The 115,343-nt window shown below is 70.7% G+C and carries 102 protein-coding genes, 1 tRNA gene and 1 pseudogene (2 of these 104 cut by a window edge); 60 read left to right on the forward strand and 44 right to left on the reverse strand.

Translation table 11 applies throughout. The features are described 5' to 3' along the window. Together ADL15_RS12150 and ADL15_RS12155 are read left to right on the forward strand one after the other, a co-directional pair. Nucleotides 1–558: the 3' portion of an NUDIX domain-containing protein gene (locus tag ADL15_RS12150; RefSeq protein WP_067688543.1), read on the forward strand. It extends 330 nt beyond the left edge of the window; the window shows 558 of its 888 coding nt (coding positions 331–888); its start codon lies off the left edge, out of view; it ends in the stop codon at nt 556–558. 225 nt (nt 559–783) lie between these two features. Beyond that, on the forward strand, nt 784–1,692 hold the full coding sequence (locus tag ADL15_RS12155; protein ID WP_083971174.1) for a CDP-alcohol phosphatidyltransferase family protein: 909 nt from the start codon (nt 784–786) through the stop codon (nt 1,690–1,692). 259 nt (nt 1,693–1,951) lie between these two features. Here the strand turns inward: ADL15_RS12155 and ADL15_RS12160 are convergent, their stop codons facing one another. The 3 genes from ADL15_RS12160 to ADL15_RS12170 are packed head-to-tail and all read right to left on the reverse strand — an operon-like array spanning nt 1,952 to nt 5,018. Next, nucleotides 1,952–3,196 carry a phosphatidylserine decarboxylase gene (locus ADL15_RS12160; protein ID WP_067688549.1) on the reverse strand — a complete coding sequence of 415 codons (1,245 nt, stop codon included), beginning with the start codon at nt 3,194–3,196 and terminating at the stop codon, nt 1,952–1,954. A gap of 53 nt (nt 3,197–3,249) precedes the next feature. Beyond that, a complete protein-coding gene (locus tag ADL15_RS12165) occupies nt 3,250–3,609 on the reverse strand; it encodes a hypothetical protein (RefSeq protein WP_067688552.1) in 360 nt (119 codons plus the stop codon). Beyond that, a complete protein-coding gene (locus tag ADL15_RS12170) occupies nt 3,606–5,018 on the reverse strand; it encodes a PspC domain-containing protein (RefSeq protein ID WP_067688555.1) in 1,413 nt (470 codons plus the stop codon). The genes ADL15_RS12165 and ADL15_RS12170 overlap by 4 nt, the downstream gene beginning before the upstream one ends. A 133-nt stretch (nt 5,019–5,151) precedes the next feature. On the opposite strand from ADL15_RS12170, the gene ADL15_RS12175 reads away from it, so the two are divergent. The 7 genes from ADL15_RS12175 (at nt 5,152) to ADL15_RS12205 (ending at nt 12,980) form a co-directional block, all read left to right on the forward strand. Continuing rightward, nucleotides 5,152–6,411 (forward strand): PspC domain-containing protein, encoded by a 1,260-nt coding sequence (locus ADL15_RS12175; protein WP_067688559.1) that lies wholly within the window; start codon nt 5,152–5,154, stop codon nt 6,409–6,411. Beyond that, nucleotides 6,408–7,073, forward strand: coding sequence for a response regulator (locus ADL15_RS12180; protein ID WP_067688562.1), 666 nt, complete (start codon nt 6,408–6,410; stop codon nt 7,071–7,073). Before ADL15_RS12175 ends, ADL15_RS12180 begins: the two co-directional genes overlap by 4 nt. Nucleotides 7,074–7,320: 247 nt before the next feature. Further along, on the forward strand, nt 7,321–8,958 hold the full coding sequence (locus tag ADL15_RS12185; RefSeq protein WP_067688565.1) for a peptide ABC transporter substrate-binding protein: 1,638 nt from the start codon (nt 7,321–7,323) through the stop codon (nt 8,956–8,958). A gap of 128 nt (nt 8,959–9,086) precedes the next feature. Then, entirely contained in the window at nt 9,087–10,013 is a 927-nt protein-coding gene (locus tag ADL15_RS12190) for an ABC transporter permease (protein ID WP_067688568.1), read from the forward strand. Then, nucleotides 10,006–10,944, forward strand: a complete 939-nt coding sequence (locus ADL15_RS12195; protein ID WP_067688571.1) for an ABC transporter permease — start codon at nt 10,006–10,008, stop codon at nt 10,942–10,944. Before ADL15_RS12190 ends, ADL15_RS12195 begins: the two co-directional genes overlap by 8 nt. 25 nt (nt 10,945–10,969) lie before the next feature. After that, entirely contained in the window at nt 10,970–11,980 is a 1,011-nt protein-coding gene (locus ADL15_RS12200) for an ABC transporter ATP-binding protein (protein ID WP_067688573.1), read from the forward strand. Then, nucleotides 11,973–12,980 carry an ABC transporter ATP-binding protein gene (locus ADL15_RS12205; RefSeq protein WP_067688576.1) on the forward strand — a complete coding sequence of 336 codons (1,008 nt, stop codon included), beginning with the start codon at nt 11,973–11,975 and terminating at the stop codon, nt 12,978–12,980. The genes ADL15_RS12200 and ADL15_RS12205 overlap by 8 nt, the downstream gene beginning before the upstream one ends. 263 nt (nt 12,981–13,243) lie before the next feature. Here the strand turns inward: ADL15_RS12205 and ADL15_RS12210 are convergent, their stop codons facing one another. Next, nucleotides 13,244–13,558, reverse strand: coding sequence for a chorismate mutase (locus ADL15_RS12210; RefSeq protein ID WP_067689076.1), 315 nt, complete (start codon nt 13,556–13,558; stop codon nt 13,244–13,246). 296 nt (nt 13,559–13,854) lie between these two features. After that, a complete protein-coding gene (locus ADL15_RS12215) occupies nt 13,855–15,696 on the reverse strand; it encodes a bifunctional metallophosphatase/5'-nucleotidase (RefSeq protein WP_067688579.1) in 1,842 nt (613 codons plus the stop codon). Between the two features lie 171 nt (nt 15,697–15,867). Between ADL15_RS12215 and pcrA the strand changes: the two genes are divergently transcribed. Beyond that, the gene (gene pcrA / locus ADL15_RS12220; protein WP_157441333.1) at nt 15,868–18,381 is read left to right on the forward strand and encodes a DNA helicase PcrA; all 2,514 of its coding nucleotides are present in this window, start codon (nt 15,868–15,870) and stop codon (nt 18,379–18,381) included. On the opposite strand, the gene ADL15_RS12225 is transcribed toward pcrA, so the two are convergent. Both ADL15_RS12225 and ADL15_RS12230 read right to left on the reverse strand, forming a co-directional pair. Next, nucleotides 18,378–19,220, reverse strand: coding sequence for a M23 family metallopeptidase (locus tag ADL15_RS12225; protein ID WP_232344042.1), 843 nt, complete (start codon nt 19,218–19,220; stop codon nt 18,378–18,380). The genes pcrA and ADL15_RS12225 overlap by 4 nt on opposite strands. Nucleotides 19,221–19,338: 118 nt before the next feature. Continuing rightward, nucleotides 19,339–20,094, reverse strand: coding sequence for a M23 family metallopeptidase (locus ADL15_RS12230; protein WP_067688585.1), 756 nt, complete (start codon nt 20,092–20,094; stop codon nt 19,339–19,341). A 391-nt stretch (nt 20,095–20,485) separates the two neighbouring features. On the opposite strand from ADL15_RS12230, the gene ADL15_RS12235 reads away from it, so the two are divergent. The 9 genes from ADL15_RS12235 (at nt 20,486) to adhE (ending at nt 32,007) form a co-directional block, all read left to right on the forward strand. Beyond that, nucleotides 20,486–20,890, forward strand: a complete 405-nt coding sequence (locus ADL15_RS12235; protein WP_067688588.1) for a cobalamin B12-binding domain-containing protein — start codon at nt 20,486–20,488, stop codon at nt 20,888–20,890. Between the two features lie 518 nt (nt 20,891–21,408). Next, entirely contained in the window at nt 21,409–22,587 is a 1,179-nt protein-coding gene (sucC, locus tag ADL15_RS12240; protein WP_067688591.1) for an ADP-forming succinate--CoA ligase subunit beta, read from the forward strand. A 4-nt stretch (nt 22,588–22,591) separates the two neighbouring features. Further along, nucleotides 22,592–23,476 (forward strand): succinate--CoA ligase subunit alpha, encoded by an 885-nt coding sequence (gene sucD / locus ADL15_RS12245; RefSeq protein WP_067688594.1) that lies wholly within the window; start codon nt 22,592–22,594, stop codon nt 23,474–23,476. Nucleotides 23,477–23,585: 109 nt separating this feature from the next. Next, a complete protein-coding gene (locus ADL15_RS12250) occupies nt 23,586–25,022 on the forward strand; it encodes a cell division protein PerM (protein WP_067688597.1) in 1,437 nt (478 codons plus the stop codon). Nucleotides 25,023–25,067: 45 nt separating this feature from the next. Beyond that, the gene (gene purN / locus ADL15_RS12255) at nt 25,068–25,685 is read left to right on the forward strand and encodes a phosphoribosylglycinamide formyltransferase (RefSeq protein WP_067688599.1); all 618 of its coding nucleotides are present in this window, start codon (nt 25,068–25,070) and stop codon (nt 25,683–25,685) included. Next, nucleotides 25,682–27,241 carry a bifunctional phosphoribosylaminoimidazolecarboxamide formyltransferase/IMP cyclohydrolase gene (gene purH, locus ADL15_RS12260; RefSeq protein WP_067688602.1) on the forward strand — a complete coding sequence of 520 codons (1,560 nt, stop codon included), beginning with the start codon at nt 25,682–25,684 and terminating at the stop codon, nt 27,239–27,241. Before purN ends, purH begins: the two co-directional genes overlap by 4 nt. 48 nt (nt 27,242–27,289) lie before the next feature. Then, nucleotides 27,290–27,883 carry a pentapeptide repeat-containing protein gene (locus ADL15_RS12265; protein ID WP_067688605.1) on the forward strand — a complete coding sequence of 198 codons (594 nt, stop codon included), beginning with the start codon at nt 27,290–27,292 and terminating at the stop codon, nt 27,881–27,883. Nucleotides 27,884–28,089: 206 nt separating this feature from the next. Next, complete coding sequence (locus tag ADL15_RS12270) at nt 28,090–29,307, forward strand: NADP-dependent isocitrate dehydrogenase (protein ID WP_067688608.1); 1,218 nt, start codon at nt 28,090–28,092, stop codon at nt 29,305–29,307. Between the two features lie 129 nt (nt 29,308–29,436). After that, on the forward strand, nt 29,437–32,007 hold the full coding sequence (gene adhE, locus ADL15_RS12275; protein WP_067688611.1) for a bifunctional acetaldehyde-CoA/alcohol dehydrogenase: 2,571 nt from the start codon (nt 29,437–29,439) through the stop codon (nt 32,005–32,007). 252 nt (nt 32,008–32,259) lie between these two features. Here adhE and galT read toward each other — a convergent pair whose 3' ends face one another. The 4 genes from galT to ADL15_RS12295 form a co-directional block, all read right to left on the reverse strand. Next, a complete protein-coding gene (galT, locus tag ADL15_RS12280) occupies nt 32,260–33,354 on the reverse strand; it encodes a galactose-1-phosphate uridylyltransferase (protein ID WP_067688614.1) in 1,095 nt (364 codons plus the stop codon). Further along, the gene (locus ADL15_RS12285) at nt 33,351–34,127 is read right to left on the reverse strand and encodes a DeoR/GlpR family DNA-binding transcription regulator (protein ID WP_067688616.1); all 777 of its coding nucleotides are present in this window, start codon (nt 34,125–34,127) and stop codon (nt 33,351–33,353) included. The genes galT and ADL15_RS12285 overlap by 4 nt, the downstream gene beginning before the upstream one ends. 91 nt (nt 34,128–34,218) lie before the next feature. Continuing rightward, entirely contained in the window at nt 34,219–35,133 is a 915-nt protein-coding gene (locus ADL15_RS12290) for a glycosyltransferase family A protein (protein ID WP_067688619.1), read from the reverse strand. Then, nucleotides 35,130–36,062, reverse strand: coding sequence for a sulfotransferase (locus ADL15_RS12295; protein WP_067688622.1), 933 nt, complete (start codon nt 36,060–36,062; stop codon nt 35,130–35,132). The genes ADL15_RS12290 and ADL15_RS12295 overlap by 4 nt, the downstream gene beginning before the upstream one ends. A gap of 62 nt (nt 36,063–36,124) precedes the next feature. Here ADL15_RS12295 and ADL15_RS51350 point away from each other — a divergent pair, with 62 nt between their 5' ends. Further along, nucleotides 36,125–37,228, forward strand: coding sequence for a WecB/TagA/CpsF family glycosyltransferase (locus tag ADL15_RS51350; RefSeq protein ID WP_269748338.1), 1,104 nt, complete (start codon nt 36,125–36,127; stop codon nt 37,226–37,228). A gap of 759 nt (nt 37,229–37,987) precedes the next feature. Here the strand turns inward: ADL15_RS51350 and ADL15_RS12310 are convergent. After that, the gene (locus ADL15_RS12310) at nt 37,988–38,527 is read right to left on the reverse strand and encodes a DUF4262 domain-containing protein (RefSeq protein WP_067688625.1); all 540 of its coding nucleotides are present in this window, start codon (nt 38,525–38,527) and stop codon (nt 37,988–37,990) included. 128 nt (nt 38,528–38,655) lie between these two features. Here ADL15_RS12310 and ADL15_RS12315 point away from each other — a divergent pair, with 128 nt between their 5' ends. Continuing rightward, the gene (locus tag ADL15_RS12315; RefSeq protein WP_067688628.1) at nt 38,656–39,033 is read left to right on the forward strand and encodes a VOC family protein; all 378 of its coding nucleotides are present in this window, start codon (nt 38,656–38,658) and stop codon (nt 39,031–39,033) included. Here the strand turns inward: ADL15_RS12315 and ADL15_RS12320 are convergent. The 8 genes from ADL15_RS12320 to cysC form a co-directional block, all read right to left on the reverse strand. Further along, nucleotides 39,024–40,031, reverse strand: coding sequence for a glycosyl hydrolase (locus ADL15_RS12320; RefSeq protein WP_067688631.1), 1,008 nt, complete (start codon nt 40,029–40,031; stop codon nt 39,024–39,026). The two genes, ADL15_RS12315 and ADL15_RS12320, sit on opposite strands and share 10 nt — an antisense overlap. Beyond that, on the reverse strand, nt 40,024–40,761 hold the full coding sequence (locus ADL15_RS12325; RefSeq protein WP_067688634.1) for a class I SAM-dependent methyltransferase: 738 nt from the start codon (nt 40,759–40,761) through the stop codon (nt 40,024–40,026). The genes ADL15_RS12320 and ADL15_RS12325 overlap by 8 nt, the downstream gene beginning before the upstream one ends. Then, nucleotides 40,758–42,245 carry a lipopolysaccharide biosynthesis protein gene (locus ADL15_RS12330; protein WP_067689081.1) on the reverse strand — a complete coding sequence of 496 codons (1,488 nt, stop codon included), beginning with the start codon at nt 42,243–42,245 and terminating at the stop codon, nt 40,758–40,760. Before ADL15_RS12330 ends, ADL15_RS12325 begins: the two co-directional genes overlap by 4 nt. Before the next feature lie 86 nt (nt 42,246–42,331). Next, on the reverse strand, nt 42,332–43,210 hold the full coding sequence (locus ADL15_RS12335) for a sulfotransferase domain-containing protein (protein ID WP_067688637.1): 879 nt from the start codon (nt 43,208–43,210) through the stop codon (nt 42,332–42,334). Continuing rightward, nucleotides 43,211–44,440, reverse strand: coding sequence for a hypothetical protein (locus tag ADL15_RS12340; RefSeq protein WP_083971175.1), 1,230 nt, complete (start codon nt 44,438–44,440; stop codon nt 43,211–43,213). Continuing rightward, entirely contained in the window at nt 44,412–45,806 is a 1,395-nt protein-coding gene (locus tag ADL15_RS12345; RefSeq protein WP_067688639.1) for an O-antigen ligase family protein, read from the reverse strand. The genes ADL15_RS12340 and ADL15_RS12345 overlap by 29 nt, the downstream gene beginning before the upstream one ends. Next, the gene (locus ADL15_RS12350) at nt 45,803–47,533 is read right to left on the reverse strand and encodes a Wzz/FepE/Etk N-terminal domain-containing protein (protein ID WP_067688641.1); all 1,731 of its coding nucleotides are present in this window, start codon (nt 47,531–47,533) and stop codon (nt 45,803–45,805) included. The genes ADL15_RS12345 and ADL15_RS12350 overlap by 4 nt, the downstream gene beginning before the upstream one ends. Nucleotides 47,534–47,621: 88 nt before the next feature. Further along, nucleotides 47,622–49,142 (reverse strand): adenylyl-sulfate kinase, encoded by a 1,521-nt coding sequence (gene cysC / locus ADL15_RS12355; protein WP_067688644.1) that lies wholly within the window; start codon nt 49,140–49,142, stop codon nt 47,622–47,624. A 298-nt stretch (nt 49,143–49,440) separates the two neighbouring features. Between cysC and ADL15_RS12360 the strand changes: the two genes are divergently transcribed. The 6 genes from ADL15_RS12360 to ADL15_RS12385 all read left to right on the forward strand — a co-directional run bounded on the left by ADL15_RS12360 (nt 49,441) and on the right by ADL15_RS12385 (nt 55,855). Beyond that, nucleotides 49,441–50,439 carry a glycosyl hydrolase gene (locus ADL15_RS12360; protein WP_232344043.1) on the forward strand — a complete coding sequence of 333 codons (999 nt, stop codon included), beginning with the start codon at nt 49,441–49,443 and terminating at the stop codon, nt 50,437–50,439. A 96-nt stretch (nt 50,440–50,535) separates the two neighbouring features. Beyond that, nucleotides 50,536–51,450 (forward strand): ABC transporter ATP-binding protein, encoded by a 915-nt coding sequence (locus ADL15_RS12365; RefSeq protein WP_067688647.1) that lies wholly within the window; start codon nt 50,536–50,538, stop codon nt 51,448–51,450. After that, nucleotides 51,443–52,303, forward strand: a complete 861-nt coding sequence (locus ADL15_RS12370) for an ABC transporter permease (protein WP_067688650.1) — start codon at nt 51,443–51,445, stop codon at nt 52,301–52,303. Before ADL15_RS12365 ends, ADL15_RS12370 begins: the two co-directional genes overlap by 8 nt. Before the next feature lie 29 nt (nt 52,304–52,332). Then, entirely contained in the window at nt 52,333–53,262 is a 930-nt protein-coding gene (locus ADL15_RS12375; protein ID WP_157441342.1) for an ABC transporter ATP-binding protein, read from the forward strand. Nucleotide 53,263: 1 nt separating this feature from the next. Further along, nucleotides 53,264–53,974 carry an ABC transporter permease gene (locus ADL15_RS12380; protein ID WP_067688656.1) on the forward strand — a complete coding sequence of 237 codons (711 nt, stop codon included), beginning with the start codon at nt 53,264–53,266 and terminating at the stop codon, nt 53,972–53,974. A gap of 153 nt (nt 53,975–54,127) precedes the next feature. Then, a complete protein-coding gene (locus ADL15_RS12385; RefSeq protein ID WP_067688660.1) occupies nt 54,128–55,855 on the forward strand; it encodes an ATP-binding protein in 1,728 nt (575 codons plus the stop codon). A 29-nt stretch (nt 55,856–55,884) separates the two neighbouring features. Here the strand turns inward: ADL15_RS12385 and ppc are convergent, their stop codons facing one another. The 5 genes from ppc to ADL15_RS12410 form a co-directional block, all read right to left on the reverse strand. Next, nucleotides 55,885–58,683: a phosphoenolpyruvate carboxylase gene (gene ppc / locus ADL15_RS12390; protein WP_067688662.1), complete on the reverse strand. Its 2,799-nt coding sequence runs from the start codon at nt 58,681–58,683 to the stop codon at nt 55,885–55,887. Nucleotides 58,684–58,808: 125 nt separating this feature from the next. Next, on the reverse strand, nt 58,809–59,828 hold the full coding sequence (locus ADL15_RS12395; RefSeq protein WP_067688664.1) for a glycoside hydrolase family 6 protein: 1,020 nt from the start codon (nt 59,826–59,828) through the stop codon (nt 58,809–58,811). A 4-nt stretch (nt 59,829–59,832) separates the two neighbouring features. After that, nucleotides 59,833–61,782, reverse strand: a complete 1,950-nt coding sequence (locus tag ADL15_RS12400; RefSeq protein WP_067688667.1) for a radical copper oxidase GlxA — start codon at nt 61,780–61,782, stop codon at nt 59,833–59,835. Continuing rightward, a complete protein-coding gene (locus tag ADL15_RS12405; RefSeq protein WP_232344044.1) occupies nt 61,779–63,587 on the reverse strand; it encodes a glycosyltransferase family 2 protein in 1,809 nt (602 codons plus the stop codon). Before ADL15_RS12405 ends, ADL15_RS12400 begins: the two co-directional genes overlap by 4 nt. Further along, entirely contained in the window at nt 63,587–65,419 is a 1,833-nt protein-coding gene (locus ADL15_RS12410) for an enoyl-CoA hydratase-related protein (RefSeq protein ID WP_067688673.1), read from the reverse strand. The genes ADL15_RS12405 and ADL15_RS12410 overlap by 1 nt, the downstream gene beginning before the upstream one ends. A gap of 195 nt (nt 65,420–65,614) precedes the next feature. Here ADL15_RS12410 and mfd point away from each other — a divergent pair, with 195 nt between their 5' ends. From mfd to ADL15_RS12430, 4 genes are all read left to right on the forward strand, one after another. Continuing rightward, nucleotides 65,615–69,229: a transcription-repair coupling factor gene (gene mfd / locus ADL15_RS12415; RefSeq protein WP_067688676.1), complete on the forward strand. Its 3,615-nt coding sequence runs from the start codon at nt 65,615–65,617 to the stop codon at nt 69,227–69,229. A 100-nt stretch (nt 69,230–69,329) separates the two neighbouring features. After that, the gene (locus tag ADL15_RS12420) at nt 69,330–70,052 is read left to right on the forward strand and encodes a hypothetical protein (RefSeq protein WP_067688679.1); all 723 of its coding nucleotides are present in this window, start codon (nt 69,330–69,332) and stop codon (nt 70,050–70,052) included. 11 nt (nt 70,053–70,063) lie between these two features. Next, nucleotides 70,064–71,023: a nucleoside triphosphate pyrophosphohydrolase gene (locus tag ADL15_RS12425; RefSeq protein WP_067689088.1), complete on the forward strand. Its 960-nt coding sequence runs from the start codon at nt 70,064–70,066 to the stop codon at nt 71,021–71,023. A 10-nt stretch (nt 71,024–71,033) separates the two neighbouring features. Then, complete coding sequence (locus ADL15_RS12430; protein WP_067688682.1) at nt 71,034–72,650, forward strand: DUF885 domain-containing protein; 1,617 nt, start codon at nt 71,034–71,036, stop codon at nt 72,648–72,650. A 1,379-nt stretch (nt 72,651–74,029) separates the two neighbouring features. Here the strand turns inward: ADL15_RS12430 and ADL15_RS12435 are convergent. Further along, nucleotides 74,030–74,659 (reverse strand): hypothetical protein, encoded by a 630-nt coding sequence (locus ADL15_RS12435; protein WP_067688685.1) that lies wholly within the window; start codon nt 74,657–74,659, stop codon nt 74,030–74,032. A gap of 173 nt (nt 74,660–74,832) precedes the next feature. Here ADL15_RS12435 and eno point away from each other — a divergent pair, with 173 nt between their 5' ends. From eno to ADL15_RS12515, 16 genes are all read left to right on the forward strand, one after another. After that, nucleotides 74,833–76,116 (forward strand): phosphopyruvate hydratase, encoded by a 1,284-nt coding sequence (gene eno / locus ADL15_RS12440; RefSeq protein WP_067688688.1) that lies wholly within the window; start codon nt 74,833–74,835, stop codon nt 76,114–76,116. Between the two features lie 193 nt (nt 76,117–76,309). Continuing rightward, entirely contained in the window at nt 76,310–76,906 is a 597-nt protein-coding gene (locus ADL15_RS12445; protein ID WP_067688695.1) for an FtsB family cell division protein, read from the forward strand. Then, nucleotides 76,906–77,421, forward strand: a complete 516-nt coding sequence (locus tag ADL15_RS12450) for a DUF501 domain-containing protein (RefSeq protein WP_067688697.1) — start codon at nt 76,906–76,908, stop codon at nt 77,419–77,421. Before ADL15_RS12445 ends, ADL15_RS12450 begins: the two co-directional genes overlap by 1 nt. Continuing rightward, nucleotides 77,415–77,909: an amino-acid N-acetyltransferase gene (locus tag ADL15_RS12455; protein ID WP_083971180.1), complete on the forward strand. Its 495-nt coding sequence runs from the start codon at nt 77,415–77,417 to the stop codon at nt 77,907–77,909. Before ADL15_RS12450 ends, ADL15_RS12455 begins: the two co-directional genes overlap by 7 nt. Beyond that, nucleotides 77,906–78,817: a Ppx/GppA phosphatase family protein gene (locus ADL15_RS12460; RefSeq protein ID WP_067688700.1), complete on the forward strand. Its 912-nt coding sequence runs from the start codon at nt 77,906–77,908 to the stop codon at nt 78,815–78,817. The genes ADL15_RS12455 and ADL15_RS12460 overlap by 4 nt, the downstream gene beginning before the upstream one ends. A 279-nt stretch (nt 78,818–79,096) precedes the next feature. Then, a complete protein-coding gene (locus tag ADL15_RS12465; protein WP_067688703.1) occupies nt 79,097–79,714 on the forward strand; it encodes an LppU/SCO3897 family protein in 618 nt (205 codons plus the stop codon). 142 nt (nt 79,715–79,856) lie between these two features. Then, complete coding sequence (locus ADL15_RS12470; RefSeq protein ID WP_067688706.1) at nt 79,857–80,609, forward strand: uracil-DNA glycosylase; 753 nt, start codon at nt 79,857–79,859, stop codon at nt 80,607–80,609. Nucleotides 80,610–80,662: 53 nt separating this feature from the next. Beyond that, nucleotides 80,663–81,361 (forward strand): DUF4129 domain-containing protein, encoded by a 699-nt coding sequence (locus ADL15_RS12475; protein ID WP_067688708.1) that lies wholly within the window; start codon nt 80,663–80,665, stop codon nt 81,359–81,361. Continuing rightward, a complete protein-coding gene (locus tag ADL15_RS12480) occupies nt 81,358–81,933 on the forward strand; it encodes a hypothetical protein (RefSeq protein WP_067688711.1) in 576 nt (191 codons plus the stop codon). The genes ADL15_RS12475 and ADL15_RS12480 overlap by 4 nt, the downstream gene beginning before the upstream one ends. A 13-nt stretch (nt 81,934–81,946) precedes the next feature. Then, a complete protein-coding gene (locus tag ADL15_RS12485; protein ID WP_067688714.1) occupies nt 81,947–82,948 on the forward strand; it encodes an AAA family ATPase in 1,002 nt (333 codons plus the stop codon). Continuing rightward, nucleotides 82,941–84,245 carry a DUF58 domain-containing protein gene (locus tag ADL15_RS12490; protein ID WP_067688717.1) on the forward strand — a complete coding sequence of 435 codons (1,305 nt, stop codon included), beginning with the start codon at nt 82,941–82,943 and terminating at the stop codon, nt 84,243–84,245. The genes ADL15_RS12485 and ADL15_RS12490 overlap by 8 nt, the downstream gene beginning before the upstream one ends. 1 nt (nt 84,246) lies before the next feature. Beyond that, a complete protein-coding gene (locus ADL15_RS12495; protein WP_067688720.1) occupies nt 84,247–84,810 on the forward strand; it encodes a hypothetical protein in 564 nt (187 codons plus the stop codon). 98 nt (nt 84,811–84,908) lie between these two features. Next, on the forward strand, nt 84,909–86,294 hold the full coding sequence (locus tag ADL15_RS12500; RefSeq protein WP_067688722.1) for an NAD(P)/FAD-dependent oxidoreductase: 1,386 nt from the start codon (nt 84,909–84,911) through the stop codon (nt 86,292–86,294). 54 nt (nt 86,295–86,348) lie between these two features. After that, a tRNA-Leu gene (locus tag ADL15_RS12505) sits at nt 86,349–86,431 on the forward strand. A gap of 233 nt (nt 86,432–86,664) precedes the next feature. Further along, the gene (locus ADL15_RS12510) at nt 86,665–87,498 is read left to right on the forward strand and encodes a Bax inhibitor-1/YccA family protein (RefSeq protein ID WP_067688725.1); all 834 of its coding nucleotides are present in this window, start codon (nt 86,665–86,667) and stop codon (nt 87,496–87,498) included. 105 nt (nt 87,499–87,603) lie between these two features. Continuing rightward, on the forward strand, nt 87,604–87,909 hold the full coding sequence (locus tag ADL15_RS12515) for a hypothetical protein (protein ID WP_067688728.1): 306 nt from the start codon (nt 87,604–87,606) through the stop codon (nt 87,907–87,909). Here the strand turns inward: ADL15_RS12515 and ADL15_RS12520 are convergent. The 4 genes from ADL15_RS12520 to ADL15_RS12535 all read right to left on the reverse strand — a co-directional run bounded on the left by ADL15_RS12520 (nt 87,897) and on the right by ADL15_RS12535 (nt 91,602). Continuing rightward, nucleotides 87,897–88,361, reverse strand: a complete 465-nt coding sequence (locus tag ADL15_RS12520) for a GNAT family N-acetyltransferase (RefSeq protein WP_067688731.1) — start codon at nt 88,359–88,361, stop codon at nt 87,897–87,899. The two genes, ADL15_RS12515 and ADL15_RS12520, sit on opposite strands and share 13 nt — an antisense overlap. Before the next feature lie 66 nt (nt 88,362–88,427). Then, on the reverse strand, nt 88,428–89,672 hold the full coding sequence (locus tag ADL15_RS12525; RefSeq protein ID WP_067688733.1) for an acetyl-CoA C-acetyltransferase: 1,245 nt from the start codon (nt 89,670–89,672) through the stop codon (nt 88,428–88,430). A gap of 63 nt (nt 89,673–89,735) precedes the next feature. Next, nucleotides 89,736–90,524, reverse strand: coding sequence for an SGNH/GDSL hydrolase family protein (locus tag ADL15_RS12530; RefSeq protein ID WP_067688736.1), 789 nt, complete (start codon nt 90,522–90,524; stop codon nt 89,736–89,738). Nucleotides 90,525–90,567: 43 nt separating this feature from the next. Continuing rightward, the gene (locus ADL15_RS12535) at nt 90,568–91,602 is read right to left on the reverse strand and encodes an SGNH/GDSL hydrolase family protein (RefSeq protein WP_067689095.1); all 1,035 of its coding nucleotides are present in this window, start codon (nt 91,600–91,602) and stop codon (nt 90,568–90,570) included. Between the two features lie 213 nt (nt 91,603–91,815). Between ADL15_RS12535 and ADL15_RS12540 the strand changes: the two genes are divergently transcribed. From ADL15_RS12540 to ADL15_RS12550, 3 genes are all read left to right on the forward strand, one after another. After that, nucleotides 91,816–92,160: a YkvA family protein gene (locus tag ADL15_RS12540; RefSeq protein ID WP_067688739.1), complete on the forward strand. Its 345-nt coding sequence runs from the start codon at nt 91,816–91,818 to the stop codon at nt 92,158–92,160. 3 nt (nt 92,161–92,163) lie between these two features. Next, on the forward strand, nt 92,164–93,522 hold the full coding sequence (locus tag ADL15_RS12545) for a cystathionine beta-synthase (RefSeq protein WP_067688742.1): 1,359 nt from the start codon (nt 92,164–92,166) through the stop codon (nt 93,520–93,522). 253 nt (nt 93,523–93,775) lie between these two features. Next, nucleotides 93,776–94,069, forward strand: coding sequence for a hypothetical protein (locus ADL15_RS12550; RefSeq protein ID WP_067688745.1), 294 nt, complete (start codon nt 93,776–93,778; stop codon nt 94,067–94,069). A 491-nt stretch (nt 94,070–94,560) separates the two neighbouring features. Here ADL15_RS12550 and ADL15_RS12555 read toward each other — a convergent pair whose 3' ends face one another. From ADL15_RS12555 to ADL15_RS12570, 4 genes are all read right to left on the reverse strand, one after another. Continuing rightward, nucleotides 94,561–95,064: a GNAT family N-acetyltransferase gene (locus tag ADL15_RS12555; protein ID WP_067688748.1), complete on the reverse strand. Its 504-nt coding sequence runs from the start codon at nt 95,062–95,064 to the stop codon at nt 94,561–94,563. Nucleotides 95,065–95,152: 88 nt separating this feature from the next. Beyond that, on the reverse strand, nt 95,153–96,046 hold the full coding sequence (locus ADL15_RS12560; RefSeq protein WP_067688751.1) for a ribonuclease Z: 894 nt from the start codon (nt 96,044–96,046) through the stop codon (nt 95,153–95,155). A gap of 280 nt (nt 96,047–96,326) precedes the next feature. After that, a complete protein-coding gene (gene ppk2 / locus ADL15_RS12565) occupies nt 96,327–97,271 on the reverse strand; it encodes a polyphosphate kinase 2 (RefSeq protein WP_067688754.1) in 945 nt (314 codons plus the stop codon). Between the two features lie 3 nt (nt 97,272–97,274). Further along, on the reverse strand, nt 97,275–98,711 hold the full coding sequence (locus ADL15_RS12570; RefSeq protein ID WP_067688757.1) for a CYTH and CHAD domain-containing protein: 1,437 nt from the start codon (nt 98,709–98,711) through the stop codon (nt 97,275–97,277). A gap of 110 nt (nt 98,712–98,821) precedes the next feature. Between ADL15_RS12570 and ADL15_RS54120 the strand changes: the two genes are divergently transcribed. Further along, nucleotides 98,822–98,986, forward strand: a complete 165-nt coding sequence (locus tag ADL15_RS54120) for a hypothetical protein (RefSeq protein ID WP_198170745.1) — start codon at nt 98,822–98,824, stop codon at nt 98,984–98,986. Between the two features lie 24 nt (nt 98,987–99,010). Here ADL15_RS54120 and ADL15_RS12575 read toward each other — a convergent pair whose 3' ends face one another. From ADL15_RS12575 to ADL15_RS12600, 7 genes and pseudogenes are all read right to left on the reverse strand, one after another. Continuing rightward, nucleotides 99,011–99,361, reverse strand: a complete 351-nt coding sequence (locus ADL15_RS12575) for a hypothetical protein (protein WP_067688760.1) — start codon at nt 99,359–99,361, stop codon at nt 99,011–99,013. Nucleotides 99,362–99,495: 134 nt separating this feature from the next. Further along, a pseudogene (locus tag ADL15_RS57040) lies at nt 99,496–99,576 on the reverse strand (peptide-methionine (S)-S-oxide reductase MsrA); the annotation flags it as partial. A gap of 38 nt (nt 99,577–99,614) precedes the next feature. Further along, nucleotides 99,615–99,905 carry a type II toxin-antitoxin system RelE family toxin gene (locus ADL15_RS12580; RefSeq protein ID WP_067688763.1) on the reverse strand — a complete coding sequence of 97 codons (291 nt, stop codon included), beginning with the start codon at nt 99,903–99,905 and terminating at the stop codon, nt 99,615–99,617. Beyond that, entirely contained in the window at nt 99,902–100,186 is a 285-nt protein-coding gene (locus ADL15_RS12585) for a type II toxin-antitoxin system Phd/YefM family antitoxin (protein WP_067688765.1), read from the reverse strand. The genes ADL15_RS12580 and ADL15_RS12585 overlap by 4 nt, the downstream gene beginning before the upstream one ends. Before the next feature lie 113 nt (nt 100,187–100,299). Then, nucleotides 100,300–100,551, reverse strand: coding sequence for a hypothetical protein (locus ADL15_RS12590; RefSeq protein WP_232344046.1), 252 nt, complete (start codon nt 100,549–100,551; stop codon nt 100,300–100,302). A 64-nt stretch (nt 100,552–100,615) separates the two neighbouring features. Then, nucleotides 100,616–101,311: a peptide-methionine (S)-S-oxide reductase MsrA gene (gene msrA, locus ADL15_RS12595; RefSeq protein ID WP_067689097.1), complete on the reverse strand. Its 696-nt coding sequence runs from the start codon at nt 101,309–101,311 to the stop codon at nt 100,616–100,618. Nucleotides 101,312–101,373: 62 nt separating this feature from the next. Then, the gene (locus ADL15_RS12600) at nt 101,374–101,787 is read right to left on the reverse strand and encodes an HIT family protein (protein WP_067688768.1); all 414 of its coding nucleotides are present in this window, start codon (nt 101,785–101,787) and stop codon (nt 101,374–101,376) included. Between the two features lie 24 nt (nt 101,788–101,811). On the opposite strand from ADL15_RS12600, the gene ADL15_RS12605 reads away from it, so the two are divergent. The 4 genes from ADL15_RS12605 (at nt 101,812) to ADL15_RS12620 (ending at nt 106,583) form a co-directional block, all read left to right on the forward strand. After that, nucleotides 101,812–102,963: a cystathionine gamma-synthase gene (locus ADL15_RS12605; RefSeq protein ID WP_067688771.1), complete on the forward strand. Its 1,152-nt coding sequence runs from the start codon at nt 101,812–101,814 to the stop codon at nt 102,961–102,963. A gap of 29 nt (nt 102,964–102,992) precedes the next feature. Next, nucleotides 102,993–104,351, forward strand: coding sequence for an amidase (locus tag ADL15_RS12610; protein ID WP_067688774.1), 1,359 nt, complete (start codon nt 102,993–102,995; stop codon nt 104,349–104,351). A gap of 118 nt (nt 104,352–104,469) precedes the next feature. Next, a complete protein-coding gene (ilvA, locus tag ADL15_RS12615) occupies nt 104,470–105,705 on the forward strand; it encodes a threonine ammonia-lyase (protein ID WP_067688777.1) in 1,236 nt (411 codons plus the stop codon). A 44-nt stretch (nt 105,706–105,749) separates the two neighbouring features. Beyond that, a complete protein-coding gene (locus tag ADL15_RS12620; RefSeq protein ID WP_067688781.1) occupies nt 105,750–106,583 on the forward strand; it encodes a M48 family metalloprotease in 834 nt (277 codons plus the stop codon). Between the two features lie 43 nt (nt 106,584–106,626). Here ADL15_RS12620 and greA read toward each other — a convergent pair whose 3' ends face one another. After that, the gene (greA, locus tag ADL15_RS12625) at nt 106,627–107,121 is read right to left on the reverse strand and encodes a transcription elongation factor GreA (RefSeq protein WP_067688784.1); all 495 of its coding nucleotides are present in this window, start codon (nt 107,119–107,121) and stop codon (nt 106,627–106,629) included. A 117-nt stretch (nt 107,122–107,238) separates the two neighbouring features. Further along, the gene (locus tag ADL15_RS12630) at nt 107,239–107,745 is read right to left on the reverse strand and encodes a DUF4307 domain-containing protein (protein WP_232344047.1); all 507 of its coding nucleotides are present in this window, start codon (nt 107,743–107,745) and stop codon (nt 107,239–107,241) included. Between the two features lie 30 nt (nt 107,746–107,775). On the opposite strand from ADL15_RS12630, the gene mca reads away from it, so the two are divergent. From mca to ADL15_RS12650, 4 genes are all read left to right on the forward strand, one after another. Beyond that, nucleotides 107,776–108,657, forward strand: a complete 882-nt coding sequence (mca, locus tag ADL15_RS12635) for a mycothiol conjugate amidase Mca (protein ID WP_083971183.1) — start codon at nt 107,776–107,778, stop codon at nt 108,655–108,657. Nucleotides 108,658–108,665: 8 nt separating this feature from the next. Beyond that, nucleotides 108,666–109,025 (forward strand): hypothetical protein, encoded by a 360-nt coding sequence (locus ADL15_RS12640; RefSeq protein ID WP_373872950.1) that lies wholly within the window; start codon nt 108,666–108,668, stop codon nt 109,023–109,025. A 346-nt stretch (nt 109,026–109,371) separates the two neighbouring features. Next, a complete protein-coding gene (locus tag ADL15_RS12645) occupies nt 109,372–111,900 on the forward strand; it encodes a putative bifunctional diguanylate cyclase/phosphodiesterase (protein ID WP_083971184.1) in 2,529 nt (842 codons plus the stop codon). Between the two features lie 149 nt (nt 111,901–112,049). Further along, nucleotides 112,050–114,041 (forward strand): thioredoxin domain-containing protein, encoded by a 1,992-nt coding sequence (locus ADL15_RS12650; protein WP_067688796.1) that lies wholly within the window; start codon nt 112,050–112,052, stop codon nt 114,039–114,041. Here ADL15_RS12650 and ADL15_RS12655 read toward each other — a convergent pair. Further along, the gene (locus ADL15_RS12655) at nt 114,031–114,594 is read right to left on the reverse strand and encodes a Uma2 family endonuclease (protein ID WP_067688799.1); all 564 of its coding nucleotides are present in this window, start codon (nt 114,592–114,594) and stop codon (nt 114,031–114,033) included. The genes ADL15_RS12650 and ADL15_RS12655 overlap by 11 nt on opposite strands. Nucleotides 114,595–114,678: 84 nt before the next feature. Between ADL15_RS12655 and ADL15_RS12660 the strand changes: the two genes are divergently transcribed. Next, on the forward strand, nt 114,679–115,343 hold the 5' portion of the coding sequence (locus tag ADL15_RS12660) for a 5-(carboxyamino)imidazole ribonucleotide synthase (protein WP_067688802.1). The gene runs 478 nt beyond the window's last position; only the first 665 of its 1,143 coding nucleotides appear in the window; the start codon lies at nt 114,679–114,681; the stop codon falls past the right edge of the window.

Consider the following 115,343-nt stretch of genomic DNA (forward strand, 5'->3'; position numbering starts at 1 on the left):
GCCGCGTGGCTGACGCCCGCCACCGTCGCCGAGGTGCCGCTGCTGCCGTTCACCGCACACGCCCTCGGCGCACCGTCCGACCTGCCGGCCGTGCCGGACGACGACGAGCCGGTCCGCCGGGGCACCCGGGTGCAGCGGTTCGGGGCGTACGGTCTGGTCACCGACCCGGCCGGCCGGGTCCTGCTGGCCCGGATCACCGAGGGTTACCCCGGCGGCGGCCAGTGGCACCTGCCGGGCGGCGGCACCGACTTCGGCGAGACGCCCGAGCAGGGTCTGCTCCGCGAGCTCGACGAGGAGACCTCGCAGCGCGGCCGGGTGGACGGATTGCTCACCGTCGGCCACCGCTACGACCCGGCGGCACTCGGGCCCGAGGGCATTCCGATGGATTGGCATGTGATCCGCGTCGTTTACCGGGTAAGGGTGGATGAACCGGTCACCGCATCGGTCACCGAGGCGGCCGGCGGATCCACCGACCGGGCGTCCTGGTTCACCCTCGGTGAGGTGGGCGAACTGCCCTTGACCGAACTGGCCCAGGAAGCACTGGCCCACACGGGCTAAAATCGTTACCAGGAAGATGGAGAGCGGCCCGTTGCGCAGCGCAACTAATCGGCCTCTCGCCAAGGCCGTTTCGCTGTGCGATGGTGTAACCCGCAATTTCGCCGGGCTCGTCACGATGCCGGTGGACCCCGAACTCCATGGAGGAAGCACGTGCCGAGTACCCCTTGGCGCCGGCGTCGATCGACGGATAGCCCCCGTCCCGCCGGTCGTCGTTGGGCAGGCCGCTTGCGCCGAGGCGGGTCTCTCGCCCGGCAAGCCCTACTGGTTCGGGTGGGCCGCCGGTCCACCGAGACGAGCCGGGCCGCCACCGCGACCCGTGCCGAGGTGCTCTACACCGGGTCGGAGCCTGGGTTGATCCGTACCCTCCCCGCCCCCGGAGTTCCACTGGACACCACCCCCGCCTTCGACGCCGTCCCGGCTGACGAGGAGTCGATCCCGGCGACCATCCCGTTGCTGCCGGGCGAGCCCACGATGGCTCGCCGGGTGCGCTTCGCCCTGGTCAACGCGTGCACCCTGAGCAGCCTCGGGCTCGGCCTGTTCGCCATCTTCCTGGCGATGGCCGGTCGTCCGCAGATCGCGGCCGCCTGCCTGATCGCCTGCGTGGCCTTCGACGGCCTGGACGGCGCGCTGGCTCGCAAGCTCGGTGTCGCCAGCCCGTTCGGCGCGCAGATGGACTCGCTGGCCGACATGTGCTCGTTCGGCCTGGCCGCGCCGGTCGTGGTCTACGCCTCGCTGGCCGGTCGGGTGCCGCCCGCGGCCGCCGCGGTGGCTGCCGCGCTGGTCGCCGGCTGTGCCGCGATCCGGCTGGCCCGCTTCAACGTGTCGCCGAAGGACGGTCGCTACTTCTCCGGCGTGCCGACCACGATGACCGCCGCGGTGCTCGCTCTGGCGGTGCTGATCGGTCTGCAGCCGCTGCCCGGGTTCGCGGTGCTGGCCGGTGTCGCGCTGCTGGCCTTCGCCATGGTGTCGAGCTTCCCGTACGCGAAGCTCGCCCGGATCATCAAGCTGCCGCCGTGGCTGTGGCTGCTGCCGGTCGTCGGTGCGCTGCAGGATGTGCGGATGACGTTCGTGATGGTCGTCGCGACGTACCTCGTCAGTGGCCCGATCATGTGGATGCGGGCCAAGCGCGCCTGATCCCCTGACCTGAGAAGGGGCCGTCTCCCGATGGGAGGCGGCCCCTTTTTTGCGCGATGGGCACGGTTGTGGGTGACGTCACGGTCCGTTCAGAAGCCCGAAACCCCTGGGTACGGCGTTGTGCGGCTGGATGTGCGGGACGTCACGGAAAGACCGTTTTGACCACGTACCGTGAGGGGTGTCGCAGTCTCCGCGGCCCTGGTGCCGGGAGAGGCCGCGGACCTCGGCGGACCGCGACCTCATCTCGGTGATCGTCGGATCAGCGCCAGCGGGCGATGATCGTGGAGCCGCCGACGACCCGCTCGTCGACGCTGACCAGTGCCTCGGCCTTGTCGGCCGGCAGGTAGACGTCGGTGCGCGAACCGAAACGGATCAGCCCGTAGCGCTCACCCTTGGCGAGCAGCGTGCCCACCGGTGCGCGCTGCACGATCCGCCGGGCGATCAGCCCGGTCCGCTGCGCCACCACGACCGTGCCGTTGTCGGTGTCCAGCACGGTGTAGGCGGCCACGTTGTGCTCGGCGGCGGCCGTCGCCGCGTTCGCGTAGCCACCCTCCTCGACGAAGTAGTCGGCCACCCGGCCGGCCACCGGCGTGCGGTTGACGTGCACGTCGAAGACGGAGAGGAAGACCGCGATGCGGAGGAACTCGCCCGGCCCGAACCGCTCGTCGTGCATCCGCTCGACCGAGAGCACCTTGCCGTCGGCGGCCGAGATCACGGCCGCCGGGTCGGTCGGCACGTCCCGCTCCGGGTCCCGGAAGAACGCCGCGACCGGGCCGGCGGCCAGCGCCGGGATCAGCCAGAGCTTGGACTTGGGCCGGGCCCGGCGGGCCAGCGCGGCCAGGCCGAGCGCGATGCCGGCGGCGGCGACGCCGTTCGAGTCGATGTGCATGGTCCGGGTGACCGGGACGCTGGACGGCCGGTAGGCCGGGGCCAGGCCGGCCGCGGTGGCCACGTCGGCCGGGGTGAACCGGAGCTTGTGCACGCGCAGCGGCGGCTGGTTGCGGACCACCAGGTCGGAGCCGACACCGAAGAGCGAGCCCTGCCGGAACAGCTCGGCCGCGGCACCCTGGGTGCGGCCCGGGCCGGCCGGGGTGGCGAGGCTGAGCACGGCGCCGTCGTTCAGGTGCTTGGTGAGCTTCTCGATCAGGCCGCGGGTGTCCTCGGCGGTGCCGGTCTGCGGCTCGCCGACGATCACCACGTCGGCGCCCTGGACCTCGTCCAGCGACTCGACGATCTTCACGCGGTCGGCCACCCAGCTGCCCAGGCCGGTGATGTGGCCGCGGAGCAGGTCGGCGCTGCTGTGCTCGCCGGCCACCAGGATCAGGGTGTCACCGGGCAGCAGTGCCTCGACGGCGGCCGCCACCACGGCGGAATAGTGGTCGGCGCCGATCAGCAGGGCGGTGGTGGCCGCGTTCTGCCGGGCGAACTCGGCGGTCAGGGCACGAGCGGCCCGGGCTCCCACGGCCGGAACGGGCGTGGCGGACACGTCGGGAAACTGGCTCATTCCGCGAGCATATTGCCCCGCCCACGAGCGGTGGCCCGTGGGCGGGGCATCGGTCACTTCTCCGGCTCTGCCTTCGCCTCGCGGCCGGCCGTGCCGTGCTCCTTGGTGAACCGCGCTCCGGGGTCCTCCAGCAGCTCCTGAACGATCGAGGCGTGCACCTCGGGCGACAGGTCGCCGGGGGTGGTCTCGACCCGTGCCTCGGCGGCGACCGGGAGCGGCTGCTGGTCACGGCGTCCGGAAGTGATCGCCCCGAGCAGGCCGATCACCCCGAACAGGATCAGGCCGCCGGCGACCGTCCAGCCCAGCGCGGGCAGGTGCAGGGTGATCACCGCGGAGAGTCCCCACCACGCCGCGATGAGCAGGAAGAGCAGGCCGAAGGTGAGCGAGACGCCATCCATCCGGTGCGGTTTCATCGGATCACCTCCAGGTTTCCGGTGTCCAGCCGCAGGTCGAGCTGGAGCTTGCCGCCGCCGGCGCCGTCCGCGCCGAGGTCGGTGACTGCCTGCGATTCCGCCGCGGAACCGCTGGTCTCCTGGCCGAACACCACGGCGCGGCCGCCGACCCGGACCGACGCGGTGGTGTCCACCGAGTCGGGCAGCAGCACCCGCAGCTGGCCGACCTTCATGGTGACCGCGGTGGTCTGGTCGGCGCCGGTGAAGTCGACGGCGCGCAGGTCCAGGGTGACGTTGCCGAGGGTGAACTCGTAGGAGTCGGCGACCTCGGCGAGGGTGGCCGGGCGGTACACGCTGTCCCGGAACTCACTGCCCCAGCGCTCGGTGCCGGTCGAGATCAGCAGACCGATCGTGGTCAGCAGGGCCAGGAAGATCAAACCGCGGGCCCGGCCGAACCAGGCGCCGAGCAGCAGGCCGAATCCGAGGGTGGCCAGCACGGCCGCGAAGTACGCGGAGACCGCCACGTTCAGCCCGGCCATGTCCAGCGCGGCCAGCACGCCGATCACCATGAGCGCGGCGAAGAAGGTCAGCCGGCCCAGGATCGAACGCTCCTTCGGCGGCTTGGGGGGTTTCGCCGGCTTCGGCGGTGTGGGCGGCGCCGGGTACGCACTGTTCCCGGCGAACGGCCCGTGCGGCGCGAACGGCGGGCGGTAGCCCGACTCGGTCGGCGGGGTCCAGCGCGGCGGCTCGTACGGCGGCGGGGTCGGCGGGGTCACCGGTTCGCCGGTCGGTGCGGAGGTGGCCGGCGCCGTGAACGCCATCGTCGGGTCCTCAGCCGCCGGGCCGGTCGCGCCGGCCGGGCCGGGCGGCGGTGGCGGCGGTGGCTGCGGGATGTGCGGAAAGATGCCCGCCGGCGCACCCCGCTTGATCAGCAGGAACGCGCCCACCAGGACCGCGGCCGCGAGCATGCTGGCCCGGGCGCCGTCGCTGACCACGAACGAGAACGTGAGCAGTGCGGCGCTGCCGAGCAGCACCACGGAGAGCGGGGTCATCCCGGAGTGGCCCTTGCCGAGCAGCGACTCCACCGGCGAGGCGGTGTCGCCCTCGGACGGGATGACCAGCCAGCCGATCAGGTAGAACAGCACGCCCGCGCCGCCGAGCACGCCGAGCACGGCCAGCAGCACGCGCCACAGCACCGGGTCGGTGTTGGTGCGCCGGGCCAGCGCGCCGCAGACGCCGGCGATGTACCGCCCCTCGCGGGGGCGGATCAGCTGCTGACGGGCGAACGCGGCGCCGGCGGCGGAGAGCCACGGCGGCACGTTCGCACCCGGCGGGGGCGGAGGCGGCGGCGGGTAGTCGGAGGTGGAAGGCGCCGGCCCACCCTCGGGACCGGCACCCGGGGTACGGGGTTCGGCAGCTTCGTCGTTCATGCCTTCGATCCTGTGCCCCGGCGGGCCCCAGCCGCCTCAGGATGTGACCCTGAGGCCACCCTGAGATCCTGAGCCGCCGTTACCGGGGAAGTTCCCCGTGGCCGCAGCCCGCCGCACGTGTGACGATCGGAGGGTGACAACCGCAGCCCCGCCGCAGCCCCGCCGGCTCGACCGCCCCCGCGAGCACCGCATCGTGGCCGGTGTCGCCGCCGGGCTGGCGCGCCATCTGGGGCTGCCGGTCATCGCGGTGCGCATCAGTCTCGTGGTCCTGCTCGGCTTCAACGCGCTCGGCCTGCTGCTCTACGCGGCCTACTGGGCAGTGCTGCCGCAGGAGGCCCGGGGCGAGGAGCCCCCGCCCCGGCGGGACCTTCTCGCGCTGCTCCCGTTCGCCGCGATCGGCCTGGGCGTGGTGCTGCTGCAGGCGCTGGTCTTCGGCGATCAGGTGCGCACCACGGTGGGCTGGATGATCGCGGTGGTCGCGGTCGGCGCCGGGGTGATCTGGCACCAGGCCGACCCGAGCCGCCGCGAGCAGTGGATCGACCCGAACGCGCCGACACCGTGGCTGGCCGCGATCGTCGGCGAGACCGACCGGCGCTCGTTCATGTTCCGCTTCGTCGGCGGCGGGGTGCTGGTCGCGGTCGGCGTGATCGGCGTGGTCGCGATCTACTCGCCGAACGACTCGTTCTCCTCGGTGCTGAACGGCCTGATCTTCGCGCTGGTCGGCCTGCTCGGCGTCGGTGTGGTGGTGGCGCCGCTGGTCTGGCGCACCTTCGGTCAGCTGCGCGCCGAGCGCGAGGGCCGGATCCGGGAGCAGGAGCGTGCCGAGGTGGCCGCGATGATCCACGACCAGGTGCTGCACACCCTGGCCCTGATCCAGCGCAACTCGGCCGACATCAAAGAGGTTCAGCGGCTCGCCCGCGGCCAGGAGCGCAGCCTGCGAAACTGGCTGTACAAACCCACCGCCTCGCCGACCGAGCGATTCGCGGCGGCGCTCGAGCAGGCGTCGGCCGAGGTCGAGGACACCTATGCGATAAGTGTCGAGACCGTCGTGGTCGGTGACACCCAGTGCGACGAGCGGGTCGCGGCTCTCGTTGCCGCGGCGCGCGAGGCGCTGGTCAACGCTGCCCGGCACGCCGGCGTGCAGACCGTCTCGCTCTACGCCGAGGTCGAACCGGACGAGTTGAGCGTGTTCGTCCGAGACCGGGGCGCGGGGTTCGAGTTGAGCGGTGTGGCGGAGACCCGGCACGGCGTCCGTGGTTCGATCATCGGGCGCATGCAGCGCCACGGCGGGCGCGCGGAGATCCGCAGCGCCGCCGGCAGCGGTACCGAGGTGCGTCTCACGCTTCCGGTCTCCCGGGAGAGCGTGACCGCCGGTAAGGAGTCAGCACGATGACCGAGCCCGTTACCCAGTCCAGCAGCCGGCTGACCGTTTTCCTGGTCGACGACCATGCGATGTTCCGCGCCGGCGTGCGTGCCGAGCTGGGCCAGCACGTCGAGGTGGTGGGCGAGGCGAGCACGGTGGCCGAGGCGATCAGCCGGATCGGCGCGATCCAGCCCGACGTCGTGCTGCTCGACGTGCACATGCCGGACGGCGGCGGGCGCGCGGTGCTGGAGGCGATCCGGCGGACCCATCCGCAGGTCAAGTTCCTGGCGCTCTCCGTCTCGGACGCGGCCGAGGACGTGATCGGCCTGATCCGGGCCGGCGCCCGGGGGTATGTCACCAAGACCATCTCGCCGGACGAGCTGGCCGCCGCGGTGCGCCGGGTGGCCGACGGCGACGCGGTGTTCAGCCCGCGGCTCGCCGGGTTCGTGCTCGACGCGTTCGCCTCCCGGCCCGACGTGCCGGTCGCCGACCCCGAGCTCGATCAGCTCACTAACCGGGAGCGCGAAGTGCTGCGGCTGCTCGCGCGGGGGTATGCGTACAAAGAGATCGCCAAGGAGCTTTTCATCTCGATCAAGACGGTTGAGACGCACGTGTCCAATGTGCTGCGAAAGCTCCAGATGAGTAACCGTTACGAGTTGTCACGGTGGGCGGCTGACCGTCGGCTCGTCTGACCCGTGATCAACCGAGCGTCACCGAACGCCACACGGACGCCTGCGCTCGGTGTACGTTTGGCCACTGCGGGGAGTACTCCCAGCTCAGGCCCGCCAGATCGTCCGAAAGGACGATCTTTGGGAGTGCGTACGGACGTAAACGGCTAATATCGGCTTGATAACGGCGCTCATTGGTTTCCGTGCCCCTGTGTCACAGTGGCAGCTACTCACACAACCCCTCGTGAGCGCCCCTGAAGGAGACACTCCCATGCCTGGGAAAACCCCATGGAAGATGGCGGCCGGCGCGACCGCCATCGCCTTGTTGGCCGCTGGTTGCGGTGGCGGCGGGTCTGACGACTCGTCGTCCACTTCGAACACGGTCGTGATCGGTATTGGCGAACCGCAGCACCTCATCCCGTCGAACGCCACCGAGTCGAACGGCGCCGAGGTTCTGGCCTCGCTGTTCTACCCGCTCGTCGACTTCGACGCCCAGAACAACCCGAACCCGGTCGCCGCCGAGTCGATCACGCCGGACAAGGCCAACACCGTCTGGACGATCAAGCTGAAGTCTGGCTTCACGTTCAGTAACGGCGAGCCGGTCACCTCGGACAACTACATCAACGCCTGGAACTACGGCGCGTACGGTCCGAACGCTCAGGGTGCGTCGTACTTCTTCGACAAGATCAAGGGCTACGCGGACCTTCAGTCGAAGGACCCGGACGGCGAGGAGGGCCCGCAGAAGGCCCCCGAGCCCAAGGCGAAGACCCTGACCGGTCTGGCCAAGGTCGACGACACCACCTTCACCGTCACCCTCTCGGCGCCGTTCGCCGGCTGGGAGTCGGTCATGGGTTACACCGCCTTCTTCCCGCTGCCGAAGGCCGCCTGGAAGTCCGACGGCGTCATCGCCGACGGCTTCGAGGACGCCATCATCGGCAACGGTCCCTTCAAGCTGAAGGGCAAGTGGGAGCACGACTCCCAGCTGGTCGTGGAGAAGGTCGCCGACTTCAAGGGCACCGCTCCGAAGGTTGACGGCATCACCTGGAAGATCTACCAGGACCAGCAGGCCGAGTACGCCGACCTGGTTGCCAACAACGTGGACGTTCAGACCACCATCCCGATCGAGAGCCTGGCCAAGGCTTCTGCCGACCTGGGTGACCGGTTCAAGAAGAGCCCGAACTCCACCTTCCAGTTCGTCGGTTTCCCGACGTTCCAGAAGGAGTACCAGAACGTCGACGTCCGCCGGGCGATCTCGATGGCGATCAACCGCCAGGAGATCACCGACCAGATCTTCCTCGGTTCGCAGTCGCCGGCCACCTCGTTCGTCTCCCCGGTCGTCGCGGGTTACCGCCCCAACACCTGTGGCGAGAACTGCGAGTACAACCCGACCAAGGCCAAGGAGCTCTACGAGGCGGCCAAGGGTCCCAAGGAAATCAAGATCACGTACAACGTCGACGGCAACCACAAGGCGTGGGTGGACGCGACGTGCAACCAGATCAAGGCTTCCCTGGGCATCAACTGCGTCGGTGGCGAGGAGCCCAAGTTCGCCGACCTGCTGACCAAGGTTGAGAAGCACCAGCCGGTCGGCCTGATCCGCCTCGGCTGGATCATGGACTACCCGCTGATGGAGAACTACCTCGGCCCGCTGTACAGCACCGACGGTTCCTCCAACTACTACGGGTACAGCAACGCCACCTTCGACAACCTGGTCAAGGAGGGCTCCGCGGCGGCTACGCCGGAGGAGGCCATCAAGAAGTGGCAGGCGGCCGAGGACATCCTCGCCAAGGAGATGCCGGTCATCCCGCTGCGTAACGGCCAGAACGTGTTCGGTTACTCCGAGAAGGTGTCCAACGTGACCCTGGACCTCTTCTCGAAGGTCGACATCTACAAGATCGAAGTTGTCAGCTGATCTGACTGCTAGACCGGTGGTGGCGTCACGGAGAATATGAAACCGTGGCGCCACCACTGTGTTACCCCAACCTCATCGTCGCCGTGCTCACGAGGCCGGCGCTCTTCCGCGGAAGAGGCTAAACCCGTATGTTCCGCTATATCGTGCGGCGCTTACTACAGATGGTCCTGACGTTCTTCGGGGCCACCTTCCTGGTATACGCGCTGATGTTCGCCAACCAGAAAGACCCGATCCAGGCACTGGTGGGCGAACGACCCGTCTCCGAGAGTCAGCGCATCGCGCTGACCGAGCGGTACCACCTGGATGAAGGTTTCTTCATGCAGTACTGGTACTACATGAAGGGGGTGCTGACCGGCGATTTCGGCACCTCGATGACCGGCCGCAAGATCTACGACATGATGTCCGACGCCTGGCCGGTCACCTTCCGGCTCGCGATCATCGCGATTGTCATCGCCGCCGCCTTCTCCGTCACCGCCGGTGTGTACTCCGCGATCAAGCGGGGTGGCATCTTCGACAACTCCACCCTGCTGATCACGCTCGTGCTGCTCGCCATGCCGATCGTCGTCATCGCCCCCCTGGCTCAGCTGATCTTCGGCATCCAGCTCGGTTGGTTCGCTCCTACCGCAACACGGGACGCGACCTTCTATCAACTGCTTTTACCGGCGATCGTGCTCGCATGCATCGTGATCGCGCCGGAGATGCGGGTGACCCGAACCTCGGTGGTGGAGAACCTGCGCGCCGACTACGTGCGGACGGCGCGGGCCAAGGGCCTGACCCGGATGCGCGTCATCTGGGTGCACGTCCTGCGCAACTCGCTGATCCCCGTGGTCACGCTGATCGGCGTGGACCTGGGCGGCCTGCTGGCCGGGGCCATCGTCACCGAGCACGTCTTCAACATCCCCGGCGTCGGCTTCAACCTGGCCCGTGCGATCAACACCGAGGACGGCCCGCTCGTGGTCGGTTTCGTGAGCATCTTGGTGATCCTGTTCCTGTTCATCAACCTGCTCGTCGACCTGCTGTACGCCGCCCTCGACCCCAGGATCCGCTATGAGTGACTTGAACACCGTGACCGCGGCCGAGGCGCCGGGCGGTCAGCCGAACGTTCCGCACGGCCGGGTCAAGCGGGACAAGCCGCGCAGCCTGGCCGGCGACGCCTGGAACGATCTGCGCAAGCGCAAGATGTTCTGGGTGGCCATCGTGATGGTGGCGGCGATCCTGGTGATGGCGATCTTCCCGACGCTGTTCACCTCCGCCGACCCGTCGCAGTGCGCGCTGTCCAACCAGTTCAAGGGCCCGGCCGGCAACGCCCTGTTCGGGTACGACTTCCAGGGTTGCGACATCTACGCCAAGGTCGTCAACGGCGCCTGGAACTCGATCAAGGTCGGTGTGCTCTCCACGCTGCTCTCCGGCGTGATCGGCCTGCTCTTCGGGCTCGCCGCGGGTTACTTCGGCGGCTGGGTGGACGCGATCCTGTCCCGGTTCGTCGACATCATGCTCGGCGTCCCGTTCCTGCTGGCCGGCATCGTGCTGTCCCGCCGGCTCGGTGGCGACCCGAAGTCGGACGGCGTTCTCGCGGTCACCCTGACGCTGGGCCTGCTGAGCTGGACCTCCGGCGCGCGCGTCATGCGGTCCGCGGTCATCTCGGCGAAGCAGCAGGACTACGTGGCGGCGGCCCGGATGCTCGGCGCCACCCCGGGACGTCTGATGCTGCGGCACATCCTGCCGAACTCCATCGCGTCGTACATCGTGCTGCTGACCCTGCTCCTGGGCATCAACATCTCCAGCGAGGCGACCCTGTCGTTCCTCGGCGTCGGTTTGAAGAACGGCGCGATCAGCTGGGGCATCATGATCTCCGAGGGCACGCAGTTCGCCCGGAGCGAGCCGTGGCCGCTGGTCTGGCCGGCGCTGTTCCTCGGCGTGACGGTGCTCGCCTTCATCATGCTCGGCGACGCCGTCCGCGACGCCTTCGACCCGAAGTTGCGGTGACCCTGTGACTGATATTTCGGCGCAAATGGATGTCCTACCGGGCATCGACCCGCGCGCACCCCTGCTCGACGTGACGAACCTGCACGTCGAGTTCCGCACACAGTACGGCGTGGCCAAGGCCGTCAACGGCGCCAACTTCCGGCTCGCCCCGGGCGAGACCCTCGCCATCCTGGGTGAGTCCGGCTGTGGCAAGTCGGTGACCGCGCAGGCGATCATGGGCATTCTGGACACGCCGCCCGGTTACGTCACGCAGGGCGAGATCCGCTACCGCGGTGTCGACCTGCTGAAGCTGACCGAGGAGAAGCGTCGCAAGGTCCGGGCCAACCGGATCGCGATGATTTTCCAGGACGCGCTCTCCTCGCTGAACCCGGTCTACACGGTCGGTTTCCAGCTCGGCGAGCTGTTCCGCAAACACCGCGGAATGTCCCGTGCGGATGCCAAGAAGCGCTCGATCGACCTGCTCGAGCAGGTGAAGATCCCGGCGGCCCGGACCCGCGTCGACGACTACCCGCACCAGTTCTCGGGTGGTATGCGGCAGCGCGTCATGATCGCCATGGCGCTGGCGCTCGACCCGGAGGTGCTGATCGCCGACGAGCCGACCACGGCTCTCGACGTCACGGTGCAGGCGCAGATCATGGGCCTGCTCGCCGACCTGCAGCAGCAGCGCAACATGGGCCTCATCCTGATCACGCACGACATGGGCGTGGTCGCGGACGTGGCCGACCGGATCTCGGTCATGTACGCGGGCAAGGTCGTCGAAGAGGCGGGCATCTACGACATCTACGCCCGCCCGGCGCACCCGTACACCAAGGCACTTCTCGAGTCGATCCCCCGGCTCGACATGAAGGGGCAGCAGCTCAGCGTCATCCAGGGCCTGCCGCCGCTGCTGACCGACGTCCCGAAGGGCTGCGCGTTCAACCCGCGCTGCCGCTACGCCCGGGACGCCTGCCGGCAGGACCCGGCGCCGCCGGCGTACGCCGTCGCACCGAACCGCACGGCCCGTTGCCACTTCTTCCGGGAGGTCATCGGTGAGTGACGTAGTCCTCGAGACCAAAGGTCTGGTCAAGCACTTCCCGATCACCCAGGGCATCCTGCTGAAGAGCAAGGTCGGCGCGGTCCGCGCCGTCGACGGTGTCGACCTCCAGCTGCACCGGGGCGAGACGCTCGGCGTGGTCGGCGAGTCCGGCTGCGGCAAGTCGACCCTGGCCAAGCTGCTCGTCGGCTTGGAGAAGCCGACCGCCGGCTCGATCAACGTCCGCGGTCAGGACATGGTCAAGCTGCGGGGTTCGGCCCTGCGCCGGGCCCGCCGCAACATCCAGATGGTGCTGCAGGACCCGTACACGTCGCTGAACCCGCGCATGACGGTCGGCGACATCATCGGGGAGCCGTTCGCGATCCACCCGGAGGTCGTCCCGAAGGAGGGCCGGCAGCGCGCGGTGCAGGACCTGTTGGACACGGTCGGTCTCAACCCCGACCACATCAACCGGTACCCGCACCAGTTCTCCGGCGGCCAGCGTCAGCGCATCGGCATCGCCCGTGCGCTCGCGCTCAAGCCCGAGATCATCGTCTGTGACGAGCCGGTGTCGGCGCTCGACGTGTCCATCCAGGCCCAGGTGATCAACCTGCTGGAGCGGCTGCAGAAAGAGTTCGGCCTGTCGTACATCTTCATCGCGCACGACCTGTCGGTGGTCCGGCACATCTCCAACCGGGTCGCCGTGATGTACCTCGGCAAGGTCATCGAGACCGGTCACGACCAGGCGATCTACGAGCAGCCCACGCACCCGTACACGCAGGCGCTGCTCTCCGCCGTACCGGTCCCGGACCCGCGCCTGCGCGGTCACCGTGACCAGATCGTCCTGGAGGGCGACGTCCCGTCACCGGCGAACCCGCCGTCGGGTTGCCGTTTCCGCACCCGGTGCTGGAAGGCCACCGAGGTCTGCGCTCAGCAGGAGCCTCTGCTGCAGATCCGGGAGCGTTCCCCGCACCCCAGCGCGTGCCACTTCGCGGAGATCCGCGACGTAGTGCGAGGTCGCTGACCCACGGGCAGCAAGGCCGGGCCGGAGCGATCCGACCCGGCCTTCACCATGTCCGCGACGTTTTCCAAGATCAAATTCAAGAGCTTTTTGTCGTGCGTCCGCTGTGGTCCGGATCGTCGCTCCCGCCGGGACCCCTGCGGGCTTCGCTGGCCGCTACGCGTCCAAAACGCAAAGCCCTCCGGGGCGACGCCCGTGGGTGGTCACGGAAAACCCGTGTGTGGAGTTTGGGTGCGGAGCGCGCCGAAACTTCACACACTCCGGGATTACAGCGGGCCGCGGCCGGAGCGGAGCAGGAGCAGGGCGACCTGGGTGCCGTCCGGGCCGAGGGCCGCGCGGAAACGGTCGACGATCTCGCGTTCACGGGCCAGGACCAGGCGGGTTCCGCCGGAGGCCATCCGGGTCTTGCCGACGGCCTGGGAGAGCCGGGAGCGTTCCAGCCAGAGGTCGATGAGGGCCTGGTCGATCTCGTCGATCCGCTCGCGCATGCCGAGGATCTCGTTGGCGGCTAGGGGCTTGCCCGCGCCGGTGGTCTGGTCCATCCCGGCGTCGGAGGGGTCAGGGTTGGTGGACGGGTCCATCACGTCGGCGGTCACGTCGTGCTCCTCGGGTGCTGGGGCCCGGACAACCCAGCCCGGGAAGACGACAAGCCCCGGGCTGTGAGAAGCCCGGGGCTTGAAGTAGGTCGGTGGATCAGTGGCGACCTACGGCTGCCGGACTTCCGGGGCCGTAGTAAAAAAATCGCGCACGCTGGATCACGAGCCGAGTATGCCCCGCTCGCGGACCGAGCCGCAAGGAAACCGCCCGAACGTTGGGATGCGAGGCGGGGCAGGAGTCCGGGCTTTCCCTCGTACGAGAAAAGAGAAAGCCCGGACGGTCAGGGGGCCGTGGTGATCCGGTTGGCCGGACCCGGTGCGACGGTGCCGGCGCCGAGGAGAGCGGTCAGCGCGTCGACGTCGAAGCCCGGAGCGGTGACCCGGCCGGTGCCCTGCGCGAGGACGCTGAAACCGTCGCCGCCGTTGGCCAGGAAGTCGTTCGTGGTGACCAGGTAGCTGGTGGCGGGGTCGATGGCGACGCCGTTCAGCGAGAGGTTGCTGATCTTGGAGCCGAGCGCGGCCGAGGCGGTCCAGGTGTAGGTCAGGCCGGCCGAGACCTGCAGGATCTTCGTCGAGGTCTGGCCGTTGAAGCCGGCGAACTGCTGCTCCAGCACGCTCTTGAGCTGCGCGCCGGTCAGCGTCTGTGTGACCACCAGGTTGTTGAACGGCTGGACGGTGAACGCCTCGCCGTAGGTGACCTGGCCGTAGGCCTCGCCGCCGGAGGACTGGTCGGCGTCCAGGTCGGCGCGGATGCCGCCCGGGTTCATCAGGGCGAGCTGCGCTCCGGCGCCCGCGGTGTACTTGAGCTGGGCGTCCGCGATCACGTCGCCGAGCGGGCTCTCGCCGGCGGCGTTGTTGGTGCGCACGATGTCGCCGCTGATGCTGCCGACGATCTTGTTGGCGATCGGGGCGACAGCGGTGCGGTACTTGTCGGCCACCTTCTTCGCGGCCGGGTCGACGGTGTCCGGGTTCTTCAGGTAGACACCGGCCGCGTCCTTCTTCCAGCCGCCGTTGCCGTCCGCGACGCCGTTCTCCACGATCACGTTCTTCGCGGTGATCTCGGTGAACCGGCCGGAGCGCTTGTCCACCGAGTAGTCGATGTCGGTGATCAACTGGCCGTTGGTCCCGGCACTCGTCACCACGGTGTCCTGACCGGTTTTGTTCGGCAGCTTGCAGGAGTAGAACCGGTGCGTGTGACCGGAAACGACCAGGCCGATCTCCGGGTTCAGGCCGGCCACGATCGGCACGATCGGACCGGTGAAGCCGGTGCAGTCGGAGACACCCGGTGTGGGCGTGGCCGTGCCCTGCGCGCCGCCCTCGTGCAGCAGCAGCACCTGGGCCTTGACCCCGAACACCTTGAGGATCTTGCTCCACCGGTTGGCGGTCTCCACCTCGTCGGTGAAGTGCACGTTCTTGATGCCGGCCGGGTTGACGATGCCGGCCGTGCCCTCCAGGGTCATGCCGATGAAGCCGACCGGGACGCCCTTGACGTACTTGATGTCGACCGGCGGCAGGATCGGCAGCCCGGTCTTGTTGTTGATCGTGTTGGCGGCGAGGTAGCTGAACTTCGCCCCGCCGAAGCCGTCGCCGTCCTGGCAGCCGTCGACCGGGTGGCACCCGCCGCGCTGGATCCGGATCAGCTCGTCGACACCCTCGTCGAACTCGTGGTTGCCCACCGAGCTGACCTGCAGGCCGACCGTGTTCATCAGCTCGATCGTGGGCTCGTCGTGGAACGCGGCACTGACCAGCGGGGTCGCGCCGATCAGGTCACCGGCGCCGACCGTGGTGGTGGACCGGCCCTCGGCCGCCGCCTCGGCGCGCAGCTTCTTCAGGTAGGTCGCGAGGTATTCCACCCCGCCGGCCGGGGTGCTCGTGCCGCTCGCGTTGACCACCGCGCCGCTGCCGGTCGGTGGGTCGATCGCGCCGTGGAAGTCGTTGTAGCTGAGGAACTGGCCCTTGACCACCGAGGCGCCCTGCGGCGCGCCGTAGGACGCGCTCACCGGGGTGAACTCGGCGGGCGGCGCGGCGGCCGCGGACTGGGCTGCGGGTACGGCGGAGAACACGCCGGCGACGGCCAGCGTGACGGCCGGCACCGCGAGGCGCCGCCGTAGCGGAGAAGTCATTATGGTCAATCCCCCCGGTCTTGAGTGGATGTTCAGGCAACCTGATCAGCCTGGTGGATCGCCCGCGTCGGCGCCACCACTTCGAGGTGACAAGTCGATTGCCGGACGCCGATGGACGGGCCGGTCGGGTGCGTTTTCCTGTCGGGGGGTCGGCATACACTGGCTCCCGCGATGCGACCTTCCTTTGAACCTTCCGACGACGCCCTGTTCGCGCTGCCCGCCGAGGCTCCGCCGGACCCGCCGGCACCGGCCGGTCCGCCGGCCCGGGCGACTCCTCCGGTGGCGCCGCCCGCCCCACCGGTGGCCCGCGCGGCGCCGCGGGTGCACCGGCGTGCCGACCCCGCCGAGCTGCTCGAGGGGCTGAACGGCCCGCAGCGCGACGCCGTGACACACGCCGGCTCGCCGCTGCTGATCGTGGCCGGCGCCGGCTCGGGCAAGACCCGGGTGCTCACCCACCGGATCGCCTACCTGCTGGCCGAGCGGAACGTGCATCCCGGCGAGATCATCGCGATCACGTTCACCAACAAGGCGGCCGGCGAGATGAAGGAGCGGGTCGCCGACCTGGTCGGCCCGCGCGCCCGGCTGATGTGGGTGTCGACGTTCCACTCGGCCTGCGTCCGGATCCTGCGCGCCGAGCACGAGCACGCCGGGCTGAAGAGCACCTTCTCGATCTACGACGCGGACGACTCGCGCCGGCTGATGCAGATGGTCGCCCGCGAGCTCGACCTCGACCCGAAGCGCTACACGGCTCGCGGCCTGGCCGCCCAGGTGTCGAACCTGAAGAACGAGCTGACCGACCCGGAGGAGTTCAAGGCCGCCGCCAAGGGCCCGAACGAACGGGCCGTCGCCGAGGCGTACGAGCTTTATCAGCGCCGCCTGCGCGAGGCGCACGCGCTGGACTTCGACGACATCATCATGTCGGTGGTGCACCTGTTCCAGTCGCACCCGATGATCGCTGAGGCATACCGGCGACGGTTCCGGCACGTGATGGTCGACGAGTACCAGGACACCAACCACGCCCAGTACACGTTGATCCGCGAGCTGGTCGGCGTGCCCGGTGGCGAGGTCGAGCCGTCCGAGCTGTGCGTGGTCGGTGACGCCGACCAGTCGATCTACGCGTTCCGCGGCGCCACGATCCGCAACATCCTGGAGTTCGAGCGCGACTACCCGGACGCCCGGACCATCCTGCTGGAGCAGAACTACCGCTCCACCCAGACCATCCTCTCCGCGGCCAACGCGGTGATCGACCGGAACACCTCCCGCAAGCCGAAAAGGCTCTGGAGCGACCAGGGCGCCGGTGAGCAGATCGTCGGGTATGTCGCCGACACCGAGCACGCCGAGGCCGACTGGGTGGCCCGGGAGATCGACCGGCTCTCCGACCGGCACCAGGTCCGGGCCGGCGACGTGGCCGTCTTCTACCGCACCAACGCGCAGTCCCGGGTGTTCGAGGAGGTGTTCATCCGGGTCGGCCTGCCCTACAAGGTGGTCGGCGGGGTGCGCTTCTACGAGCGCAAGGAGGTCCGCGACGCGCTGGCCTACCTCCGCGCGATCGTGAACGAGGACGACACGGTCAGCACCCGCCGGGTGCTGAACACCCCGAAACGCGGGATCGGTGACCGCGCCGAGGCCTGTGTCGAGGCCCTGTCGAACCGGGACCGGATCTCGTTCGGCCAGGCGTTGCGGCACGCCAAGGGCGCGCCCGGCATCTCCACCCGGGCGGTCAACAGCATCACCGACTTCGTCCAGCTCCTCGACGACCTGCGGGAGCTGGCCCTGACCGCCCCGCCGGAGGAGGTGCTGGAGGCGCTGCTGCAGCGTTCCGGCCTGCTCAGCGAGCTGGAGGAGAGCCTCGACCCGCAGGACCAGGGCCGGGTGGAAAACCTCCAGGAGCTGGTCAGCGTCGCCCGGGAGTACACCGAACGGGTGGAGTCGCTGGCCGCCGCGCCCAGCGAGCCGGACGAGGATTTTGATCCGGAGGCGCCGGTGGCGAGCCTGGCCGGGTTCCTGGAGCAGGTGGCGCTGGTCGCGGACGCCGACCAGATCCCCAGCGACGACCCCGATCACCAGGGCGTGGTCACGCTGATGACCCTGCACACCGCGAAGGGCCTGGAGTTCCCGGTGGTGTTCCTGACCGGGCTGGAGGACGGCGTGTTCCCGCACATGCGGGCGCTCGGCGACAACTCCGAGCTGGAGGAGGAGCGCCGGCTGGCGTATGTCGGGATCACCCGAGCCCGGGAGCGGCTCTACCTCTCCCGGGCGGTGACCCGCTCGGCGTGGGGCCAGCCGCAATACAATCCGCCGTCCCGGTTCACCGACGAGCTGCCGCCCGAGCTGGTGCGCTGGGAGCGGACCGGCGCGTCGTACACGTCGTGGTCCGGCACCGGTGGCGGGGTCGGCGGCCGCGGTGGTGGCGACCGGCAGCGCGGCGGCGGGTTCGCCGGTGGCACCCCTAAGGCGCAGAAGATCGCCGAGCGCCTCGGGATCGACGCCAGCAAGCTGGCGACCGCCAGCGACCTCAAGTCCACGCCGAAGGTCGAGGCCGGCGATCGGGTCAACCACCAGAGGTACGGTCTGGGCCGGGTCGTCGTGGTCGAGGGGCAGGGGCCGAGCGCCCGCGCCCAGATCGACTTCGGTGACCAGGTGATGTGGCTGATCCTGCGGCACGCCCCGATCGAAAAGATCTAGAGGGCGCCGCAGCCCGGGATGTCCACCCCGTGCTCGTGCATCCACGCGGTCGGCTCGACCGGGTTCTTGTAGTGCCCCTGGTGCACCTCGAAGTGCAGGTGGGGGCCGGTCGAGTGCCCGGTCGAGCCCTCGTCGCCGATCTGCTGCCCGGCGCTGACCACCTCGCCGACGGTGACCGCGATCCGCGACATGTGGCCGTAGTGGGTGAGCCAGCCGTTGCCGTGGTCGATCAGCACCGCGTTGCCGTACCCCTGTGCCTCACCGGCCCGGACCACCACGCCCGCGCCGGCGGCCACGATCGGGGTGCCGTTCGGGGCGGCCAGGTCGACACCGGCGTGCAGGCGTCCCCAGCGCTGGCCGAAGCAGGAGGTGACCCGGGCCGACGGCAGCGGGTGCACCCAGTCGCCGGCGGCGGCCGGCATCGCGGCGGTCCGGGCCGCGATCGGCTTCTTGCGGAGCTTCACCGGGTCTGCCGAGGCCGGGCCGGCGCCGGCGCCGGCGCCGTCGTCGGTGCCGTACTGCCGGGGGTGTGCCTTGGCGGGCGCGTCGTCACCGAGCGGCGGGACGATCGGCCAGGTGGCGGCGGCGTGCGCGGCGGTGTGCCCGCGACTGGAGGCGTGGTCGGCGGGTGTGGCCGCGGCGGCGGCGCCGGCCATCCCGATGCCGGTGGCCAGGGTGGCGGTCAGCGCGGTGAGGGAGAGGGCGGAGCGGCTGCGGCTGGCGAAGAGAGCCGGGAAGAGCGGGGCGCGGTGCCGGTGGAGGCGTTCCTGACGGTGCCGGCCGTTGTCACGCGCTGCGGACGACGGTCCGTTGATCTCCGCTGCCCAAGTCTGCCCCACGCGAGATGCTCCTCCCGACGACCGTGATCTGTGCTGTCACGGTTCTGTCGGCCCCGATGCGGGGAGCGCTGAGGGAGATGCGGCCGGTTCAACCGACCCGCAACCGGAGGGGTTGCGATCAGGAAGCGGCGGCTGCGGCCAGGCTCGCGTACGGCGACTCCATCTGGAGCTGGATGTCGACCTGGTGACCGCGGAGGAAGGTGATCGGGTCGACCGGCTTGCCGTCGACGTGCACTTCCAGGTGCAGGTGCGTTCCGTACGAGTACCCGGTGTTCCCGACCTCGCCGACGACCTGCCCGGCCTTCACCACGTCGCCCTTTTTCACCAGCAGCCGCCGGGAGTGCGCGTAGATCATCTCGGTGCCGTCGTCCTGCTGGATCGTGATCGAGTAGCCGTAGCCGCCGTTGTAGCCGGCCGCGGTGACCGTGCCGGCGTGCACCGCCTTGTAGGGCGTGCCGTCCGGGGCGGCCAAGTCGATGCCGGCGTGCAGCTTGCCGAACCGGACCCCGAACGCGGAGGTGAACTCGTAGTCGTCGAGCGGCAGGAGGTAGACCTCGGAGGCCGCTTCCTCCTGGTTGAGCTTGGTGCCGGCCTTGGTGGTGCTGTCCCGGGCCTCGCCGCGGGAGGCGCGGGTCGCGTCGTCCGAGCGGCTCTGCAGCGCGTCCGTGGCGACCTGGGAGGACTTGTCCAGGCTCGACAGGACGTCCGGGTTGACCGTCTTGTGGTCCGGGAGGTTCGACGCGGCGCCGAGGGCGACCACGCCGGCGCCGACGAAGGCGGAGGTGACGACGGCGGCGTAGCGGCTGCGCGGAGGTGTCGGTACGCGACGTCGACCGCGATAGCGATCGGGCTCAGACGACAAGCGCTGGCGCACGAAGGATCCTCCGTCAGTGGCATTGCGGCGGCAGACGCGAAAGCCCGCCGTAAGCGAGTTAACGAGTGCTGTCCGGGCGGTCGCTGGGGGGTGAACCTGTGCGACAGCCGTGGCCACGGTAACGAAACGGCAGCCCGCTCACAAGTCGCAGCGCCAATTTCATGACAGTTACACGCCGGTATTGATCAGCTATTGTCCGAATTGGCTACCTTTTTGCTCGTGGTAAATAGCAACGTTGCGTAATTGCTTTAGGAACGGAAAGTGATGTGACCGGGGTAACCATTCCCTGGCCGTGTCCTGGTGCGGGGTGCTACCCGGCCCCGGCCGCGGCAGGTTACCGTTCGTTCAGGTGGCCTGGACGTCGAGGTCCTGGAGCTCTAGAGGGGTCAGCATGCAAGCACGGATCAGGGTCGTGGTGGCGAAGCCCGGGCTGGACGGGCACGACCGGGGCGCCAAGGTGGTGGCCAGGGCGCTGCGCGACGCCGGCATGGAGGTCGTCTACACCGGGCTGCACCAGACGCCCGAGCAGATCGTCGAGACGGCGATTCAGGAAGACGCCGACGCCGTGGGCCTGTCGGTTCTCTCCGGCGCGCACATGACGCTGTTCCGCCGGGTGCTGCAACTGCTGGCCGAACGCGAGGCGACCGACATCGTGGTATTCGGTGGCGGCATCATTCCGGAGGGCGACATCGCGGAATTGGAATCACTCGGCGTAGCCAAGGTATTTACGCCGGGTGCTACTACCGGGTCCATCATCGAATGGGTTCGCGCGAATGTAGTCACCCAAGTGGCGTGAGCAGTTCGCATAGGGAGAGGCCGGACGCACCCCTCACACGTCCGGCCTCTCTATGCGCGATGCCCCGCCGCCACCCCTCGACCGACAGGGCATCGGCCGCTCTCATCCGCGGGCCCGGGTGAGCAGGCCGCTGACATCACACTCAACGACGCCCTTCTCCGGTGGGTTACGTGCGCTCGCGTGACTTTTTCCGCCCAGTTCTCCGCGGGCCCTCCGGAAGATCGGCACGGGGTCGCCCAGGTCGCTCCGGGCACTGTTGTCCCTACCGTCCCGGAGCTGCGATTTCGTCCCTCCAGTGTGCGGTCTTGCACACCGTGTACCCGCGCGGGCACGGAGCCCGATTCGGTCGCTAGTCTGCGGATGAAGGCCATTCGGCGGGATGCTTCTCTACGACGACCTGTCAGATGGCCGAACGATCCTCACGCTGGCGGCGCCGCTGCGACGCGCCGCGCACACAACAGGTCGGGACGCAACGGTGCGGCTTGCCGGCGCTTGGCGTCGCGAGCGAAAGGAGACACGTGGACCTGTTCGAGTATCAGGGGCGCGACCTGTTCGAACGGCACGGGCTGCCCGTGCTGGGCGGCGGCGTTGCCGAGACCCCGCAGGAAGCCCGGGCTATCGCCGAGCGGCTGGGCGGCAAGGTTGTCGTCAAGGCGCAGGTAAAGGTCGGCGGCCGCGGCAAGGCCGGCGGCGTCAAGCTGGCGGACGGCGCCGACGAGGCCGAGGCCCGGGCGACCGACATCCTGGGCATGGACATCAAGGGCCACACGGTCCACAAGGTGATGCTGGCCGAGACGGCCGACATCAAGGAGGAGTACTACTTCTCCTACCTGCTGGACCGGGCCAACCGCACGTTCCTCTGCATCGCCAGCGTCGCCGGCGGTATGGAGATCGAGACGGTCGCCGAGACCGACCCGGACCGGGTCGCCAAGGTCGCCATCGACGCCAGCAAGGGCGTGGACGAGGCCAAGGCGCGGGAGATCGTCACCCTCGCCAAGTTCCCGGCCGACGTCGCCGACCAGGTCGTCGACATCGCGGTGAAGCTGTGGCAGGCGTTCGTCGCCGAGGACGCCCTGCTGGTCGAGGTCAACCCGCTGGCCAAGGTCGGCGACGGCCGGGTGCTGGCGCTGGACGCCAAGGTCACGCTGGACGAGAACGCCGGCTTCCGGCACCCCGACCACGAGGCGCTCGAGGACAAGTCCGCGGTCGACCCGATCGAGCAGGCGGCCAAGGCCAAGAACCTCAACTACGTCAAGCTCGACGGCGAGGTCGGCATCATCGGCAACGGCGCGGGCCTGGTCATGTCGACCCTCGACGTGGTCGCGTACGCCGGTGAGCGGCACGGCAACGTCAAGCCGGCCAACTTCCTCGACATCGGCGGCGGCGCGAGCGCCCAGGTGATGGCGAACGGCCTCGAGATCGTCCTCGGCGACCCGTCCGTGAAGTCGGTCTTCGTGAACGTCTTCGGCGGCATCACCGCCTGTGACGCGGTGGCCAACGGCATCATCCAGGCCCTCGAGCTGCTCGCCGAGCGCGGCGAGACGGTCACCAAGCCGCTCGTCGTACGTCTCGACGGCAACAACGCCGAGGCCGGCCGCGCCATCCTCGACGGCGCCAACAACCCGCTCGTCACGCGGGTCGACACGATGGACGGAGCGGCCGAGAAGGCCGCCGAGCTCGCGGCTGCGGGGAAGTGAACTAATGGCTATCTGGCTCACCAAGGACTCCAAGGTCATCGTCCAGGGCATCACCGGTGGTGAGGGCTCCAAGCACACCAAGCGGATGCTCGCCGCGGGCACCCAGGTGGTCGGCGGCGTGAACCCGCGCAAGGCCGGCACCAAGGTGGACTTCGACGGCACCGAGCTTCCGGTGTTCGCCACGGTCGCCGAGGCGATCAAGGAGACGGGCGCCGACGTGTCGGTCGTCTTCGTGCCGCCGGCGTTCACCAAGGCCGCCGTGCTCGAGGCGATCGACGCCGAGATCCCGCTGGCCATCGTGATCACCGAGGGCGTGCCGGTGCAGGACTCGGCGGCGTTCTGGTCGTACAACGTGTCCAAGGGTGAGAAGACCCGGATCATCGGCCCGAACTGCCCGGGCATCGCGTCACCGGGCGCCTCGAACGCCGGCATCATCCCGGCCGACATCACCCCGCAGGGCCGGATCGGCCTGGTCAGCAAGAGCGGCACGCTGACCTACCAGCTCATGTACGAGCTGCGCGAGTTCGGCTTCTCGACCGCGGTGGGCATCGGTGGCGACCCGATCATCGGCACCACCCACATCGACGCGCTGCGGGCCTTCCAGGAGGACCCGGACACCGACGCGATCGTGATGATCGGTGAGATCGGTGGCGACGCCGAGGAGCGGGCCGCCGAGTTCATCAAGGAGCACGTCACCAAGCCGGTGATCGGTTACATCGCCGGCTTCACCGCACCGCCCGGCAAGACCATGGGTCACGCCGGCGCGATCATCTCCGGTTCGGCCGGCACCGCCGACGCGAAGAAGTCGGCGCTCGAGGCGGCCGGCGTCAAGGTCGGCAAGACGCCGAGCGAGACCGCTCAGCTCATGCGCGAGGTCATGAGCAGCTGACCGGAAATCTGTACGAGATGGTGCGCCGCTCTTTCTGCCTCGCAGTAAAGAGCGGCGCGCCGCTGTTTCTGCATCGCCGTGAGCGCCACGGCGTGACAAGGTAGTCGCGATGCCCAGCACAACCGACCGTCCCGGCGGCTCGGAGGACCCGTTCGCGGTCGCCGAGGCGCTGAAGTCTGTCGTGCGAGACACCGAGGCGCTCGACGTCTCCGCGGAGCGCGCGGCAACCGACGCCGCCGAGGCGGCGGAGAACCGGGACACCATCGTCGTCGACGAGGCGATGCTGGCCCGGCACGAGACGGTCCGGGTGCCCACCCAGCGCCGGCCGTCCGAGCGGCGGGGCGCGCCTCTGCCGGTGGCGGTGCTCTTCGCGACGCTCTGGGCGGCGCTGCTGACGTATCTTCCGGTCGCCGCGGTGCTCGGGCTGGCCCGCACGCTGGAGGGCGCCGGTGGACTGGCCGGGGCGATGCACGCCGGTGCGGCCGCCTGGCTGCTCGGCCACGGTGTGCCGATCGGCACCTCGATCGGGTCGCTCGGGCTGGCGCCGCTGCTGCTCACTGTGCTGGTGCTGGGCCGGCTGAACCGGGCCGGGCTGCACGTGACCAGGGCGATCGGGGCCCGGCGCTCCGGTTCGATCCGCTCGGCGGCGCTGGTGACGGTGAGCGTCGGATTGTCGTATGCCATGGTCGGCGCCGTGACCGCGCACCTGGTCGACGGCCGCGGCACCCACGTCTCCACCACCCGCGCCGCGCTGCATTTCCTGGTCCTCGGTCTGTTCGGCGCCCTGATCGGCGCGCTGCGCGGCAGCGACGCGGTCACCACGCTGGCCCGGCGGGTGCCGCCCGCGCTGCGACACGGTGTCCGGACCGGCACGGTCGCGGCGTTCCTGATGGTCGGCGCGGGCGCCGCGGTCGGCGGGCTGTCGATCGCGCTCGGCGGCGGTGACGCCGCGAAGATCATCTCGGCCTATCACACCGGGGTGGCCGGCCAGGCCGGGATCACCCTGATCAGCGTGGCCTACGCGGCGAACGCCGCGATCTGGGCCGCCGCCTACCTGCTCGGGCCGGGCTTCGCGCTGGGCACCGGCTCGGCGATCCGGCTGACCGAGGTGTCGGTCGGTGACCTGCCCACCGTGCCGCTGCTGGCCGGCCTGCCGAACGGTCCGATGGGCTCGGCCGGTGGCCTGCTCCTGCTGCTCCCGGTGATCGCCGGCGGGGTGGCCGGCTGGGGCCTCACCCAGCGGCTGCGGTACGGCCGCGCACACGCCTGGCGGCCGGGCGAGGGCTCGGGAGCGGACGCGCCGGAGCCGGCCTGGTCGCTGCTGTTCGGCGCGAGCCTGCTGGCCGGGCCGGTGACCGGGCTGGTGATGGCCGCGCTCGCCTGGTGCTCCGGCGGACCGGTCGGCGGTGGCCGGCTGGCGGAGATCGGGCCGGCCGCGGTGCAGGTGGGCGTGGTCGCCGCGATCGTCGCCGCGGTCTCGGTGCTCGGTGGCGCGGCCGCCGCGCGGGCCTTCAACGCGCCCCGCCGGGCCGGCGCACGCAAGTAACCGCCCGATTTCGGTTGACCTGGGCGGCCCGGATAGGGTGCTGAGGTGACTGACCCCGCGCCCGCCCGGCTGGTCGTCCTGATCTCCGGATCGGGCAGCAACCTGCAAGCTCTTCTCGAAGCGGCCCGCGACCCGGCATACGGTGCCGAGGTGGTCGCGGTCGGCGCGGACCGGGACGGCATCGCCGGTCTCGACCACGCGGCCGCGGCCGGCGTACCCACCTTCGTGGACTCGGTGAAGGCCTACCCGACCCGCGACGACTGGGATGCCGCGCTCACCGCGCACGTCGCGGAGCACCGCCCCGACCTGGTGATCTCGGCCGGTTTCCTGAAACTGGTCGGCAAGCAGTTCCTCGACGCGTTCGGCGACCGGTACGTCAACACGCACAACGCGCTGCTGCCGTCGTTCCCGGGCATCCACGGTCCGCGCGACGCGCTCGCCTACGGCGTGAAGCTCGCCGGAGCCACGCTCTTCTTCGTCGACGCCGGTGTCGACACCGGACCGATCATCGCCCAGGTCAGCGTCCCCGTGCTCGACGGTGACACGGAGGAGACGCTGACCGAGCGGATCAAGGTGGCCGAGCGCGCCCAGCTTGTCGACTTCGTCGGCCGGCTGGTCCGCGACGGCTGGACCATCGAGAACAGGAAGGTACGGATTCCGTGAGCACCGATGACGGGCGCAGGACGATCAAGCGGGCGCTGCTGAGCGTGTGGGACAAGGCCGGGATCGTCGAACTCGCCCAGGCCCTGCACGCCGCCGGGGTGGAGATCGTCTCGACCGGTTCGACCGCCGCCACCGTGGAGAAGTCCGGTGTGCCGGTGACCCGGGTCGAGGACCTGACCGGTTTCCCGGAGATCCTCAGTGACCGGGTCAAGACCCTGCACCCGAAGGTGCACGCGGGCCTGCTCGCCGACCTGCGGCTGGACAGCCACGCGCAGGAGCTGCAAGAGCACGGCATCGAGCCGTTCGACCTGCTGGTCAGCAGCCTCTACCCGTTCTCCGAGACGGTCGCCTCCGGCGCCGGCGAGGAGGAGTGCATCGCCAAGATCGACATCGGCGGCCCGGCCATGGTCCGCGCGGCGGCCAAGAACCACGCCTCGGTCGCGGTCGTGGTCTCCACCGCGGGCTACCCGCTGATCCTGGAGGCGCTCGCGAACGGCGGCTTCACGCTCGAGCAGCGCAAGGTGCTCGCCTCCCGCGCATTCATCAACATCGCGGAGTACGACGTCGCGGTCGCCAACTGGACCGCCACCGTGCTGGCACCGTCCGGCTGGCCGGACTTCGCCGGTGTCGCGCTGACCAAGCAGAGCACCCTGCGGTACGGCGAGAACCCGCACCAGCAGGCCGCGCTCTACGTGGACGCGAACGCCCCCGTCGGGCTGGCTCAGGCCGAGCAGCTCAACGGCAAGGAGATGTCCTACAACAACTACGTCGACGCGGACGCCGCCTGGCGCACCGCGAACGACTTCACCGGCCCGGCCGTGGCGATCATCAAGCACGCCAACCCGTGCGGCGTGGCGATCGGCGCGGACGTCGCCGAGGCGCACCGGAAGGCGCACGAGTGCGACCCGGTCTCCGCGTTCGGCGGCGTCATCGCGGTCAACCAGCAGGTCACCGCGGAGCTGGCCAAGCAGGTCGCGGAGATCTTCACCGAGGTGATCGTGGCGCCGTCGTACGCGCCGGAGGCCCTCGCGCTGCTGCGGGAGAAGAAGAACCTGCGGGTGCTCGTCGCTCCGGCGTGGAGCCCGGCGCGGGCCGAACTGCGGCAGATCGGTGGCGGCGCGCTGGTGCAGCTCGTCGACCGGATCGACGCCCCCGGTGACGACCCGGCCACCTGGACCCTGGCGACCGGCGCCGCGGCGTCCCCCGAGGTGCTCCGCGACCTGACCTTCGCCTGGCGGGCCATCCGCAGTGTGAAGAGCAACGCGATCCTGCTGGCCAGCGACGGCGCCACGGTCGGCGTCGGGATGGGCCAGGTGAACCGGGTCGACTCGGCCCGGCTCGCGGTCTCCCGGGCCGGCGCCGAGCGGGCGGCCGGCAGCGTGGCCGCCTCGGACGCGTTCTTCCCGTTCCCGGACGGCCTGGAAGTGCTGATCGAGGCCGGGATCACGGCAGTCGTCCAGCCCGGCGGTTCGATCCGTGACAACCTGGTGATCGAGGCGGCGGAGAAGGCCGGTCTGACCGTTTACTTCACCGGCACCCGGCACTTCTACCACTGATTTCCGGTCGGCCCCGGGCGATGCCCGGGGCCTTCCACAGGGGGACCGATGCGGCACGTCGTGGGTGAGCGATTCTCCGGTACGGACTGGGCCTTGGCCGAGGACGAGCACGTCCACTACGAGGACTGTGTCTTCCACGACGTGGACTGGAGCGAGGCTCAGCTCACCGCGGTCACGTTCGAGGGCTGCGGGTTCGGCAACGTCAAGTTCAACGCGGTGACCTTCCAGCGCTCCGCGTTCCTGCAGTGCACGCTGCAGCGCTGCTCGTTCTTCGACGCGGTCTTCGTCGACTGCAAGCTGACCGGGACGAGTTTCATCGACTGCGTGCTGCGGCCGCTCACCGTCGACGGCGGGGACTGGGGTTTCGTCTCGCTGCGCGGGCTGAACCTGACCGGCATCCGGTTCGGCGCGCTGCGGATGCGGGAGGCCGACCTCACCGGTGCTGACCTGTCGAAGGCCGACCTGACCGGCGCCGATCTGACCAACGTGCGGCTCAAGGACGCCGTCCTGAAGGGCGCCGACCTGCGCGGCGCCGACCTGGACGGCGCGCCGCTGCGGGACGTCGACATCACCGGCGCGAAACTCGACCTGGCGCAGGCGGCGCACTTCGCCCGCGCACACGGTGCCCTCGTCAGTCCCTGAGCACCCCGCCCGCTGCGGCGGCCAGCCCGCGCGTCGAGCCGCATGTCGAGCCGCCGCGGGGCTGGAATGGCTGATCGGCGTGCCGAATTCTCACCGCCTGGAAGGGTAGAGACAGATCACCCTGTCGGGGCCGCCCGGCGATCTTCAGCGGGCGGGCAGTACGCTCGTACTGCTAAGCATGTGTTTCGGGAGAGGAGCGCCGGCCGATGGCGAAAATCAAGGTCAAGAACCCGGTCGTTGAGATCGACGGCGACGAGATGACCCGGATCATCTGGAAGCAGATCCGTGAGCAGCTGATCCTGCCCTACCTCGACGTCAACCTGGAGTACTACGACCTCTCGATCCAGTACCGGGACGAGACCGACGACCAGGTGACGATCGACTCCGCCAACGCCATCAAGCGGCACGGCGTCGGCGTCAAGTGCGCCACCATCACCCCGGACGAGGCCCGGGTCGAGGAGTTCGGCCTCAAGAAGATGTGGCGTTCGCCGAACGGCACCATCCGTAACATCCTCGGCGGCGTGGTCTTCCGCGAGCCGATCATCATGAAGAACGTGCCTCGTCTGGTACCCGGCTGGACCAAGCCGATCATCATCGGCCGTCACGCGCACGGCGACCAGTACAAGGCCACCGACTTCGTCGCGCCCAGCGCCGGCAAGATGACCGTCACCTTCACGCCGGAGGACGGTTCGGCGCCGATGGAGTTCCACGTCACGGACTTCCCGGCCGGTGGCGGCGTCGGCATGGCGATGTACAACTACGACGAGTCGATCCGCGACTTCGCGCGCGCCTCGTTCCGTTACGGCCTGGCCCGCAACTACCCGGTCTACCTCTCCACCAAGAACACCATCCTGAAGGCCTACGACGGCCGCTTCAAGGACCTGTTCGCGGAGATCTTCGAGACCGAGTTCGCGGACCAGTTCACGGCCGCCGGCATCACCTACGAGCACCGGCTGATCGACGACATGGTCGCCGCCGCGATGAAGTGGGAGGGCGGCTACGTCTGGGCCTGCAAGAACTACGACGGTGACGTGCAGTCCGACACCGTCGCGCAGGGCTTCGGCTCGCTCGGCCTGATGACCTCGGTGCTGATGACCCCGGACGGCCAGACCGTCGAGGCCGAGGCCGCGCACGGCACTGTCACCCGGCACTACCGGCAGTGGCAGAAGGGCGAGAAGACCTCGACCAACCCGATCGCTTCGATCTTCGCGTGGACCGGCGGCCTGAAGCACCGCGGCAAGCTGGATGGGACGCCGGAGGTCACCCAGTTCGCCGAGGCTCTGGAGCAGGTCTGCATCGAGACCGTCGAGGGCGGTCAGATGACCAAGGACCTCGCGCTGCTGATCAGCCGGGACGCGCCGTGGCTGTCGACGGACGAGTTCATGAACGCGCTCGACGAGAATCTGGCCCGCAAGGTCGCCTGATTCTTCGTACGGAAGGAAGCTCGTCGGTCCGCGGACCGGCGGGCTTCTCGCCGTTGACGGGACTTTGGGCCCGCGGATCAATGTCCTAACGCCGCAGCGGTGCCGTTGCCCGGTGGCGACGATGGACTCATGGGCGACATGACAACGATCGACGGCCTGGTCAGCGGTGCGGAGAAGGCTCTCGCCGAGTACGCGGACTTCACCCAGGAGCAGGTGGACCACATCGTCGGCAAGGCCTCGGTGGCCGCGCTCGACAAACACGGTGACCTGGCCGCCCTGGCGGTGGAGGAGACCGGCCGGGGCGTGTTCGAGGACAAGGCCGTCAAGAACATCTTTGCCTGTGAGCACGTCACGAACAGCATGGCCGGGATGAAGACGGTCGGCATCATCCGCCGCGACGACATCAACGGGATCACCGAGATCGCCGACCCGGTCGGCGTGGTCTGCGCGGTCACCCCGGTCACCAACCCGACCTCGACCACGATCTTCAAGGCGCTGCTCGCGCTGAAGACCCGCAATCCGATCATCTTCGCCTTCCACCCGGCGGCGCAGCGGTGCAGCGCGGCGGCGGCCCGGGTGGTCCGGGACGCCGCGGTGGCGGCCGGCGCGCCGGAGCACTGCGTGCAGTGGGTCGAGCAGCCGTCGATCGAGGCGACCGGCGCGCTGATGAACCACCCCGGTGTCGCCACCATCCTGGCCACCGGCGGCAACGCGATGGTCCGGGCCGCGTACTCGACCGGCAAGCCCGCCCTCGGCGTCGGCGCCGGCAACGTCCCGGCGTACGTGCACCCGACCGCCGACGTGGTTCGCGCCGCCCACGACATCGTGTTGTCGAAGACCTTCGACAACGGCATGATCTGCGCGTCCGAGCAGGCGGTGATCCTGGACGCCGCGATCGCCGACCCGGCCCTCGCCGAGTTCCGCCGGCTGCACGCGCACCTGGCCTCGGCCGAGGAGAAGCAGCTGCTGGAAGCGCTGATCTTCCCGGATGGCCGGAAGCTCAACCCCGCCGTCGTCGGCCGGTCCGCGGCGTGGATCGCCGAGCAGGCCGGGTTCAGCGTGCCCGAGGACACCTCGATCCTGCTCGCCGGGATCGACGAGGTCGGCCCGGCCGAGCCGCTGAGCCGGGAGAAGCTCTGCCCGGTGCTGGCCGTGCTCACGGCCGGTGACGAGGAGCAGGGCATCCGGTACGCCGAGCAGATGGTCGAGTTCCACGGCCTCGGCCACAGTGCCGTGGTGCACGCCAAGGACGTCGAGCTCTCCGAACGGTTCGGCAAGCGGATGAAGGCGGTCCGGATCATCTGGAACGCGCCGGCCTCGCAGGGCGGCATCGGCGACATCTACAACGGGTTCCGGCCGTCGCTGACCCTCGGCTGCGGCAGTTACGGGCACACCTCGGTCTCCGACAACGTGTCCGCCCTCAACCTGCTCAACATCAAGCGGATCGGCCGTAGGACGAACAACATGCAGTGGTTCAAGGTGCCCGCGAAGATGTACTTCGAGCCGCACGCCATCCGGTACTTCAAGGACATGCCGGACGTCTCCCGGGTCACCGTCGTCACCGACCACACCATGACCCGGCTCGGCTACGTCGACCGGATCAGCAACGTGCTGCGCGAACGCGCCGAGCCGGTGACCATCCAGGTGATCGACAACGTGGAGCCGGAGCCGAGCATCGACACCGTGCAGAAGGGCGCGGCGCTGATGCGCTCGTTCCGCCCGGACACCATCATCGCGCTCGGCGGCGGTTCCCCGATGGACGCGGCCAAGGTGATGTGGCTGCTCTACGAGCACCCCGACGTGGTCTTCGGCGACATGAAGGAGAAATTCTTCGACGTACGCAAGCGCGCCTTCAAATTCCCCACCCTGGGCAGCCTCGCCAAGCTGGTCTGTGTGCCGACCACCTCCGGCACTGGCGCCGAGGTCACCCCGTTCGCGGTGATCACCGATACCACCACCGGGCAGAAGTACCCGCTGGCCGACTACGCGCTCACCCCGAGCGTGGCGATCATCGACCCGCACCTGACCAAGGACCTGCCGGCCGTGGTGACCGCGGACAGCGGCTTCGACGCGCTCACCCACGCCACCGAGGCGTACGTCTCGGTCTACGCCAGCGACTACACCGACGGGCTGGCCCTGCACGCGATCAAACTGATCTTCCAGAACCTGGAGCGCGCGGTCCACAACGGCGGGGACGACCCGCTGGCCCGGGAGAAGATGCACAACGCCGGGACGATCGCCGGGATGTCGTTCGGCAACGCGTTCCTGGGCATCGTGCACGCCATGGCGCACACCCTCGGCGCCACCTTCCACGTCGCGCACGGCCGGACCAACGCGATCCTGCTGCCGCACGTGATCCGGCACAACGGCACCGTGCCGGCCAAGCTGAACAGCTGGCCGAAGTACGAGCGCTACGTCGCACCGGAGCGCTTCCAGGACATCGCCCGGCACCTGGGCCTGCCGGCCGCCACGCCCGCCGAGGGTGTCGAGTCCTACGCCCGCGCGGTGGAACGGCTGCGCGACGCGGTCGGCATCCCGCCGTCGTTCCAGGGCGCCGGGGTGGACGAGGCGGCGTTCGTGGCCGCGCTGCCGCAGCAGGCGATGAACGCCTACCTCGACCAGTGCGCGCCGGCCAACCCGCGGATGCCGATGCTCGCCGACCTCCGGCAGCTCATGGAGAACGCCTACTACGGCCGCTGAGCCCGAACGTCTCTAAAAAAGCCGCAAAAGGTATGTTTCATATCGTAACCACCGGGTAAGCAGGTTCGTTTGTCTCAGTGGTGCGGGTGGTGGGCTTGGGTATGCCGCTCACCGTCCCCTTCAGCGGGGGCCTTGTCCCGGGCCCCCGCTGTCCCCCTCCGCCGCCCGCACCCCCCTCGGCCCCGCAAACGGCCCGGAAACGCCGGCAGGCTCCCCGCGCGAACGCGGAGAGCCTGCCTGGAACGAAACGGGTCAGCCGGCGTCACGCAGGAGCTGAGCGGCCTTCTCCGGAACCACGTCGCTGACGAACGCGCCCATCGCGGACTCCGAGCCGGCCAGGAACTTCAGCTTGTCGGCGGCCCGCCGGATGCTGAACACCTGCAGGTGCAGATAACCCAGGTCGCGGCCTTCGCCCACGACCGCCTGGTGCCAGGCCGAGATGTACGGCATCGGCTTGCCGAACAGCCCGTCGAACCGGCGCAGCACGTCGAGATAGAGCGGGCCGAACGCGTCCCGCTCCGCGTCGTCGAGCTCCGGCAGGTCGGCGACCCGGCGGTGCGGGGCCAGCTGCACCTCGAACGGCCAGCGGGCGGCGGCCGGCACGTACGCGGTCCAGTGCTCGTTCGCCGCGATCACCCGTACCTTCGCCTCCTGCTCGGCGGCGAGCACGTCGGCGTACAGGTTGCGCCCGCCGGTCTTCTCGGCGTGCTTCGTCGCGGCCCGCAGCATCGCGGCGGTCCGCGGCGGCACTGTCGGGTACGCGTAGATCTGGCCGTGCGGGTGGTGCAGCGTCACGCCGATCTCGACGCCCCGGTTCTCGAACGGGAACACCTGGGCGACACCCGGCAGCTCGGACATCTCCGCGGTCCGGTCGGCGAGCGCGTCGACGACGGTGCGCACCCGGGACGGCGGCAGCGAGCCGAATGCGCTGTTGTGGTCGCTGGTGAAGCAGACCACCTCGCAGCGGCCCAGCCCCGGGCGCACCGGCACCATGCCGGTCAGCTCGGTGATCTCCCCGCCCGGCACCTCGCGGTAGCTGAACGACGGGAACTGGTTCTCGAAGACCACCACGTCGTAGTCCGGCGCGGGGATCTCGCTGGCGAACCGCGGCGAGGTCGGGCAGAGCGGGCAGGCGTCCGAGGGCGGCAGGAAGGTACGGGTCTGCCGGTGTCCGGCGACCGCGATCCACTCGTCGACCAGCGGGTCGTACCGCAGCTGGGAGGCCGGTGGAGGCGGTGGCAGCTCGCGAGTGTCTTTCCATTCGGCGCGGCCGGAGTCCGGCTTCTCGTCGAAATAGATGAGTTCGCGGCCGTCGGAGAGGTGGACGGTGGAGCGAAGGGGTGTCACTGGGGATTCACCACCACGAGTTCGGGGACGGTTTCGGTGAGGAGCGCGCGCGTGGCGGCGTCCAGGCCGTCGTCGGTGATCAGGACGTCGGCGCGTTCCAGCGGCACGATCGAGGAGATGCCGACGGTGCCCCACTTGGTGCTGTCGGCGAGCACGACCAGGCGTTCCGCGGCCTCCACCAGGGCGCGGTTCACGTCCGCCTCCATCAGGTTGGGCGTGGTGTAGCCGGCGCGCTCGCTCATCCCGTGCACGCCCAGGAAGAGCATGTCCAGGTGCAGGGTGCCGATCGCGGCGACCGCGACCGGGCCGACCAGAGCGTCGGACGGGGTACGGGTGCCGCCGGTGAGCACCACGGTCTGGTCCGGCCGGCCGGCGCGGTAGAACACGTCGGCGACCGGGATCGAGTTGGTCACCACGGTCAGCGACGGGACGTCGACCAGCCGCTGGGCCAGGTCGGCCGTGGTGGTGCCGGCCGAGAGCGCGATGGCGTCGCCGGGGGAGACCAGGGCGGCCGCGCGGGCCGCGATGGCGGCCTTCTCGTCGCGCTGGCGCACCGACTTGGCGGCGAAACCCGGCTCGTGTGCGGAACCGGGGCTGACCGTGGTGGCTCCACCGTGTACTTTCGCCAGCAGCCCGCGATCGGCGAGCGACTCGAGATCACGGCGGATGGTCATGTCGGAGACGCCGTATTCGGTGGCGAGCTCGCTGACCCGGACACCGCCGGTGGCGCGGACCCGGTCGAGGATCGCGGCTTGACGCTGCTGTGCGAGCATCAGCAATCCACCATCTTTAGCCGGGGTTTCCGCACGAATTCAAACACACTTGAACACTACCGTGTGGTCGGGTGTGCGCGGAAGAGTGACTTCAGATACCCCTACCCCGTTTGTGCAGGGCCGAAAGTACGTTCTCCACCTTCACCGCGCCCGTCATCGCGGCCAGCGCGATCGCGGTACGGGGTTCCTTCCAGTTCGCGCGTACCGCCTCCTTGCTGAACTGCCAGGCCTGACTGCGGTTGCCGGTCGCCGCGGACCAGCAGGCCAACTGCCCGTAGACCCGGGCGGCTCCGGGCCGGCAGCCACTGATCTCCGGGTGCCGCTGCATCATCCAGCGCAGCGAGGAGATCTTGGTGGCGTACTCGTAGGCGTAGTGCGAACTGCGTCCCCAGAGCACCTGGACCAGCGGTTCGTCCACATGCACGATCGGCGTCCGGCGGGCCGCCCTGAGCAAAAGGTCCCAGTCCTCGTTCTGGCTGCCCGGTGCGTCCTCGGCGACCAGCCCGATGGCGTCCTCGGCGAGCGCCTCCCGGCGGATCAGGAACGACGACGAGTGCAGCATCGCCATCCGGGACCGGGCCAGGTCCTCCACCGTCACCCGGCTGCGCTGGGCCAGCCGCGGCGTGGTGTGCCCCTCGAACTCCACCTCGATCGCGCAGGTGGCGAACTCGGCGTCCGGCTCGGCCAGCAGCGCGGCCACCTGCCGGCGCAGCTTGTCCGGCAGCCAGCGGTCGTCGTCGTCACAGAACGCCACCAGCTCGGTGTCCAGGGCCAGGACCCCGGTGTTCCGGGCCCCGGCCAGACCGGCGGGCCGCCAGTTGGTCAGAACCAGCACGGGTACGTCCTCGGCGTCGGCGAGCAGGTAGTCCGGCTCGGTCTGGTCGTAGACCACGACGATCTTCAGCTCGCCCGGATAGCGCTGGGCCCGTACCGCCTCGATCGAGCGCCGGACCAGCTCCGGGCGGTTCCGGGTGGGGATGACTACCCCGACCGACGGCCAGTTCATCGCGCCTCCTGTGGGTTCAGCGGGTAGCCGTACGCACGCAGCATCGGTCCGCACACCGCGCCCACCAGGCGGCGCTGCGCGGCCGGAAGTGATCGCATCCAGGCGTCGTCCTGGCGCAGCGCCAGGCGGCCGACGGTGAAGCGCATCGGGTTGCCGGCCGCGCTGTGCCCGACCCGCAGATCGGCGTGGCCGGGCCGGAGGAAGTCCAGGTCGCAGGGCTGCAGGGTGATACCGGCGAAGTCGGCCAACCGGATCAGCCCGGCCCGCGGGTCGGCCAGGAACTCCTCGTAGCGGATCCGGCGGACCGGCACGCCGCGGCGGGCGAGCAGGCCGAACGCGGCGTTGTGCGCGTTCCAGAGCAGTGCGGAGCGGCCGGGGGAGTACCTGGTCATCTCGTCGCCGTCGTCGCTCTCCGGTCGGGCGACCCGCTTGGTCCAGGAGTAGGCGACCCCGCGCGCGTCCCGGACCACGTGCACCACCCGCAGGTTGATGCCGCCGGCCGCACGCAGCAGGTGGGCCAGCGCGGAGTGTTTGGAGGAGTCGACGATCAGCTGAGCGCCGGACACCTCGGCGGCGGCGTCGTAGATCCGGGCGTAGAAGGAGGCGTACTCGCGGACCTCGGCACTGGCGGCGCCCCCGGCGGCGAGCCGCGGGATGTGCCGGGTCCGCTCGACCGCGTCGCGCAGCGCGTGCACCCGGTCGACGTCGACCTCGGACCAGCCGCCGAACGCGGTCTTGCCGACCTGCTGCCAGAACACGCAGGCCGAGAACTGAGCGCCGCAGCCGCACCGTTCGTCGTCGCGCAGATCGCGTTGCCAGAGGTGCACGACCTCGCCGAGCGCACAGACCCCGGGCAGCTCGCCGAGCAGACGTTCGACGAGAGTGGTGCCGCTTCGCCCCAATCCGCCCAGAAATAGCACTTGTGCCACTTTGGCCCGCCTTCGCTCGTTTCGCTCTGGTAACGAGTGAAGCAGGCAAAAGGAGGCGTCAGGTGTCAATCGAGGCTTTCGACCGTGTGCACCTGGACGGCACCGGCATCGACCGGATCACCGAGGACGAGGTGGTCGCCGTGGTCAGGGACGCTTTGTCCCGTGGTCACGGTGGCCGGATCATCACCCCGAACATCGACATCCTGCGCCGCGCCGCGGCCGATCCGACGGTCCGCCGCCACCTCGACGACGCCGACCTGATCGTCGCCGACGGCATGCCGCTGATCTGGGCCAGCCGGCTGGGCGGCGCGCCGCTCCCGGAACGGGTCGCCGGCAGCAGCCTGATCTGGACCCTCTCCGAGGGCCTGGGCCGCGACGCCCGCTCGGTCTTCGTCATCGGCGGCACCCCGGCCCCGCGCGTCATCACCCCGGACGGCCCCGGCCGCCGCACCACGGCCCTGACCGGCCCGACCACCGAGCTCCCGCTCACCCCGCGCACCACTGCCCTCACCGGACCGACAGCGGAAACCCCGTTCACCCCGCGCAGCGCAGCCTTGACCGAATCGACCGCCGAGACCCCGTTCGGCCCGCTGACCGGACCGACCGCCGAGACCCCGTTCGGCCCGCGGAGCGCGGCCTTGACCGAGACGCCGGTCGCTGGTGAGCGGGCCGCGGTGCTCGGCGTCGGCGCGGAGCGGGTGGTGGCCGCCGGCTCGGTGCGGGTGCGTGAGGTGCGGGCGTCCGGCGCGGTGCGCGCCGCGACCCGGCTCGTGGCCGCGAGCCCGGGCCTGCGCATCGCCGGCACGATCAGCCCGCCCTTCGGTTTCGAGCAGGACGAGACGACCTACGCCGCGTTCTGCGCACAGGTCACCGCGGCCCGGCCGGACCTGGTCTTCGTCGGCCTGGGCTTCCCCAAGCAGGAGTACGTGATCGAGCGCCTCCGCCGCGACCTCCCGGCCACCTGGTTCGTCGGCTGCGGCGCGGCGGTCAACTTCGTCGCCGGCGACGTGCACCGGGCCCCGCGCTGGATGCAGCGCACCGGCCTGGAATGGGCCCACCGCCTCGGCACCGAACCCCGCCGCCTGGCCCGCCGCTACCTCCGCGACGACGCCCCTTACGCCCTGCGTCTGTTGGCCCGAGCCCGCCGCCGAGCCCGCCGCGCCTAGCCCCCTCCGGCGAACCGCAGCCCCCATCAGACGAACCCCATAACCCTCCTCATCCGGCGAACCCCAGCACCAAGACCACCCCGACCGACCATCCCTCCCCAGCACAGCTCGCCTTCCCCCGGCGCAGCCCAAAGCCCACCCCGACCCCTCACTTCCACCCCGGCTGGCGGTGGGGGTTGCCTCAACGACCTGGAGGCACCCCTGGGCGCCAGCCGTGGTGCCCCGGCTGGTGGTGGGGGTTGTCTCAACGGTCTGGAGGCACCCCTGGGCGCCAGCCGCGGTGTCCCGGCTGGTCCTCAGGGGTGCCTCGACGCCAGGCGGGCACCCCTGAGCGCCAGCCGGGGGACACCGAGCACGCGGGCGGCTCCGGGTGGTAGCGGGGTGTGCATGATGCCCGGTCGGAGGTGTCTGCCGCTGCGGGGAAGGGCGGTGGGAGTCCGCATTGGCTGATCGCGTGCGTCTGCAGCCCGCCCGGGGGCGGTAGAGGCACGCACAACCTCACCGAGGACTGTCACCGCCCTCGAACCCGACGCCGGGCCGGGACCCGCGGAAGTGTCTGAGGTGGCCGCAGCCTCGCGCAGCGAGCACGACAAGCCGCGACCCGCGCAGGTCACAACGAGCCGCGCCGCGCCGGACCGGGCCGGACCGCGCCGCGCCACGCCACGCCACGCCGGGCCGTGCCGGACCGCGCCACGCCACGCCGGGCCGTGCCGGGCCGCGCCGGGCCGCGCCGGGTCGGCGGGGTGGTGTGAGGCTCGGTCAAGGGGTGCGGCCGCGGCGGCTTCCTGAGCGGCGGCCAAGCGCACCGGCCAGGCTGCGGGGCGCGCGGCACCGGACCGCCGCCGTCGACGGCGCGTCGATCAGGGGTTGTGGATAGTCGGCCGTGTCATAGCCCTCCTGCCAGGGGAACCGGTTGCCCGGGTCGGGCCAGACGATCTGCTGGAGCAGCGAGGTGGACCGGCCGTAGCGTGCCAGCGCGGCGCCGGGCCACAGCTCCTCGGTCGGCGTGCCGGTCAGGATCGTCACGTCCTGCTCGACGATCAGGTCGGACACCCGGCGGCCGTGCCGGAAGCGGGCGTGCTCCTCGTGCACCCGGCCGGCCAGCTCGTTGAGCAGCTGATGGCCGAGGTCCGGGGGCAGGCCGGCGATGAGCAGCTCCGGGCGGCCGTCGGCGGTCAGCCCGACCGTGTACGCGAACGGGACCGTGCCCTCCGGATCCTCGTCGGACGGCAGCACGTGCACGACGGCCCAGCCGTACTGCTGGATGATCTCGGTCTGTTCACGGAAGAAGTCGGACATCACGGGACCCCTCGGCTCGGTCGGGCGGACATCAGAAGACGTCGGGAAGACTGAGCCTCACTATGGAACACGTGTACGACACTTTCCGGGACTCGAAAGCAGTACGCTCGTACTGTTAAAGTCGCCGGATGGCCTTCCGCATCGAGGATCTGCACCATGTCCAGCTGCTCACCCCGACCGGCGGCGAGGCCGTCGCCCGCGCCTTCTACAGCGGTGTCCTCGGCATGACCGAGGTGGTGAAACCGCCGGTGCTGGCGGCGCGCGGCGGCTGCTGGTTCCGGGCCGGCGGCTGGGAGGTGCACCTCAGCCCGGTCCCGGATTTCCGGCCGGCCGCCAAGTCACACCCGGGCGTGCTGATCCACGACCTGGACGGGCTGGCCGCGACGCTGGCGGCCGCCGGTCACCCGGTCGAGTGGGATCCACACTTCCCGGGCCACCGGCGGCTCTACTCGGCGGACGGCCACGGCAACCGCCTGGAGTTTCTCGAAAAAGAAGATCAGCGCTGAGCGTTGAAGTACGGGTCCTCGGTCAGCGAGTGGAACGCCTTGAACGCCGCCTTGTCGCCGGTCAGCTGGAACTGCTGGTTGGGCCCGTTCCCGTCCGGGTCCGACTCGAAGTACGCGACCGCCTTGATCTGCTTGTTCACCTTGAAGGTCCGCTCCGCGTCGCGCAGCCACGCGGCCCGGTTCGCCGATCCCCAGGCCTTCGCCACCCCGAACTCGCCGATGACGATCGGTTTCGGTCGCTTTGACGCCCACTGCAGGAACGGCCCCATCAACTGCCCGATCGGCTGGAACTGCGTGCCGGCGTACACGTCCACGCAGTTCCAGTCGACCTGGTCGTCGCCCGGGTAGAAGTCCGGCGCGTCGCCGCGGATGAATCCCTCGGCGGTCGGGCACCACACCCAGGACACGTTGTCGGCGTGCTGCTTCTTGAAGATGGCCCGGACGTATTTCCAGGCCGCGATGTAGTCGGCGCCGGACCACATGGTGGCGCGCAGGTTCGGCCGGTCCATCTCCCAGCGCATCCGCAGCAGCACCGGCCGTTTGACCTTGCGGATCGCCCGGGCCTGCTGCTTGATCAGCCGGTCGTGCTCGCCGTCCAGGATCGAGCGGTTGTCGCCGGTCGCCCAGCTGATCATCAGGGACTGTCCCTGGTCCAGGAACTCCTGATCAGATGCGGTCCCGACCAACTGATCGAATCGGCGGTAGGTGTTCAGGATATCGAGCCGCCGGCCCAGCGAGCTCTCCAGCTCGCCGACCGCCGCCAGCCGTCCCACGTGCGTCAGTTCTTCCGGTTTGATCCAGGCGCCGACGTACGCTCCGGTCGCCGGAGGCGCGAACGGCCCGGCGGCGAACGGACCGTCCTGCACCGCCACGGCCTGCGGCCGGCCGGAGAGATCCGGTGAGGGCTCCGGCGCCGGTTCCGGTTTCTTGGCGCTCCCGGTGCAGGCGGAAACCATCATCAGTACGACGATGAGCGTCCCGGCGAGCGCCTTACGCATGAACGCGCCGCGCTGTGTAGAGGACGTTCACCGCGTACCCGTCCGCACCCGGCATCCGGCGCGCCGCCGCGTCCGCCATCCGGGCCAGCCGGTGGTCGTGCAGCGACGGGGTGAGCATCGAGAACCCGCGCCGTTCCACGATCTCGAAGCCGTGCCGGTCGAGCAGGGCGGCGACCTCGTCGTGGGAGAGCTCGGCGAACCAGCGCTCGCCGTCGTGCCGCCGGGCGCGCAGGTGCCGCAGCGAACCGGCGTTGCCGTGGTTCTCCACCACGAGCAGCCCGGAGCCGCGGTGCGGGAGCGCCTTGGCGGCGAACGCGACGGCCCGGTCCCGGACCGCCTCGTCCACGTTGAGCAGCAGCCGGAACATCGTCACGATCGCCGGGAAACCGGCCGCCACCGGCGCCGGCACCGGCCCGTCGGTGGCCACCTGGTGCCAGTACGCCCGCGAACCCACCTCGGCGGCCTTCGCCATCATCTCGGCCGACGTGTCGTACCCGTGCGCCTCGCGGACCAGCCCGTGCAGGGTCCGGATGGCCCGCCCGGTGCCGCAGGCGAAGTCGTGCTGGACCGGCGGGTGGTGTCCCTCGAACTCGCGGCGGACCAGGGAGCGCAGGTAGTCGCGCTGCCGGTCGTTGATCCGCGACGCGTAACTGTCCGGCGCGTAGGTCACCGACTCGTACTTCTCGACCGCCTCGGTGTCCCGGAAAACCTCGGTGTAATCGCTGGTCATCTCGCCTCCTTGGGGTGGTTCCGTCGGGTGAACGCGCCGAGCTCGAGCCGGCCGCGCAGCAGCCAGGCGCCGCCGCCGAAGACCGGCGCCGCGACCGCCACGGCCAGCGCCAGACCGGCCGGCCCACGCCCGGCCAGGCCGGTCACCGCCCAGGGCAGCAGCCCGAAGCAGCCGATCGAGAGCAGTGCGGCGGCCCGGGTGCCCGGGCCGAACGGGTGCAGACGGGAGCTGCGGAACACCTGGACCAGTGGGAGCAGGTTGTTGGCGACCATCGCCCCGGCCAGCCCGGCCGCCGCGCCCAGCGCACCCCAGCGGGGAATCAACAGCACGTCCAGGCCGATCGTTACGGCCAGGGCGACCAGGACGTTGCCGAGGTTCAGCGAGGTGCGCCCGGCCATCGCCAGCACCATGTCGACCATGCCGCAGCCGGTGGCGATCAGCATCGCCACCGCCAGCACCCGCACCACCGGTGTCCCGGCGGTGTAGTCGTCGCCGAAGAACCGCAGGTAGTACGGGGCGAACAGGATCACCAGCAGGTTGACCGGCCAGGTGATCAGCACCAGCCAGCCGGTGGCGAGCTGGTAGAGCCGGTTCGCGGCGTCCCGGTCGCCGGTGCTGAGCGCCTCGGCGAGCCGGGGCTGCACGGACTGCGAGAGGCCCTGGTTGACGAACTGGATCAGGATCACGAACCGGCCGGCGACCGCGTAGACGGCGGCCGGTCCGAGCCCGCCGAGCGCGGCCACCAGCAGCACGTCCACCCGCTGCAGCGCGAGCTGCGCCACCGCGGCCAGCGCACGCGGGCCGGTGAACAGCCAGAAGTCGCGGCGCAGCCGGTCGCGTTCGGCGCGGTCACTGCTCGCGCCGGGCGGGCGGCCGGTCAGGTAGACGCGCCGGGCGGCGTACCCGGCCAGGACCGCGACCGGGAGGTAGGGGGCGGCCCAGGCCAGCGCGAAGACCGGCAGCGAGGCGGCGGCCCAGAGCGTGGAGACCCCGGCCAGGCTGACCGTGAGCAGTTGCAGGGAGCTGCGCAGCACCCGGTCCAGCAGCACGGTCGGCCGCATCGAACGGTATCCGCGGGTGACCGTGAGCAGCACGTCGGTGAGCGCCTGCAGCGGGATGAAGGCGGCCAGCACGCGCAGCCCGGCGGTGTGCCCGGCGATCATCTCGGGGGAGTCGTGCGCGGTGATCCGGGCGATCGCCGGCGCGGCGGCCCACATGACCACCGCCAGCAGCAGCGAGAACACCACGACCGGGGCGAGCCCGATCCGCAGGCAGGGGCCGAGCAGGTGGCTGCGCCCGGTGGCCCGCAACCGGGCCGGCCAGTACACCAGCCCGGTGCTGGTGCCCAGCTTGGCCAGGCCGCCGGCCAGCACGAACGCGGCGGTGGCCGAGAAGAACGCGCCGGCCTCGGCCTTGCCCAGGGTCCGGGCCACGATCCCGGTGACGAGTACGCCGGTGGTGCCGGCCAGCACCGATCCGGCCATGTTGGCCAGTCCACCGCGGGCCGCCCCGCGCGCCCCGCGACCGGTGCCGGTCAGGGGAGGCGCGGGGCAGGTCTCCGGGCCGGCCGTCATTGGCGGCGCCAGATCGGTGTGTGCCCGAGCCAGCCGGCCAGCGCCTCGTCGTGCGACTGGTAGTAGGCGCTCAGCTCACGCCGCAGGTCGGGGTCCATGTCGGCCTGCCGGGGGCGGGCGTTGTGCTGCTCGAACACCGGCCGTCCCAGGTTCGGGGGCAGGCCCAGGAACGCGCAGACCTCGTCGTAGACCGGTTCCGGCTCGGCGAAGAACCGCTCGCTCTCCACCACGTGGATGCGTTCCCGGCCGACGTGCTGGGCCATCACGCTCAGGTAGCGGGCGTACTCGCCGCGGGCCCGGTAGGCGTGGTGCTGGTGGGCGAAGCTGTAGTACCCCGGGTCGGAGGCCAGCCGCTCCTCCTTGCGGTGCAGGCGGGCCGGTTCCAGCGCGACCGCCCGTCCGAAGTCCCGCTCGGTCTCGAAGCCGCGGGCCACCTCGTGGTGGTGCTGCGAGTAGGCCCGTTCGACCGGGTCCCGGACCAGCACCACCAGCTTCGCGAACGGCAGATCACCGGCGATCCGGGCCACCGCCTGCGGGTGGTACATGTAGTACGGGGCGGATTCGAAGGTCTGCGCCGGCACGCCGTACTTCTCGGCGATCTTCTCGGCCGAGCGCCGGGACGGGAAGTGCGCCCGGTACCAGTCGATGCCGCGCTCGTAGGACGTGTCGAAGTAGTGCACCCCCTTGTGCAGCACGGCCTTGAGCACCACCGGGTGCGCGGCCAGGGCCCGGTACAACGAGGTGGTGCCGCACCGCTGGCCACCGCAGATCAGGAACGACGGCAGCATCCGGCGCTCCGAGGTGAGCCGGCCGTACGAGCGGGAGCCCAGGTGCACCACCCGCTTCATCGGGGCGGGCAACTTGCGTACGTTCATCTAGAGCTCCTCCACGCGCCGGATGAGTACCGGCAGCAGCCAGGTGCCGAGCACGCCGAGCCGGGCGCCGGCCTCGGCCTGACGGTCGGTCAGGTATCGCACGGCCAGGTCGACCAGGTAGAGCAGCGCGGTCGTCTCGCGGGCGACCGGCGCCACGCCGAACGGGGCGAGCAGGTCGTCGGCCCGCCGTACCGTGGTCTCCACCGCGCCCCGGGCGTCGCCGCTGCTCTGGATGCGTTTCTGCAGGTCGTGGTGCACCGCGTCGAAGCCGAGCGGCACGCCGGTGGCAAACCGTTCCCAGTCCCAGACCAGCAGCGCGTCGGCGACGTTCGCCATGTTCCAGGGTGCCCAGTCGCCGTGCCAGGCGCCGTAACGCAGCGTGGTCTCGCCGCTGTGCGTGGCGAGCACGTCCACCGCCGAGGCGAGCGCCGCGCCCTCCGGCCGGTCGGCGACCGCGGCCAGGCGGGTGCGCAGCTCGTGCCAGTACGCGCTCTGCGCCAGTGGCCCGGTGGTGTATCCGCAGCAGCCGGCGATGTCGAGCATCGCCGCGGTGAGCCGGCGCGGGGTCAGCGGCGCCCGGGGCAGCCAGACCGGCAGCGCCGACTGGACCAGCACCTGCATGCCGCGCCACGGCCCGGCGTGCAGCACCGTCGGCACGGTCAGTTTGGTCAGGCCGCTGCTGCCGATCGCGTTCAGGGCGGCGGTCTCCGCGCGGACCAGGCGCTGGGTCAGCTGGTTGGTGCCGATCTTGGCGAAGCCGAACGTGTCGCCGTCCGGGGTGAGCAACTGCAGCACCGGCTTGCGGTTCGCGCGGGCCGGACCGATGTGGATACTTACCGATAAATCGCGCCGGAGTGCATCGGTCAGGTACCCGTCGACGCTGGCCGAGACCGGCCCGGTGACCCGGATCCGGTCGCGGAACACCAGCCGGTCGGCACGGGCCCGCACCGCGGCCACCACCGCGTCCCGCTTCAGCCGGGCCAGGCGGGACTGCGGCTCGGCGTACCGGCGGACGGCGGCCGCGGCCACCGAGCGGGACGCGGTCGGCACCAGCAGCCGGGGGCGGTGCGCGTTCGGCACCACCAGGTACTCGGCGATGGTGTGACCCTCGGTGCCGTCGGTATGGCACGGCTCGGGGTAGAGCAACCCGAGGACCTCGGTGAGGTACTGCGTGCGCAGCGCCGCATCACCCGCGGTCAGCTCAGCGGGAGCGGTCTTGACTGGGCTCAATTCGTGTCCCCTCGATCCAGTTGCGCCAGAGCAGCGCGTACGCCAGAACCATGAAGGCCAGGGGGGTGACCAGGGAGTTGTACCAGAGCATCGCGGAGAACGAGCTGACCAGCGCGGCGCTGCCGGCCACCCCGATCGCGCTCCGGTCGCGGCGGAACCGCCACAGGCCGTACCCGAAGAAGCCCAGGTAGCCGGCCGTGCCGACGGCGCCGTTGGCGTAGAGCAGCTGCCAGAGCTGTCCGTTGCCGCCGACGGTGAAGTTGCCGCAGCGCTCGCACTCGGAACTCTCGCCGACCGTGATCGAGTTACGCCCGCCGAGGGTGTTGCGGGTACCGCCGTAACCGATCACCGGCGACTCGGTGAAACCGTCCATGGCCCGCTCGATCAGGAACGAGCGGACCCCGTTCGACTTGCCGTTGTCCAGCCGGGCCTGCACCGTGCCGCCGAGCGGGGTGGCCACCAGCGCCAGCCAGATCGTCGCGGTGGCCAGCGCCAGCACGCCGAGGATCCACAGCTTGCCGGCCAGCACGTAGCGGGCCGAGACGTAGAGCACCACCACGCCGAGGCCGATCCACAGGCCCCGGTTCAGCGAGACCACGGCCGGCGCGATCGAGGCCAGCAGGCAGAGCCAGGCCAGGTTCTTCTTCGCCCGGCTGCGCGTGGCCGCCGCGGCCACCAGCAGCCAGCTGACCAGCAGGCAGAAGTTGTTGCCCCAGGTGTTGGTGTAGCCCCAGGGCGCGGCCGGGCGCGGTTTCTCGCCACCGACGATGTCCATGATCTGCGCCGCGTAGGGGTGCACCAGCGACCGGATGAACCCCTTGTTGCGGATCCCCGGCGGCAGCAGCCACTCCACCGGCGAGGTGAACTCGAAGTTCCCGGCGACCATGCCGAGCAGCCCGCCGAGCACGGTCAGCACGAACATGCCGGCCAGCAACCGGACCAGCCGGCGACGGGACAACTCCTGCTCGGTCAGGTTCCCGGCGTAGAGCAACAACACGGTCAGCGACCCGTACATGGAAAGCTTGTAAAGCACGGCGGGCAGTCGGCCCGCCGCTCTCTCGACCACCGTCTGCGCCGGGTCCGCCCCCAGCGCGGCGATGCTGACCACCGCCGCGACCAGGAAGATGATCCACCAGGCGAAGCCTGGTGGCAGGTGCAGCGGACGGCCCGCGGTCCGCCGCCGGACCAACAGGAACAGCATCGGTACGGCCATCAGCGGGAAGATCAGCACGCCCAGCCCGAGCGCCCACCAGAGCGGGTAGAGCAGCAGGATCCCGGCCACCGGCCAGGACGGCAGCGAGAGGTCGCGGCTGGCGCGGTGCTGGGCCGGACCGGCGATCGTGATCGCCGGGACGACCGTTGTCACTTCTCGTCGCCGTCCGTGGCACCCGGGCCGGCCACGCCGATGATCGAGGTCTCGTCGATGTCGTCCGGCTCGCTCTCCACCGGTCGCGGCCTGACCTTCGCCGAGACCGGCTCGCCGCGCTCGGACAGTGACGAGAGTTGCTGCGTCGGCTCGTCGATCAGCGGCTCGACGTACGGCGGCGGCAGGGTCACGGCCGGCGCGGACGGCACGCCGGCCCGCCGGGTGGTGAGCCGCGGCAGCACCACGGCGCCGAGCAGCCGGGTGCCCACCCGCTGCAGCTGCTCGGTCGCGTCCAGCAGGGCCGGGCGGCGGGTGCGGCGCAGCTCGACCGCGAGGATCGCCGCGTCGGCGAAGCTGGCCAGGCTCTGCGCGTCGGCGCTGCTGCTCGTCGACGGTGCCTCGATGACCACGTAACCGCCCTGCCGGCTGAGCGCCTCCAGGGTGTCGCGCAGCCGCTGCGACTGCATCAGACCGGCCGCGGTCGCCGAGCCACCCGTGGTGATCACCCGCAGCGACGGGATCCGCGGGGTGCGCTGCAGCGCGCGGACCAGGCCGACCCGGCCGGCCAGCAGCTCGGAGAGACCCGGCACGGCGGCGACGCCGAGCATCCGGGCCAGCGGCGCGGCGTCGACCACGCTGTCCGGCAGGTGCGCGCCGATCAGGACGACGTCACTGCCGGTACGGGCGAGCGCCGCCGCCAGGTTCGCCGCGACCAGGGTGCTCGCCGAGCCCCGGCTGGTCCCGGTCACCACGATGATCCGGTCGGTGGGCTCCAGGCTGGCCAGCACCTCGTTGCGCAGCCGGTTGAAGACCCGGCCGCCCGGTCCGTAGGGCTGCAGCACGTCGTCGAAGTGCGGGGTGGTCCGCTCGTCCAGGGCGGCCAGCACCGGCACCCGGCCCCGATCCCGGACGTCCACCGCGGTGACCAGCCGCCGGTCGAACCGTTCCCGCAGGTACGCCAGCGCCAGCCCGACCAGCAGCCCGATCATCCCGCCGGTGGCGATGTCCAGCAGCGTGTTCGGGCTGGACGGCTTCTCCGGCACCCGGGCGTCGCTGATGATGCTGCCGCCGCCGACCGTGGTGGTGGTCAGCTCGTTCAGCTTGCCGGTCAGGTTGTTCAGCTGGTTCTGCGAGTTGCTCCGCAGGCTCTGCAGGTTGCTCTCGGTGGAGCTGCCCCGCTGGGCGATCGCCAGCCGCGCGTTGATCCCGGTGAGTGCGCCGGTGAGCTGCTTGACCTTCAGATTCAGCGAGGCGATCTGCTTGTCCAGCTGGGCCCGCGCGGTCTCCTCCCGGTTCCGCAGGTACGCCTCGGCGAACGCGTGCGACCCGGCCTGCGCCTTCATCGGCGCGTCGGCCTTGAAGGTGATCACCAGAACCGTGGTGTTCGCCGGGACCTGCACCGACACCGAGTGCGCCAGCTCGACCGGCGACACGTCGGTGCGCAGCAGCGCGGCGGCCTTCGTGGCGACCGCGCCGGAACCGATCAGCTGGGCCTCGGTGTCGAGGTTGACGGCGCCCTTGGTCCGGCCGCCCTGCGCGTTGACGTCCTGGTCGACCGACTGGACCAGCACCGACGAGGACGACTCGTACGTGCGGGGCAGGGCCTGGGTGACCGCGGTGCCGACGCCCAGGCCCGCGGCCGTCGCGACCAGGGCGATCCACCAGTGCCGGCGGACCGCGCCGAGGTAGTGCGCGATATCGGAGGACGGTGGGCGAGACGCTTCCATCGGTGTCCGCGGCCTTTCGGAGGAGTGTCAGCTTTGGGCGTTTCGCCCCAAGGGGCTAAACGCCCCACTCCTACCGCCGGTGATGGGGTCAGCTCAGTTTGGGCTCCACCCAGCCGTTCTCGACCAGGTAGCCGAGCACCTGTTCGACCGCTTCGGCCACCGACATCGTGGTGGTGTCCAGGGTCAGCTCGGCGTCCAGGGGCTCCTCGTACGGGTCGTCGATGCCGGTCATCCCGCGCAGCTGACCGGCCCGGGCCCGGGCGTACAGGCCCTTGCGGTCGCGGCGCTCGCAGACCTCCAGCGGGGTCGCCACGTGCACCAGGACGAACCCGGCGCCGGCCTCCACGGCCATCCGGCGCACCGCGGCACGGGCGTTCTCGTACGGGGCGATCGGGCACGCCACCGCCATGCCCCGGTGCCGGCCGACCTCGGCGGCGACCCAGCCGATCCGGCGGACGTTCTTGTCCCGGTCGGCCTTGCTGAAGCCCAGCCCGGCGGTCAGCTCCCGGCGCACCACGTCGCCGTCGAGCAGGGTGACCGTGCGCTCACCGGTCTCGCGCAGCGCGTCGGCCAGGTTGCGGGCCACCGTCGACTTGCCCGAGCCGGACAGGCCGGTGAAGAAGAGCACCAGGCCGCGGTGCCGGCGCGGCGGCCGGACCCGGGACAGCTCCTTGGCGACGGCCGGCGGGGTGTGCCACTCGGGCAGCGGGAAGCCCCGGTCCAGCAGGTCGTCGATCTCGGCCGCGGTCATCGCCAGGCGGCGGTTGCGGGGCGGGATGTCGTCGCGCCAGCGCCACTGGCCGTCCCGGTTGTCGTAGGCCAGCTCGCGCGGCACCAGCACCCGCAGGCCCGCGCCGGAGAGCGCCTCGCCGGTGGAGAGCACGTGGGTCACGCCGTAGGCGGCGGCCACCCGGGAGCGCAGCAGCGCGTCGCGCATCTCGTCGCCACGGGGCAGCAGCGGCACGGCGACCACGGTGGCCGGGGGCATCCGGTCACGGGCCGCGAAGACCGCCCGGACGAGCGCCTCCGGCGGCAGGCCGTCCGGACCGTGTCCGCTCACCGGGATCAGGATCAGCAGGTGTGCGGCGAGTGTACGGGCGGCGTGCGCGATCTGCGCCAGCTGCGGGCGGTGCAGCGGCCGATCGGCGATCACGCCGAGCACCCGGCCGGGTGGGAGCAGCGACCGGACCTCTTCCGGCGTACGCCGAAGTCGCTGGAACGGACCGTGCCCCCCGTCGCCCATCGGGCGGACCGGGCCGCCCAGGCCGAACCGGTTGTCGGCGATCCGCCAGACATCGGTGGCCTCGATCGCCGCGATCGGGGCGCCCTCCAGGTCGGTGAGCACCACGTGACGACGGCCGGGGTCGGCCGGGTCGATCCGCTCGGCCAGCTCACCGGGGATCTCCAGCGTCACCGCCACCGGCCACGGGGTGCCGTCGGCCAGGCGACCGGTGCGCTTGAGCGCGGCCAGGTCGGCCCGGACCAGGAATCCGGTCAGCGGCGCGTAGGCCCCGGAGAGCAGCAGCTCGAGATCTGCCAGCTCATAGGGGCGCGGAGCGAACGACGGTGCGTCCCGCAGGACGTCTTCGGGCAATACCGAGCCACTCACTTGCTATCCCCTTGCCGCCGACTTGGGTGACAGTTTCGCAGCCCAGTCCAAGTCGGTCGAGGCGGGATCACGATCTCGGCGCGCCGAGGACGAATTCGGCCGTTCCCCGGACACTGGCTTCAAATCCTATTTTTCTGGACAAAACTGGATGATTTCTTGATACTGGGCGATTGTGAGACGGATCCCGCGTTTAACCGCCCTCGGCACGGCCCTCATGATGGTCCTGGCAACCGCCCTGACCTTGACCGGCACAGAACGCGCTGACCAGCGCGAACAGCCGGAAAGGATGCCTCAGACGGTGCTCAGCGGAGCACTGGCCACCGGAGCGCCGGCCCAGGCCGCCGCGCCCCGCCCCTGCCGCACCGGGCGCAAGCTGGTGCCGACCTGCGGCATCCTCTGGGGCGTGGCGCCCGGCGCGCTGACCGACGAGCGCGGCCCCTCGGCGCTCGCCGACTTCGAGCGCAAGACCGGCCGCCACCAGGCCGTCTTCCACGCGTACCACCACGGGATCCGGCAGGTCTTCCCGACCGAGCAGGAGATCGCGATCGCCCGGCAGCCCGGCCGCAAGCGGATCCTGCTGCTCAACTGGAAGCCGGAGAGCGTCTCCTGGGCGCGGATCGCCCGGGGCGACCGGCGGACCGACGCGTTCCTCGACCGGATGGCCGATCACCTGCGCCGTGACTACCGGGAGCCGTTCTTCTTCGCGATCCACCACGAGGCCGAGGACCAGGTGCGCGAGCGGCGCGGCTCGGGGTACACGGCCAAGGACTACGCGGCGATGTTCCGGCACGTGGTGAAGCGGCTGCGGGCGCGCGGCGCGAACAACATGGTGACCGTGCTGGTGCACATGGCGTACGTCCCGCACACCACGAAGAGCTGGTTCGTCGACATGTACCCGGGTGACGACGTGGTCGACTGGGTCGGGTTCGACACGTACTCGTACAGCGACCCGGGATACGGCCACGGCGACTTCGCCGAGCTGCTCAACCGGCGGTCGGCGATGAAGCCGCGGTGGCCCGGTTTCTACAACTGGGTGCGCGCGCACCATCCGCGGAAACCGGTGATGGTCGCCGAGTGGGGGGTGTGGTTCAGCAAGCGCAACCCCGGACACATGGCCGAGTTCTACCGCGAAGTGGGACAGCAGATCGGCCGGTTCCCGGCGATCAAGGCGATGGTGCACTTCGAGACGCCGTCCAACAAGAAGGGCCAGGACTCGTCGGTGGACTCCACGCCGGCCGCCCTGCGCGAGTACCGCCGGCTGGGCAAACTCCCGGTCTTCCAGGTCGCGGTGGGCTGACCCGCGGCCAAACCTGTGAGAACGCTGAGGGACCCTGAGACTGCCTCAGGGTCCTTCCCTATTCATCGGGGTGCGACGACTTCCTAGGCTGAGGCCGTGAACATCATCGCTACTCAGGCGCTCACCAAGACGTACGGGGGCGGGGTGACCGCCTTGTCCGACCTCACCGTCGCGGTCGAACCCGGCGTCATCGGGCTCGTCGGCGCGAACGGCGCCGGCAAGAGCACGTTCATCAAAATCATGCTCGGCCTGATCGCCCCCAGCGGCGGCTCGGTCCGGGTCTTCGACCTCGACCCGGTCACCGAGACCGACAAGGTGCGGGCGCGGGTCGGATACATGCCGGAGAACGACTGCCTGCCGCCGGACGTCTCGGCCGCCGAGTTCGTCACCCACCTGGCCCGGATGAGCGGCCTGCCGCGCACCGCGGCCCGCGAGCGCGCCTCCGAGGCGCTCCGCCACGTCGGTCTCTACGAGGAGCGGTACCGCCAGATCGGCGGCTACTCCACCGGTATGAAACAGCGGGTCAAGCTGGCACAGGCGCTGGTGCACGACCCCGACCTGCTGCTGCTCGACGAGCCCACGAACGGCCTCGACCCGGCCGGCCGGGACGCCATGCTCGCCCTGATCCACCGGATCGGCACCGAGTTCGGCATCTCCGTCGTGGTCTGCTCGCACCTGCTCGGCGAGGTCGAGCGGATCTGTGACTCGCTGATCGCGATCCAGGGCGGCCGGCTGCTGCGCGCCGACCGGATCTCCTCGATGACGGCCGCCTCCGACGTGCTCGCGGTCGAGGTCACCGAGCGGACCGACGAGCTGGCCACCCGCCTCGGCGAGTTGGGCCTGCCGGTGACCCGGGAGGGCCGGATGCTGCTGGTCCCGATGGAGTCCGATCTGGCGTACGACCAGATCCTGCGCGCGGTCACCGACCTCGAACTCAACCTGCACCGCCTGGACCAGCGCCGGCACCGTGTCGCCGAGCTCTTCACCGCGAAGGAGACCGTCGATGTCTGAGACCGGCGTCATCCATGACATCGGCTACCAGCGGTACGAGGGCCCCCGCCTGGGCCGCGCCGCCGCGATCAACGCGCTCTACGTGCACGGCCTGCGCGCCGCGTTCGGCCTGGGCCGGTCCGCCAAAGCCAAGATCTTCCCCTGGCTGGTCGCCGGGATCACCGTGCTGGTCGCGGTGATCATCGCGGCGGTGAAGTCGCAGATCCCGGACTTCACGTTCGGCTACGTCGACTTCGACGACAACATGAGCTGGCTGATCATCTTCTTCGTGGCGATCCTGGCACCGGCCCTGGTCTCCCGGGACATCCGCTCCGGCGTGCTGCCGCTCTACTTCAGCCGCCCGCTGCGCGCCGCCGACTACGTGGTCGCCAAGTTCCTGGCCATGGTCACCGCGGTCTGGCTGCTGCTCGGGGTGCCGCAGTTCATCATGTTCCTGGGCGCCGCGTTCACCACCAAGGACGGCTTCTCCGGTGTCTGGGACGAGGTGCAGGACCTGGCGCCCGGCTGGGCGTACAGCCTGCTCTGGGCGCTGCTGTTCACCAGCATCGGCCTGCTCGTCGCGTCACTGACCGGCAAGCAGGCGTTCGCCGCCGGTGGCATCGTGGCGATCTTCCTGATGACCGCGCCGGTCGTCGGTGTGCTCAGCGTGCTGCCGTCCAGCGCCGCCAACCACATGGCCGGCCTGGCCAGCCCGATGACGCTGATCAGCGGGGTCGGCTCCTGGGCCCTGGGCAGTCAGATCGGCCTCGACCTCGGCCGGTACGGACCGATCTACGGCATCGAGGCGTTCTGCCTGATCGCCGCTTCCCTCCTGCTCCTGCTCGCCCGTTACCGGAAGGTGGCCTCGCTGTGACGACACAGACCCAGCCCACCGCGCCCGCCCTGCCGGCCGATACCGCGCCCGGCGTGGTCGAGCTGCAGAACGTCTCCCGCTGGTACGGCAACGTCGTCGCGGTCAACGACATCTCGATGTCGCTGGGCGCCGGGGTGACCGGCCTGCTCGGCCCGAACGGCGCCGGCAAGACCACGGTGCTGCACATGATGGCCGGCTTCCTCGCCCCGTCCAAGGGCGCGGTCACCATCGACGGCAAGCCCACCTGGCGCAACCCGGCCGTCTACCGTGACCTCGGCCTGGTCACCGAGCGCGAGGCGGTGCACGCCTTCCTCACCGCCGAGCAGTTCGTGCTGGCCTGCGCGAAGATGCAGAAGCTGAAGGACCCGGCCGGCGCCACCCGCCGCGCGCTGGAGATGGTCGAGATGACCGACGCCGCGCACCGCCGGATCGGCACGTTCTCCAAGGGCATGCGGCAGCGCACCCGGGTCGCCGCCGCGCTGGTGCACGAGCCGCGGGTGCTGCTGCTCGACGAGCCGTTCAACGGCATGGACCCGCGTCAGCGGATGCACATGATGGAGCTGCTCCACTCGCTCGGCGACAACGGGCACACCATCCTGTTCAGCTCGCACATCCTGGAGGAGGTCGAGCAGGTCTCCGGTCTGGTCCAGGTGATCGTCGCGGGCCGCCTCGCCGCCTCCGGCGACTTCCGCAAGATCCGCCGGCTGATGACCACCCGGCCGCACGTGTTCGCGGTGCGCAGCTCCGACGACCGGCGCCTGGCGGTTGCGCTGATCGCCGAGTCGTCGGTGGCCGGCATCGAGATCGAGAACGGCGGGCTCACGGTCCGCGCCTCGGACTACGGCGACTTCACCCGCGCTCTGCCCCGTATCGCCCTCGACCAGGGAATCCGCCTGCACCAGCTGGTGCCGTCGGACGAGTCCCTGGAGAGCGTCTTCTCCTACCTGCTGGAGGCCTGAGATGTCGACCGTCGCCATGATCACGGCGCGCGGCCTCTTCGGCCGGCGCCGGGCGCTCATGCTCCTGCCGCTACCCCTGCTGCTGATCGGTCTGGCGGCGATCTGCCGGGCGTACGACCTGGACCCCTCCCAGTGGGGCACCGCGGTCATCACCGGCCTCGGCTTCGCCGTGGTGCTGCCGGTGATCGCCCTGATCGTCGGCACCGGGGTGCTCGGCTCCGAGATCGACGACGGCACGCTGGTGCACATCCTGACCAAGCCGCTGGCCCGCCGCGACATCATCCTGGCGAAGTTCGTGGTCGCCGTGGTCGCCACCGCCGTCACCACGTCGATCCCGCTCTTCGTGGCCGGCCTGCTGGCCGGCTCGGCGAAGCTCGGTGTCGCCCTGGCGCTCGCCGCGGTGGCCGGCTCGTTCGCCTACACCGCGTTCTTCCTGATGCTGAGCCTGCTCACCCGTCGCCCGGTGCTGCTCGGCCTGGTCTACATCCTGATCTGGGAGGGCCTGCTGGGCCGCTGGGTGAGCGGCACCCGGGTGCTCTCCATCGAGCAGTACGTCATCTCGATCGCCGCCAAGCTCGAACCCACCACCCTGCTCGACCCCAAGGTCGGCGTCATGACCGCGGTGGTGATGAGCGTGCTGTTCGTGGTGGTGTGCACGGTGGTCGCCATCAACCGCCTGGGCTCCTTCAGCCTGGCCGGCGAAACCAGCTGACCCAGGTTCGACGATGCCCCGCACCAACAGTGAAAGCTGTTGGTGCGGGGCATTTCTGTGGGGCACACCGTACTCTCTGTGTGGCACGCAATCTCGGCTGTGTGGTACTCATGAGCTCTGTGCAGAACCTCTGGAAAGCCTCGGGGAGGGCGGATGGACGAGCGGTCATTCGGCGAGCTGCTGGACGGTCTCCGCGCTCACGGCGCTGACCACTTCACCTGCGAGGTGAAGCGGGCGAAGGGCGGAATGCCGGCGACTCTGTGGGAATCGATCAGCGCGTTCTCGAATGCCGCAGGCGGTCAGATCGTTCTGGGAGTCGACGAGAAGAGCGGCTTCGTGGTCACCGGTGTCGACGACCCCGCCGCCATGGAAGCGCAGGTCGGCGCGATCTGCGGCGAGATGGAGCCGCCGGTGCGGGCCGAGATCCGGACCGTTCGCGTTGACGGCGGTGCTGTCGTGCTCTGTACCGTTCCGCCGATACCACGCGATCAGCGGCCGCTGCACCGACGTGCCCTGGGTCCCCACGCCGGATCGCGTATCCGGGTCGCGGACGGAGACCGGAAACTGACCGACTACGAGGTCGCCGTGCTTCTCGCGAACCGCAGGGAGCCGAGATACGACGTCGCTCCGGTGCCGGCGGCAGCCCTCGACGATCTCGACCCCGATCTGCTGGCCGTCTTCCTCCGGCGGATCCGGGAGACCAAGGGCGACATCTTCCGCCGCGTCGACGACCAGCGTGCGCTCACGATGCTCAACGTACTCACCCATGACGGCGATCGGCTCGTGCCGACGCTCGCCGGGCTGTTGGTCTTCGGGTTCTACCCGCAGACCGCCGAGCCGCAGCTTGATCTGACCGTCGTCGCCTATCCTGCGACGGAGCCGGGAGTGCTGGGCACATCCGGCGAGCGTTTCATCGAGAACCGCTCCATCGACGGCCCCATCCCGCTGATGGTCGCCGAGTGCATCCGGGTGCTGAAGCGGAACATGCGCCGGCGGAGCATCGTCTCCGGGATCTTCCGGGTCGACGAGTGGGAGTACCCCGAGGAGGTGCTCCGGGAAGCGTTGGTCAACGCGCTCGTCCACCGCGACTACTCAGAGAACGCGCGGGGCATGCAGGTGCAGGTCGAGATGTATCCGGACAGGTTGGTGATCCGGAATCCAGGCGGCCTCTACGGGCCGGTCGAGGTGGGTTCGCTCGGTACGAGCACGGTCACCTCCTCGCGCAACCGTGCGCTTCTCAAGATCCTTGAGGACACTCCGTACGGCGACGGGCAGATGGTCTGCGAGAACCGAGGCACGGGAATCGCCCGGATGCTGGTCGTGCTGGGTGAAGCCGGGATGGAACCACCCCGATTCAGCGACGACATCTCGTCCTTCACCGTCGAGTTCCCCAACCACACTCTTCTCGACGAGGAGGCGCTCGGCTGGCTGGCGTCTCTCGGGCTGCGCCCGTTGTCGAGATCGCAGATGACGGCGCTCGTCATGATGCGTAACGGCGCGGTCCTGACCAACAGCGGTTACCGCGCCTCGACCGGAGTCCGGGACAGCCGTTCGGCGGCTCGCGAACTGAAGGAACTCGTTGATGCGGGCGTGGTGGAGCAGGAGGGGACACGGGGTTCGACGACGTATCAGGTCGCGCGTCCGGTCCAGGCGCCCGTGGTTCTGACCGCGAACGAGGAACGGATCCTGACCGCACTCCGGGAGGCCCCGCTGTCCCGAGCAGATCTCGAACAAGCTACCGGTCTCAGCAAGGACCAGGTTCAGCACGGACTTCAGACCCTGCGGCAGAAAGGGGCTGTCGCACTGCTGGGCAAGCCGAGGTCACGCACGGCCCTCTGGGGCATCATCTCGCGCGGAAACGAACGAGCCCGGAAACCGTGAGGTTTCCGGGCTCGTTCGGCGGTGTCTGATCAGCCGGTGTTGCGCATGCCGGCGGCGATGCCGTTGACCGTGGTCAGCAGGGCGCGCTCCAGCGCCGTCGAATCCGACGGGCCGCGCCGCACGCCGGGCGCGGTCGGTAGCTGGCGGGCCGTCTCGCCCAGATCCCGGTACTGGCGCAGCAGCGCCACCTGCAGGTGGTGCAGCGGCTCCAGGTACGTGTCCCGGACGCCCAGCGTGCGGGACAGCTCGGGCTGGTTGGAGAGCAGTGCCGTCCCGCCGGTGATGGCCAGGACCTCGCGGACGGTCCGGTCGTACTCCGCCTCGATGGTGGCGAAGATCGGGTGGAGGTTCTCCGGCACGAGTGTCTCGACGTAGCGCCGGGCGATCGACAGGTCGGTCTTGGCCAGCATCATCTCGACGTTCGAGAGGAACGTGCGGAAGAACTGCCAGTGCTCGTGCATGGCGTCCAGCTCGGAGCCGAGACCGGCCTCGCGGACCGCGGCCAGGCCGGTGCCGACGCCGAACCAGCCGGGCACGATCTGCCGGGTCTGCGTCCAGCCGAACACCCACGGGATGGCCCGCAGGCCGCCCAGCCCGGCGTCCGCGTTCGGCCGCTTGGCCGGCCGGGAGCCGATGTTCAGGGCGCCGAGCAGCTCGGTTGGGGTGGCCGCCCAGAAGTACGCGGGCAGGTCCGGGTTCTCGACCAGCTGCCGGTACGCCGTGAACGCCGCGTCCGAGGCGGTGTCCATGGTGGCGTCCCAGACCTCGAGCCGGACCGGGTCGACCGAGAGCGTGGTGTGCAGCAGGGTGGCCTGCAGCACCGCGGCGACGGTCAGTTCCAGGTTCTCCCGGGCCAGGGCCGGCACGGTGTACTTGTCCGAGATGACCTCGCCCTGCTCGGTCACCTTGATCGCGCCGTCCAGCGTGCCGTACGGCTGGGCCAGGATCGCCTCGTGGGTGGGGCCGCCACCGCGCCCGACGGTGCCGCCCCGGCCGTGGAACAGCCGCAGCCGCACACCGTGCCGCGCGGCCACGTCACGCAGCGAGCGCTGCGCCTTGTGGATCCGCCACTGGCTGGTGGTGATACCGGCCTCCTTGTTGGAGTCCGAATATCCGAGCATGACTTCCTGCAGGTCGCCGCGGGCCCGGACGATCTCCCGGTAGGCCGGCAGGGACAGCATCTCGTCGAGCAGGTCACCACCGGCGTCCAGCTCGGCCGGGGTCTCCAGGAGCGGCACGATGCCGACCCGGGCCCGCCCGGTCTGGATGTCGATCAGGCCGGCCTCGCGGGCCAGCACGGCCGCGGCGAGCACGTCGTCGACGCCGAGGGTCATCGAGATGATGTACGACTCGATGACGTCCGCCCCGAACCGGTCCTGTGACTCCCGGATCGTGTGGAACACGTCGAACGTCTTGCGCGCCGAGTCGGTCAGCGGGGTGTCCGCGCTGGACAGCGGCCGCCGGCCGGTCAACTCGGTGGCGAGCAGCTTGGTGCGCTCGGTCCGGTCCAGGGAGTCGTAGTCGTCGATCTCGCCGACCTGGGCGTACATCTGCTGGAGCACCTCGTGGTGCTTCTCGGCGTGCTCGCGCACGTCGAGCGTGGCCAGCTGCAGGCCGAACGCGGACGCCTGCCGGATCGCGGTGGACACCACGCCGAGCGCGGACAGCTGACCGGAGTTACGGGCCAGCGAGGCACGCATCAGCTCCAGGTCGGCGATCAGCTCTTCGCTGCCCAGGTAGTCGCGGCCGGCCACGTGCGGGGTGTCGCGCTGCAGCCGGGTCCGGGTGTTCGTCAGCTTCGCCTTGATCGCCCGGACCTTCAGGCGGTACGGCTCCTCGGCGTTGACCCGGCGGAACCGGTCGGCGACCTCGGGCAGGCTGTCCAGGTCCTGCGCGAGGCTGGCGGAGAGGTCGAGGGACACCCCGCGCAGCCGGCGGGAGACGGACAGCTCGTCGATCAGCTTGTCCATCGCCTTCTCGGCGGACTGGATGCCGTGCTCGTGCTGGATCAGCAGCACGTCGCGGGTGACCTTCGGGGTGACGAACGGGTTGCCGTCCCGGTCGCCGCCGATCCAGGTGCCGAACGTGAGCGGGCGGAACGTCGGCGCGGTCTCCACGCCCAGCCGGCGCAGCGTCTCGGCCAGGTCGTCGAGCACCTGCGGTGCGGCCTCGGCGTACAGGTCCTTGAGGTAGTAGACCGCGTTGCGGGCCTCGTCGGTCGGGTCCGGCCGGTCCAGGCGCAGCTCGTCGGTCTGCCAGAGCAGGTCGATCAGCTCGGCCAGGCGCTTGGTGGAGACCGTGGTGTCGGTGTCGCCGAACAGCGCGGCGGCGGCCGACTCGGCGTCCAGCGAGTCGGCGACCTGACGCAGCTTCGACAGGATCGACCGGCGGGCGGCCTCGGTCGGGTGCGCGGTGAAGACCGGACGGACCGCGAGCCGGCGGGCGGCCGAGGCGATCTCGTCGGCCGGCACACCCTGCTCGGCGATCCGCTTGGCGGCCTGGTCCAGCCAGCCACCCTCTTTGGCGCGACGGCGCCGCAGATCGCGGGCGCGGTGCACCTGCTCGGTGATGTTGGCCAGGTGGAAGTAGGTGGAGAATGCTCGGGCCAGCTTGGTCCCGGTGGTGATGTCCATGGCGCCGAGCCGTGCGGCGGCAGCCGGGACATCCTGTCGGACCAGCGCGCGGATCTCCTCGACCAGGTCGAGCAGCGGCCGGCCCTCTTGACGGGCCAGCGTCTGGCCGAGCAATGTGCCGATCCGACGGATATCGGCACGTAGCTCAGCGTCGGGCCCATCCCGCTCGTCGAGATGGGCAGCCTGCTCTGTCATCGGGGCGCTCCTTCACTCGGATGGCTCCAGGACGGCGCTGTCCCGACTTCGCCGATCGTATCGGCGTCCCCCGGCGCGGGGGTGAATTGAGTCAAGAGTCTCACGGTCGTTCAGGCGACCGCCGGTCACCTGGCCAGACCGAGTGCGTAGCTCGGGTACCACTGACCTGCGGGGGGAGCTCCGCCGCCGCAGGCGCCGTCGGATTCCCCGGGACGTTTCACCCATAGGTACGCATCGGCCAGCGTATTTCCGGTCCGCATCGTGGGCGGGTGGCCGAGCCGTCGGCCGGGCGGGTTGCACCAGTGCCGGTCACCGGCGCCACGGCGGGCCGGTCCGTTGCCGTTGCGACTGGTATCGATCACGAAGTGCGCTCCGTCGAGCAGCTTCGAGAGCTCCATCCCGTACCCCATGTTGTCGGTCGTCGTCTCGAAATTGGCGACGTTGAGCGCAAAACCTCGCGCCCGGGTCGCGCCTGCGCGCCGCAGTGCCGGCGCCATCCGGGCGGCCGGGACCCAGGTCGGGTTGCCGGCGTCTAGGTAGATCCGTACGCCGGGCAGCGCGCGCAGCGTGTCGATCGCGCCGGCCAGCAGGGTCAGGCGTTCGGCGGCCCGCTGCGGCCCGAGGCACCCGGTCAGCGCGTGCGCCACGGCGTCCGGTTCGAGGATCACCAGGGCGTGGTGCCCACGCAGGGCCGCGGCCATCGAGGAGACCCATTTCCGGTACGACGGAGCGTCCGCGGCGCCGCCCGCCGAGTGCCCGGCACAATCCCGGTGCGGGATGTTGTAGAGCACCAGCACGGGCAGCCGCCGTGCCCGGGCCGCCGCGGTGACCAGCTGTCGCGCCCGGCCGACGGTGGCCGCCCGGGAGTCGGTGAACCAACTCGCCACCGGCCGTGCGGCGATCCGGCGCACCAGGGCCGCCTCCACGGTGCGCCCGGCCCGCCGCAGTGTCCGCAGGTGATCAGCGGCCGCGCCGGTCGGGTCGACGTAGAGCACCGATGCGTCCAGCGGCGCGGCCTCCGGAACCCGGACCGGCGGCATCGGATCGCGGTCGCGCAGCAGGGTCACCGCGGCCGTGGCAAGCACCACCGCGGTGACCAGCGTGCAGTTGCGCAGCCGGCCGGTCTTGTAGAGGTGCCGGGCCATCGGCTCAGCGCACCCGGACCCAGCGGCCGGCCGACGGCACGCCCGCGGCGTCGACCAGGAAGAGCATGTACCAGCCGGAGGGCACCAGCCCGGTGCCGTCGGGCACGCCGACGTCGACGCCACCGTCCGCCGGCCGCACGGTCAGCGCGACCGAACGCTGATCGGTGTCGGTCACGTGGGTGACCGAGCTGGGGCGCAGCAGCCGGGCCGAGGTGATCCGGGCAGCGTCCGGGGTGGTGAACCGGGCGGTGGCGCCCCGGGACACCTCGGCCGGCCCGCCGGTGATCGCCGGGCGGGCGCCGCGGAACAGGTACGGCGGGCTGTAGATCTCGATCCGCTGCTCGAACGTGCCGGCGTTCTTCCCGGTCTCGTCGTAGAGCGGGTCGCTGCCCAGGGTGATCACCCGGCCGTCCGGGAGCAGGATGCCCTCGGAGTGGTAGTTGCGGCCGACCGTCGACTCGGCGGCGGTGGTGAACGCGTTGCGCCGCGGGTCGTAGAACTGCGCGTTGTACAGGTCGCTGCGGTGCTCGCCGTGGTACTCGCCGCCCCGGTAGCCGGACGAGCCACCGGTGGTGAAGACCGTGTCGTCCGGCATCACCACTGTGGACAGGTAGCGGGCCGGCTTCGGCAGGTCCGGCCCGGGCCGGTACTCGGGCTTCGCGGCGGACAAGTCGACCACGTCGGTGCGCGCCGTGGACACCTCCGACTCGCCGACGCCGCCACCGCCGAGGATCATCACCTTCTGGTCCTGTGCCGGCGGGAGCAGCACCGACGAGCTGGTCTCGTTGAGCTGCGGGTCGCGCAGCCCGGGCACCGGGCGGAACGCGTTGCGGCCCAGGTCCCAGACGCCCGGGGTACGCCCCTCGGTGTCCGAGCCGTAGCCCGCGTTCGAGCCGGAGTAGAAGATCCGGCCGTCGGCCATCAGGTGCAGGCCCGGGTAGGTGGGGAAGTAGCGCTTCCAGCGCGGCTCGGCGGTCCACTTCTTCTGCTGGTGGTGGTACCGCTCGTTGCGGCCGGGCAGCACCCGGCCGAACTGGTCCAGGCCGGAGACCGCGAGCACGTCACCGTCGGGCAGCCCGACCAGGGTCGGGTACCAGCGGTGGTCGGTCAGGTCGCCGGTACGCACGTACTTCTCGGTGACCGGGTCGAACTCGTACGAGGTGCGGTCGCCGCCGTACTCCTGCTTCTCCCGGGTGATCTTGTCGGAGACGCCGTACAGGTTGCGGGCGTCCGGGCCGGACAGGCCGGCCACCGTGTACTGGGCCGGCGCCTTGACGACCGCGCCGTCGCCCTTGCGGACGGCATCCACCCAGACCTCGGCCGCGCCGGCGAACACCGCGACGTGCTGCCCGTGCGTGACCTTGCGGGCGGCCGGGACGATCAGCTTGCTGCGGGTGCGGTATTCGAGGCCGGCCGCCGAGAGCAGCTTGGTGCCCTTGGCCAGGACCCGGGGGCCGCCGTCCGGTGACTCGTTCTTGATCTTCATGACTCCGGCGGCGTGCTCGACGTCCTTCTCCAGCACCTCGTACGACTTGGTGCCGCCGGCGATCAGCAGCTTGCCGTCGGGCAGGAAGGTGTGCCCGGCGCAGAACACGTCGGTCGGCGTGTGCACCTCGGTGAACTCGTCGGTGGCCGGGTCGTAGAGCACGGTCCGGAACGACTTGGCCTCGAACTCGTCCCGGTTGTTCCCGCTGCCCGCGACGATCAGCACCTTGCCGGTGTGCAGCAGGGCCGCGTGGATCGCGTTGACCCGGAAGTCGCGGGGGACCGGCAGACGCGACCAGTGCCCGTAGTCCTCTTTGTACGACTGCCGGTTGATCTGGAACTCGTGCACGGCGTGCGCGCCGGCCGCCACCATCGGGCGGTTGGCCAGCGCCACGCCCGCGGTGACCAGCAACGCGGCCAGGACGCTCAGTAACCGGCGGACGAGCGTGGGACGACTGCGCGGCTTCATGCGCCGGTTTCCTTCCGGGAGCGGGCCCGGCCGGTCAGCCAGAGCACGACGGGGGTGAGACAGATCAGCAGGTTGAGGGCGGGCCAGAGGTACATGGCCGGGTCGACGTGGTCGACGAACGGCGAGATCACCAGCAGGGCGGTGTAGAACGCGGCCCAGCGCAGCCCGGGACCGAACGTGGCGAGCCGGTCCGGGCTCGTCGAGTCGCCCTTCGGGGTGACCACAAAACCGGCGCCGCGACGCAGCAGCGCGCCGATCATCGAGGAGACGTAGACCGGGGTGCACAGCGTGGACGCCAGCATCCCGCGCAGGCCGGTCGAGCCGGACTCCTCGTGCGGGCTGACGTTGTGCCGTCGGTTGAACAGGTAGAGCCCGACCTGGAAGAGCGCGGCGTCCACGTAGAGCATCAGCCAGACCTGCTGGGGCACCGGCACACCCTTGGCGCCGAGCAGCAGGAAGCAGGTGGCGTTGACCGCGCCCAGCAGCCAGGCCACCGCGGTCAGCGGGTAGTACGACATCAGCAGCGCGTAGTGCATCGCCCGGCCCGCACCGAGGCGCCGGATCAGGCCGAGGAACCGGCGGGCCACCACCTCGTCGGTGCCCCGCGACCAGCGGTGCTGCTGGGTGAAGAAGTCGGTCCACGAGGACGGCCCCTCGCCGACCGCGAGGACGTCCGGTGTGTAGACCGAGCGCCAGCGCTGCCCGGTCGCGGCGTTCTTCGCGGCGTGCACGGCCAGGCTCGTCGCCATGTCCTCGGTGATCGAGTCCTGCAGCCCGCCGATGCTCTTGAGCGCCGCGATCCGTACCGCGTTGTTCGTGCCGACCAGCATGGCGATGCCGCGCCGGTTGCCGGCCCGCTGCAGCAGCGAGTGGAACAGGTACTGCTGCGACTCGGCCCAGCGGGTGATCCGGTTGTCGTAGTTGCCGTACACCTGCGGGCCGACCACGAACGCCACGTCCGGGTCGCGGAAGTAGCCGAGCAGCCGCTCGCAGAAGTTCGGCAGCGGCACGTGGTCCGGGTCCACCGAGACGAACACGTCGTACGCGTCGCCGTGCGCGTCCAGCCACGAGTTGTAGTTGCCGTGCTTGGTCTTGGCCTTGAACGCGCCGCTCCCGGTGTTCCACCGCTCCACGCCCTTGCGGCTGAAGTGGCGAATGCCCCGCCGCTGGCACATCAGCTTGACCCGCGGGTCGTCGCCCTCGTCGAGCAGCCAGACCTCGTAGGGGCCGTCGTAGCGGATCTTCCGGGCCGCGCGCAGGGTCTTCTCCACCATCTCGATCGGCTCCTTGCCGGGCACGATGGTGGTCAGGAACGCGACCCGCATGCCGGTGTCCGGCACGACCGGTTGCGGATCACGGGCCCAGAGCGTGGCCAGGCACAGCGTCACGACGTTGACCAGCCGGAACAACTCGATCACGGTGGTCGCCGCGATCATGGTGCAGGTGGCCGCGAAGAGCACCGGGCGCAGCCGAGGGTCGGGGATCGCGATCGAGGCGACCAGCCAGCCGAGGAACGAGCTCTCGAAGGCGAACGCGAACAGGGTGATCAGCAGGGTGCGTACCGGCCGGCGCGGTGACATCCGGTGCATCCGGACCCGGTACGGCTCGTCGCCCTCCGGCGGCGGGTCGGCGGGACCGGCCAGCACGCTGTAGGCGCTGTAGTTGTACCGGGACATGACGAGCGTCGAACCGGCCGCGGCGGCGTTCATCGGCGCACGCCCGGGCCGGGTCCGCTGGCCGGGGATGTCGGACGTGTCGTGGGCAGGCTGGGATGCCCCGGGATCCGGGGTGTGCAGGAGGCTCATCAGACGGCGGTGGGCACCGCTGGGCGGACCGACGGGTGTTCCGGACCGGGACTGATCGGCCCTCCGGCGGCTGGCGCGACACTGATCGGACCGGAAGTGATCGGGCCGCCGGCGGCCGGGGCGGCGTTGACCGGGCGGGAGGCCCGGGCGACCGGTGCCGGCCCGCTGTTGCCGGCCAGCAGCAGACGCCGGGGTGTGCCGACCGGCGCGGCCTTGTGGACGAACGCGCGCCGGGCGGCGGCGAAACCGGACCGGTCGGCGTAGAGGTCCCGGCTCATCTCGGCGAGCTCGCGGGTCTCGTACACATCGAGCGGAATGCGTTCGGCGGCGAGCCGCCGGGCCTTCGCGGCCCGTCGCTTCCGCCCGGTCCGCGCGTCGGCGTGCCGCTCGGCGAGCAGGGTCAACCACCGTGCGTACGCCTCGGGATGCCGCGGGCCGACCTCGTCGACCAGGCCGATCCGGACCGCCTGCGCGGTGCTCACCGGCAGCTTGTCCTCGATCAGCCGCTGGGCGCGGTCCGCGCCGACCCGCCGGGGCAGCGTGAACGTGTGCAGCTCGGAGCCGTACAGGCCGACGTCGTAGTACGGGTTCAGCACGATCCCGTCCCGGGCCGCGACCACGTCCGCGCCCAGCCCGAGCATCACCCCGCCGGCGCCGGCGTTGCCGGTGTACGCGGCCACCACCAGCTGCTTCGTACAGGTGATGATCTCCCGGCAGAGCGCGTTGATCGCTCGGAGGTTCGCCCAGGCGGTGCCGGCCGGGTCCGGCGCGCTCTCGATCACGTTGAGGTGGATGCCGTTGCTGAACGCGTCGATCCCGCCGCGCAGCACCAGCACCCGGGTGTCCTGGGCGGTCGCGTGCCGCAGCGCGGTCAGCAGCCGCCGGCAGTGCCCGGGCGCCATCGCGCCGTTGTAGAAGTCGAAGTGCAGCCAGCCGATCGCGCCGGTGCGCCGGTACCGGACCTGCCGGTACGCGTGCGGCGACTCCGGGTCCAGGTGCGCGTCGACCGGCGAGTTCGGCACACCACGCAGCCGCTCGCCGAGCGCCGTGGTGGCCGGCGCCTTGATCCCGCCCTCGGTGGCCGGCCGCAGGTGACCCAGCCACACGCTGCCGTCCCCGGTGGCGACGAGCACGGCGCCCTGACGGCGGCCGAGCAGCGTGCCGGGGCGGGCGCCACGGGCGGGCGCCGGATGGGCGTCGTAGGCGTACGAGGGAAGGCCGCCGACCTCGGTGCGGACTCCCGGTGAGCCGTCCGCGGCCCGGACCCGCCGCACGATCACCTCGGTCGGCGCGCTCCAGTCGAAGGCCCGCTCGGTCTGCCGCAGCAGCGGCCGCGCGGGCGTGGTCTCGGCCGGTTCCGGGGTGAACGCCGGGTCGGCGGCCTTGCCCACCACCTCGAGCGCGCACTCCAGCGCGGCGTCCGAGACCGGGCCGGCGTAGAGCGACGACTTGCGCGGCGGCGCGGCCGGCAGCGGGAACGTGCGGGTGGCCCAGATCGGCCCGGCGTCGAACTCCTCGACCGCCTGCAGCGCGGTGACGCCCCAGACCCGCGCACCGTCCTGGATGGCCCGGTCGAGGGCGGACGGCCCGTGGTCGCCGACCGGCCCGGGGTGCAGGATCACGGTGCGCACCCGCTGCCAGACAGCGGCCGGCACCCGGTGGGTGAGGTACGGGCAGAGGATCAGCTCGGGGTCGGCGGCGCGCACCCCGTCGACGACGCTCCGATCGTCACCCGCCAGCAGGACGCCGACCTGGTGACCGGCGTCCCGCAGGGCGCACCAGAGCCGCTGGCTCACGCCGTTGAACGCGCTGACGAGCAGCAGGATTCGCAAGTTGTGCCCTCCCCGGCCTTGCTGGGCGTATGCCCGGGGCACTCTGCCCGCCGCCCCGCACGGCATGTCGGACATGCGGTCCGATAAGGCGCACGCGGCCCGGATGTGTCAGCGGGTCGGACTAAGCTGTGCGGTACACCCCCGCCCCTTCAGGCGACCGGGGTCGTTCGTCGTGCCCTCTGGGGGAAATCCACCATGCAACTCGCCGGACTGATCCCGGCCGCCCTGCGCGACCGTGGCCTCGCCCGAGCCCGTGATCTGGCCTTGAAGGGCTTCGTCGACTCGGACTCGCTCGATCTCACCGCGCCGGTCTCGCTGCGTCCGTTCGTGGTCGCGGCCGTCGCCGGGCGTGCCGAGAACGGTGGCGCCCAGCGCCCGGTGCTCGCGGTCACCGCGACGTCCCGCGAGGCGGACGACCTGGCCGACGCGCTCGGCTGCCTGATCGAGCCGGACCGGGTGACGGTCTACCCGTCCTGGGAGACGCTGCCGCACGAGCGGCTGTCCCCCCGCTCGGACACCGTCGGGCGCCGGCTGGCCGTGCTGCGCCGGCTGGCCCACCCCGGTGAGCAGCCGCTGCAGGTGGTCGTCGCGCCGGTGCGGTCGCTGCTGCAGCCGCAGCTCAAGGGCCTCGGCGACCTGGAGCCGGTGGAGCTGGTCACCAAGCGGGAGGCCGAGCTCGAGACGGTCGCGCGGCGACTGTCCGACATGGCGTACGCCCGGGTCGACCTGGTCACCAAGCGCGGTGAGTTCGCGGTCCGCGGCGGCATCCTGGATGTGTTCCCGCCCACCGACGAGCACCCGTCCCGGGTCGAGTTCTGGGGCGACGAGGTGGAGGAGATCCGCACCTTCGCGGTCGCCGACCAGCGGACCATCGAGCAGGTCGAGCGGCTGTGGGCGCCGCCGTGCCGGGAGCTGCTGCTGACGCCGGAGGTCCGGGCCCGGGCCGCCCAGCTGGCCGCCGAGCACCCGGAGATCGGCGAGATCCTGGACAAGCTGGCCGAGGGCATCCCGGTCGAGGGGATGGAGTCGCTCGCGCCGGCGCTGCTCGACGGCACCGACAGCATGGAACTGCTGCTGGACTGCATGCCGGCCGGCACCCACGTGCTGCTCTGCGACCCGGAGCGGATCCGGACCCGGGCGCACGACCTCACCCGTACGTCGGATGAGTTCCTCGAGGCGTCCTGGGCCGCGGCCGCCGTCGGCGGTCAGGCGCCGATCGACGTGGGCGCCGCCGCCTTCCACAGCCTCGCCGACATCCGCGCGCACGCCGCCGTCCTCAAGCAGCCGTGGTGGACGGTGTCGCCGTTCGGCCTGGCCGCGCCGGAGCCGGCCGCGTCGGACACCCCGTGGCTCGCCGAGCCGGAGGTGGAGGTCGCGCCGGACGCCGGTGACGCCGTCGCGCTGGCCGCCCAGCCGGTGCCGCTCTATCACGGTGACACCGCCAAGCTGGCCGGCGACCTGGCCGGCTGGGCCGCCGACGGCTGGGCCATCGCCCTGATCTTCGAGGGCAAGGGGACCGCGCAGCGCGCCGCCGAGCTGCTGCGCGACGCGGGCCTCGGCGTCACCCCGGTCGACGCGATCGAGAAGCCGATCGCCGGCGGTCAGCTCCTGATCACCTGCGGCGGGCTGAACCACGGCTTCGTCGACGAGGCCTCCCGGCTCGCGGTGATCACCGGCAACGACATCTCCGGCGGCCGTGGCGCGTCCACCAAGGACATGCGCAAGATGCCGGCCCGGCGGCGCAACACCATCGACCCGCTGGAGCTCAAGACCGGCGACTTCGTGGTGCACGAGCAGCACGGCATCGGACGGTACGTCGAGCTGGTCCAGCGCGCGGTCAACGGCGCCGAGCGCGAATACCTGGTGCTGGAGTACGCCGCCTCCAAGCGCGGCCAGCCCGGCGACCGGCTCTACGTGCCCACCGACCAGCTCGACCAGCTGTCCCGCTACGTCGGCGGCGAGTCGCCCACGCTGCACAAGATGGGCGGGGCCGACTGGCAGAAGAGCAAGGCGCGGGCCAAGAAGGCGGTCCGCGAGATCGCCGCGCAGCTGATCCAGCTGTACGCCGCCCGGCAGGCCTCCCAGGGCCACTCGTTCGGGCCGGACACGCCGTGGCAGCGCGAGCTGGAGGACGCGTTCCCGTACACCGAGACGCCCGACCAGATGGCCGCGATCATCGAGGTCAAGCACGACATGGAGCTGCAGGTCCCGATGGACAGGCTGATCTGCGGCGACGTCGGGTACGGCAAGACCGAGATCGCGGTGCGTGCCGCGTTCAAGGCGGTGCAGGACGGCAAGCAGGTGGCCGTGCTGGTGCCCACCACGCTGCTCGCCCAGCAGCACTTCAACACGTTCACCGAGCGGATGAGCCAGTTCCCGGTGCAGATCAAGCAGCTGTCCCGGTTCCAGACGCCGAAGGAGGCCACGCTCGCGCTGCAGCAGGCCGCCGAGGGCACCGCGGACATCGTGATCGGCACGCACCGGCTGCTGGCCAAGTCCACCAAGTTCAAGAACCTCGGCCTGATCATCGTGGACGAGGAGCAGCGGTTCGGCGTCGAGCACAAGGAGCAGCTCAAGGCGCTGCGCGCGTCGGTGGACGTGCTGACCATGTCGGCCACCCCGATCCCGCGGACCCTGGAGATGGCGATCACCGGCATCCGGGAGATGTCCACGATCGCCACCCCGCCGGAGGAGCGGCACCCGGTCCTGACGTATGTCGGTGCCCAGGACGACAAGCAGGTGGCCGCGTCCATCCACCGCGAGCTGCTCCGCGACGGCCAGGTGTTCTACCTGCACAACCGGGTCGAGTCGATCGACCGGGCGGCGCGCCGGCTGCGCGAGCTGGTGCCCGAGGCGCGGATCGCGGTGGCGCACGGCCAGATGAGCGAGGAGCAGCTGGAGAAGGTGATGGTCGGCTTCTGGGAGAAGGAGTTCGACGTCCTGGTCTGCACCACGATCGTCGAGTCCGGCATCGACATCCCGAACGCCAACACCCTGATCGTCGAGCGGGCCGACCTGCTCGGCCTGTCCCAGCTGCACCAGATCCGCGGCCGGGTCGGCCGGGGCCGGGAGCGGGCGTACGCGTACTTCCTGTACCCGCGGGAGAAGCCGCTCACCGAGCACGCCCACGAGCGGCTGGCCACCATCGCCCAGCACACCGAGCTCGGCGCCGGCATGTACGTCGCGATGAAGGACCTGGAGATCCGCGGCGCCGGCAACCTGCTCGGCGGCGAGCAGTCCGGGCACATCGAGGGCGTCGGCTTCGACCTCTACGTGCGGATGGTCGGCGAGGCGGTCAGCGCGTTCAAGGGCGAGCGCCCCGACGAGGAGGCGCCCGAAGTCAAGATCGACCTCCCGATCGACGCGCACCTGCCCACCGACTACATCTCGGTCGAGCGGCTGCGCCTGGAGATGTACCGCAAGCTCGCCGAGGCCCGCGACGATGCGCGGCTGGAGGAGGTCATCGCCGAGATGACCGACCGGTACGGCGATCCGACCGCCCCGGTGGTCAACCTGATCGCGGTGGCCCGGTTCCGGCAGCTGGCCCGGGCGTACGGGCTGACCGACGTGTCGATGCAGGGCAAGCACATCCGCTTCTCCCCGCTCAGCCTGCTCGACTCGAAGCAGATGCGGCTCAAGCGCTACCACCCCGACTCGGTCTACAAGACGGTGAACGATCAGGTGAGCGTCCCGCGCCCGTCCACCCGCCGGGTCGGCGGCGAGCCGCTGCGCGACCAGGCCCTGCTCGAGTGGTGCGGCCAGCTGCTCAAGGACGTGCTGGGCGAGGTGCCGGCCCCGGTCAAGGTCTGACGTCCGACGCCACCCCGTCCCGCCGGGCGGGGTGGCGACGTAAGTCACATTTACTCGTGAGAGAGTGTGGACCATGCAGCGTGCCCGCCGTTTCGCATCCATGGCTGTCGTCGCGTCCCTGGCTCTCGCCGGCCTCTCCGCCTGCCGGTCCGGCCCGGCCGTGGCCGCCTACGTCGGCGACACCCGGATCACCGAGGACCGGGTCGAGCAGATCTGGGCCGACGCGCGGGCCGTGGTGGCCGCCAGCCCGCCGGTGGTCGACCCGGTGACCGGCGCAGAGAAGAAGGCGACTCTGCCGATCACCCGGGCCGACGTCGTCGAGGTGCTGGTCGGGCGGGAGCTGCTCGATCGGGTCGCGGCCGAGCAGAACGTGACGGTGCCCTCCGGCATCGCGTACGACAAGGTCGCCACGATCGTCGGGATGTCGGAGAAGGCGGAGTACGTCCACCTCTTCGGCCAGAACCTGGCCCTGCAGTACCAGGTCGAGGGCGCGATGACCGGGGTGCCCGAGCTCAGCGACGAGCAGCTGACCGGTGTCCTGCAGCGGTTCACCGCCAACGGGACCGTCCCCCCGGATACCACGGTGGCGGTGCTCCGGACCAAGATGCCGGCCCAGCTGACCCAGGCGGTCCAGCTCGGCGTCGCGCTGCGCGACCAGATGAGCAAGGCCGCCGTGCCGCTGGACATCTCGGTCAGCCCGCGGTACCAGCCGCTGGAGATCAGCACGTTCGACTACCAGAACGACCAGACCTCGCCGTACTTCCCGCTGGTCAGCGTGCCGGTGGGCGACGACACGGCCGTACCGGTCGCCGACTTTTCTTGAGCGAGCACACCTTGAGCAACCGGATCGTCCTGCTGGTCACGTCGCCCCGGCTGCCGGCCGGGCTGCTGACCGCTGAGGCCTGGGACACCGTCCGGTCCGGCCCGGTCTTCGCCGCCGCCGAGTCCGAGCAGGCGACGGCGCTGCGGGTGGCCGGCATCCCGGTCACCGTGCTGGACACCGACGCGCAGGGCCTGCTCGACGCGATCGGCGCTGCCCCGGTGGCGGTCTGGCTGGCCGGTCCGCAGGGTGACCAGCCGTTCGCCCGGCAGCTCGGCCTGCGGCTGGCCCGCGAGCCCGGGCTCGCCGAGCTCGAGCTGATGTACGGCTCCTGGGACCCGCCCGGCGCCCGTCTGCTGGACGCGGTCGCGGTGATGGACCGGCTGGTCTCGCCCGGCGGTGACCCGTGGAAGCGGGCGCAGACCCACCGCACGCTCGCGCCGTATCTGCTCGAGGAGAGCTACGAGGCGTACGACGCGATCGACCGGGACGACCTGGACGAGCTGCGCGAGGAGCTCGGCGACGTGCTGCTGCAGATCGTGCTGCACGCCCGGCTCGCCGAGGAGCTGCCGGACGGCCGGGCCTGGAACGTCGACGACGTGGCCGGGACCCTGGTGGAGAAGATGGTGCGGCGCAACCCGCACGTCTTCGCCGGTGAGCGCGTCGAGGACATCGAGGAGATCACCGCCAACTGGGAGCGGATCAAGCGCGAGGAGAAGGAGCGCGAGTCCGTACTGGACGGGGTGGCGCTGAGCCAGCCGGCGCTCGCGCTGGCCGCCAAGGTGCTGCACCGGGTCGAGCGGGGCGCGGTGGACGTGCCCCTGCCGCCCGGTGACGAGCTCGGCCCGGCGCTGTTCCGGCTGGTCGCCGACGCCCGTGCGGCGGGCCTGGATCCGGAGGCTGAGCTGCGGCGGGCCACTTTGGCGTACGCCGAAGCGGTGCGAGCGGCGGAAATTGTCGGACCCGCCGAGTAGTTTTCTCGGCATGCCGGAGTTCGTACCGCTCGCCGAGCGCATCGCCGACGCTCTGCTGGAGAGCGACCCCGTGACCGCCCTCCACGCGGGTGACCACCGTTTCGACAATCGCCTGCCCGACCTCTCCGCCGCGGCCACCGCGAGCCGGGCCGCCATGCTGCGCGACGCGGCCGACGCGCTCAGCGGCATCGACGCCGAGGGGCTCGACTCCCAGGAGCAGGTCGACCACGCGATCCTGTCGGCGCAGGTCGATCGCCGGCTGTTCGAGTTCGCCGAGATCCGCGAGCACGAGTGGAACCCGCTGGCGCACAACCCCGGCCCGCTGCTGCACGCCCTGCTGTCCCGCCCGTTCGCGCCGGCCGCCGAGCGGCTGGAGAGCCTGCGCGGCCGGCTCGCCGCGCTGCCGGACGCACTGGCCACCGCCCGCGCCGTGCTGCGGGACGTGCCACGGATCCACGCCGAGACCGCGGCCGGCCAGTTCACCGGCACGGCCGCGCTGATCCGCGACGAGCTGCCCCGGCTGCTGGCACAGGAGCCCGGCCTGCGCGCGACGGTCGAGCCGGCCGCCGCTGCCGCGCTGGCGGCGCTCGGTGAGTTCGACGGCTGGCTGGGCGGTGTGCTGGAGAGCGGCGAGCCGGGCCGTGACCCCCGGCTCGGCCGCCGTCTGTGGGAGGCGCGCCTCTGGCACACCCTGGACACCGAGCTCTCCGCTTCCGAGGTGCTCACCCGCGCCCGGGCGAATGTCGACCGCGTCTCCGACGAGCTGCGCACCCTCGCCGCCGACCTGGTCGGTGGCAAGGCCGATGACGAGACCGTGCGCCGCGCCCTGGACACCATCGCCGAGCAGCACCCCGACAACACCACCATCGTCGGCCTGGCCCGGGCGACGATGGAGGAGGCGACCGCGTTCGTCCGGCGGCACGACATGGTGTCGCTGGTGGACGACCCGTGCGTGATCGAGGAGATGCCGGAGTTCGCGCGAGGCGTCGCGGTGGCCTATTGCGACCCGCCCGGCCCGCTCGAGACCGCCGACGTGCCCACGTTCTACTGCATCGCACCGGCCCCGTCCGGCTGGTCCCCCGAGCGGATCCGCAGTTTCTACCGTGAGTACAACAACGAGATGATCCGCAACCTCACCGTCCACGAGGCGATGCCGGGTCACTTCCTGCAGCTCGCGCACGCGCGGCGGTTCCGCGGCAGCAGCCCGGTCCGCGCGCTCGGCTGGTCCGGCCCGTTCGTCGAGGGCTGGGCGGTCTACGCCGAGGAGATGATGGCCGGTCTCGGCTTCGGCGGCCCCGCGGTCAAGCTCCAGCAGCTCAAGATGCAGCTGCGGATGAGCCTCAACGCGATCATCGACCAGCTGGTGCACTGCGAGGACCTGCCGGAGTCCGAGGCGATGGCCCTGATGACCGGCCGCGGCTTCCAGGAGGAGGGCGAGGCGGCCGGCAAGTGGCGGCGCGCCCTGCTCACCTCGACCCAGCTCTCGACGTATTTCGTCGGTTACACCGAGGTGGCGGGCCTGGCCGCGGCCCGCCCGTTCGGCGCCACCCCGAAAGCCTGGCACGACGCGATGCTCGCGCACGGCTCACCGCCCCCACGCCACCTCCGCACCCTCCTCGGCGTCTGACCCCGCTTCCACAGCCGGCACCACTGCAGCCCACCGCGAGGCCGACGACCGTCACACAGCCGCCTCAAGGACCACCAAGCCCAGCTCACCATGCCCGACTGGCGCTGACGGCCGTCACAGCAGCCATTTATGGGCCGCCACGCCCAGCTGACCGTGCTCGGCTGGTCGTGAGGCCCGTAATGGCGGCCGGTTCAGGGCTGCCACGCCCAGCTCGCCGTGCTCGGCTGGTGCTGGCGGCCGTTATGGCGGTCGTTTATGGGCTGCTGCGCCCAGCTGGCCGTGCTCGGCTGGTGCTGGCGGCCGTTATGGCGGGTTATGGCGGTCGTTTATGGGCTGCTACGCCCAGCTGGCCGTGCTCGGCTGGTGCTGGCGGCCGTTATGGCGGTCGTTTAAGGGCCGCCACGCCCAGCTGGCCGTGCTCGGCTGGTGGTGACGGCCGTTATGGCGGTCGTTTATGGGCTGCCGCGCCCAGCTGGCCGTGCTCGGCTGGTTGTGAGGGCCGTTATGGCGGCGGCGGTTTCACGGGGCCGCCACGACCAGCTCGCCGTGCCCGGCTGGTGCTGGGGGCCGTTGTGGCGGTCGTTTAAGGGCCGCCAGGGCCAGCTCGCCGTGCCCGGCTGGTTGTGAGGGCCGTTATGGCGGCCTGATAAGGGCCGCCAGGGCCAGCTCGCCGGGCGGGAGCGTGCTGCTGCCGCCCTGGGAGCGCGGGACTCGCGTGGCCGCGGACGTGCCGGGCACGCGCACCACCGACCCCGGCAACCCGGAGCGGACCACCGGCCCGGATCGAACACCCACATCCCAGGACGACCTGGCCCCGCTGGGCAGTGAGCGGCGTCGCGGACCACGACCAACCGCCATCCCCGCCTGGCTGCCAACCCTAGCCACCAGCCACCCGTCACCCGCCATCCGCGACGTTTGCCGGGTCGCCCGCTTTCGGTCGGCGCCAGCTGCGACCAGGCAGACCGGGCCCGTGTCGCGCCCTGCAGCCACCAGGCAACTGCGAGCGGGCAGGCTCCAGCCCCGGCAGCGCCACAAGCGCCCAGCGAACAGCCCCGCATCGTTGCGCACCTGCCCAGCCGCCGGAGCGGCCGCCCGCGCCGCCCGCCCGCGCGGTCCGCGCCGCCCCGCCCCGCGCCGCCCCGCGCCGCCCCGCGCCGCGCCGCCCCGCGCCGCCCCGTGCCGCCCGCGCCGCCCGCGCCGCGTGGGCGGGAAGGCGCGAGGCGGGGACTTCGTAACACCGGACCGGGGCTTATGGCGCTGACCGCGCCCCGCCCCGAGGTGGAAAGCTGGCCGGAGAACGCCCGATGATATTCACGAAATGAGCGCCCAAAAAACGACAACCGCCGATTAGTCGGCCGCCGGCGACGGGAATTCTGAATTCAGGCGGACTCTGCGGCTTTGGTGCGCATCAGGAGCTGGTATCGCATGACATAACGCCTAATGATCTTTGCGGCTGTCTCGTCCGGGTCGTACAGGGCGACCATCTCCACCGACAGCGGCCCCCGGACCGGCACCTGCTGGCGCATCGCGCTGGCCTTCGTCACCGTTCCGGCCAGCTCGACCAGGTCCGGGCCGAGCTGGACCTGCAGATGCACGTCGTGACCAGGCCGCACCTCGACGTCGGTGAAGTGGGCCCGCACCGACCGCTCGCTGATGTCGTGCACCCAGCCGATCACGTCCGGGTGCTCGGACCGGGTCATCACGATCGGCTCGCCGCCGCCGCCGCGCACGTACAGGCGGTTCTGGGTGATCTGCGGCTCGCCGATCAGGTGCAGCTCGGCCCGGTTCTCCTCGGCCGAGCTCACCGTGGCGGTCGCCAGGTAGCGGCCACGGGGCGCGGCGGACCAGCGCAGGACCACGGTGCTACCGATCAGCGGCATCTGGGCGCGGGCGAGCGAGACCGTCACGGCCGCGGGGGAGGCGGCCACGACACGGACGCCGGTGTGGCTTTCGCCCCCGGCCTCCAGCTCGACGCGTGCGCCGTCCTCGGGAAACAGGCTGCTGCTCATAGTGCCCCCTGTTTCGGCAGGCGGGCCCCGGTTGTGAGGCATACCGGGCGGTGAAGTTGACCGGCCGGGCGAACGAGCGGCAGGCGGGCTCGATACGCTCTTCGAGTGTGGTCGGCCCGCAGGGTCGCGGACCGAAACTGTATCCGTACAACCGTTAGGGAGCGACACCACAAATGGCCACCATCGAAGCAATCGTCGCCCGCGAGATCCTGGATTCCCGGGGCAACCCGACCGTCGAGGTCGAGGTCGGCCTGGACGACGGCACGGTCGGCCGCGCGGCGGTTCCCTCCGGCGCCTCCACCGGTGCGTTCGAAGCGCTCGAGCTCCGTGACGGCGACAAGGGCCGCTACCTCGGCAAGGGTGTCGAGAAGGCGGTCGCCAACATCGAAGACAAGATCGCCGACGAGCTGATCGGGTACGAGGCGAGCGAGCAGCGCCTGATCGACCAGAAGATGCTCGACCTGGACGGCACCGACACCAAGTCGGAGCTGGGCGCCAACGCGATCCTGGGTGTCTCGCTGGCCGTCGCCAAGGCTGCCGCGCTCTCCGCCGAGCTCCCGCTGTTCCGTTACCTCGGTGGCCCGAACGCCGCCGTCCTGCCGGTCCCGATGATGAACATCGTGAACGGTGGCGCGCACGCCGACTCCAACGTCGACGTGCAGGAATTCATGATCGCCCCGATCGGCGCCCCGACCTTCCGTGAGGCGCTGCGCACCGGCGCCGAGGTCTACCACGCCCTCAAGTCCGTACTGAAGAAGAAGGGCCTCTCCACCGGCCTCGGTGACGAGGGCGGCTTCGCCCCGAACCTGCCGGCCAACGCGGCCGCGCTGGACCTGATCGCGGAGGCCGTCGAGGCGGCCGGCTTCACCCTGGGCAGCGACATCGTGCTGGCCATGGACGTCGCCGCGACCGAGTTCTACAAGGACGGGTCGTACCTGTTCGAGGGTTCGCCGAAGTCGACCGACGAGATGATCGCGTACTACGCGAAGCTCGCCGCCGACTACCCGATCGTCTCCATCGAGGACCCGCTGGCCGAGGACGACTGGGCCGGCTGGAGCGAGATGACCGCGCAGCTCGGCAGCAAGATCCAGATCGTCGGTGACGACCTGTTCGTCACGAACCCGCAGCGCATCGCCCGCGGCATCGCCGAGTCGGCCGGCAACGCGGTCCTGGTCAAGGTGAACCAGATCGGTTCGCTGACCGAGACCCTGGACGCCGTGGACCTGGCCCACCGGGCCGGTTTCAAGACGATGATGTCGCACCGTTCCGGTGAGACCGAGGACGTCACCATCGCCGACCTGGCGGTGGCGGTCGGCTCCGGCCAGATCAAGACCGGCGCGCCGGCCCGCTCGGACCGGGTCGCCAAGTACAACCAGCTGCTGCGCATCGAGGAGCAGCTGGAAGGCGCCGCCCGGTACGCCGGTGCGGGCGCGTTCCCGCGTTACCGCGTCGCGTAACACCAGCCCGGCAGATCATGGATTGTGGCATCCGGACACGAACGGGTGCCACAATCCGTGGCAGGCCCCCACGAGTGGGAAGTGGCAGGCCTCCACGAGTGGGAAGTGGCAGGCCTCCACGAGTGGAAGTGGCAGGCCTTCACGAGTGGGAAGTGGCCGGCCTCCATAAAGCCACGAGCGGGAAGGGGCTGAGATGACACAGCGTCGCATGCCGAGCGGTCAGGGCCCGGCCCGCCGTTCCGGCGCGAGTGGTCGTCCCAGCACATCCCGCACCCGTGGCACCAGCCCGGTCCGGGTCGAGGCCCGCCCGACGGTCCGGGTGCCCACGTCCCGCACGGCCCGCCCGACCGGCTCCCGGCGTACGTCGCAGTCCGGCGGCCCGGCCGCCAAACGCACCGCGGCGCCGCGTCCGCGCGCGCTGACCAGCCGGGCCACCGTCCTCCTGGCGGTCTTCGTGGTGCTGGCCCTGGCCTACACCTATCCGATCCGGGTGTATCTGCAGCAGGAGTCGCAGATCGCGCAGATGGAGCGGGAGCAGACCGAGCAGCGGGCCGACATCGCCGCGACGGCGAAAGAGCTGGAGAAGTGGAAGGACAAGGAGTACATCCGGATCCAGGCGCGCAAGGACCTGTATTACGTGCGCCCCGGTGAGACTCCGCTCCTGGTGATCAACGACCCGGAGGGCGCCGCCCGCGACGCCGATCAGAAAGCCCCGGCGGCCGCCCCGGCCCGCTGGTACGACACGCTGTGGCACAGCGTCCAAGCCGCCAACGCGGAGCCTTCGAACTGATGCAAGCACCAGACCCCGCCGACCTCGACATCGTGGCGGCCCAGCTCGGCCGCCGTCCCCGTGGCACCCGGGCGATCGCGCACCGCTGCCCGTGCGGCAACCCGGACGTGGTGGAGACCGCACCCCGTCTCGACGACGGCACACCGTTTCCCACGACCTACTACCTGACGTGTCCGCATGCCACCGCCGCGTGCAGCCGGCTGGAGTCGGCCGGCGTGATGCGCGACATGCAGGAGCGGCTGAGCACCGACCCGGAGCTCGCCGCACACTATGCGCGATCGCATCAGGACTATCTGGACCGCCGCAACGCCATCGAGGAAGTCCCGGAGATCAAGAACTTCTCCGCGGGTGGCATGCCGGACCGGGTGAAGTGCCTGCACGTCCACCTCGGGCACGCGCTCGCCGCGGGCCGCGGGGTGAACCCGTTCGGCGACGAGGTCCGTGACGCGATCGAGCCGTGGTGGTCCGGCGGCCCGTGTATCAAAAAAGACCCGGAAGACCCGGCCCAGTGCTGATCCGCCGCGCCCGGACCGGTGACGTCAAGGCGATCCGGTCCCTGGTCGACACGTACACCACTGATCGGCGGCTGCTCAGTAAGGCCACCGTCACCCTCTACGAGTCGGTCCAGGAGTTCTGGGTCGCGGTCGACGAGGACGACGCGGTGGCCGGCTGCGGCGCGCTGCACGTGATGTGGGAGGACCTGGCCGAGATCCGTACGGTCGCGGTCCACCCGGACCGGCGCGGCCGCAAGATCGGCCACAAGATCGTCGAGGTGCTCCTCGAGCAGGCCCGTGAACTGGGCGTCCGCCGGGTCTTCTGCCTCACCTTCGAGACCCACTTCTTCGGCTCGTTCGGGTTCACCGAGATCGACGGGGCCCCGGTGCCGCACCCGGTCTACGAGCAGTTGCTGCGCTCCTACGACGAGGGTGTCGCGGAGTTCCTGGACCTGGAACGAGTCAAGCCGAACACCCTGGGGAACAAGCGAATGCTGTTGCACCTATGAGAGTCGCCGCGATCGACTGCGGCACCAACGCGGTCCGCCTGCTGATCGCCGACGTGGTCGACGACCGGCTGACCGACGTCGTGCGGACCATGGAGATCGTCCGGCTGGGCGAGGGCGTGGACCGCACCGGGATGCTGTCCGCCGCGGCGCTGGAGCGCACCCGCACCGCGCTGGTCCGCTACGCCGCGTTGATCAAAGATTCAAAAGCGGTCAGCGTACGGATGTGTGCCACCTCCGCCTCCCGTGACGCCTCGAACGCGCAGGACTTCCGGGACATGGTCCGCGGCGTGCTCGGCGTCGACCCCGAGGTGATCACCGGGGAGCAGGAGGCCGCGCTCTCCTTCCTGGGCGCGGTCAAGGGGCTCGCCGCCCCGGGGCCCTACCTGGTCTTCGATCTGGGTGGCGGCTCGACCGAGTTCGTCACCGGCACGGACACCGTCGAGCAGGCGATCTCGATGGACATCGGCTGTGTCCGGATGACCGAGCGTCACCTGCACAGCGACCCGCCGACCGCGGACGAACTCGCCGCGACCGAAAAGGACGTCACCGCGGCGGTGGACATCGCCCTGGCGGCGGTGCCCGGCCGGGCGGCGCGCACGCTCGTCGGGCTGGCCGGCACGGTCACCACGGTCGCGGCCCTGGCGCACGAGCTGCCCGAGTACGACTCGGAGCGCATCCACCACAGCGAGATCAGCCGGGACGCGGTCACCCGGGTCACCGCGGAACTGCTGGCGATGACCGTCGAGCAGCGGCTGGCGCTGCCGGTGATGCACCCGGGCCGGGCCGACGTGATCGGGGCCGGTGCCTTGATCATGCGGGTCATCATGGAGCGGTCCGGGCACGATTCGGTGATCGCCTCCGAGCATGACATCCTCGACGGGATCGCCTTCGGCCTGGCCGCGGGCTGACCACAACCCCATCAATCGGTTAACAACGTCCGGTATCGGCTAGGCCGTACCGGTGCCTGACGCTGCCTGAACGGCCGACAGTTACTGGCGTTTCGGCCGGATTTCGCCACCCCGTTGTCGTCGCGGGGGCACGCAGTGTCATCTTCCCAGCAAAGTCTCAGGTCTTCCTGAGCCGGCGTCGATAACCGCAGGTGAAGTGGGGTCGCGCTAGGCATCGGCGTGTCGCTATCCTCGCCTGCCAAGCGATCGGGCGTCGATCGCTCGTGAAAGGAAGCATCAATGTCCAACCCGGTTGAGCCGCCCTCGTACGGCGCGCAGAATGTCCCGCCGGCCAACGGCGGGCAGTCTTTCCCGCCGCCGAACGCCGGTGCTCCCGGTTACCCGCCGCCGAACGCCGGCGCCCCCGGCTACCCGCCGGCCCCCGGCTTCCAGCAGGGCGGCACCCCCGGTTACCCGCCGGCCCCGGGCACCCCGGGTTACCCGCCGGCCCCCGGCACTCCCGGTGGCGCCCCGGGCGTCATCCCCGGCTTCGAGTCGCCGAAGAAGTCCAAGAAGTGGCTGAGCATCGTCGGCGCCATCGTGATCGGTCTGGTCATCTTCGGCCTCAAGTTCGGCCTGGCCAGCGCGCTCTCCTCGGACCCGACCAAGGACGCCAAGGTCGGTGACTGCATCTCGGTGAGCGAGGAGCTCTCCGACAAGGCCACCGAGACCAAGGCCGAGATCGTCGACTGCTCGAAGTCGGACGCCAAGTTCAGCGTGGTCGGCCGGGTCGACGGCACCGACGACGTGAACAGCACCAAGTGCGACGCGTTCTTCAAGGAGACCGACAAGGACCCGGCCATCCTGACCAGCTCGGGCGACGACAAGTACCTGCTCTGCGTCAAGGCCGCCAAGTAACCGTCAAGGCCGCCGAGTAACCGTCAAGGCTGCCGAGTAACCGTCAAGGCCGCCGAGCAACAGCCACGGCCGGCGAGCCGGCGAACTGAACCGGGGGCGGTGCGTCGACACGACGCGCCGCCCCCGGTGGCATTCTGGTCCGGTGCACCCGTCGGAGGCTTCCCCGCGTACCCCTGAAGGGGTTGTCGCACGGGCGGCCGAGGCCGCCTCGCTGCCCGAGCTGGACGCCCGCATCGCGGATTGTTTCGCCTGCCCGCGCCTGGTCGACTGGCGCACCGACGTCGCCGCCGTCAAACGCGCGTCGTTCCGCGACCAGGACTACTGGGGCCGCCCGGTGCCCGGGTATGGACCTGAGGACGCCGCGATCGCGATCCTGGGCCTGGCGCCGGCCGCGCACGGCGGCAACCGCACCGGCCGGATCTTCACGGGGGACCGCTCCGGCGACGTGCTCTTCGCCGCGATGCACCGGGCCGGCCTGGCAAGTCAGCCGACGAGCGTGTCCGCCGACGACGGCCTGACGCTGCGGCACACCCGGATCTTCGCGGCGGTGCGCTGCGCGCCGCCGGACAACAAACCGACACCGGGGGAGCGGGACACCTGCGCGCCCTGGTTCCGCCGCGAGCTGGAACTGATCAGACCCACCCTGAAGGTGGTGGTCACTCTGGGTGCCTTCGCTTGGGCATCCTGGTGGCCGGCGATGAAGCTCACGTACGACGTGAGCCCGCCCGTCCCCCGCCCCAAGTTCGGCCACGGCACCGAGGTCCACCTGCCCGGCGTGCCCCCGGTGCTGGGCTGTTTCCACGTCAGCCAGCAGAACACGTTCACCGGGCGGCTCACCCCCGCCATGCTCGACGAGGTGTTCACCCGTGCGAAGGTTCTGGCGGGCCTGGCATGATGCGAGTCCTGTCCGGTTCCCTCCTCGAGTCACGGATGTAGAAAACCGCCCGTATGGACCTCGCTTTCGTGCGCCGCTGGTGGCCCCTGGCCGCCGTCATCGGGCTGCTCCTGGTGACCTCGGTGGCCGCCACCCGATCGGCGCCCCAGCTGGACCGGGTCACCCCGCGGACGACCGCGACCACCACCGCGCCACCCCTGCTGCCGCCGACCGTGCGCCCGTCCGTCGCGCCGCCCACCGAGACGCCGGTCGAGGCCGCCCGGGGCCTGCCGGACTGGCTCGGCACCGCGACCACGGTGGTCCTGGCCCTGGTGGTCGCGGCCATGGTGGTGATCCTCACGATGGCGTTGCTGCGTGACGCGAACCGCCGCCGCAAGGGCCGCACCGGCCGCCGTGACCCGCGCCGGGCCGGCCGGACCGCGGAGGACCTGGTCGCCGCGCTCGACGCCGGCCTCGAGGAGCTCTCCGACGCCGACCGCGACCCGCGCCGCGCGGTGATCGCCTGCTGGGTGCGCCTGGAGCAGGCCGCCGCCGAGGCCGGCACCCCGCGGCACCCCGGTGACACCCCCACCGACCTGATCGGCCGGTTGCTCGCCGAGCAGCAGGTCGACGCGGCCGTGCTGGCCGCCCTGATGGAGGTCTACCGGGAGGCCCGGTACGCCACGCACACCGTCGACGACCAGATGCGCCAGCAGGCCCGGTACGCCCTGGAACGCCTGCGCGCCGACCTCGGAGCGGGGGCGGTGGCGTGAGCGAGGGTGGACTGGACGGGCTCTTCGGCGCGACCGCCGGACCCGCTCAGGAGAAGTCGCCGCGGATCCGCCGCCGGCGCTCCCCGATCGTGCGCGTGGTCGGCAATCTGATCCTGGTGGCCGCGGCCACCGTGGTGGTCGTGGCCGGCCTGCGCGCCGCCTCGGTCGAGGCCCCGCTGCTGCTGGTGATCGCACTGGTCGCCGGGTTGCGCCTGGTCACGATCGCGGCAGCCGCGGTGCGGCCACCGAAGCAGCCGAAGAGCCGGGCCGGCGCCGGTGACGCCGCGGCCCGCACCGCCGACTCGCTGCGCGCCACCGTGCGCCGGTGGGAGCGATCCCTCGACAAGGCGCACTCGGACTCGGACACCTATGCGCGTAACGTCTTGCCGGTGCTCGGGGAACTCGCCGACGAGCGCCTGCGACTACGGCACGGCCTGACCCGGACCAGCGACCCGCGTCGCGCCCGGGAGTTGCTCGGTGAACAGGCCTGGGCGGTGCTGGCCGATCCGGGTCGGCACGGGCTCAAGACGCGGGACCTGGAGACGTACGTACAAGCGATGGAACGACTGTGAGAAAGGTGCGCCGGTGACGCAGACAGGCGTACAGGCTCTTCCCCCGTTCGAGGTCGGCCGGCTGGCCGGCGCGATCCTCGACTCGGTGAACAGTGTCGTGGTCGGCAAGCGGGAGTCGCTCGAGCTGGTGCTGGCCGGCATCCTGGCCGGCGGGCACGTCCTGCTGGAGGACCTGCCGGGGCTGGGCAAGACGCTCACCGCGCGGTCGTTCGCCCAGGCGCTCGGGCTGGACTTCCGGCGGCTGCAGTTCACCCCCGACCTGCTGCCCGCCGACGTCACCGGCTCCTTCCTGTACGACCAGCGCAAGGGTGACTTCGCGTTCCGGGCCGGCCCGGTCTTCACCAACATGCTGCTGGCCGACGAGATCAACCGGACACCGCCGAAGACCCAGTCCGCCCTGCTCGAGGCGATGCAGGAGAAGCAGGTCTCGGTCGAGGGCGTGACCTACCGGCTCGACCCGCCGTTCCACGTGCTGGCCACCGCCAACCCGATCGAGTACGAGGGCACCTACCCGCTGCCCGAGGCACAGCTCGACCGGTTCCTGCTCCGGGTGTCCTTCGGGTACCCGACCGCCGAGGAGGAGTGGGAGGTCATGCGCCGCCGGATGTCCCGCCGGCAGGAGGAGTCCCAGCTCGCCCCGGTGGTGAACGCGCAGACCCTGCAGGTCATGCAGGCCGCCCTGGAGTCGGTGGCGGTCGAGGACTCGATCGGCCGGTACATCGTGTCGCTGGCCGCGGCCACCCGCGAGCACAGCGCGGTGCTGGTCGGCTCGTCGCCGCGTGGCTCGCTGGCCCTGCTGCTGCTGGCCCGGGCCCGGGCCGCGATGGCCGGCCGGGACTACGTGGTGCCGGAGGACGTCAAGGACGTCGCGGTGCCGGCGCTGGCCCACCGGATCACGCTGCGTCCGGAGATGTGGCTGCGCCAGGTGAACCCGGCGTTCGTGGTGCAGGAGGTGCTCAGCGCGGTGCCGGCCCCGGCCAGCGGGGCGCTTCCGACGTACGCCCGGCATGACTGAGCCGATCGCTCCGGGCTGGGCGCCGACCCGCGCGCTCGGCCGTTCGGTGCTGCTCACCGGGCTGTTGCTGCTGCTCGGCGTCGGGCTCGGCCGGGTCGACCTGGTGCTGCTGGCGGCGCCGTTCGCGATCGGCGCCGCGCTGAACCTGCGCCGCACACCCCAGTCGGTGCCCGAGGTGACCATCACGGCCGACGCGGCGCACCTGGTCGAGGGCGGCGCGGTGCAGGCCGGCCTGACCGTGGCCAACCCCGAGGCGATCGGGTACGACCTGGTCGTGGTCCGGACCAAGACCTCACCGTGGCTGCGTCTGGAGCACGCCGACCGGCCGTTCGCGATCACCGTGCCGTCCGACGGCTGGGCCGCGATCGACCTGCCCGGCGAGGCGCGCCGCTGGGGCCGGCAGGACGTCGGACCGGCCGCCGCCCGTGCCGCGGCCTGCGGCGGGCTGCTGACCTGCCGTCCGGTGGTCACCCCGGCGCACGGCGTCCGGGTCTACCCGGTCACCGAGCCGTTCAAGGCCACCGAGTCGATGCCGGCCGCGGCCGGTCTGGTCGGCGCGCACCGTTCGCGGCGGCTGGGCGAGGGCGGTGAGCTGGCCGGCGTACGCCAGTTCGCGCCCGGCGACCGGCTGCGCCGCATCGACTGGCGGGTGTCGCTGCGCACCCGTGACCTGCACGTGGCGTCCACCCTCTCGGACCGCGACGCCGAAGTGCTGATCCTGCTCGACCTGCTCGGCGAGGTGGGCCTCTCCGGCGGGGTCGAGGGCAGCGCCTCGGTGCTGGACACCACGGTCCGCGCCGCCGCCGCGATCGCCGAGCACTACCTGCACCGAGGCGACCGGGTGTCGGTGCTGGAGTACGGCGCCGGCGGCCGCCGGCTGCGCGCCGGGTCCGGCCGCAAGCAGTACCTGACCGTCCTGGAGTGGCTGCTCGACGTGCGCGCCGACCCGGTCGACGAGGAGTACGAGCCGGTCCTCGGCGCGCACCACATCTCGACGTCCGCGCTGGTCGTGGTGCTCACCCCGCTGATCGACCCGCGGTCCGCCGACATGCTCGCCAAGCTCACCCAGGCCGGCCGGTACACCGTCGCGGTGGACACCCTGCCGGAGGACGCCGCCCCGCCGGTCCGCAACCAGTGGTCCCCGCTGGCCACCCGGCTGTGGCGGATCGAACGGGAGAACGTGCTGGGCCGGCTCCGCGAGCACGGTGTGCCGGTGGTCGCCTGGGCCGGCGCCGGCAGCCTGGACCTGGTGCTGCGCGACGTGGCCCGGATGGCCTCCGCGCCGAGGGGGCGATGACGTGCTGACCAGGCTTCTCCGCCGGCTCAGCCGGATTCCCACCGTGGTGCGGCGGGCCACCGTCGTCCCGTTCCTGGTCCGCTGCGGCATCGCGCTGTGCGGCATTCTCGCGCTCGTGGTGTCCTGGCCGGGCGAGCTGCTGGCCAGCCAGTTCGTCGGGTTGCTGGTGCTGTTCGTGCTCTGGCCGGCGTTCGCTCCGCGGGGCCGGGGCGCGACGTTCGCCGCGCTGGTCGTGGTGGGCGGCTGGCTGCTGGACACCGCGGGGTACGACTCCCGGGTCGCGCTGTGGCGGGTGATCGCCATCGCCACACTGCTCTATCTCGGTCACACGCTCACCGCGCTGGCCGCGGTCCTGCCGTACGACGCGGTGGTCAACCTGGACGTGCCCGGCCTCTGGCTGGGCCGGGCCCTGATCGTCGTGCTGATCTCCGCGGTGCTGACCGTGCTGGCCCTGGGCCTGACCAGGGATCTTGGCGGAGAGGCGTTCCAGGTGGCCACATTGGTGGGATTGGCTGCTGCGACGGGTGTGACGATCCTTTTGGCACGCCTTACCAGGAGGACCTGAGTTTCGTGCAGTTTATGTGGCCTTAGACACTTGACTTTCAAGGTTGCGATGGTCACAGAACGACGCATGAACGGCCATTAGCGCGCGAGAATAGGGGCGTGAATCCGCCGCGCATAGTCGTCGTAGGAGCAGGTCACGTCGGGCTTTACGCCGCCCTCCGCCTGTCCAAGAAGCTGAACCGGAACCACGCCGAGGTCGTTGTCATCGACCCCGTGCCGCACATGACCTATCAGCCGTTCCTGCCTGAGGCAGCGGCCGGTAACATCTCGCCGCGCCACGCCGTTGTGCCGCTGCGCCGTGAGTTGAAGAAGTGCCGCATCGTCTCCGGTGAGGTCACCAAGGTCGAGCACGCGCGTAAGACCGTGACCATTCAGCCGATCGACGGCCCCGCGTACGAGATGGAATACGACCACATCATCGTGGCGCCCGGTTCCGTCTCGCGGACTCTCCCGATCCCCGGTCTGAGCGACCTGGGCATCGGCCTCAAGACCATCGGCGAGGCCATCTACCTGCGCAACCACATCCTCGACCGGCTCGACGTCGCTGCCGTGACGCCGGACCCCGAGGTGCGCAAGGCGTCGCTCAACTTCGTTTTCGTCGGTGGCGGCTTCGCCGGCATCGAGGCGCTCGCCGAGATGCAGGACGTGGTCTCCGACGCGCTCAAGTACTACCCGGAGCTGGACCCCAAGGAGGTCCACTTCATCCTTGTCGAGGCGACCAACCGGATCCTTCCCGAGGTCGGCCCGGAGATGGGCTCGTACGCCGCCCGTCAGCTCGCCGCCCGCGGCATCGACCTGCGGCTGGACACCTTCCTGAACTCCTGCGTCGACGGCCAGATCGAGCTCTCCGACGGTGACTCGTTCCGCGCCGAGACCCTGGTCTGGACGGCCGGCGTCAAGCCGTCGCCGATGCTGCAGCACACCGACCTGCCGCTCGGCCCGCGTGGCCACGTCAACTGCAAGCCCACCCTGCAGGTCGCCACGCTGGAGGGCGAGGTGCTCGAGGGCGCCTGGTCGGCCGGCGACTGCGCGCAGGTCCCCGACCTGACCAACCCGGGTGGCTGGTGCTCGCCGAGCGCGCAGCACGCGGTCCGGCAGGCCAAGGTGCTCGCCGACAACATCCGCCAGGTGGTGCTGGGCGGCGCGCCGACCGAGTACCGGCACAAGCACGTCGGCGGCGTCGCCGGCCTGGGCCTCAACAAGGGTGTCGCGCACGTCTACGGCATCAAGGTCAAGGGCTACCCGGCCTGGCTGATGCACCGCTTCTACCACGTGAGCCGGATCCCGTCGTTCAACCGCAAGGTGCGGGTGCTCGCCGACTGGGTGCTGGCCTTCCTGCTCAAGCGGGAGACCGTGGCCCTGGGTCAGCTGCACCGCCCGCGCGAGGAGTTCCTCGAGGTCACCCCGCCGGTCACGCCGAAGGTCAAGGAGACCGAGAAGCCGGCTGACAAGCCCGCTGACAAGGTCGGTTCCGGCTCGCGCTGAGCCTGAGGCCGTTACCCATCACCCGGGCGGCACCAGATACGGTGTTCTTTGCCCGCCCGGGTGGTGGAATGGCAGACACGGCCGCCTTAAAAGCGGCTGCCCTAACAGGCGTGCGGGTTCGAGACCCGCCCCGGGCACGCATAACGAAGCGGTCGCGACATGTCGTCGCGGCCGTTCTGCTTTTGCGGCTTTTATGTGCTGTTCTGGGGCGTTTGTGATCGTGGGATTACCACCGAGTGTCGCAGCGTACCCATGACACCTGTCATTTTCAGCCTGCTCACAGCTTCGGACAGCGGCGATTCGAGCGCATAGCGTCTACCCTGGAACGACAGGCATTGTTGTGCCGAACCCTCAAGGGAGGCTGGACACAGTGAAGACTTCTAACCCGGTGCTCTCGCGCCTCGGCCAGGCGGCCGAGCGGGAGCGGACCGCCGGGTACGGGCCATACGGGCCGGCCGGCGCGGGTTACGGTCAGCCGGGTTACGGTCAGCCGTACCCGACCGCTGAGGGCTACCCCGCCGCCCCGCCCGCCGTGCAGCCGATGACCGTCGACGACGTCGTCGTCAAGACCGTCACCCTGCTCGGCATCACCGGCATCTCCGCGGTCGCCGCGTGGAACCTCATTCCGCTCGACCTGACCGTCGCCGCCTGGATCGGCGCCGCGATGGTCGGCCTCGTGCTCGGCCTGGTCATCTCGTTCATGCGCATCGCGAACCCGGCGCTCGTCGTCGGTTACGCGGTCGTCGAGGGTGTCTTCGTCGGCATGGTGAGCAAGGCCTACCAGAACATCCTGGGTTATGACGGGATCGTCCTGCAGGCCGTGGTCGCCACCTTCGGTGTCTTCTTCCTGATGGCGATCCTCTACCGTGCCCGGGTCATCCGGGCCACCCCGAAGTTCCAGCGCGGCATGATCGCGATCATGGGTGGCCTCTTCATGGTCATGCTGGTCAACTTCGTGCTGTCGATGTTCGACGTGAACACCGGCCTGCGCGACAACGGCCCGCTCGGTTACGTGTTCAGCCTGGTCTGCATCGTGGTGGCCGCGCTCAGCTTCATTCTCAGCTTCAACGAGATCGAAGAGGGCGTCCGGATGGGCCTCCCGCGGAAGTACTCGTGGACCGCGGCCTTCGGCATCCTGGTCAGCCTGGTCTGGCTCTACATCGAGATGCTGCGCCTGCTCAGTTACCTGCAAGGCGACGACTGACGGTTCGTCGGTCCGTCACCGAGGCAACGCTCGGCCCGCCCCACCCGGCGGACCGGGCGTTGTCCCGTTTCCGGGCGGGGCCGGCCCGCCGGGTACGCTCGCCGGATGTCCGACTTCGCGACGTCGACCGAGCGGCTGCTCACCCAGGTCCGCCACTGGGAGGAGCCGCGCTGGGCCGCGTCGGCAGGTGCCGGCACCAAGGGCGACCTGGCGTACGTGCTGGTGCAGGAGCTGGCCGACCTGGGCGCCGAGGCCGAGGGCCGGCCGTCCCGGATGGTGCCGCGCGCCCATGACCTGGTGCTGCCCGACCAGCTGCGAGTGGTCGCCGACGACCTTCTCGCCGCCGAGCCCTCCGCCGACCTGCTGGCCCGTGCCACCGCCGCGGTGGAAGAGGTCCGCTACACCCTCTGAGCGGTCGCGCTGAGTGTCAGGCTGAGCCCGATCAGGCCTTCGACCGGCCGGAACCCGGCCGAGGTGTAGAGCGCTCGGGCCGGCACGTTGTCCGGTTCGGTCTGCAGCGACACCCGGATCGCCCCGGCGGCTCGCGCCTGGTCGACGACGTGGTTCAGCAGGGCCCGGGCGGTGCCGCCGCGCCGTCGATCGGGCCGGACGTACAGGTCACGCACCTGCCAGAACGTCGCCAGGCGCAGCGAGGCCGGTAGCACGACGGTGGTGACAAAACCGAGGTCGGGGAGGGCGACGGCGGCCCGCAGCGGCCCGGCCGTCAGCTGCTCCCGTAGCCACTGCGCGGTGCCGCCGGGGTCCGTGGTCTCGCCGTAGTGCACCCGGTACTCGTCGAACAGGTCGGCCAGCTGATCAAAAGCGGGCTGGTCCGGGGTGATGTCGGTGATCGTCGAAGCCATTCACCCATTTTGATGCACGAAACGGGCCCGGCGCTTTCCCGCGCCGGGCCCAGCAGTGCGGACGGCTCAGCGCAGGCGCTCGATGACCAGCGCCATGCCCTGGCCACCACCGACGCACATGGTCTCCAGGCCGATCGACTTGTCGTGCCAGTCGAGGGAGTTGATCAGGGTGCCGGTGATCCGCGCGCCGGTCATGCCGAACGGGTGGCCGACCGCGATCGCGCCGCCGTTCACGTTCAGCTTGTCGATCGGGATCCCGAGATCCTGGTAGGACGGGATGACCTGCGCCGCGAACGCCTCGTTGATCTCGACCAGGTCGACGTCGTCGATGGTCATGCCGGCCCGCTTGAGGGCCTGCTTGGACGCCTCGACCGGGCCGAGGCCCATGATCTCCGGGGAGAGCGCGGTGACGCCGGTGGAGATGATCCGGGCGAGCGGGGTGATGCCGAGCTCGCGGGCCTTGGTGTCGCTCATGATGACCAGCGCGGCGGCGCCGTCGTTGAGCGGGCAGCAGTTGCCGGCGGTGACCCGGCCGTCCTCCCGGAAGACCGGCTTGAGCTGGGAGACCGCGTCCAGGCTGACGCCGGCGCGGGGGCCGTCGTCCTTCGACACGACGGTGCCGTCGGGCAGCGTCACCGGGGTGATCTCGCGGGCCCAGAAGCCGTTCGCGATGGCCTTCTCGGCGAGGTTCTGGCTGCGTACGCCGAACTCGTCCATCTCCGCGCGGGAGATGTTCTTGATCTGGGCGAGGTTCTCCGCGGTGTAGCCCATCCCGATGTAGATGTCCGGGAGCAGGCCGTCCGCGCGGGGGTCGTGCCAGGTGCCGCCGCTCTTCGCGGTCGCCTGGGTGCGTGCCTGCGCGTCCTGGAACGCGGGGTTCTCCCAGCCGCCGCCGACCAGGGCCTGCGCGGCCGAGGGCAGGCCGTCGGAGCTGCCCCGGGCGAACCGGGACACCGTCTCGACACCGGCCGAGATGAAGATGTCGCCCTCGCCCGCCTTGATCGCGTGGAACGCCATCCGGGTGGTCTGCAGCGACGACGAGCAGTACCGGGTGATGGTGGCGCCCGGCAGGCCGTCCAGGCCCAGCTTCGTGGCGACCACACGGCCCATGTTGAAGCCCTGCTCGCCACCGGGCAGGCCACAACCGAGGTACAGGTCCTCGATGAGCGTGCGGTCGAGCTCGGGCACCTTGTTCAGCGCGGCGTCGACGATGGTGGCGGTGAGGTCGTCGGGGCGCAGATCCTTCAGCGAGCCCTTGTGGGCGCGGCCGATCGGGGAGCGGGCAGTGGCAACGATGACAGCTTCCGGCATGGCCCCAGTTTACTCAGGGGTAACATCGGCGGAAGTGTGGATTCGTCACACGCCTGCCATCGCTCAGACACCGGCCGTTGCCGCCCGGGCCACCGCGGGATAGAGGGCGTGCGCCCAGACCCGGTAGCCGTCGGCGGACGGGTGGAACCCGTCGTAACAGAGCGTCCCGGCGTCGGCCCGGAACACCGCGCCGGTCTCCGCAGCCAGGTCGACGACCGTGCCACCGGCCTCGGCGACCGCTCTGGCCTGCGCTTTCGCCATCCGCCGGCCGATCAGCCCGGCGATCTGCCGCAGCGGCGGGGCCAGCGAGCGCATCGCACCCAGGTCGGGGCAGGTGCCGACGACCACCTGGACACCGGCCGAGCGCAGCCGCCGGACGGCCTGCCCGAGATGACCGGCGGCCTCCTCGGGCGCGCGGGCCGAGGTGGCGTCGTTGGATCCGATCAGCACCACGGCCACGTCCGGCCGGGTGCCGAGCAGCGCCCGGGCCACCTGGGTGGACAGGTCGGTGGACCGGGACCCGGCCACACCGACGCTGGAGAGCAGCACGTGCCGCGGGCCGGTCTCCGGGCTGCCGTCGGCCATCAGCCGGGCCAGCTGCCCGCCGACGGTGTCGGACAGCCACTCCACGCCGACACCGACCGCGGCCGAGTCACCGAGCAGCACCAGGCGCAACGGCGGGGCACTGAGCGGGCCCATCGACGTACGCAGGGCCAGGCCCATCGTGGGTTTGGCATAACGACGGGCCTTGGCGGCCAGCAGCTCGCCGGCGATCAGGGCGGCGCCGCCCAGCGCGCCCGCGAGCAGGCCGGTGGCAGCGGCCTTGGTCAGTCGTTCCGGCAGCCCGGCCATGTGCGCCTCCCTGCGTCCCGCCGACGTCGATGATCCTTCTTCTCTACCCTACGGCCCGGACCGCACTCGCCGCGCTGCCCGGCGATGACCCGAACCAGTGCCGGGACTCGCCGAACCACGGATGCCGCCGCAGCTGTGCCCATCGGCCACCGCTGCGAACCGGGCTGACCTCGGTGCCGGGTGCGCGGACCGCTTCGTCGGCCGCCTCCGGCAGGGTGCGCATACCCTCGGCGACCGGCACCGGGGGACGGTCGTCCTCGCCCAGGGCAGCCATCACCGTCGGCATCATCACGGCCGCAGCTCGTGCGTACCCCTCCGCGGACGGGTGGAAACGGTCCGAGCCGTACATCCGGGCCGGATTCGCCTCGAACATCGGGCCGAGCAGGTTGCCGAGCGAGACCGTACGGCCACCGGCGCCGACCACGGCGATCGTCTGCGCGGCGGCGAGCTGGCGGCTCCAGCGCCGGGCCAGCCAGCGCAGCGGCGGCTTGATCGGCTGGATCGCGCCGATGTCCGGGCAGGTGCCGACGACGACCCGGCAACCGGCTTCGCGCAGCCGGCGTACCGCGTCGCCGAGGTGCCGGACCGCGTCGTCGCGGGCCGAGATGTGGGTGACGTCGTTGCCGCCGATCATGATGATCGCGATGCTCGGCTGGTGCTCCAGCGCCGTGTCGACCTGCCAGGGCAGCCCGGACGAGACCGAGCCGACCACGGCCAGCCGGTGCAGCTGGACCGGGCGGTGCAGGCGGCGGGAGATGCCGGTGGCGAAGAGCGCGCCGGGGGTCTCCCGGGGGCGGTGCACGCCGTACCCGGCCGCTGTCGAGTCGCCGAGGATCACCAGGCTGAGTGGCTTGCCGTGGAACTTCGCGCCGTAGACGCCGTCGCCGCGGGGCGGGGGCGCCTCGGCCATCGGGATGATCCGGCGGGCGGCGGAGGCCTGCCGCATCAGCAGGCCGGCCGAGAGCGCGGTCACGCCGGCGAGCGTGCCGGTGACCTGGCCGGCGATCCGCCCGGCGGCCCGAAGTCGCTTTCGATCCTCGGCGCTGAGTCCGGTGAATCGGCCCCGGGTGTTGCTGATGGTGCCGTTGTTGTGGAAAGTGCTGTTCACAGTGTCCCTCGCTGTCGTCCGAAGGGAACCATCCGGCCCGGCGTCCGTACTCCGGGGTGGTGGAGAACGTTCCGGCACGGCCAAGATCGGCACCTGGCGTCGGGATTCGAGGCTAACTCGTGGCCGCGAGGGGCAATCATGGCGTACCCAAGTCATGCTGGAGTTGCGGAAAGGGGAACAGACATGGCCAAAACTCTGAAACGTGCGGCGGCGTTCACCGCGCTCGGTCGCGCCCTGATGTCGGGCGCCCGGGGCGGACCGTCGATGGGCACGCGGCTCGCCGCACTCCCGCGGATGCTCAAGGCAACCGCCAAGGGTCAGTACGACGGTGGTATGCGGGTGGCGCTGATGGCAGCCGCCACGGCGTACGTGATCTCGCCGATCGACGCCGTACCGGAGGCCTTTCTCTGGGTTTTCGGTCTGGTCGACGACGCGGTCGCGGTGACCTGGCTCGCGGGCACCATGCTCGCCGAGACCGAACGGTTCCTGGAGTGGGAGAGAGCGACGAAGCCCGCCGTCGTACGCTGAAGCGTGCGCTATTACGACAACGTGGTCGAGATCATCGGCAATACCCCGCTGGTCCGATTGAACAGCGTGACCGAGGGCATCAGTGCCACCGTGCTGGCCAAGGTCGAGTACATGAACCCCGGCGGCTCGGTCAAGGACCGGATCGCGCTGCGGATGGTGGAGGACGCCGAGAAGGCGGGCCTGCTCAAGCCGGGCGGGACGATCGTCGAGCCGACCAGTGGCAACACCGGGGTCGGCTTGGCTCTCGTCGCGCAGCTGCGGGGGTACAAGTGCGTCTTCGTCTGCCCGGACAAGGTCAGCGAGGACAAGCAGAACGTGTTGCGGGCCTACGGCGCTGAGGTCGTGGTCTGCCCGACCGCGGTCGCACCCGAGGACCCGCGTTCCTACTACAACGTGTCCGCCCAGCTGACCCGGGACATCCCGGGTGCCTGGAAACCGGATCAGTACAGCAACCCGGCCAACCCCCGTTCGCACTACGAGCAGACCGGTCCGGAGCTCTGGGAGCAGACCGACGGCAAGATCACCCACTTCGTGGCGGGGGTCGGCACCGGCGGCACGATCACCGGCGTCGGGCGGTACCTCAAGGAGCACGGCAACGTCCGAGTGATCGGTGCCGACCCGGAGGGCTCGGTCTACTCCGGCGGCACCGGCCGGCCGTACCTGGTCGAGGGCGTCGGCGAGGACTTCTGGCCGACGGCGTACGACCAGACCGTCACCGACGAGGTGATCGAGGTCAGCGACTCGGACTCCTTCGAGATGACCCGGCGCCTGGCCCGCGAGGAGGGGCTGCTGGTCGGCGGCTCGTGCGGGATGGCCGTGGTGGCGGCGCTGGAGGTGGCCCGCAAGGCCGGTCCGGACGACGTCATCGTGGTGCTGCTCCCGGACGGCGGCCGCGGCTACCTCTCGAAGATCTTCAACGACAAGTGGATGGCGCGGTACGGGTTCCTGCGCACCCCCGGCGACTCGCCCACCGTCGCCGACGCGCTGGCCGCCAAGAGCGCGGAGATCCCGCCGCTGATCCACGTGCACCCGACCGAGACGGTGCGCGACGCGATCGACTACATGCGGGAGTACGGCGTCAGCCAGCTCCCGGTCCTCAAGGCCGAACCGCCGGTGGTCACCGGCGAGGTGGCCGGCTCGATCTCGGAGAAGGCGTTGCTGGACGCGCTGTTCACCGGGCAGGCCCACCTGCACGACACGATCGAGCGCCACATGAGCGAGCCGCTGCCGATGATCGGTGGCGGGGAGAAGGTCGGCGAGGCGGTCGGTCTGCTGGAGAAGTCGGACGCCGCGATGGTCCTCGTCGACGGCAAGCCGGCGGGCGTCCTGACCCGTCAGGATCTGCTCGCCCACCTGAGCTGACCGGCGCCCTTCCGCCGCCCGAGCGTGGGGAGTTGTGGTGCGATCCGCACCGCAACTCCCCACGCTCGGTCTTTTTCCCGTTGATGCCGGTGGATCGACCGCCGACGGTGAGCGCGGCCACAGGGGCACAGTGGACATCGCCAGTTACAGATAGTCGCCGCAATCGCACAGACAGTCCGACCAGGGAATGGCCCGGTGCGGTTGTATGTGTCGTGACGGAGCTATGAGCCACTCCCGGACGAAGGAGCAGGGGATGGTCGACGTCGACGAGGCGGCGCCTGCCGACATCGTGGATCGCCTGCTGTGGCGCGACGCGCAGCAGATGCTCGGCCGCCATCTCGGTGCCGGCCACGACGGCAATTGTGTCTGGTGTGGACAGCGCTGGCCCTGCTCGGCCCGCCGGCTGGCGGAGCGTGCGGACGCGGTGTCCCGCCGCCCCTGGCGTGAGGCCTGGACCCTGCGGCATGACCTGAACAGTCTGCCGGCCGCGATGACCGATCGCGGTCGCGCGGACCGCAATCACCCCTATCGGAGGTATGCCGACTGACCCCACGACTTGGACGTCGCCGACGAGCTTGACCGTCCCCCGGCAAGTCTTGGCTTCCCGGCCCGGCGAACGTCTCCCGGCGGTGAAGCCGGTGCGCCCCGCCAGCGTTCCGGCATTCCCGCCACCCAAGCCCGCTTCTGAACCGGATCACGGACCGACACGCCTCCGTCGGTCCGCGCCTCCGGCCAGGCGCACCGGTTCGAGCGGGGCGGTTGGCGGGAGCGCGTGACCACAGGTTCCCCCGCATTCACTCGGTCACGCGTTCCCGCCCAACCAGCTGATATTTTCCTGGTCAGCACCAACGGCAAGATCAAATTCAAATTCAAGATCTTGATGTCGTGCGTCCGCTCGGGTGCAGATCGCCGCTCCCGCCGGGACCCTTCCGGTCTTCGCTGGCCGCTGGCGCGTCCAAACCGCAAAGCCCTCCAGGGCGACGCCCGTGGGTGGTTGCGGTCACCCCACCACCCCACCCGGCCTGCTCCCGCCGCCGGTCAGAAGGGGTGGGAGTAGCGCAACTGGGGGGCGGGGATGCCGCCGACCGGCTCCTCCCGGGTGCCGCCGTCGGGTTTCCAGCCGCCGTTCTCGTAGAACGTGCGGGCGATCCGGTTGTCGGTGAGCACCCAGAGGACCGCGTGGTCGCCGCCGAAGTCGGGCAGCTCGGCCAGGGCGCGGATCATCAGGGCCCGGCCCACCCCGGTGCCGACCAGCGGGGGTTCGACGTGGATCGCATACAGCTCGGCGGCGCCCGGAGTGTCGCTGAGTCCGATGTAGCTGAACCCGGCCAGTCGCCCGTCGACCTCGGCGATCGTCATCCGGTGGGTCTCCTGCTCCCAGCGGAAGCGCTCCGACCACCACTCGCCGAAGGCCTCCGCGGACCGGGCCGCGAGCTCCTCGGGTGGCAGGAAGCCGGAATAGGCGTCCACCCGGGAACGCCGGTGCAGGGCGCCGACCCCGATCGGATCGGCCTCGGTCGCGGGACGCAGCAGCACGCTCATGCCGACGACGCTAGCCGAACCCCGGTGTCAGCACGGTGTCAGCGACAGCCGAGACATCCAGCGCCGCCCGAGAAGCAGGCCGGGAGGCTCAGCGGCGGCCGGGGAGCGGGATCCGCTGCAGGTCCTCGGCGATCACTATGGGTCCGTCGAACTCCTTGCGGGCCTCGTCGAGGAACGCCGACGGGTCCGGGTACCGCTGCGAGAAGTGGGTCAGGACCAGCTGCCGCACGCCGCATTCACGTGCCACCGCGGCGGCCTGGCCGGCGGTCAGGTGACCCACCTGGGCGGCCATCTCGGCGTCCTCGGCCAGGAACGTCGACTCGATCACCAGCAGGTCCACGCCCTGTGCCAGCGCGAACACGTTGTCGCACAGTCCGGTGTCCATCACGAACGCCACGCTCTGCCCGGGCCGGGCCGCGCTCACCTGCTCCAGGGTCACGTCGCCGGATCGGCCGGTGCGCTGCAGTTCGCCCACCGCAGGGCCGCTGATCCCGTACGACGTGAGCAGCTCGGGCACCATCCGGCGGGAGTCAGGTTCGGTCAGCCGGTACCCGTACGTCTCGATGGAATGCCGAAGGGGCAGCGCCGTGAGGCGCCCCGCGGACGTCTCCACGGCGAACCCCGCGCTCACCGGCGCCGCGACGATCTCGGCGTTGTCCCAGTAGCTGGTGGCGTGCCGGAGCCGGTCGTAGAACTCCTGGCCACCGGCCGGGTAGTGCACGGCGACCGGATGCGGCACCCGGTCCAGCGAGATCCGTTGCAGGATGCCGGGCAGGCCGAGGCTGTGGTCGCCGTGGAAGTGCGTGATGCAGATCCGCCGGAGCGGGGTGACGGCGACGCCGGCCATCAGCATCTGCCGCTGGGTGCCCTCGCCCGGGTCGAAGAGGATCACCTCGTCGTCGAAGCGGAGCAGGTAGCCGTTGTGGTTGCGGTGCCGGGTGGGCACCTGGCTCGCGCTGCCGAGCACGACCAACTCACGCATCAGATCTCTCCCGGACATAAAGCGACCCCCGGGGACTTCCATGATCTCCTGAGAGGTCATGGTCCGGTCGGACAAGGCCGGATCCCCGGGGGTCGGGTGGCTGTCTGGTGCTCGCCGGCCGTTGCCACACGGTCTCGACGTCAATACAGAGCTGTCAAGGACAGCGGCTAGCGGACAGCCACCTCACGAGTCCCGTTGCTATACAACTTCGGACCACCTCCTCTCACGTGTACGGCCACGTTAACCATCCGGCGCGGTGGCCGCCAACGCTTTTAAATCACTAGAGGCGAGGGAATACGTGCGGTCCGGATTCGGTGCTCTCGACCACGAGTGAGGCCGGTCCGACGATCTGCGGGTCGGGCCGCCCGACCACTTCCTCGTCCTTGCCGGTGTAGTCGAAGCGGTGCAGCACGTGCCGCATCGCCTCGAGCCGGGCGCGCTTCTTGTCGTTGCTCTTCACCACGGTCCACGGCGCGTCGGCGGTGTCGGTGTAGAAGAACATCGCGTCCTTGGCCTCGGTGTAGTCGTCCCACTTGTCCAGCGACTCGAGGTCCATCGGGGAGAGCTTCCACTGCCGGACCGGGTCGACCTGCCGGATCGCGAACCGGGTGTGCTGTTCCTTCTGGGTCACCGAGAACCAGAACTTGACCACGTTGATGCCGGAGAGGACCAGCATCCGCTCCAGTTCCGGGGTCTGCCTCAAGAACTCCAGGTACTCCTTGCGGGTGCAGAAGCCCATCACCCGCTCGACGCCGGCCCGGTTGTACCAGGACCGGTCGAAGAGCACGATCTCACCGGCGGACGGCAGGTGCTTGACGTACCGCTGGTAATACCACTGGGTGCTCTCGCGCTGGTTCGGCTTCTCCAGCGCCACCACCGAGGCGCCCCGCGGGTTCAGGTGCTCCATGAAGCGCTTGATGGTGCCGCCCTTGCCGGCCGCGTCCCGGCCCTCGAAGAGGATCACCAGGCGCTCACCGGTCTCCTTGCACCAGTTCTGCAGCTTCAGCAGCTCGATCTGGAGCAGCCGCTTGTGGTGGTCGTACTCGACCCGGGACAGCCGCTCGTCGTACGGGTAGTCCTCGCGCCAGGTGTCCACCGGGGTGCCGTCGGCCATCAGCAGTTTCGGGTCGTCGTCCTCGTCGTCGACGACCCGGTAGCCGTTGAGCTCGGTGATCGGCCCCTGGTACGGGTGGGTGACCGCTTCATCGAAGTGATCAGTGCTCATGTCTCACGCCTTTGCAAGCCATCGACGGAATCTCTTACGCCGTGACGCCCGCACCAGTGCGGGGACAGCGACGAGAGTCTCCTTACCCACTGCCTCCTGTCGACCGTAGAGCACGCCGAAATGGAAACTGTCCGGCCCGATTTCATGCAATGTTTCCCTGGCGATGAACGAGTCCTGGTGCGCGCCCAGCCCGTCCTGCAGAGCGGTCAGTGCCTTGACGAGTTGCTTGGCCGGTCTGCCGGACTCCGGAGCGACCAGTTCGACCGCGTACCGGGCCTGCTTGTACTTCTTGCGGGCCGCGTGCAGCTCCTCGTCGACGCCGCTGGCGACCGCGGCGTCCAGCCGGTCGTCGGCCTTGCCGAGCACCTTGCCCGCCCGGCGCTCCGGGGTGCGGTCGGCCGGCAGCGGCTGGTCGGCCAGCGCGTCGATCCGGTCCAGCAGGTCGAGGTAGCGGTCCGACGCGAGCGCGGTGACCAGCTCCTCGCGACCCTTGGCCACCCGGTGCTCCAGGGCGGTGCGGATCCGCCGGGCGGCCGGCTCGAACTCGGGGCCGGACTCGTTGATGCCGGACAGCAGCTTCTGTTCCAGCACCTGCGGGTCACGGACCGCGCCGAGCATGCCGGCCAGCCAGCGCAGCTCGTCACTGAGCTCGGTGACGTCCTTCTCCGGGAACCAGCGCCGGAAGCTCTTCAGGGTGCTGCGCAGCCGCCGGGTGGCGACCCGCATCTTGTGAACGGCCTCCTCCTCACCACGCTGGGCGGCAGGGTCGTAGCCGGTGATCGCGTCGCGCTGCTCCCGGACGTACCGGGAAACGGGGTTGACCTTGATCTTGTCGGCCTCGAGCCGATCGGTCTCGAGCCGGCCGGACAGCGCGCGGGCCACCTTGGACGGACCCGCCGCGAGGCTGGCACCCGCCTTGAGCAGCACCTTCTCGACAGCGTCGAGGGTCTTCTCGTCACCGTCGACGAGTTCCACCTCGATCTCCTGCCACGCGCTGTGATCGTCGCCGGAGTCGGCGCGGACCTGGTCCTGGGCGATCAGGGCCAGGGTGCGGCCCTTCTTGTCCAGCAGCGGGGTCTCCACCCGGTGCGTGCGGAGCCGGGCCACCGGCGCGAGCGGGCGGCGCCGCACGATGGTCCGGACCAGGTCGCGCAGCTCACCTGGCACGTCGTCGCCGGCACCGGACATCCGGTGCTCCGTGCGCCCGTCACCGTCACCGGGCGTCTTGAGATGCCAGCCGGCGTCGTGGCCGCCGGACCGGCGTCGAAGGGTCCGCCGGTTTTTCATCAACCGGAGGTCCTCGGTGTCGAAGTAGGTGGCGTCGAGATCGTGCGTCTCGGCGCCGTCGACCCGGGCGATGCCGGCCGCACCGGTCAGGTCGGGTAGCTCGAAGGTCTCGGGGACGTCGTACTTGCGTTCGGTCTCGGTGGCGGTCTCCACCCGATCAATGGTGCCCCCCGCAGGGGCTTTGACACAGCCGAGTCTCAGGTTCTGCTGTCATCGTGGTGATCCGACCGCAGTTGTGGACCTCGGTTTTGAGGAGTGGTTGCATGGAGAAGTCGGAACGTCGCCAGGTGTCCCTCGCCGGCCTTCGCCTGATCGGCGCCGGCGCGGTGCTCGGTCTGGCGCTGGTCGCGCCGATCAGCCCCGCTCAGGCCGCGCCACCCCGGGCCGATGCCGCTCCGGTCGCCGAGCACGACGCACCGGATCGCTGACCCTTTTCCCGTACGCAGGGACGCTCAAATGCGCGCCGTGCCCCGGCTGCGCAGATAGAGCGCGCGTGAATAATTCGCCGCTGCCGCCTCGAAATACATGCTCGCCAGCGACACGTAGAAGTTGTTGTTGGTGATCGCGTTCTTCGCGGGTGTTGACGCCGACCAGCGGATCTCCGCGTCGGTCGGCGCGATGCCCCGGCGCGCGCAGCGCAGCCGGTTCATCTCCTTGCCGGTCTTCCAGGTCTCGAGCGCGTTCTCGGCCTCGCGCATCATGGCCCGAGCCTGCTCCAGCATGGCTTCGGCCTGCGCGCACGCGTCGCGTTCGTCAGCATTACGAAATCGATTGTCGTCGTCATGGGAAAAGCTCGGTGACATGATCCACCCCCCGCTCGTTGCACCTTTCGAGTGTGCGGGGGATTTCGGGACATGTCGATTTTTGTACCCCGACGGCGTGAATGTCGGCGGACAAAACACTGCCGCGCCGGAATTCCGGCGCGGCAGAACCGGGGTCATCCCTCGGTGGTGGCTACTCCGACCGGGCAGCTCAGCCCGTTGGTGCCGTGGTTGCCGTACCCGTTCGGGTTCTTCGACTCCGGCGAACGGTGAGGTACTGATTCCCGTGTGTGAGTCAGCGCGGCCGGTACGCGTCCGCACGGTGTTCGATTGCCGTCACGGTGACGACGCGGCTGTCTTCGTCGATCTCGTAGAGGACACGATACGTGCCCCGCCGGGCCGACCAGGTGCCCTCGAACGGCGGCAGGAGTAGTCGTTTGCCGACGCGATGTGGATCGTCGAGGAGCACGGTGGTGATGAACTCGTAGACGGCCGCGGCGATCTTCTCCTGCAGCCGTCCGGCCAAGGCGCGTGCCGCCGGGCCGGCGACCTGAAGCCGGTAGCGGTCGGGATCCGGTCGGGTCACCGTGCCTGCTTCGACCGCTTCGCCATCAGAGCGGCGAGCTCGTCGGCGTCGAGGACGTCACCGGCTTCGACGGCTGCCCTGGACTCGGCAAGTTGCCGCATGGCCTCCGGGCTGGACAGGACCTCCAGAGTCTCTTCCAACGCCGCGAGATCGTCGGCGGCGATGAGCACCGCAGCGGCATGGCCATGCCTGGTGATCTCTATCCGCTCATGTGTCGAGGCCACCTCGTCGATGAGTTCCGAAAGGCGGTTGCGCGCGTCGGTGAAAGGCACGGAAGTCATGCTCGAAGTGTAGGCAGTAACTGGCGTGAAGTCTGTACAGAATTTCGGACGCCTGTCGACCCGGAGGCACCGGGCCGACAGCGCGGTGGCATGCGTCGGCTAGGCGGTCTTGGCTACGCCTGCGGGGCAGGACAGGCCGTTGGGAACAGGGTCGCCTGATCGAGGAATTCGTGCAGGTCGGTTGCCTTGGTGGCCTCGATCAGGACCGTGCGGTAGAGGTCGACGATCCGGCCGGCGCTGTCGAGGTTGTAGTCCGCCGCGCCGGACCAGTCGAGATGGTGTGGCAGGGTGACGACGCCGCTGGTCCGGCCGTTCAGCATGGCGAGATCGTCCGCGACGACGACCGGTTTGGCGTATCGGCGCACCGTCTCACGAAGATAGAGGGCGGCCCGGCCGGAGCCGGGCCGCACGTTCGGGAGCGGGTGCCCGTCAGCGTGTGGGGCCCGGGACCTCGATGTCGGTCTGGGCCGGCAGGGCGCCGATGCCGATCGGGCAGCTCAGGCCGTTGGGACCGTGGTTGCAGTACCCGTTCGGGTTCTTGGTCGGCGCCAGGTACTGCTGGTGGTAGTCCTCGGCGTAGTAGTACTCGCCGAGTGGCCGGATCTCGGTGGTGATCTCACCGAGCCGGGCCTTGCTGACCACCGGCTGGAACGCCGCCAGCGACGCCCGGGCGGCGGCCGCCTGCTCGTCGGTGGTGGTGTAGATCGCCGAGCGGTACTGGGTGCCCACGTCGTTGCCCTGGCGCATGCCCTGCGTCGGGTTGTGGTTCTCCCAGAACGCCTTCAGCAGCTGCTCGTAGCTGGTCCGGCTGGGGTCGAAGACCACCTGGACCACCTCGTTGTGGCCGGTCGTGCCGGAGCACACCTCCTCGTACGTCGGGTTCGCGGTGAAACCGCCCGCGTACCCGGCCGAGGTGGAGTGGACGCCCGGCAGCCGCCAGAAGATCCGCTCGACGCCCCAGAAACAGCCCATCCCGAACACGGCGACCTGGTAGCCGGTCGGCCACGGTCCCGTGAGCGGGGTGCCGAGGACCTCGTGCTTGTCGGCGACCGGCATCGAGATCAGCCGGCCCGGCAGGGCGGTCTCGGCAGTGGGCAGGTCAAGCTTCTTGTGCCGCAGGAACACGGTCACTCCCTTCGTCCGTCAATCGGTAACGCCGGGAGGGCGGCAATCCTTACCGGAGGGCCTTACCGGAGGGCCTTGCCGATGCGCGCCGCGATCTCGGCCGCCTCGTCGTCGCTCGCGTACTTGTGCCGGGGCCAGAAGAAGCCGCGCAGGCCGTCGCCCTTGGTGCGTGGCACGACGTGGGTGTGCAGGTGCGGCACCGACTGGGAGACGAGGTTGTTCATCGCGACGAACGTGCCGGTCGCGGTCATGGCGGTGGGGACGGCTCTGCTCACCCGTTGAACAAGTCCGAAATATCCGCTTATGAAAGCCGCGGGCAACTCGGTCAGCTGGACGATGTGCGGGCGCGGGACGATCAGGACGTGCCCCTTGAACACCGGCCGGGTGTCGAGGAACGCCAGTCCGGCCTCCTCGTCGGCGACGACGAATGCCGGGACGGTTCCCGCCACGATTCCACAGAACACGCAGTCCGCCACGGGGTGAGACTAGCCTTGCGCAACATGACAGCCGATAATTACGGGTTCGACACCCTCGCCATTCACGCGGGTCAGGACCCGGACCCCCGCACCGGCGCGGTGGTTCCACCCATCTACCAGACCAGTACGTACGCGCAGGACGCGGTCGGCTCACCACGGCTCGGCTACGAGTACAGCCGTTCCGGCAACCCGACCCGCGACGCGTTGCAGGAGTGCCTCGCGGCCATCGAGGGCGGTCGCCGCGGGCTGGCCTTCGCCAGCGGTCTCGCCGCCGAGGACACGCTGCTGCGCACGGTCTGCCGGCCCGGCGACCACGTGGTCATCCCGAACGACGCCTACGGCGGCACGTACCGCCTGTTCTCGAAGGTCGCCGAGCGCTGGGGCCTGTCCTGGACCGCCGCGCCGCTGGACGACCTGGACGCGGTGCGGGCCGCGCTCCGCCCCGGCCTCACGAAGATCATCTGGGCCGAGACGCCGACCAACCCGCTGCTCAACATCGCCGACATCACCGCGCTGGCCGACCTGGCGCACGAGTCCGGCGCGCTGCTCGCGGTGGACAACACGTTCGCCTCGCCGTACCTGCAGCAGCCGCTCACCCTGGGCGCCGACGTGGTGATCCACTCCACCACGAAGTACCTGGGCGGGCACTCCGACGTGGTCGGTGGCGGGCTCGTCGTCGCGGACGCCGGGCTCGGCGACGAGCTGGCGTTCCACCAGAACGCGATGGGTGCGGTGAACGGGCCGTTCGACGCGTGGCTGACCCTGCGCGGGATCAAGACCCTCGGCGTACGGATGGACCGGCACTGCGACAACGCCGAGCGGATCGTCGGGTACCTGAGCGAGCACAAGAAGGTCGCCAGCGTGCTCTACCCGGGTCTGGACACCCACCCGGGTCACGAGACCGCGGCCAAGCAGATGAGCCGCTTCGGCGGGATGGTCTCGTTCCGCGCGGCCGGCGGCCGGGACCAGGCCATCGAGATCTGCAACCGGGCTAAGCTCTTTGTGCTCGCCGAGTCGCTGGGCGGAGTCGAGTCGCTGATCGAGCACCCGGGCCAGATGACACATCTGTCGGCTGCGGGCTCAGCGCTTGAAGTTCCCGCCGATCTCGTGCGACTGTCTGTCGGCATCGAAACCGTTGACGATCTGCTCGCCGACCTGGAGCAGGCGCTCGGTTAGGGAGCTTAGGACGCGGGAGATTCTGCGCTATGGACAGCACGACCTGGGTGGGCGCCACCGCCAAGCAGATCGCCCGGGCGGTGCGGCGCGGTGACGCGAACGCCACCCAGGTCGTTGCCGACCACTTGGAGCAGATCGCCATCTCGGATCCATCGCTCGGCGCGTTCCGGGTGGTGCGCGGCGGCGAGGCCCTGACCGAGGCGGAGAAGGTCGACGACCAGGAGGACCTGGCGAACCTTCCGCTGGCCGGCGTGCCGGTCGCGGTCAAGGAGAACACCCCGGTGGCCGGCCTGCAGACCTGGCACGGCTCGGCCGCGGCCCGCACCCCCGAGGTGGCCGAGGTGGACCACGAGGTGGTCCGGCGGCTGCGCGGGGCGGGCGCGGTGGTCGTCGGCGTCACGAAGATGCCGGAGATGGGCCTCTGGGCGGTCACCGACGATCCGGACGGCGTCACCCGCAACCCCTGGGACCTCGACCGTACGCCCGGTGGGTCGTCCGGTGGCTCGGCCGCCGCGGTGGCCGCCGGGCTGGTCCCGATCGCGCAGGGCAACGACGGGCTGGGCTCGATCCGGATCCCGGCGGCCTGCTGCGGGCTGGTCGGACTCAAGCCCGGCCGTGGCGTGGTGCCCGTCGACTTCGGCGACAACGACTGGTTCGGCCTGGTCGAGAACGGCGTGCTGACCACCACGGTGGCCGACGCCGCGCTCGGCTTCAGCGTGCTGGCCGGGCAGTCCCCGGCGAAACTCGTCGAGCCGTCGAAGCTGCGGGTCGGTGTGTCGCTGCGGTCGCCGATCGCCGGTGTGAAGCCGGACGAGCCGAACGTCTCCGCGGTCGCCAAGGCGTCCAAGCTGCTCGTCGACGCCGGGCACGACACGGTCAGCGCCGATCCGCGCTATCCCAACGGGGTCGCGCTCGGCGTGCTGGCGACCTGGTTCGCCGGTGCGTACAAGAACTCCGAGGGCCTGAACGTGCGCGAGCTGCAGCCGCGCACCCAGCGGCACATCCGGCTCGGCAAGGCGGTGACCCGGGCCGGCCTGATCCGGCAGACCCAGCGCGACGCCTGGCGGGCCCGCTCGATCCGGTTCTTCGCCGACCACAACGTGGACCTGCTGCTCACCCCGGCGCTGGCCACCGCGCCGCCGCTGGCCCTGCAGTACTCAGCGATCCCGTGGTACCGGAACATGCGGGCGAACGCCGAGTACGCGCCGTACCAGGCGCCGTGGAACTTCGCCGGGCTGCCGGCCATCGTGGTGCCGGTCGGTTTCCGGCCGGACGGGATGCCGCTTGCTGTGCAGCTGGTCGGCCCGCCCGACTCGGAGCTGCTGCTGCTCGCGGTGGCCGGCCAGTTCGAGGTCCAGAACCCCTGGCAGCGCCACGCCCTGGTCTGACCCGCTCCGGTCCGGAGTCTGCGTCGCTCCCGGTTTCCGGCTGGTCCTCAGGGGTGCCTCGTGAGCGTTGAGTCACCCCTGAGGACCAGCCGGAGCGCGGGTGGCACGATGGGTGCTCATGAGCGACCTGCTGTCCCTGGCCGACGTCGAAGCGGCTCGGAAACTGCTCGGCGACATCGTCAAGATGACGCCGCTGGTGACCTCCCGGCCGCTCAGTGAGATCACTGGCGTACCGGTCTGGCTGAAGTGCGAGAACCAGCAGCGGGCCGGGTCGTACAAGGTGCGCGGGGCATACACCCGGATCGCCCGGCTGACCGCCGAGGAGCGGGCCCGCGGGGTGGTGGCGGCCAGTGCCGGCAACCACGCCCAGGGCGTGGCGCTCGCGGCCGGCCTGCTCGGCATCCAGGCCACCGTCTTCATGCCGGAGGGCGCGCCGCTGCCCAAGGTCACCGCGACCAAGGGGTACGGCGCGGCCGTCGAGTACGCCGGCACCAGCGTCGACGACGCCCTCGAGGCGGCACACGACTTCGCCGCCCGGACCGGTGCGGTGCTGATCCACCCGTTCGACCACCCGGACGTGATCGCCGGGCAGGGCACCCTGGCGTTGGAGATCCTGGAGCAGTGCCCGGAGGCGAGCACGATCGTCACCGCGGTCGGCGGCGGCGGGCTGATCTCCGGGATGGCGGTCGCGGCCAAGGCGCTGCGCCCGGACCTGCGGGTGATCGGGGTGCAGGCCAGCGGCGCGGCCGCGTTCCCGCCCTCGCTGGCGGCCGGCTCACCGCAGAAGCTGGCGGCGGTCGCCACCATCGCCGACGGCATCGCGGTGATGCGGCCCGGCGACCTGACCTTCGCGCACGTCGCCAAGCTCGTCGACGGGGTCGTCACGGTCACCGACGAGGACCTGTCGGCGGCCCTGCTGGTGCTGCTGGAGCGGCACAAGATGGTGGTCGAGCCGGCCGGCGCCGCGGCGGTGGCCGCCCTGCTCACCGGGGCGTACACGCCGCCGCGCGACGGCGGCCCGGTGGTGGCGATCCTGTCCGGCGGCAACATCGACCCGATGCTGCTGCTGAAAGTGATCGAACACGGTCTCGCCTCGGCCGGGCGCTACCTGCGGCTGGCGGTGCGCTGCACCGACCGCCCGGGCCAGCTGGCCCGGATGCTGCGCGAGATCGCCGAGCAGCGGGCCAACATCGTCGACGTGGTGCACTCCCGGCAGAGCCCGCGGCTGGGCTTCGGCGAGGTGGAGGTGGCGCTCTCGGTGGAGACCCGCGGCCCGGCCCACTCGTCCGCCCTGATCAGCGCGCTCCGCGACGCCGGCTACCGGGTCTCCCTGCTGGCCGACGCGACACCGTGACGGGGGTTGCCGCAAGCGTCCCCAGACATGGATGATCTTGCATCGTGTCAACGGGGGAGACCTGTCCGCGGTGTGCCGCGACGACGATCAGCAAGCTGTCCGCAAAGCCGTGGTGCCCGGCCTGCGAGTGGAACCTGGACCGGTACGACCCGGACCAGCGGGCGCCCGAGCTGGGCTGGCGGTGGCTGGACCGGCGGCTGTTCCGGGCCGCCTTCTGGCTGACCGAGCGGCAGTACGCCGAGCTCAAGGCCGCGCCGTCGATCGGCCGGGCGGCGACAGCGGCCCGGATCGTCACGGTCACCGTCTCGGTGCTGCTGCTCGCCATGGTGGCCGCGCTGCTGGTGGTCGGGATCCGGCTGCTCACCTATGACGTCGTCAACCCGATCAACCTGATCGGGGCGCTGCTGATCGGGATGGCCGCGGTGCTCCGGCCGCGGCTGGGCCGGCTGTCCCGGTACCGCGAGGAGGCGCAGGAACTCGGGCGGAGCACCGCGCCGGCCCTGTTCGCGGTGATCGACCGGGTGGCCGGTGCGATCGGCGCGCCGGTGCCGGACCTGGTGCTGCTCTCGGCCGAGCACAACGCCTTCACCGCCACGGCCGTCTGCGCCGGCGCCGGGTGCTGTGCCTGGGCGCGCCGCTGTGGAGCGTGCTGGACCCGCAGGAGCGGGTCGCCCTGCTCGGGCACGAGCTGGGGCACTTCGTGCCGGCTGTTGGACTCGTCCCTGCTCCTCGACGCGATCGACACCGTGGTGCGGCGGGAGGCCCGGGCGGCACAGCCGGCCGCGGTGGTCGTCACCGAGCCGGAACAGGCCCGGATGGACGGCGAGCTCGCCACGCACTACGAACGAGTGCGCCGCGAGCTCGCCGTTGCGGCTTGATGAGGGCGGTTCAGCCCTCGAAGGCTTGCTTGTGGGAGGCGGTTCAGCCCTCGAAGGCGCCGAACTTGACCACGGTGACCTTGATGTCGGAGCCGCTGGGCGCGGTGTAGGTCACGGTCTCGCCGGGACGGGCGCCGAGGATCGCCTTGCCGAGCGCCGACTCCGGGCTGTAGACGGTCAGGTCGGTGGTCGACGAGATCTCCCGCGAGCCGAGCAGGAAGCTCTCGGTGTCGTTCTGGTCGTCGTCGAAGTAGATCGTCACGACCGAGCCGGGCACCACCGAGTCGGCGGCCTGCACCTCGCCGACCTCGGAGTTGCGCAGGAACTCCTTCAAGTACAGGATCCGGCCCTCCTGGCGGCTCTGCTCCTCACGGGCCGCGTGGTACCCGCCGTTCTCCCGGAGGTCGCCTTCTTCACGCCGCGCGTTGATCTCCGCAGCCACCGCCGGCCGACCGGCGATCAACTCGTCGAGCTCGGCCTGCAGTCGGTCGTGAGCGTCCTGGGAGAGCCAGGTCTTCGGCGCCTCGGAACTGGGCACGATCGATCTCCTTGCTGGTACGGGCGGTGCACAACATGAGTCGCGTCAGAACGCAGCGAATTACCAACCTTACCAGCGGTATGCATTCCACCGGGTCGGTCGATGTCCCGTCCGGGGTCAGCCGACGGGGCGGCAGCTCATCACGTCACCGACCACGGCACGGGCGGTCGTCGGCACCGATTCGGTCACCTCGACCTCGCCGCCGCCGGGTGGCGCGGGCACGGTCACGGTCCGGGTGCCGAGCTCGTAGCCCTGGAAGTCGCGGGCGCGCAGCGCGCAGGAGGCGGACTCGCCCTCCGGCACCCGGACCCGGAACTTGATCACCATCTCGGCATCGGTCGGCTCGTTCCAGCCGACGATCTCCGGGCTGTAATTCGTTTGACCGAATTTTTGGTAATATGACCACGTTACGCCGAGTGCCACGATGCCGAACAACGTCGCCGCCACGATCAGGGTCAGCGGTTTGCGCCGCCGGCCGTCCCGGCGTCGGCCGTATCGGCCGGGCGGGAATACCGGGGTTGTGGCGCGCATCTCGCTCACCTGTCGACCTCTCGTGCGGTTGTAGACGTTGGGATCGGCCAGAATGGCAGAGTCCATCTTCGCAGCCGATCCCGGCCCGCTCACGGCAGGCCTGGTCGAGAGGGTTCTGAAACTGTGGCTGAGCAACTGCGTCTCATGACTGTGCACGCGCACCCGGACGACGAGTCCAGCAAGGGCGCCGCCACCATGGCGAAATACATCGCCGAGGGCGCGTCGGTTCTCGTCGCCACCTGTACCGGGGGTGAGCGCGGCAGCGTGCTGAACCCGCAGATGGACCGGCCCGAGGTGCTGGCGGACATCACCAACATCCGCCGCAAGGAGATGGACCGGGCCCGCGAGATCCTCGGGGTCGACCAGGCCTGGCTCGGGTTCGTCGACTCCGGGCTGCCCGAGGGCGACCCGCTGCCGCCGCTGCCGGAGGGCTGTTTCGGCCTGCAGGACCCGCAGGAGGCGGCCAAGCCGCTGATCAAGCTGATCCGCGAGTTCCGCCCGCACGTCATGACGACGTACGACGAGAACGGCGGCTACCCGCACCCCGACCACATCATGTGCCACCGGGTGTCGGTGGCGGCCTTCGACGCGGCCGGCGACCCGGGGCTCTACCCCGAGCTGGGCGAGCCGTGGCAGCCGCTGAAGCTGTACTACAACTCCGGCTGGACCCGGGCGCGGATGCTCGCGCTGCACGAGGGCATGCTCGCGGCCGGCCTGGAGTCGCCGTACGCGGAGTGGCTGGAGAAGTGGTCGGACCGGAACGACCGGGGCGACAAGATCACCACCCGGGTCGAGTGCGGTGAGTACTTCAGCGTCCGCGACGACGCGCTGCGCGCCCACGCCACTCAGGTCGACCCGGACGGGTTCTGGTTCCACATCCCGCTGGAGATGCAGCAGAAGGTGTGGCCGACCGAGGACTTCGAGCTGGCGCGCTCGCTCGTTGACAGCCCGATCCCGGAGTCCGACCTGTTCGCGGGCATCCGGGAGAAGGTCGAAGCCGCCTGAGCAGTACGCTGAGGGGCGTGGACATTATCGCGGTCAACAACTTCGGGGACACCCGTGACGGCGGTCTGGCCGGGCCGATGGGCCTGTTCCTGATCGTGCTGATGTGTATCGGGACGGTCCTGTTGATCCGCAACATGAACAAGCGCATTCGTCGGCTTCCCGACAGTTTCGACGCCGGAGCCGAGCGCGAACGTGTGGCGGAAATCGCCCGGCTCAACGCTGATCTTGAGCGTTCCGGTGACGAGCCGGCCGACAGTGTCGAAGCGGGTCGATCGACCAAGGTCGACGAAAGTGCGGAAGCCGAGGTCGGGGCCGTGTCGGACGAGAAACGTGAGTCCGCATCGGACAACGGCACGACCGGACGGTGATCGTCTCGTCGCCCACCGCGCCGGCTTTCCGGCTCGCGGCGGGCGGCGAGTGCCGCGGGCCGTCAGCCGTCAAGCCCTGTTGTGTTCATCGGGATTGATTTAGCCTTCCGCCCGGGGGCCACACGGCTCCTGGACCCTGCGCGGAAGGGGGCGCCGACATGACCACTGTCCGGCGCCGACTCTCCGAAACGCATCTGCACGTGCATCGTCCCGTGCTGTCCATGATCGAGCCGCGGTCCCGGCATTTCTCCGGGCCGCGCCACCGGGCCATGATCGCGCCGCGGTCCCGGCGCTTCTCCGGGCCGCGCCACCGGGCCACGATCGCGTTGCATCCCCGGGCGCGATCATGAGCGTCCCAACCTCGCCACAGCGTCGCGCGTGGACCACTCTGGCCGGGCGCTCCCGTCCGGTCCGCATCCTGACCGTGACCGTGGTGCTGGCCGCCCTGGCGGCCGTGCTCCTCGGCGCCCTGCAGCGACCGAGCCTGATCGCCGGCAGCCCGCTGTCACCTGTCGACGGAGCCTGCGTCGCGGCCGTGCTGGCCGCCATCGCCCAGCTGGCCGGCCTGCGCTTCCGGCTCGGTCCGGACGCGGTGTCGGTGAGCTGGGCCGAGGCGGCCGTGGTGGTCGGGCTGGTGGTCTGCCCGGCCGGGTGGCTGCCGGCCGCCACCCTGGCCGGTATCGGCGCGGCCTGGCTGCTGCTGGCCTGGCTGACCGGGCTGCGCAACCCCGCCGAGATCGTCCACCTGGTCGCCTCGATGACCCTCGGTGTCTCGGCGGCCACCCTCGTCACCTCGCTGCTGGCCGGCGACGCCGGAGTGCGCAGCGGCCGGCTGGCACTGGCCCTGGTCGCCGGGGCGCTCACCTATCTGCTGATCACTTTCGGCCTGGTGGTGCTCACCCTGACCCTGCAGCGGGACGCCTCGCCGGCGCAGGTGGCCGCGAAGGTGCTCTATGCCAAGGCGCCGATGTCGACCGGCAACGTGATCGTCGGGCTCTGCGCGGTGTACGCCATGGTCAGCGAGCCGCTCTGGCTGCTCGCTTTCGGGCCGGTGCTGTGGCTGCTGCACCGGACATACCGTTTCCACCTGCGGGTCACCGAGGAGCGCCGGATGTGGCAGGCGTTCGCCACCGCCACCGCCACCGCCCGGATGCCCGGCGCCAGCGAGGCCGAGGTGGCCCGGGCCGGGCTGCGCGGCGCGCTGGACGTGTTCGGCGCCCGCCGGGCCGAGCTGGAGCTGCGCGGCGAGCAGGGCCACCGCCGGTACACCCAGGACGGCCCGGGGCAGAACCCGGACGTGGCCGGCTCCGGCCCGGCGGTCACCCGCAGCATGGCGGTGGCCGGCCGCCCGGTCGGCGAGCTCACCGTCTGGCTCGGCGAGCCGGCCCTGCCGGTGCCGCACGACGAGGCGGCGATCGCGGCGTACGGCGAAGCGCTGGCCGGGGCCCTGCACGACGCGGCCGCCCACCAGCGGATCGTCGAACTCGACGCCCGGGCCGCGCACGACCGGGGGCACGACCCGCTGACCGGCCTGACCAACCGGGCCGCGCTGGTGACCGAGGGGGACGTGGTGCTGCGCGCCGGCGAGCGGGACCGCCCGGTCGCCCTGCTGCTGCTCGACGTCGTCGACTTCCGGGACGTGAACAGCACGCTCGGGCACCGCGGCGGCGACGAGGTGCTGCGCCTGATCGCCGAACGCCTCACCGACCAGGCCCGCCCCGGCGAGCTGATCGCCCGTACCGGCGACGACGAGTTCGCGCTGATGCTGCCGGCCTTGACCACGCTGACCGGCTCGGCCGGCTGGGCGCACGGCGCGCCGCACACCCTCTCCCAGGCCCTGCGCCGGTCCCGGGAGCTGGTCGAGCAGCTGCGGCTGCCGATGCGGGTGGCCGGGGTCCGGCTGGCCGTCGAGGTGACCGTCGGCGCGGTCGTCGCCCAGGCCGGCCACGTCGAGGTGAACGAGCTGCTGCGGCGGGCCTCGCTGGCCGCCGGGCGAGCCAAGGAGCTGGGGCTGACCGTCGGGACCTACGACAGCGGTCAGGACGCCAGCAGCACCGACCAGCTCGCGCTGCTCGCCGAGCTGCAGGACGCGTTCGCCGCCGACGACCAGATCATGCTGCACCTGCAGCCCGCGGTCGACCTGGTCACCGCGGAGCCGACCGGCTGCGAGGCGCTGGTCCGCTGGCGGCACCCACGGCGCGGGCAGCTCTCGCCGGCCGAGTTCCTGCCCGCCGTGGAGCGCAGCGAGCTGCTCATCCCGTTCACCCGGCGGGTGCTCGACCTGGCGCTGGCCTCGGCCGCGGACTGGACCGCGGCCGGCATCGACGTACCGGTCTCGGTGAACGTCTCGGCCCGTAGCCTGACCGACCCGACCTTCCCGGCGCAGGTCACCGAGGCGCTGCGCCGGCACCGGACGCCGGCCTCGCGCCTGGTCCTGGAGATCACCGAGTCGGTGGCGGTCAGCGAGCGGGACATCGTGGACGAGGTGCTGGCCCGGTTGCGGGCGACCGGGGTGCAGATGTCGCTCGACGACTTCGGCACCGGGTTCTCCTCGCTGTCCTCGGTCACCCGGATCCAGGTCGACGAAATCAAGATCGACCGCTCGTTCGTCGACGAGATGATCGACTCGGCGGCGGCCGGCGCGGTGGTCCGCGGCGCGGTCGAGCTCGGCGCGCGACTCGGTGTGCGGGTGGTCGCCGAGGGCATCGAGACCATCGAGCAGCGGGCCGCTCTGATCGAACTGGGCTGCCCGTCCGCGCAGGGCTACCACTTCTGCCGGCCGATGCCGGCCGACAAGATCGTTCAGGCGCTGACCCAGCTGGCCCGGGCCGCCCCGGCCAACGTCACCCCGCTGCAGGCGGACGACGCTTCCTAGGCCGCGCCTCGCCTCGGCCGGGTTCCGCATCGACCTCGGCCTGACGGACGCGCCGCTGTCCTTGATCCGACGTTCCGGGGTGGAGGCTGTGCCAGACTCGGGAGCCACGGGACGTTCCGTGACATCGAGTTCAAGGAGTGGCACTCCAGATGGCCAATCGCCTCGCCGGCGCGACGTCGCCCTATCTGCTGCAGCACCGGGACAACCCGGTCGACTGGTGGCCCTGGTGCGACGAGGCCTTCGAGGAGGCGCGCCGTCGGGACGTGCCGGTGCTGATCTCGGTCGGCTACTCGGCCTGCCACTGGTGTCACGTGATGGCACACGAGTCCTTCGAGGATGCGGCGGTCGCCGAGCAGCTGAACCGGGACTTCGTGGCGATCAAGGTGGACCGCGAGGAACGGCCCGACGTGGACGCCGTCTACATGACCGCCACCCAGGCGATGACCGGGCAGGGCGGCTGGCCGATGACGGTCTTCGCGACCCCCGGCGGCGACCCGTTCTTCTGCGGCACCTACTTCCCGCAGCAGCAGTTCAGCCGGCTGCTCACGTCGGTCGCCGAGGCCTGGCGCGACGAGCGCGAGGGTGTGCTCGCCCAGGGCGCCGCGGTGGTCCAGGCGGTCGGTGGCGCCCAGCTGGTCGGTGGCCCGACCGCGGCGATCACCGGGGAGATGTTGGCGGCCGCGACCGCCGGGCTGTCCGAGGACCACGATGAGACGTACGGCGGGTTCGGCGGCGCCCCGAAGTTCCCGCCGCACATGAACCTGCTCTTCCTGCTCCGCCACCACGAGCGCACCGGCTCGCCGGAAGCCCTGGAACTGGTCCGGCACACGTGCGAGCAGATGGCCCGCGGCGGCGTCTACGACCAGCTGGCCGGCGGCTTCGCCCGGTACGCCGTCGACGCGCACTGGACCGTGCCGCACTTCGAGAAGATGCTCTACGACAACGCGCTGCTGCTGCGGGTCTACACCCAGCTGTGGCGGCTCACCGGCGACGAGCTGGCCCGCCGGGTGGCCGACGAGACCGCCACGTTCCTGCTGCGTGACCTGGGCACACCGGCCGGTGGGCTGGCCTCGGCGCTGGACGCGGACACCGACGGGGTCGAGGGCCTGACCTACGCGTGGACCCCGGCCCAGCTCACCGCGGCGCTCGGGGTCGCGGACAGCGCGTGGGCCGCCGACCTGTTCCGGGTCACCACGGCCGGGACGTTCGAGCACGGGTCGAGCGTGCTGGTGCTCGGCCGGGACATCGACGCGGCCGACCCGGTGCTGATCACCCGCTGGCAGGACGTCCGGGCCCGGCTCCTGGCCGCCCGGGATCGCCGCCCGCAGCCGGGCCGCGACGACAAGGTGGTCGCGTCGTGGAACGGCTTGGCGATCACCGCGCTGGCCGAGCACGGGGTGCTCACCGGGTCGTCCGCCTCCCGGTCGGCCGCGGTGGAGCTGGCCGAGGTGCTCGCCGACCGGCACGTGGTGGAGGGGCGGCTGCGCCGGGTGTCCCGGGACGGCACGGCCGGTGATCCGGCCGGGGTTCTGGAGGACTACGGGTGCGTGGCCGAGGCGTTCCTCGCCGTGCACCAGGTCACCGCGGATCCGCGCTGGTTGCGGTCCGCGGGCGAGCTGCTGGACGTCGTCCTGGCCCATTTCGGTACGGCGTCGGGCGGGTTCTACGACACCGCGGACGACGCCGAGAAGCTGCTCACCCGGCCGGCCGATCCGACCGACAACGCGACCCCGTCCGGCCTCGCGTCGGTGTGCTCGGCGCTGGTCGGGTACGCGGCGCTGAGCGGGGAGACGTCGTACCGGCTGGCGGCCGACGCGGCGCTGGCGACGGTGGGCCCGCTGATCGAGGGGCACCCGCGGTTCGCCGGCTACGCCGCGATGGTGGCCGAGGCGGCGGTGACCGGGCCGTACGAGATCGCGGTCGCCACCCACGACCCGGACGACCCGCTGGTGGCGACGGCGTACCGGGAGTCGCCGGCCGGGACGGTCGTGGTGGTGGGCGCGCCGGACTCACCGGGAGTGCCGCTGCTGGCCGACCGGCCGCTGATCGACGGGCGGGCCACGGCCTACGTCTGCCGAGGCTTCGTCTGCGACCGCCCGGTCACCACACCGGAGGACCTGGTCGCCCGCCTCAAGCAGTGACGTGAGGCAGGTGGTCACCGACTGCGGACTTGAGCAAATCCGCTAAAGGCAGCATGGCCGTCAATTCGTATTTGTCCGCCTGGTTGAGGCGGTGGAGGTACACGGTGTTGGTGACATCGTCATCCACCACCCAATAGCGCTTGATGCCGATGGCGGCGTATTCCCGCACCTTGACGTAGTGATCCACGGCTCGGGACGCCGGTGTGACGACCTCGGTGGCCATGGCCAGGTCGCCGGCAGGCAGCCAACAGCCGTGGACGGGAGCCGACCAGACGGTCAGATCAGGAATCCAGCCGCCGTCGAGTTCGGGTCCGGGCGCGCGGACTCCGACGGCGTGCAGTATCTGTCGGGTTGGCAAGTCGGCTCTGAAGAGCCACCCCATCATGCGGCTTACCAGGACCGCGTGGGCGCCGCTGGGTAGGGGAGTGACAAAAAGCGTTCCGGCCGGGCTCATCTCCCAGCGACGGCCGCGCTGATCGAACTCATTCCATTGGGCGAGGTGGTCGAGCGTGACCGTGGCAGGCAACGGCCCGTCGGGTGGCTCTGCGCTCACCGGCTCAGGGTATCGGCGGCCGGGTCGTACCGGAAAGGGGTTGATTTTTGGGTTGAGCTGGGGCGTCGCTAGGCTGGGCGGGCGATGGATACCCGAACCGGTCTGCCCGTAGTCGGCATGGTGGGTGGCGGCCAGCTGGCCCGGATGACCCACCAAGCCGCTATCTCCCTCGGCCAGTCACTGCGTGTGCTCAGTGAGAAGCCCGACGACAGTGCCGCGCTGGTCGCGGCGGATGTGCCTATCGGCACGCACACCGATCTGGCTGCTCTGCGTGAGTTCGCCAAGGGGTGCGACGCCGTCACCTTCGACCACGAGCACGTGCCGACCGAGCACATCGAGGCGCTCGAGGCCGAGGGTGTGAAGATCTTCCCGGGTTCGAAGGCGCTGGTCTTCGCCCAGGACAAGGGCCTGATGCGGGAGCGCCTCGCGGCGCTCGGCGCGCCGGTGCCGCGCTGGGCGCGGGTGAGTTCGGCCGCCGAGATCGAGGCGTTCGCCGACGGTTCCTGGCCGGTGGTGGCCAAGGCGACCCGAGGAGGGTACGACGGTCGCGGCGTCTGGATGGTCGGCTCCCGTGAGGCGGCCGAGGACCTGGTCTCGACCGGGATCCCGCTGATCGTCGAGGAGAAGGTGCCGCTGCGGCGGGAGCTCGCGGCGCTCGTGGCGCGGTCACCGTTCGGGCAGGTCGCGGCGTACCCGGTGGTGGAGACCGTGCAACGCGACGGGATCTGCGTCGAGGTGATCGCCCCGGC

The sequence above is a fragment of the Actinoplanes awajinensis subsp. mycoplanecinus genome (genome assembly GCF_001509495.1).
In the GTDB taxonomy this organism is placed as follows: Bacteria; Actinomycetota; Actinomycetes; order Mycobacteriales; family Micromonosporaceae; genus Actinoplanes; species Actinoplanes palleronii.

What these genes read in the sequence shown, in the direction of transcription:
- ADL15_RS12160 (WP_067688549.1), bottom strand. Translation starts at nt 3,196, where the DNA reads ATGAGCCAGTTTCCCGACGTGTCCGCCACGCCCGTTCCGGCCGTGGGA.
- ADL15_RS12165 (WP_067688552.1), bottom strand. Translation starts at nt 3,609, where the DNA reads ATGAAACCGCACCGGATGGATGGCGTCTCGCTCACCTTCGGCCTGCTC.
- ADL15_RS12170 (WP_067688555.1), bottom strand. Translation starts at nt 5,018, where the DNA reads ATGAACGACGAAGCTGCCGAACCCCGTACCCCGGGTGCCGGTCCCGAG.
- ADL15_RS12180 (WP_067688562.1), top strand. Translation starts at nt 6,408, where the DNA reads ATGACCGAGCCCGTTACCCAGTCCAGCAGCCGGCTGACCGTTTTCCTG.
- ADL15_RS12185 (WP_067688565.1), top strand. Translation starts at nt 7,321, where the DNA reads ATGCCTGGGAAAACCCCATGGAAGATGGCGGCCGGCGCGACCGCCATC.
- ADL15_RS12190 (WP_067688568.1), top strand. Translation starts at nt 9,087, where the DNA reads ATGTTCCGCTATATCGTGCGGCGCTTACTACAGATGGTCCTGACGTTC.
- ADL15_RS12195 (WP_067688571.1), top strand. Translation starts at nt 10,006, where the DNA reads ATGAGTGACTTGAACACCGTGACCGCGGCCGAGGCGCCGGGCGGTCAG.
- ADL15_RS12200 (WP_067688573.1), top strand. Translation starts at nt 10,970, where the DNA reads ATGGATGTCCTACCGGGCATCGACCCGCGCGCACCCCTGCTCGACGTG.
- ADL15_RS12210 (WP_067689076.1), bottom strand. Translation starts at nt 13,558, where the DNA reads ATGGACCCGTCCACCAACCCTGACCCCTCCGACGCCGGGATGGACCAG.
- ADL15_RS12215 (WP_067688579.1), bottom strand. Translation starts at nt 15,696, where the DNA reads ATGACTTCTCCGCTACGGCGGCGCCTCGCGGTGCCGGCCGTCACGCTG.
- pcrA (WP_157441333.1), top strand. Translation starts at nt 15,868, where the DNA reads ATGCGACCTTCCTTTGAACCTTCCGACGACGCCCTGTTCGCGCTGCCC.
- ADL15_RS12235 (WP_067688588.1), top strand. Translation starts at nt 20,486, where the DNA reads ATGCAAGCACGGATCAGGGTCGTGGTGGCGAAGCCCGGGCTGGACGGG.
- sucD (WP_067688594.1), top strand. Translation starts at nt 22,592, where the DNA reads ATGGCTATCTGGCTCACCAAGGACTCCAAGGTCATCGTCCAGGGCATC.
- ADL15_RS12250 (WP_067688597.1), top strand. Translation starts at nt 23,586, where the DNA reads ATGCCCAGCACAACCGACCGTCCCGGCGGCTCGGAGGACCCGTTCGCG.
- ADL15_RS12265 (WP_067688605.1), top strand. Translation starts at nt 27,290, where the DNA reads ATGCGGCACGTCGTGGGTGAGCGATTCTCCGGTACGGACTGGGCCTTG.
- ADL15_RS12270 (WP_067688608.1), top strand. Translation starts at nt 28,090, where the DNA reads ATGGCGAAAATCAAGGTCAAGAACCCGGTCGTTGAGATCGACGGCGAC.
- adhE (WP_067688611.1), top strand. Translation starts at nt 29,437, where the DNA reads ATGGGCGACATGACAACGATCGACGGCCTGGTCAGCGGTGCGGAGAAG.
- ADL15_RS12285 (WP_067688616.1), bottom strand. Translation starts at nt 34,127, where the DNA reads ATGCTCGCACAGCAGCGTCAAGCCGCGATCCTCGACCGGGTCCGCGCC.
- ADL15_RS12290 (WP_067688619.1), bottom strand. Translation starts at nt 35,133, where the DNA reads ATGAACTGGCCGTCGGTCGGGGTAGTCATCCCCACCCGGAACCGCCCG.
- ADL15_RS12310 (WP_067688625.1), bottom strand. Translation starts at nt 38,527, where the DNA reads ATGTCCGACTTCTTCCGTGAACAGACCGAGATCATCCAGCAGTACGGC.
- ADL15_RS12315 (WP_067688628.1), top strand. Translation starts at nt 38,656, where the DNA reads ATGGCCTTCCGCATCGAGGATCTGCACCATGTCCAGCTGCTCACCCCG.
- ADL15_RS12320 (WP_067688631.1), bottom strand. Translation starts at nt 40,031, where the DNA reads ATGCGTAAGGCGCTCGCCGGGACGCTCATCGTCGTACTGATGATGGTT.
- ADL15_RS12325 (WP_067688634.1), bottom strand. Translation starts at nt 40,761, where the DNA reads ATGACCAGCGATTACACCGAGGTTTTCCGGGACACCGAGGCGGTCGAG.
- ADL15_RS12330 (WP_067689081.1), bottom strand. Translation starts at nt 42,245, where the DNA reads ATGGCCGGATCGGTGCTGGCCGGCACCACCGGCGTACTCGTCACCGGG.
- ADL15_RS12335 (WP_067688637.1), bottom strand. Translation starts at nt 43,210, where the DNA reads ATGAACGTACGCAAGTTGCCCGCCCCGATGAAGCGGGTGGTGCACCTG.
- ADL15_RS12350 (WP_067688641.1), bottom strand. Translation starts at nt 47,533, where the DNA reads ATGGAAGCGTCTCGCCCACCGTCCTCCGATATCGCGCACTACCTCGGC.
- ADL15_RS12370 (WP_067688650.1), top strand. Translation starts at nt 51,443, where the DNA reads ATGTCTGAGACCGGCGTCATCCATGACATCGGCTACCAGCGGTACGAG.
- ADL15_RS12380 (WP_067688656.1), top strand. Translation starts at nt 53,264, where the DNA reads ATGTCGACCGTCGCCATGATCACGGCGCGCGGCCTCTTCGGCCGGCGC.
- ADL15_RS12385 (WP_067688660.1), top strand. Translation starts at nt 54,128, where the DNA reads ATGGACGAGCGGTCATTCGGCGAGCTGCTGGACGGTCTCCGCGCTCAC.
- ppc (WP_067688662.1), bottom strand. Translation starts at nt 58,683, where the DNA reads ATGACAGAGCAGGCTGCCCATCTCGACGAGCGGGATGGGCCCGACGCT.
- ADL15_RS12395 (WP_067688664.1), bottom strand. Translation starts at nt 59,828, where the DNA reads ATGGCCCGGCACCTCTACAAGACCGGCCGGCTGCGCAACTGCACGCTG.
- ADL15_RS12400 (WP_067688667.1), bottom strand. Translation starts at nt 61,782, where the DNA reads ATGAAGCCGCGCAGTCGTCCCACGCTCGTCCGCCGGTTACTGAGCGTC.
- ADL15_RS12405 (WP_232344044.1), bottom strand. Translation starts at nt 63,587, where the DNA reads ATGAGCCTCCTGCACACCCCGGATCCCGGGGCATCCCAGCCTGCCCAC.
- mfd (WP_067688676.1), top strand. Translation starts at nt 65,615, where the DNA reads ATGCAACTCGCCGGACTGATCCCGGCCGCCCTGCGCGACCGTGGCCTC.
- ADL15_RS12420 (WP_067688679.1), top strand. Translation starts at nt 69,330, where the DNA reads ATGGCTGTCGTCGCGTCCCTGGCTCTCGCCGGCCTCTCCGCCTGCCGG.
- ADL15_RS12430 (WP_067688682.1), top strand. Translation starts at nt 71,034, where the DNA reads ATGCCGGAGTTCGTACCGCTCGCCGAGCGCATCGCCGACGCTCTGCTG.
- ADL15_RS12435 (WP_067688685.1), bottom strand. Translation starts at nt 74,659, where the DNA reads ATGAGCAGCAGCCTGTTTCCCGAGGACGGCGCACGCGTCGAGCTGGAG.
- eno (WP_067688688.1), top strand. Translation starts at nt 74,833, where the DNA reads ATGGCCACCATCGAAGCAATCGTCGCCCGCGAGATCCTGGATTCCCGG.
- ADL15_RS12445 (WP_067688695.1), top strand. Translation starts at nt 76,310, where the DNA reads ATGACACAGCGTCGCATGCCGAGCGGTCAGGGCCCGGCCCGCCGTTCC.
- ADL15_RS12450 (WP_067688697.1), top strand. Translation starts at nt 76,906, where the DNA reads ATGCAAGCACCAGACCCCGCCGACCTCGACATCGTGGCGGCCCAGCTC.
- ADL15_RS12460 (WP_067688700.1), top strand. Translation starts at nt 77,906, where the DNA reads ATGAGAGTCGCCGCGATCGACTGCGGCACCAACGCGGTCCGCCTGCTG.
- ADL15_RS12465 (WP_067688703.1), top strand. Translation starts at nt 79,097, where the DNA reads ATGTCCAACCCGGTTGAGCCGCCCTCGTACGGCGCGCAGAATGTCCCG.
- ADL15_RS12475 (WP_067688708.1), top strand. Translation starts at nt 80,663, where the DNA reads ATGGACCTCGCTTTCGTGCGCCGCTGGTGGCCCCTGGCCGCCGTCATC.
- ADL15_RS12490 (WP_067688717.1), top strand. Translation starts at nt 82,941, where the DNA reads ATGACTGAGCCGATCGCTCCGGGCTGGGCGCCGACCCGCGCGCTCGGC.
- ADL15_RS12515 (WP_067688728.1), top strand. Translation starts at nt 87,604, where the DNA reads ATGTCCGACTTCGCGACGTCGACCGAGCGGCTGCTCACCCAGGTCCGC.
- ADL15_RS12520 (WP_067688731.1), bottom strand. Translation starts at nt 88,361, where the DNA reads ATGGCTTCGACGATCACCGACATCACCCCGGACCAGCCCGCTTTTGAT.
- ADL15_RS12525 (WP_067688733.1), bottom strand. Translation starts at nt 89,672, where the DNA reads ATGCCGGAAGCTGTCATCGTTGCCACTGCCCGCTCCCCGATCGGCCGC.
- ADL15_RS12530 (WP_067688736.1), bottom strand. Translation starts at nt 90,524, where the DNA reads ATGGCCGGGCTGCCGGAACGACTGACCAAGGCCGCTGCCACCGGCCTG.
- ADL15_RS12540 (WP_067688739.1), top strand. Translation starts at nt 91,816, where the DNA reads ATGGCCAAAACTCTGAAACGTGCGGCGGCGTTCACCGCGCTCGGTCGC.
- ADL15_RS12550 (WP_067688745.1), top strand. Translation starts at nt 93,776, where the DNA reads ATGGTCGACGTCGACGAGGCGGCGCCTGCCGACATCGTGGATCGCCTG.
- ADL15_RS12555 (WP_067688748.1), bottom strand. Translation starts at nt 95,064, where the DNA reads ATGAGCGTGCTGCTGCGTCCCGCGACCGAGGCCGATCCGATCGGGGTC.
- ADL15_RS12560 (WP_067688751.1), bottom strand. Translation starts at nt 96,046, where the DNA reads ATGCGTGAGTTGGTCGTGCTCGGCAGCGCGAGCCAGGTGCCCACCCGG.
- ppk2 (WP_067688754.1), bottom strand. Translation starts at nt 97,271, where the DNA reads ATGAGCACTGATCACTTCGATGAAGCGGTCACCCACCCGTACCAGGGG.
- ADL15_RS54120 (WP_198170745.1), top strand. Translation starts at nt 98,822, where the DNA reads ATGGAGAAGTCGGAACGTCGCCAGGTGTCCCTCGCCGGCCTTCGCCTG.
- ADL15_RS12575 (WP_067688760.1), bottom strand. Translation starts at nt 99,361, where the DNA reads ATGTCACCGAGCTTTTCCCATGACGACGACAATCGATTTCGTAATGCT.
- ADL15_RS12585 (WP_067688765.1), bottom strand. Translation starts at nt 100,186, where the DNA reads ATGACTTCCGTGCCTTTCACCGACGCGCGCAACCGCCTTTCGGAACTC.
- ADL15_RS12605 (WP_067688771.1), top strand. Translation starts at nt 101,812, where the DNA reads ATGACAGCCGATAATTACGGGTTCGACACCCTCGCCATTCACGCGGGT.
- ADL15_RS12610 (WP_067688774.1), top strand. Translation starts at nt 102,993, where the DNA reads ATGGACAGCACGACCTGGGTGGGCGCCACCGCCAAGCAGATCGCCCGG.
- ilvA (WP_067688777.1), top strand. Translation starts at nt 104,470, where the DNA reads ATGAGCGACCTGCTGTCCCTGGCCGACGTCGAAGCGGCTCGGAAACTG.
- ADL15_RS12645 (WP_083971184.1), top strand. Translation starts at nt 109,372, where the DNA reads ATGAGCGTCCCAACCTCGCCACAGCGTCGCGCGTGGACCACTCTGGCC.
- ADL15_RS12650 (WP_067688796.1), top strand. Translation starts at nt 112,050, where the DNA reads ATGGCCAATCGCCTCGCCGGCGCGACGTCGCCCTATCTGCTGCAGCAC.